The organism is Fodinicola feengrottensis (assembly GCF_010993775.1).
GTDB classification, from domain to species: domain Bacteria; phylum Actinomycetota; class Actinomycetes; order Mycobacteriales; family HKI-0501; genus Fodinicola; species Fodinicola feengrottensis.
The window spans coordinates 1-87,165 of record NZ_WOTO01000038.1; the positions used below are offsets into that span (position 1 = coordinate 1).

99 protein-coding genes and 16 pseudogenes are annotated in these 87,165 nt (G+C 66.6%); 62 read left to right on the plus strand and 53 right to left on the minus strand.

Going from position 1 to position 87,165, the window contains the following annotated elements:
* Positions 1-433: 433 nt before the first annotated feature.
* Positions 434-982 (minus strand): TetR/AcrR family transcriptional regulator, encoded by a 549-nt coding sequence (locus tag GNX96_RS30315; RefSeq protein WP_279581896.1) that lies wholly within the window; start codon positions 980-982, stop codon positions 434-436.
* 121 nt (positions 983-1,103) lie between these two features.
* On the opposite strand from GNX96_RS30315, the gene GNX96_RS56450 reads away from it, so the two are divergent.
* Both GNX96_RS56450 and GNX96_RS56455 read left to right on the plus strand, forming a co-directional pair.
* On the plus strand, positions 1,104-1,838 hold the full coding sequence (locus GNX96_RS56450; protein ID WP_279581897.1) for an MFS transporter: 735 nt from the start codon (positions 1,104-1,106) through the stop codon (positions 1,836-1,838).
* A 96-nt stretch (positions 1,839-1,934) separates the two neighbouring features.
* A complete protein-coding gene (locus GNX96_RS56455; RefSeq protein ID WP_279581898.1) occupies positions 1,935-2,705 on the plus strand; it encodes an MFS transporter in 771 nt (256 codons plus the stop codon).
* A 392-nt stretch (positions 2,706-3,097) separates the two neighbouring features.
* Here GNX96_RS56455 and GNX96_RS30325 read toward each other — a convergent pair whose 3' ends face one another.
* From GNX96_RS30325 to GNX96_RS30335, 3 genes are all read right to left on the minus strand, one after another.
* Positions 3,098-3,553, minus strand: coding sequence for a hypothetical protein (locus tag GNX96_RS30325; RefSeq protein ID WP_163571401.1), 456 nt, complete (start codon positions 3,551-3,553; stop codon positions 3,098-3,100).
* Between the two features lie 444 nt (positions 3,554-3,997).
* A complete protein-coding gene (locus tag GNX96_RS30330; RefSeq protein WP_279581950.1) occupies positions 3,998-4,657 on the minus strand; it encodes an HNH endonuclease in 660 nt (219 codons plus the stop codon).
* 11 nt (positions 4,658-4,668) lie between these two features.
* Positions 4,669-4,818, minus strand: a complete 150-nt coding sequence (locus GNX96_RS30335) for a hypothetical protein (protein ID WP_163571403.1) — start codon at positions 4,816-4,818, stop codon at positions 4,669-4,671.
* Between the two features lie 35 nt (positions 4,819-4,853).
* Here GNX96_RS30335 and GNX96_RS30340 point away from each other — a divergent pair, with 35 nt between their 5' ends.
* Entirely contained in the window at positions 4,854-5,357 is a 504-nt protein-coding gene (locus tag GNX96_RS30340) for a hypothetical protein (RefSeq protein WP_163571405.1), read from the plus strand.
* Between the two features lie 198 nt (positions 5,358-5,555).
* Here GNX96_RS30340 and GNX96_RS30345 read toward each other — a convergent pair whose 3' ends face one another.
* Positions 5,556-5,765, minus strand: coding sequence for a DDE-type integrase/transposase/recombinase (locus GNX96_RS30345; protein WP_163571407.1), 210 nt, complete (start codon positions 5,763-5,765; stop codon positions 5,556-5,558).
* A 240-nt stretch (positions 5,766-6,005) separates the two neighbouring features.
* Here GNX96_RS30345 and GNX96_RS30350 point away from each other — a divergent pair, with 240 nt between their 5' ends.
* Positions 6,006-7,502 (plus strand): S28 family serine protease, encoded by a 1,497-nt coding sequence (locus tag GNX96_RS30350; RefSeq protein ID WP_279581899.1) that lies wholly within the window; start codon positions 6,006-6,008, stop codon positions 7,500-7,502.
* Here the strand turns inward: GNX96_RS30350 and GNX96_RS30355 are convergent.
* The 3 genes from GNX96_RS30355 to GNX96_RS30365 form a co-directional block, all read right to left on the minus strand.
* The gene (locus GNX96_RS30355) at positions 7,416-9,314 is read right to left on the minus strand and encodes a M15 family metallopeptidase (RefSeq protein WP_163571411.1); all 1,899 of its coding nucleotides are present in this window, start codon (positions 9,312-9,314) and stop codon (positions 7,416-7,418) included. The genes GNX96_RS30350 and GNX96_RS30355 overlap by 87 nt on opposite strands.
* 5 nt (positions 9,315-9,319) lie before the next feature.
* Positions 9,320-9,973, minus strand: coding sequence for a hypothetical protein (locus tag GNX96_RS30360; RefSeq protein ID WP_163571413.1), 654 nt, complete (start codon positions 9,971-9,973; stop codon positions 9,320-9,322).
* Between the two features lie 315 nt (positions 9,974-10,288).
* The gene (locus GNX96_RS30365) at positions 10,289-11,014 is read right to left on the minus strand and encodes a TetR/AcrR family transcriptional regulator (RefSeq protein WP_279581900.1); all 726 of its coding nucleotides are present in this window, start codon (positions 11,012-11,014) and stop codon (positions 10,289-10,291) included.
* Here GNX96_RS30365 and GNX96_RS56460 point away from each other — a divergent pair.
* The 6 genes and pseudogenes from GNX96_RS56460 to GNX96_RS56475 form a co-directional block, all read left to right on the plus strand.
* Positions 10,940-11,221: pseudogene (locus tag GNX96_RS56460) on the plus strand (FAD-dependent monooxygenase); the annotation flags it as partial. The gene GNX96_RS30365 and the pseudogene GNX96_RS56460 overlap by 75 nt on opposite strands.
* Positions 11,222-11,276: 55 nt before the next feature.
* On the plus strand, positions 11,277-12,161 hold the full coding sequence (locus tag GNX96_RS30370) for a Rossmann-fold NAD(P)-binding domain-containing protein (RefSeq protein WP_279581953.1): 885 nt from the start codon (positions 11,277-11,279) through the stop codon (positions 12,159-12,161).
* 53 nt (positions 12,162-12,214) lie between these two features.
* Positions 12,215-12,535 (plus strand): cupin domain-containing protein, encoded by a 321-nt coding sequence (locus tag GNX96_RS30375; RefSeq protein ID WP_279581901.1) that lies wholly within the window; start codon positions 12,215-12,217, stop codon positions 12,533-12,535.
* 56 nt (positions 12,536-12,591) lie between these two features.
* Positions 12,592-12,984, plus strand: coding sequence for a hypothetical protein (locus tag GNX96_RS56465; protein WP_279581902.1), 393 nt, complete (start codon positions 12,592-12,594; stop codon positions 12,982-12,984).
* The gene (locus GNX96_RS56470; RefSeq protein ID WP_279581903.1) at positions 12,981-13,451 is read left to right on the plus strand and encodes an alpha/beta hydrolase family protein; all 471 of its coding nucleotides are present in this window, start codon (positions 12,981-12,983) and stop codon (positions 13,449-13,451) included. Before GNX96_RS56465 ends, GNX96_RS56470 begins: the two co-directional genes overlap by 4 nt.
* Before the next feature lie 125 nt (positions 13,452-13,576).
* Positions 13,577-13,873, plus strand: coding sequence for an alpha/beta hydrolase family protein (locus GNX96_RS56475; RefSeq protein ID WP_279581904.1), 297 nt, complete (start codon positions 13,577-13,579; stop codon positions 13,871-13,873).
* A gap of 87 nt (positions 13,874-13,960) precedes the next feature.
* Here GNX96_RS56475 and GNX96_RS56480 read toward each other — a convergent pair whose 3' ends face one another.
* The 9 genes and pseudogenes from GNX96_RS56480 to GNX96_RS30415 all read right to left on the minus strand — a co-directional run bounded on the left by GNX96_RS56480 (position 13,961) and on the right by GNX96_RS30415 (position 20,725).
* Positions 13,961-14,203 (minus strand): hypothetical protein, encoded by a 243-nt coding sequence (locus tag GNX96_RS56480; protein ID WP_279581905.1) that lies wholly within the window; start codon positions 14,201-14,203, stop codon positions 13,961-13,963.
* 39 nt (positions 14,204-14,242) lie between these two features.
* Complete coding sequence (locus GNX96_RS30385; protein ID WP_163571417.1) at positions 14,243-14,530, minus strand: hypothetical protein; 288 nt, start codon at positions 14,528-14,530, stop codon at positions 14,243-14,245.
* A 65-nt stretch (positions 14,531-14,595) separates the two neighbouring features.
* Positions 14,596-15,759, minus strand: coding sequence for an arginine--tRNA ligase (argS, locus tag GNX96_RS30390; RefSeq protein ID WP_390624175.1), 1,164 nt, complete (start codon positions 15,757-15,759; stop codon positions 14,596-14,598).
* Between the two features lie 16 nt (positions 15,760-15,775).
* Positions 15,776-16,303: an arginine--tRNA ligase domain-containing protein gene (argS, locus tag GNX96_RS56485; protein ID WP_279581906.1), complete on the minus strand. Its 528-nt coding sequence runs from the start codon at positions 16,301-16,303 to the stop codon at positions 15,776-15,778.
* A gap of 43 nt (positions 16,304-16,346) precedes the next feature.
* Entirely contained in the window at positions 16,347-16,748 is a 402-nt protein-coding gene (locus GNX96_RS30395) for a RidA family protein (protein WP_163571419.1), read from the minus strand.
* Between the two features lie 19 nt (positions 16,749-16,767).
* Positions 16,768-17,751: pseudogene (locus tag GNX96_RS30400) on the minus strand (helix-turn-helix transcriptional regulator).
* An 85-nt stretch (positions 17,752-17,836) separates the two neighbouring features.
* Positions 17,837-18,262 (minus strand): hypothetical protein, encoded by a 426-nt coding sequence (locus tag GNX96_RS30405; RefSeq protein WP_163571422.1) that lies wholly within the window; start codon positions 18,260-18,262, stop codon positions 17,837-17,839.
* Entirely contained in the window at positions 18,256-18,720 is a 465-nt protein-coding gene (locus GNX96_RS30410) for a hypothetical protein (protein WP_163571424.1), read from the minus strand. The genes GNX96_RS30405 and GNX96_RS30410 overlap by 7 nt, the downstream gene beginning before the upstream one ends.
* Before the next feature lie 121 nt (positions 18,721-18,841).
* Positions 18,842-20,725, minus strand: coding sequence for a beta-N-acetylglucosaminidase domain-containing protein (locus GNX96_RS30415; RefSeq protein ID WP_279581907.1), 1,884 nt, complete (start codon positions 20,723-20,725; stop codon positions 18,842-18,844).
* Positions 20,726-20,946: 221 nt separating this feature from the next.
* Between GNX96_RS30415 and GNX96_RS65195 the strand changes: the two are divergent.
* From GNX96_RS65195 to GNX96_RS30440, 5 genes and pseudogenes are all read left to right on the plus strand, one after another.
* A pseudogene (locus GNX96_RS65195) lies at positions 20,947-21,162 on the plus strand (RbsD/FucU domain-containing protein); the annotation flags it as partial.
* Between the two features lie 29 nt (positions 21,163-21,191).
* Positions 21,192-21,377 carry an RbsD/FucU domain-containing protein gene (locus tag GNX96_RS65200; RefSeq protein WP_390624176.1) on the plus strand — a complete coding sequence of 62 codons (186 nt, stop codon included), beginning with the start codon at positions 21,192-21,194 and terminating at the stop codon, positions 21,375-21,377.
* 232 nt (positions 21,378-21,609) lie between these two features.
* Positions 21,610-21,864, plus strand: coding sequence for a hypothetical protein (locus tag GNX96_RS56490; RefSeq protein WP_279581909.1), 255 nt, complete (start codon positions 21,610-21,612; stop codon positions 21,862-21,864).
* A complete protein-coding gene (locus GNX96_RS30435; protein WP_279581910.1) occupies positions 21,810-22,967 on the plus strand; it encodes an MFS transporter in 1,158 nt (385 codons plus the stop codon). Before GNX96_RS56490 ends, GNX96_RS30435 begins: the two co-directional genes overlap by 55 nt.
* Positions 22,968-23,106: 139 nt before the next feature.
* The gene (locus tag GNX96_RS30440; protein WP_279581911.1) at positions 23,107-23,919 is read left to right on the plus strand and encodes a DeoR/GlpR family DNA-binding transcription regulator; all 813 of its coding nucleotides are present in this window, start codon (positions 23,107-23,109) and stop codon (positions 23,917-23,919) included.
* A gap of 181 nt (positions 23,920-24,100) precedes the next feature.
* Here GNX96_RS30440 and GNX96_RS56495 read toward each other — a convergent pair whose 3' ends face one another.
* Genes GNX96_RS56495 through GNX96_RS56505 form a run of 3 tightly spaced genes read right to left on the minus strand, consistent with a single transcriptional unit; the run spans position 24,101 to position 26,246 of the window.
* Positions 24,101-24,772: an alpha-amylase family protein gene (locus GNX96_RS56495; RefSeq protein WP_279581912.1), complete on the minus strand. Its 672-nt coding sequence runs from the start codon at positions 24,770-24,772 to the stop codon at positions 24,101-24,103.
* A complete protein-coding gene (locus GNX96_RS56500; RefSeq protein WP_279581913.1) occupies positions 24,727-25,836 on the minus strand; it encodes a TIM-barrel domain-containing protein in 1,110 nt (369 codons plus the stop codon). Before GNX96_RS56500 ends, GNX96_RS56495 begins: the two co-directional genes overlap by 46 nt.
* On the minus strand, positions 25,794-26,246 hold the full coding sequence (locus tag GNX96_RS56505; protein ID WP_279581914.1) for a hypothetical protein: 453 nt from the start codon (positions 26,244-26,246) through the stop codon (positions 25,794-25,796). Before GNX96_RS56505 ends, GNX96_RS56500 begins: the two co-directional genes overlap by 43 nt.
* A 362-nt stretch (positions 26,247-26,608) precedes the next feature.
* Between GNX96_RS56505 and GNX96_RS30450 the strand changes: the two genes are divergently transcribed.
* From GNX96_RS30450 to GNX96_RS30470, 5 genes are all read left to right on the plus strand, one after another.
* Positions 26,609-28,294, plus strand: a complete 1,686-nt coding sequence (locus tag GNX96_RS30450; protein ID WP_163571432.1) for an ABC transporter substrate-binding protein — start codon at positions 26,609-26,611, stop codon at positions 28,292-28,294.
* Positions 28,295-28,576: 282 nt separating this feature from the next.
* On the plus strand, positions 28,577-29,926 hold the full coding sequence (locus GNX96_RS30455; protein ID WP_163571434.1) for an ABC transporter substrate-binding protein: 1,350 nt from the start codon (positions 28,577-28,579) through the stop codon (positions 29,924-29,926).
* Positions 29,889-30,251, plus strand: coding sequence for a hypothetical protein (locus GNX96_RS30460; RefSeq protein ID WP_163571436.1), 363 nt, complete (start codon positions 29,889-29,891; stop codon positions 30,249-30,251). Before GNX96_RS30455 ends, GNX96_RS30460 begins: the two co-directional genes overlap by 38 nt.
* Positions 30,252-30,458: 207 nt before the next feature.
* Positions 30,459-31,034 carry a DUF6042 family protein gene (locus GNX96_RS30465; protein ID WP_163571438.1) on the plus strand — a complete coding sequence of 192 codons (576 nt, stop codon included), beginning with the start codon at positions 30,459-30,461 and terminating at the stop codon, positions 31,032-31,034.
* Entirely contained in the window at positions 31,031-31,645 is a 615-nt protein-coding gene (locus GNX96_RS30470) for a class II aldolase/adducin family protein (RefSeq protein ID WP_163571440.1), read from the plus strand. The genes GNX96_RS30465 and GNX96_RS30470 overlap by 4 nt, the downstream gene beginning before the upstream one ends.
* Before the next feature lie 281 nt (positions 31,646-31,926).
* On the opposite strand, the gene GNX96_RS30475 is transcribed toward GNX96_RS30470, so the two are convergent.
* From GNX96_RS30475 to GNX96_RS30485, 3 genes and pseudogenes are all read right to left on the minus strand, one after another.
* Complete coding sequence (locus GNX96_RS30475; RefSeq protein WP_163571507.1) at positions 31,927-33,189, minus strand: class I SAM-dependent methyltransferase; 1,263 nt, start codon at positions 33,187-33,189, stop codon at positions 31,927-31,929.
* A pseudogene (locus GNX96_RS30480) lies at positions 33,189-34,570 on the minus strand (FAD-binding protein). Before GNX96_RS30480 ends, GNX96_RS30475 begins: the two are co-directional and overlap by 1 nt.
* Before the next feature lie 301 nt (positions 34,571-34,871).
* On the minus strand, positions 34,872-35,249 hold the full coding sequence (locus tag GNX96_RS30485) for a C40 family peptidase (protein ID WP_163571442.1): 378 nt from the start codon (positions 35,247-35,249) through the stop codon (positions 34,872-34,874).
* On the opposite strand from GNX96_RS30485, the gene GNX96_RS30490 reads away from it, so the two are divergent.
* Positions 35,239-35,631 (plus strand): hypothetical protein, encoded by a 393-nt coding sequence (locus GNX96_RS30490; RefSeq protein WP_163571444.1) that lies wholly within the window; start codon positions 35,239-35,241, stop codon positions 35,629-35,631. The two genes, GNX96_RS30485 and GNX96_RS30490, sit on opposite strands and share 11 nt — an antisense overlap.
* Before the next feature lie 186 nt (positions 35,632-35,817).
* On the opposite strand, the pseudogene GNX96_RS65205 reads toward GNX96_RS30490, so the two are convergent.
* From GNX96_RS65205 to ku, 3 genes and pseudogenes are all read right to left on the minus strand, one after another.
* Positions 35,818-35,991, minus strand: a pseudogene (locus GNX96_RS65205) (serine hydrolase); the annotation flags it as partial.
* Entirely contained in the window at positions 35,988-36,413 is a 426-nt protein-coding gene (locus GNX96_RS30500) for a serine hydrolase (RefSeq protein ID WP_163571446.1), read from the minus strand. The gene GNX96_RS30500 and the pseudogene GNX96_RS65205, both read right to left, overlap by 4 nt.
* Positions 36,414-36,588: 175 nt before the next feature.
* On the minus strand, positions 36,589-37,503 hold the full coding sequence (gene ku, locus GNX96_RS30505) for a non-homologous end joining protein Ku (protein ID WP_163571448.1): 915 nt from the start codon (positions 37,501-37,503) through the stop codon (positions 36,589-36,591).
* A gap of 148 nt (positions 37,504-37,651) precedes the next feature.
* Here ku and ligD (GNX96_RS30510) point away from each other — a divergent pair, with 148 nt between their 5' ends.
* The 4 genes and pseudogenes from ligD (GNX96_RS30510) (at position 37,652) to GNX96_RS30530 (ending at position 41,477) form a co-directional block, all read left to right on the plus strand.
* Entirely contained in the window at positions 37,652-38,572 is a 921-nt protein-coding gene (ligD, locus tag GNX96_RS30510) for a non-homologous end-joining DNA ligase (RefSeq protein ID WP_163571509.1), read from the plus strand.
* Positions 38,565-39,563 (plus strand): non-homologous end-joining DNA ligase, encoded by a 999-nt coding sequence (gene ligD, locus GNX96_RS30515; RefSeq protein WP_279581917.1) that lies wholly within the window; start codon positions 38,565-38,567, stop codon positions 39,561-39,563. The genes ligD (GNX96_RS30510) and ligD (GNX96_RS30515) overlap by 8 nt, the downstream gene beginning before the upstream one ends.
* A complete protein-coding gene (locus tag GNX96_RS30520) occupies positions 39,560-40,003 on the plus strand; it encodes a hypothetical protein (RefSeq protein WP_163571450.1) in 444 nt (147 codons plus the stop codon). Before ligD (GNX96_RS30515) ends, GNX96_RS30520 begins: the two co-directional genes overlap by 4 nt.
* A 5-nt stretch (positions 40,004-40,008) precedes the next feature.
* Positions 40,009-41,477: pseudogene (locus GNX96_RS30530) on the plus strand (PrsW family glutamic-type intramembrane protease).
* A gap of 278 nt (positions 41,478-41,755) precedes the next feature.
* Here the strand turns inward: GNX96_RS30530 and GNX96_RS30535 are convergent.
* Together GNX96_RS30535 and GNX96_RS56515 are read right to left on the minus strand one after the other, a co-directional pair.
* On the minus strand, positions 41,756-42,097 hold the full coding sequence (locus GNX96_RS30535) for a GroES family chaperonin (protein ID WP_279581918.1): 342 nt from the start codon (positions 42,095-42,097) through the stop codon (positions 41,756-41,758).
* Between the two features lie 31 nt (positions 42,098-42,128).
* Positions 42,129-42,545 carry a hypothetical protein gene (locus GNX96_RS56515; RefSeq protein ID WP_279581919.1) on the minus strand — a complete coding sequence of 139 codons (417 nt, stop codon included), beginning with the start codon at positions 42,543-42,545 and terminating at the stop codon, positions 42,129-42,131.
* A gap of 11 nt (positions 42,546-42,556) precedes the next feature.
* Between GNX96_RS56515 and GNX96_RS30540 the strand changes: the two genes are divergently transcribed.
* On the plus strand, positions 42,557-43,423 hold the full coding sequence (locus GNX96_RS30540) for an AI-2E family transporter (protein ID WP_279581920.1): 867 nt from the start codon (positions 42,557-42,559) through the stop codon (positions 43,421-43,423).
* A 15-nt stretch (positions 43,424-43,438) separates the two neighbouring features.
* Here the strand turns inward: GNX96_RS30540 and GNX96_RS30545 are convergent.
* The 6 genes and pseudogenes from GNX96_RS30545 to GNX96_RS30565 all read right to left on the minus strand — a co-directional run bounded on the left by GNX96_RS30545 (position 43,439) and on the right by GNX96_RS30565 (position 48,406).
* Positions 43,439-45,435 (minus strand): annotated as a pseudogene (locus GNX96_RS30545) (ATP-dependent DNA helicase).
* A gap of 110 nt (positions 45,436-45,545) precedes the next feature.
* Positions 45,546-46,157, minus strand: a complete 612-nt coding sequence (locus GNX96_RS65215) for a sodium:calcium antiporter (protein ID WP_390624179.1) — start codon at positions 46,155-46,157, stop codon at positions 45,546-45,548.
* Positions 46,156-46,686, minus strand: a pseudogene (locus GNX96_RS65220) (hypothetical protein); the annotation flags it as partial. The gene GNX96_RS65215 and the pseudogene GNX96_RS65220, both read right to left, overlap by 2 nt.
* Positions 46,687-46,844: 158 nt before the next feature.
* Positions 46,845-47,138, minus strand: a complete 294-nt coding sequence (locus GNX96_RS56525) for a sigma-70 family RNA polymerase sigma factor family protein (protein ID WP_279581922.1) — start codon at positions 47,136-47,138, stop codon at positions 46,845-46,847.
* Positions 47,135-47,818 (minus strand): sigma-70 family RNA polymerase sigma factor, encoded by a 684-nt coding sequence (locus tag GNX96_RS56530; RefSeq protein WP_279581923.1) that lies wholly within the window; start codon positions 47,816-47,818, stop codon positions 47,135-47,137. The genes GNX96_RS56525 and GNX96_RS56530 overlap by 4 nt, the downstream gene beginning before the upstream one ends.
* Positions 47,819-48,016: 198 nt before the next feature.
* Positions 48,017-48,406 (minus strand): VanZ family protein, encoded by a 390-nt coding sequence (locus tag GNX96_RS30565; RefSeq protein ID WP_163571456.1) that lies wholly within the window; start codon positions 48,404-48,406, stop codon positions 48,017-48,019.
* Positions 48,407-48,472: 66 nt separating this feature from the next.
* Between GNX96_RS30565 and GNX96_RS56535 the strand changes: the two genes are divergently transcribed.
* The 4 genes and pseudogenes from GNX96_RS56535 (at position 48,473) to GNX96_RS30575 (ending at position 50,058) form a co-directional block, all read left to right on the plus strand.
* Entirely contained in the window at positions 48,473-48,685 is a 213-nt protein-coding gene (locus GNX96_RS56535; protein WP_279581924.1) for a hypothetical protein, read from the plus strand.
* On the plus strand, positions 48,655-49,122 hold the full coding sequence (locus GNX96_RS30570; protein ID WP_279581925.1) for a DUF47 domain-containing protein: 468 nt from the start codon (positions 48,655-48,657) through the stop codon (positions 49,120-49,122). Before GNX96_RS56535 ends, GNX96_RS30570 begins: the two co-directional genes overlap by 31 nt.
* Before the next feature lie 20 nt (positions 49,123-49,142).
* Positions 49,143-49,301, plus strand: a pseudogene (locus GNX96_RS56540) (inorganic phosphate transporter); the annotation flags it as partial.
* A gap of 25 nt (positions 49,302-49,326) precedes the next feature.
* A complete protein-coding gene (locus tag GNX96_RS30575) occupies positions 49,327-50,058 on the plus strand; it encodes an inorganic phosphate transporter (protein WP_279581926.1) in 732 nt (243 codons plus the stop codon).
* A gap of 107 nt (positions 50,059-50,165) precedes the next feature.
* On the opposite strand, the gene GNX96_RS30580 is transcribed toward GNX96_RS30575, so the two are convergent.
* On the minus strand, positions 50,166-50,882 hold the full coding sequence (locus GNX96_RS30580) for an alpha/beta fold hydrolase (RefSeq protein WP_279581927.1): 717 nt from the start codon (positions 50,880-50,882) through the stop codon (positions 50,166-50,168).
* 97 nt (positions 50,883-50,979) lie between these two features.
* Positions 50,980-51,294, minus strand: coding sequence for a hypothetical protein (locus GNX96_RS30585; protein WP_163571458.1), 315 nt, complete (start codon positions 51,292-51,294; stop codon positions 50,980-50,982).
* A gap of 384 nt (positions 51,295-51,678) precedes the next feature.
* Here GNX96_RS30585 and GNX96_RS56545 point away from each other — a divergent pair, with 384 nt between their 5' ends.
* Positions 51,679-51,822, plus strand: a complete 144-nt coding sequence (locus GNX96_RS56545) for a hypothetical protein (RefSeq protein ID WP_279581928.1) — start codon at positions 51,679-51,681, stop codon at positions 51,820-51,822.
* Between the two features lie 197 nt (positions 51,823-52,019).
* On the opposite strand, the gene GNX96_RS30595 is transcribed toward GNX96_RS56545, so the two are convergent.
* Positions 52,020-53,423, minus strand: coding sequence for an MFS transporter (locus GNX96_RS30595; protein ID WP_279581929.1), 1,404 nt, complete (start codon positions 53,421-53,423; stop codon positions 52,020-52,022).
* A gap of 50 nt (positions 53,424-53,473) precedes the next feature.
* On the opposite strand from GNX96_RS30595, the gene GNX96_RS30600 reads away from it, so the two are divergent.
* Both GNX96_RS30600 and GNX96_RS30605 read left to right on the plus strand, forming a co-directional pair.
* The gene (locus tag GNX96_RS30600) at positions 53,474-54,070 is read left to right on the plus strand and encodes a TetR/AcrR family transcriptional regulator (RefSeq protein ID WP_163571464.1); all 597 of its coding nucleotides are present in this window, start codon (positions 53,474-53,476) and stop codon (positions 54,068-54,070) included.
* Entirely contained in the window at positions 54,063-54,293 is a 231-nt protein-coding gene (locus tag GNX96_RS30605) for a hypothetical protein (protein ID WP_279581930.1), read from the plus strand. The genes GNX96_RS30600 and GNX96_RS30605 overlap by 8 nt, the downstream gene beginning before the upstream one ends.
* A 334-nt stretch (positions 54,294-54,627) precedes the next feature.
* Here GNX96_RS30605 and GNX96_RS30610 read toward each other — a convergent pair whose 3' ends face one another.
* The 10 genes and pseudogenes from GNX96_RS30610 to GNX96_RS30645 form a co-directional block, all read right to left on the minus strand.
* Positions 54,628-54,783: a hypothetical protein gene (locus GNX96_RS30610; RefSeq protein WP_163571468.1), complete on the minus strand. Its 156-nt coding sequence runs from the start codon at positions 54,781-54,783 to the stop codon at positions 54,628-54,630.
* A 228-nt stretch (positions 54,784-55,011) separates the two neighbouring features.
* Positions 55,012-55,698 carry a phosphate signaling complex PhoU family protein gene (locus GNX96_RS30615; protein ID WP_279581931.1) on the minus strand — a complete coding sequence of 229 codons (687 nt, stop codon included), beginning with the start codon at positions 55,696-55,698 and terminating at the stop codon, positions 55,012-55,014.
* Positions 55,699-55,707: 9 nt separating this feature from the next.
* Positions 55,708-56,484 carry a phosphate ABC transporter ATP-binding protein PstB gene (pstB, locus tag GNX96_RS30620; protein ID WP_163571470.1) on the minus strand — a complete coding sequence of 259 codons (777 nt, stop codon included), beginning with the start codon at positions 56,482-56,484 and terminating at the stop codon, positions 55,708-55,710.
* Between the two features lie 153 nt (positions 56,485-56,637).
* Positions 56,638-57,165: pseudogene (gene pstA / locus GNX96_RS56550) on the minus strand (phosphate ABC transporter permease PstA); the annotation flags it as partial.
* Positions 57,166-57,285: 120 nt separating this feature from the next.
* The gene (locus GNX96_RS56555; protein WP_279581932.1) at positions 57,286-57,606 is read right to left on the minus strand and encodes a hypothetical protein; all 321 of its coding nucleotides are present in this window, start codon (positions 57,604-57,606) and stop codon (positions 57,286-57,288) included.
* Positions 57,607-57,610: 4 nt separating this feature from the next.
* Positions 57,611-58,608: pseudogene (gene pstC / locus GNX96_RS30630) on the minus strand (phosphate ABC transporter permease subunit PstC).
* 101 nt (positions 58,609-58,709) lie between these two features.
* Complete coding sequence (locus tag GNX96_RS56565) at positions 58,710-59,252, minus strand: type 2 periplasmic-binding domain-containing protein (protein WP_279581935.1); 543 nt, start codon at positions 59,250-59,252, stop codon at positions 58,710-58,712.
* Entirely contained in the window at positions 59,135-59,992 is an 858-nt protein-coding gene (locus GNX96_RS30635; protein WP_279581936.1) for a phosphate ABC transporter substrate-binding protein PstS, read from the minus strand. The genes GNX96_RS56565 and GNX96_RS30635 overlap by 118 nt, the downstream gene beginning before the upstream one ends.
* 390 nt (positions 59,993-60,382) lie before the next feature.
* Positions 60,383-61,240 (minus strand): mycothiol synthase, encoded by an 858-nt coding sequence (mshD, locus tag GNX96_RS30640; RefSeq protein WP_163571472.1) that lies wholly within the window; start codon positions 61,238-61,240, stop codon positions 60,383-60,385.
* Positions 61,237-61,987: pseudogene (locus GNX96_RS30645) on the minus strand (winged helix-turn-helix transcriptional regulator). The gene mshD and the pseudogene GNX96_RS30645 overlap by 4 nt, the downstream one beginning before the upstream one ends.
* A gap of 271 nt (positions 61,988-62,258) precedes the next feature.
* Here GNX96_RS30645 and GNX96_RS30650 point away from each other — a divergent pair.
* The 5 genes from GNX96_RS30650 to GNX96_RS30670 all read left to right on the plus strand — a co-directional run bounded on the left by GNX96_RS30650 (position 62,259) and on the right by GNX96_RS30670 (position 67,064).
* The gene (locus GNX96_RS30650) at positions 62,259-63,731 is read left to right on the plus strand and encodes a hypothetical protein (protein WP_163571474.1); all 1,473 of its coding nucleotides are present in this window, start codon (positions 62,259-62,261) and stop codon (positions 63,729-63,731) included.
* A 73-nt stretch (positions 63,732-63,804) separates the two neighbouring features.
* Positions 63,805-64,506, plus strand: coding sequence for an LmeA family phospholipid-binding protein (locus tag GNX96_RS30655; RefSeq protein WP_163571476.1), 702 nt, complete (start codon positions 63,805-63,807; stop codon positions 64,504-64,506).
* Between the two features lie 82 nt (positions 64,507-64,588).
* Positions 64,589-65,197, plus strand: coding sequence for a hypothetical protein (locus GNX96_RS30660; RefSeq protein ID WP_163571478.1), 609 nt, complete (start codon positions 64,589-64,591; stop codon positions 65,195-65,197).
* A complete protein-coding gene (locus GNX96_RS30665) occupies positions 65,194-66,087 on the plus strand; it encodes a hypothetical protein (RefSeq protein ID WP_163571480.1) in 894 nt (297 codons plus the stop codon). The genes GNX96_RS30660 and GNX96_RS30665 overlap by 4 nt, the downstream gene beginning before the upstream one ends.
* Entirely contained in the window at positions 65,994-67,064 is a 1,071-nt protein-coding gene (locus GNX96_RS30670) for a hypothetical protein (protein ID WP_163571482.1), read from the plus strand. The genes GNX96_RS30665 and GNX96_RS30670 overlap by 94 nt, the downstream gene beginning before the upstream one ends.
* On the opposite strand, the gene GNX96_RS56570 is transcribed toward GNX96_RS30670, so the two are convergent.
* Positions 67,051-67,377: a hypothetical protein gene (locus GNX96_RS56570; protein ID WP_279581937.1), complete on the minus strand. Its 327-nt coding sequence runs from the start codon at positions 67,375-67,377 to the stop codon at positions 67,051-67,053. The genes GNX96_RS30670 and GNX96_RS56570 overlap by 14 nt on opposite strands.
* Here GNX96_RS56570 and GNX96_RS65225 point away from each other — a divergent pair.
* The 4 genes from GNX96_RS65225 to GNX96_RS30690 all read left to right on the plus strand — a co-directional run bounded on the left by GNX96_RS65225 (position 67,298) and on the right by GNX96_RS30690 (position 69,513).
* Entirely contained in the window at positions 67,298-67,594 is a 297-nt protein-coding gene (locus GNX96_RS65225; protein ID WP_390624177.1) for a thioredoxin family protein, read from the plus strand. The two genes, GNX96_RS56570 and GNX96_RS65225, sit on opposite strands and share 80 nt — an antisense overlap.
* Positions 67,595-67,883: 289 nt before the next feature.
* Positions 67,884-68,354, plus strand: a complete 471-nt coding sequence (locus tag GNX96_RS30680) for a DUF4395 domain-containing protein (protein ID WP_163571483.1) — start codon at positions 67,884-67,886, stop codon at positions 68,352-68,354.
* Positions 68,351-69,196 carry a sulfurtransferase gene (locus GNX96_RS30685; RefSeq protein WP_163571484.1) on the plus strand — a complete coding sequence of 282 codons (846 nt, stop codon included), beginning with the start codon at positions 68,351-68,353 and terminating at the stop codon, positions 69,194-69,196. Before GNX96_RS30680 ends, GNX96_RS30685 begins: the two co-directional genes overlap by 4 nt.
* On the plus strand, positions 69,193-69,513 hold the full coding sequence (locus GNX96_RS30690; protein WP_163571485.1) for a DUF1416 domain-containing protein: 321 nt from the start codon (positions 69,193-69,195) through the stop codon (positions 69,511-69,513). Before GNX96_RS30685 ends, GNX96_RS30690 begins: the two co-directional genes overlap by 4 nt.
* 101 nt (positions 69,514-69,614) lie before the next feature.
* Here GNX96_RS30690 and GNX96_RS30695 read toward each other — a convergent pair whose 3' ends face one another.
* Complete coding sequence (locus GNX96_RS30695) at positions 69,615-70,307, minus strand: SDR family NAD(P)-dependent oxidoreductase (RefSeq protein WP_163571486.1); 693 nt, start codon at positions 70,305-70,307, stop codon at positions 69,615-69,617.
* A 70-nt stretch (positions 70,308-70,377) separates the two neighbouring features.
* Between GNX96_RS30695 and GNX96_RS67380 the strand changes: the two genes are divergently transcribed.
* The 3 genes from GNX96_RS67380 (at position 70,378) to GNX96_RS30710 (ending at position 72,666) form a co-directional block, all read left to right on the plus strand.
* Entirely contained in the window at positions 70,378-71,268 is an 891-nt protein-coding gene (locus tag GNX96_RS67380; RefSeq protein ID WP_279581939.1) for a LysR family transcriptional regulator, read from the plus strand.
* A gap of 201 nt (positions 71,269-71,469) precedes the next feature.
* Positions 71,470-71,916, plus strand: coding sequence for an FABP family protein (locus tag GNX96_RS30705; RefSeq protein ID WP_279581952.1), 447 nt, complete (start codon positions 71,470-71,472; stop codon positions 71,914-71,916).
* A 63-nt stretch (positions 71,917-71,979) separates the two neighbouring features.
* The gene (locus GNX96_RS30710; protein ID WP_163571488.1) at positions 71,980-72,666 is read left to right on the plus strand and encodes an enoyl-CoA hydratase-related protein; all 687 of its coding nucleotides are present in this window, start codon (positions 71,980-71,982) and stop codon (positions 72,664-72,666) included.
* A gap of 159 nt (positions 72,667-72,825) precedes the next feature.
* Here the strand turns inward: GNX96_RS30710 and GNX96_RS67385 are convergent, their stop codons facing one another.
* Positions 72,826-73,857 (minus strand): aminotransferase class IV, encoded by a 1,032-nt coding sequence (locus GNX96_RS67385; protein WP_279581940.1) that lies wholly within the window; start codon positions 73,855-73,857, stop codon positions 72,826-72,828.
* 135 nt (positions 73,858-73,992) lie between these two features.
* Here GNX96_RS67385 and GNX96_RS30725 point away from each other — a divergent pair, with 135 nt between their 5' ends.
* The 14 genes and pseudogenes from GNX96_RS30725 (at position 73,993) to GNX96_RS56610 (ending at position 80,852) form a co-directional block, all read left to right on the plus strand.
* Positions 73,993-74,421 carry a Fur family transcriptional regulator gene (locus GNX96_RS30725; RefSeq protein ID WP_163571492.1) on the plus strand — a complete coding sequence of 143 codons (429 nt, stop codon included), beginning with the start codon at positions 73,993-73,995 and terminating at the stop codon, positions 74,419-74,421.
* A 20-nt stretch (positions 74,422-74,441) separates the two neighbouring features.
* A complete protein-coding gene (gene ygfZ, locus GNX96_RS30730) occupies positions 74,442-75,515 on the plus strand; it encodes a CAF17-like 4Fe-4S cluster assembly/insertion protein YgfZ (RefSeq protein WP_279581941.1) in 1,074 nt (357 codons plus the stop codon).
* A gap of 68 nt (positions 75,516-75,583) precedes the next feature.
* Positions 75,584-75,877 (plus strand): alanyl-tRNA editing protein, encoded by a 294-nt coding sequence (locus GNX96_RS56585; protein ID WP_279581942.1) that lies wholly within the window; start codon positions 75,584-75,586, stop codon positions 75,875-75,877.
* Positions 75,878-75,914: 37 nt separating this feature from the next.
* The gene (locus GNX96_RS56590) at positions 75,915-76,307 is read left to right on the plus strand and encodes an alanyl-tRNA editing protein (protein ID WP_279581943.1); all 393 of its coding nucleotides are present in this window, start codon (positions 75,915-75,917) and stop codon (positions 76,305-76,307) included.
* A 37-nt stretch (positions 76,308-76,344) separates the two neighbouring features.
* Entirely contained in the window at positions 76,345-76,812 is a 468-nt protein-coding gene (locus tag GNX96_RS56595; protein WP_279581944.1) for an asparaginase, read from the plus strand.
* Between the two features lie 25 nt (positions 76,813-76,837).
* A pseudogene (locus GNX96_RS61570) lies at positions 76,838-76,978 on the plus strand (asparaginase); the annotation flags it as partial.
* 79 nt (positions 76,979-77,057) lie between these two features.
* Positions 77,058-77,342 carry an asparaginase gene (locus GNX96_RS56600; RefSeq protein ID WP_279581945.1) on the plus strand — a complete coding sequence of 95 codons (285 nt, stop codon included), beginning with the start codon at positions 77,058-77,060 and terminating at the stop codon, positions 77,340-77,342.
* Positions 77,343-77,420: 78 nt separating this feature from the next.
* Positions 77,421-77,876: a helix-turn-helix domain-containing protein gene (locus GNX96_RS30745; protein ID WP_163571494.1), complete on the plus strand. Its 456-nt coding sequence runs from the start codon at positions 77,421-77,423 to the stop codon at positions 77,874-77,876.
* Positions 77,877-77,902: 26 nt separating this feature from the next.
* Complete coding sequence (locus GNX96_RS30750; protein ID WP_163571496.1) at positions 77,903-78,409, plus strand: hypothetical protein; 507 nt, start codon at positions 77,903-77,905, stop codon at positions 78,407-78,409.
* Between the two features lie 124 nt (positions 78,410-78,533).
* On the plus strand, positions 78,534-78,896 hold the full coding sequence (locus GNX96_RS30755) for a DUF2516 family protein (RefSeq protein ID WP_279581946.1): 363 nt from the start codon (positions 78,534-78,536) through the stop codon (positions 78,894-78,896).
* A gap of 97 nt (positions 78,897-78,993) precedes the next feature.
* A complete protein-coding gene (locus GNX96_RS30760; protein ID WP_163571498.1) occupies positions 78,994-79,611 on the plus strand; it encodes a superoxide dismutase in 618 nt (205 codons plus the stop codon).
* Between the two features lie 467 nt (positions 79,612-80,078).
* Positions 80,079-80,540, plus strand: coding sequence for a hypothetical protein (locus GNX96_RS56605; RefSeq protein ID WP_279581947.1), 462 nt, complete (start codon positions 80,079-80,081; stop codon positions 80,538-80,540).
* A gap of 37 nt (positions 80,541-80,577) precedes the next feature.
* A pseudogene (locus tag GNX96_RS65250) lies at positions 80,578-80,676 on the plus strand (chaplin family protein); the annotation flags it as partial.
* A gap of 41 nt (positions 80,677-80,717) precedes the next feature.
* Entirely contained in the window at positions 80,718-80,852 is a 135-nt protein-coding gene (locus tag GNX96_RS56610; RefSeq protein ID WP_279581948.1) for a chaplin family protein, read from the plus strand.
* A 566-nt stretch (positions 80,853-81,418) separates the two neighbouring features.
* On the opposite strand, the gene GNX96_RS30775 is transcribed toward GNX96_RS56610, so the two are convergent.
* Positions 81,419-82,171: a maleylpyruvate isomerase family mycothiol-dependent enzyme gene (locus tag GNX96_RS30775; protein WP_163571500.1), complete on the minus strand. Its 753-nt coding sequence runs from the start codon at positions 82,169-82,171 to the stop codon at positions 81,419-81,421.
* Between the two features lie 28 nt (positions 82,172-82,199).
* On the opposite strand from GNX96_RS30775, the pseudogene GNX96_RS30780 reads away from it, so the two are divergent.
* Together GNX96_RS30780 and GNX96_RS30785 are read left to right on the plus strand one after the other, a co-directional pair.
* Positions 82,200-83,295 (plus strand): annotated as a pseudogene (locus GNX96_RS30780) (UDP-N-acetylmuramate dehydrogenase).
* 20 nt (positions 83,296-83,315) lie between these two features.
* A complete protein-coding gene (locus tag GNX96_RS30785; RefSeq protein ID WP_163571518.1) occupies positions 83,316-84,359 on the plus strand; it encodes a S66 family peptidase in 1,044 nt (347 codons plus the stop codon).
* Between the two features lie 146 nt (positions 84,360-84,505).
* Here GNX96_RS30785 and GNX96_RS30790 read toward each other — a convergent pair.
* A pseudogene (locus tag GNX96_RS30790) lies at positions 84,506-85,230 on the minus strand (class I SAM-dependent methyltransferase).
* A gap of 87 nt (positions 85,231-85,317) precedes the next feature.
* A complete protein-coding gene (locus GNX96_RS30795) occupies positions 85,318-86,079 on the minus strand; it encodes an SDR family oxidoreductase (RefSeq protein WP_163571502.1) in 762 nt (253 codons plus the stop codon).
* A gap of 601 nt (positions 86,080-86,680) precedes the next feature.
* On the opposite strand from GNX96_RS30795, the gene GNX96_RS30800 reads away from it, so the two are divergent.
* Positions 86,681-86,974 (plus strand): hypothetical protein, encoded by a 294-nt coding sequence (locus tag GNX96_RS30800; protein ID WP_163571504.1) that lies wholly within the window; start codon positions 86,681-86,683, stop codon positions 86,972-86,974.
* The last annotated feature ends 191 nt before the right edge of the window (positions 86,975-87,165 follow it).

The following is an 87,165-nucleotide window of genomic DNA, read 5'->3' on the forward strand; positions in this document are numbered from 1 at the left end:
GAATCCTCATCGGTGACCGTGATCAAGAACGCCAGTCGTACGGAAAGAACGCGCGGATGTCGTCCACCGACGTCGGGCCTCAGGCTCGCGCAAAATGCCCGCGTCGGTCGAATTCGAGGACACACCTAACGATGCGGGGTTCGCGCTATCGCTGGATTCGCGGCTGATCCCGGATCGGTAGTGGAAAGAACCGCGACGCGGGGGTGGGTACGCCGGACTGCTCGGTCTAGGTCTGTTGGGCCGCCGGTCCTCGTAGTAAAGGAGTAAAGCTGGGCCGAGGTCGTTCCGGTCCGGGCCCGGTCAGCCGAGTAGAGTGTGACATTGGTCAGGATCTCATCAAGCGACACCGCATCCTCCGGTAGTTCGCGCGCGGGACCGGTCCATTCCTTGAATTTCTCCACGATCCAGGTGAGCTGGCCGACTGGCGAATCATTCAATGCAAGACCGAGTGTGTGCGGCTGGGCGCCCTGGATGTCGGCATATCCGGTGCCATCCGCGCCAGGTCTGACCATCTGACCCCGCCACCCTGCGTTTGTTTGGCCTGCGGCCACGCCGCGTACGCCAGGCCGGTCAGGACGAGGCAGGCGCGATGTTCGGCGGCCTGGGTCGCCTGGTTGGTGGGGGCCTGGTAGCCAGGAATGGGATCGCCGTAGATGAGCCGGAACTCGTCGGGGCTGCCGACCGCCCACCGCCGATACGCCTCGCCAACGGCCACTATCCGACCGGCCAGGTCCCGCTCAGGTCGCGAGTCCCGCGCATCTTCCAGTCGCTGGGCGACGGCCGTATACACCTCGGCGATGAGCGCGGCGACCAGGTCGTCGCGGGTGTCGAAATAGCTGTAAAGAGCACCCGCGGTCATTCCCATCTCACGGGCGATCGCCCGCAGTGAGATGGCTGCCGGACCGCCAGCGGCCATTTCTTTCATGGCGATCGCCTTGATGTCCCGCACCGCCTCAGCGCGCAGTCGCTCTCGCCGGCTCACCTTCACGTCTTCCACCCTTGACACTCTACAACCCTCAGCTACTATTCAGCATGCAAACATTGAACGCCGTGTGGTGATTGCATGCCGTTCACCATCGCCTCCTCGAAAAGAGCCCAATCTCGTGGCACCCTCACAGCGGACCGGGCCGCGGCTCGCCCTGTTGGCATTCGCCCAGTTCCTGATCGCCCTCGACTACAACATCGTTTACGTGGCACTGCCGGATATCGGCCGTGCTCTCACCTTCACGCCCCAGACGTTGCAGTGGGTGGTCACCGCGTACGCGGTGGGCTTCGGCGGCTTCCTGCTCCTTGGCGGCCGCGCCGTCGACCGGCTCGGCGCCCGCCGGCTGTTCGTCGCGGGACTGCTGCTTTTCGGCGCCGCGTCCCTGGTAGGCGGCTTCGCCAGCGGAACCGCAACGCTGGTCGCCGCCCGTGCGGTGCAGGGCGTCGGCGCGGCACTGCTCAGTCCGGCCACCCTCTCGCTGATCAACACCAGCTTCGCCGAAGGCGCCGCGCGCAACCGCGCGCTGGCGATCTGGGGCGCCTGCGGCAGCGCGGGCCTGGCGGCCGGCGCGGTCCTCGGGGGCGTGCTGACGAACGTATGGGGCTGGCGATCGGTGCTGTTCGTGATGGCCCCGATCGCCTTGGCGGCCGCGCTCCTAGCGCCGCTCGTCCTGGCCGTCGACTCCCGCCGACAGGCCGGCGGTTTTGACGTACTGGGCGCGCTGCTGGCTACAACTGGTTCATCCCTTCTGGTTTTTGGCCTGGTCAGTGGACCGGAAGCTGGCTGGGCGTCGGTCCGTGGCGCCGGCGCGATGGTGTCCGGTGTCACCTTGCTCGCGGCGTTCCTGCTGTAGAACGGCGCGTACGGGACCCCCTTGCACCGCTGGCGCTGCTGCGCAACCGCAGCCTGCTGACCGCCATGCTCGTCATCCTGATCTTCCAGAGTTCGCTTGGGCGCGTACTACCTCTTCACCAGCTATCTGCAGGACGTGCTCGGATACGGCGCATTGGCCGCAGGACTCGCATTCCTGCCACTCACGTTGGTCTCCATGACTGCCTCGCTACGACTCACCGCACCGCTGATCCGCCGGTGGGGTCTACCGATGACCCTGTTAGCCGGCATGGTGACCAATGGCATCGGACTGATCCTGCTGGCGGCCGGCATGTCGGTACACGGATCGTTCTGGGCAGTGGTGCCCGGCCTGGTCGTCTGGGGAATCGGTGCCGGCACCACCTTCCCGGCCATGTTCGCCGCCGCCGCCTCCGGGGTCAGCGCCGCTGAACAGGGAGTTGCCTCCGCGCTCGCTGCCACCTCCCAGCAGATCGGCGGAGCGGTCGGCCTCGCCGGACTCGTCGCTGTCGCGAACTTCGCATTGACTGCGGGCAAACCAGCCACATCTGCACTTGTCGCCGGCCAGCACCTGGCGCTGCTCACGGCAGGCGTGGCGACGGTGCTCGCGGGGCTACTCGCCCTCGTGATGAAAGGACGCACGCCGACGCCCTCACGCCGTCTCCACCAACAGAACGTGACCAGCACACCAGAAAACCGCGAAACCCGCGCCTCACGCGGACTGGACCTCTCGTTCGGAAAGCTGAGCCCGCGCTGGATACCCGTCACGCTGCCGCGGTCCGCTCACAACCGCCACTTCGGCTATGCGCGGGGAATATCCAGGCTTGCCAACAATTTCCCTCCGATCAGCCTAACCCGAAAGTCGAGGTAATGCACGACACAGGTTTTCGCGACAGTGTTGGGAAAAATCGAGCGGACCGCGTCGGGGGAAACCGGCCAAAGAAGTCGCAGCACGCGATGAGGATGTCCTTCGCGGCGCGGTTGTTGGCATACCGCGCCCGTACGCGCTAGTGGCGGCCGGGTGTGCCGGGACGGGAAACGCAGGGCAGCTGGCCAAGGGCTTCGCGGGAGTCAGCGAGACTTCTTCTGCCAGTGACTGCAAAGACGTTCACCGACACGGACGTTCGCGGCGGGTGCGCGGGTGTTTGTCAACAGTTAGTCAACCCACCGGTGCCGATCCGTGCGATCGACACCGGCGGCGAATTGCACGTGATCTCCTGGTGCGCTGCGATTCCGGTCAGGCCCGCTAGGTCCGCCGAACGGTCAGGGGACCTTTACGCAGTTGTCGTCGAGTGTGGTGTAATTGCCAGGGCTATTGAACTGGTAGAGAGTTACGCACCAGAAGGAACCAGTGGGGGCATTTTTAGGCGGAATGAACTCGACGAGTTCCCCTTGGTTGGCCGAGTACTGTTTTTCTCCTCTGGGTGGTTCGTTCTCATTGTATCCGCCCGGTCCCCTGAAGTTGAAATGCCCCTTGAAGCTGAGTTCCGTGATGGCGCCGATCGCATTCGCTTTACCAACGGCATTGTCATCGAGTGTCAGACCGACGATAGAAGCTTTGCCTTGATGGTTGACGACGCGATTCGGTGCGACCTGTGCGCTGACATGTGAGATTTGAGCTGCGTCGGCGGATGTTGGTATCGTAAAGGTCAGCATGCTACACGCCGCGAGCAACGCGAGCGCAGTAACGGCTTTTCTGATGAACAAACGAATCTCCATGTGAGTTTGAGGTTGACATTGAGTTTGGAGTCGATAGCGCGGGCCTATACGGACCCACTGATTGAACTAGATACCGGTTCCACGCCGCTGTTATGCCGTTGTTATTCCGTTGTCATGGCCTTGCCAGGTCGCCATCGCAGCTGGGTACGCCGTGTTCCGCTGGTTCCTCACCGTCAACCTGAACGGCGACAGGGCGAACAAATCCGGATCAATCGTCCCAGGCCTTCGCGGCAACGTTCTTTGTCGCCGCGTCCCGCCCAAAGGAAATGCCACGAATCTACGATTGCGCGCGCGCTGGCCGCGACAGTCACCGCTGTCAAGCCGAATGCTGATCTATGGCACGCCAGTCGGGTTACTAGTAGAAAATTATTCGCTTGAGCCCTCGGGGGCGAGTAGCGTTGTGGGCCGCCGGGCGTGGTGGTGCCCGGCGGCCGGGTGGTCTGTTTATGCGGCGAGTTGGTTGATGCCGCGGATGGGTCTTCGTTCGGGGTCTCGGTACGCGGGTGGGATGAATTCGACGATTCCGTCGGTGATGCGTACTTCCCAGTCGCTGTGGTGGATCAGGCGATGGCAGGAATCACAGAGGAGCACGCAGTTTTCCAGGCAGGTATCGCCGCCATCGGCCCAGTGCGTGACGTGGTGGCCGCGGCACCAGCGGGGTGGTCGACCGCACCTGGCGCAGCCTTTGTCTCGCGCTATGAGTGCTTTTCGTAGGTGCGCGGGGATGAGTCGTTCGGTGCGGGCGACGTTGAGCGGTACGCTGTTGCGGCCCAGGAGCATCGGGGTGATGTCCGCGTCGCGGGCGAGCCGACGACCGGATTCTGGAGAGATAGCGATGCCGGTGTGTGCGTACGCGACACCGAGACGTTCCCGGAGCAATTCCCAGTCCAGGGTAATAGTGAGGTGAGGGCGTTCCTGCCCTTGGATGGGGAGTTTCCCGGAGTCCGCGACAAGATTGAGCGCGTCGGCGAGCGCGTCACCGTTGCGTTGGGAAACTGACCGTTCATCTCGGCGGCCGTCTTGGGTGGGGTGGGGTTTGGCCCAGTGGGCTGAGGATTTCGGTGAGCAGGGTGCCCGTTTCGCCGTCGAAGGAGCCCCGGAAATTCAGTCGCCCATCACGCCCGGTGTGTAGGGACAGTTCGCGGCGCGGTTTTTTTTTCGTTTTCCTGTTCGGACGGTGTTGGGCCGTCGGGGTCGAGGTGGTCGTGGATGCGTTGGCCGAGTTCGACGAGGCGGCGGGTGGGGTGGCTCTTCGCGTGTTCCACCAGGGAAGCTTCGGCGTTTTCGCGTTCGTTCTTCGATGTTCACCCTGGCGGGGAGCCTGTTCACGATCCCCAGGATCGTGTCGATTTGGGAATCCGCGAGTTCCTCTGCGCATAGCGTCACTGACAAGACCAAGTTTGGGTGCGAGGGTTTCACCGGTGAGGGCTTGGCTGGTGCACAGGTTCAATGCCCGTTTCAGGCGACGACCAGCTTCGGTCGGGGACAACAGCAGATTGTCTTGCAGCAGTCTCATGGTGTTGTCATGTCCGAGTGCTTTGCCGACCCGGTTCCGATGAATTGCCGCGACAATGTCCAACGCCCGCGCCTGTCGCCGTCGAATGTCCTGCTCGGCTGCACGCAGCAAATCGGCCAACTGCCTGGGTTTACACATCCAGAGCTCTGGATCTGTGACGTCATCGCCGGCGGCCATGACACCATTCTACCGCTATCACCGTCAAAAAGATCGAGTTCGTACGATCGGAACGTCGTCATTTTCTCAATCACATCAGTAAAACTCGGAGCGCGCGCGTTCAAGCCCTAAGCAAGTTGGTGAGAATGGCGCCGGAACCCGGCTATGAGAGTCACGACAGAGATCCAAACCAGCGTTTCCCGCTCCGGTAGAGACCGCCACAACGCCGCATCTGTGAGTGTGGGACAAAACTCACATCCGTCACACCCCTCGCCAATGACTGGGTATCGAAGGAAACTCCCTTGCCCACTCCACGGCGTTTGTTGTCCACTACGACACGCCCGGCTTAGTAGTAGATGTGGTTCTCGATCGCCAGCCGACCACCTTGCGGGAGTAGCCGTCGATCACCGAGGCGATGTAGGCCCGTCCGTTCCACGTCTTGACGTAGGTGATGTCCCCGTACCACACCATGTTCGGTGCCGCCGGGCTGAACTGGCGCCCAACCAGGTCAAGCAGGGTGCTCGGCTCGGCTGCCGACACGGTTGTCCGCCGATACGGCCGACAGCCCGGCATCATGGGGACATATTCCCGCGCTGATTGACAATGTGAACCGCCCTTTGGGACGTCCTTTAGTGCTAGATCCTCCCGTCGGTGAGGCGCGTCGGAAATCTGTGTGTTCCCGTGTACGGACGGATCTCGCGCGAAGGATCTACGCGAGCCGCGCAAGTTGCCGCTATGCCGCATCAAAGTGACCGAAGATCGGTCTCTGGAGGAGATCACGTGCAAATCAACGGACGTAGATTGGTGAGTGGCGTGGTCATATCGCTACTCGCGATTTTGTGTCTGGCGGGTGGTACCACGGCCGCGGCCAGCGCCCCGCCAGCCGGCCACCTCGACGGGCCGCCCGGTGATATCACCGCCGAGCTGAGCGCTATCCCGGGCTTGACCGTCGTGAGTGACCAGGTCTTGCCGACTCAACCCAACTATCGCTACTACGACCTGGAATTCAGGCAGGCAATCGATCACCACCACCCCGAAAAGGGGACGTTCGAGCAACGGCTGTGGTTGCTGCACAAGTCCGTCGACCGTCCGATGGTGCTGTTCACCACCGGCTACAACCTGTACAAGGCGCCAGCTGCCCTGTCCGAGCCGACCACGATCCTGGACGCCGACCAGCTCTCCGTCGAGCAGCGGTACTTCTCTCCCTCGCGCCCGGTGCCGACCGACTGGTCGAAACTCACCATCTGGCAGGCGGCAACCGATCACCACACAATCGTGAGCGCCTTCAAGCGGATCTATCACGGTAAGTGGATCGAGACCGGCGGAAGCAAGGGCGGCATGACGGCCGTTTACCATCGCCGGTTCTATCCGTACGACGTCGACGCGACAGTTGCCTATGTGGCGCCGGACAATACCGACGTCAACGACAACAGCGCCTATGACGAGTTCTTCGCCACGGTGGGAACTCCGCAGTGCCGCGCGGCGCTCAACGGGCTCCAGCAGGAAGCGTTGGATCGCCGCGCCGACATGGAGAAACTCATGGCGGCGGCCGCCACGGCCAGGAATTTGCACTACACCGTATTCGGCTCCATGGACCGCGCTTATGAGCGCAACATCCTGCATTTCCGCTGGGCGTTCTGGCAATCCCACACGGTGAACGACTGCGCCGGCATACCCGATCGGACTGCGTCGACCGAGGCTGTTTACGCCTACATCGATTCGGTCGAGGACTTCAGCTCGAACAGCGACGAGAGCACCGACACCAATGAGTTCGTCCCCTATCACTATCAGGCGAGTACCCAACTGGGCGGGCCGTACCCGTCGTTCAGCTACCTCACGGGCCTGCGGTACCCGGGCGTCTACGGTCAGCCTGAGTTCGTTCCGCGCGACATACCCGTGCCGGCGTTCGACCCGACCGTCATGCCAGACATCGACCGCTGGGTTCGTACCAGCAGCTGTCACCTGATGTTCCTGTACGCCGCGAACGATCCGTGGGGGGGCGCGAAACCGTTCCGCCTCGGGCCGGGCAGCCGCGACTCGTACTGGTACGACGTCGCGGGTCAAGACCACATCGCCGCCCTGATATCCGTACTACCCGCACCCCCAACACGACCAGGCGGTAGCCACGCTGCGGCGCTGGGGCCGGCCTCACACAGGCCGACCAGACGACGGCCACCGCCGCACCGGCGCTCAGGTCTTGAGGTCCGTCTCGGCCGTCCGGTCCTCGAAATGCATGAAGTCCTTCTCGTTGTCATGCGGGTAGTCGACCATCCATGACCAGCCGCCTTCGGTCAGCGCCTTCACGACGGCCGGGTGCAGGCTGATCATCCCGGTCAGCTCGCCCTTGCTGCGCAGTGTTGGATCCGTGGTCTTCGCGTTGTCGAAGTCCCCGCGGAGCATGCCCTTCGCCTCGCCGTTGCTGTCGTTCTTGTTCGTGATCACAAAGCCGCCGACCCAGGCGCGTACCTCGTACCACACGTCGGCGATGTCGGTCAGCGTTGCCGAGACATCGGCCTTCCTCCCTGCTCTCGCCCTGGCGGCCAGGGCTTTCAGCTCGGTGGCGGAAAGGGCCATGACGGTGCTCGCGGTCGGGGCGACAGTCGCCGCTGCTGGGTCGGCCTGCGTCGCGAGTTTGGCCAGGTAGTCCGGAAAGAACGTGGTGAAGCGGTGCGAGGCCGCCAGCAGCCGGTCACGGTCGCGCTCCGTCCACACGTCGAAGTTCCTGAACGCCGACAGGTTGCCCACACCCGGTACCACGATCTGGGCCAGCGCCGTCGCGATGGTATCGAGGAGCGACGGCTGGGAGACGACGGTGTTGAACAGCTTCATCGCCTTGGCGTGGTGCTTGTCGTCCTTTTTGACATGCCAGTTCTGCATGCTGTCCTCACGGGGGTTGATGTCGATGGCGACCCCCGTTGAATGGTTGCTGTACGTGCCGCGGGACTGCGTACGTTTGACCTGGCCGGTGATCGAGACGATGGACCCGGTCGCCGCCGCCTGCTCGGCCGGGCTGGCGTTGCCGGTGAACCAGGCGTTGGCGGCGGCGACTCGCGGGCTTGTCAGAGCGTTCAGCCCGCCGCCCACCGACCGGCCGAAAAGCGTCGCCGCCTTGACATTGTTTCCCTTCGCCACGTCGATCCCGGCGACTTTCCAGGTCCGTTCGGTGAACCGGACGTTGCTCCTGTTGTACGGAAGTGTCACCTCCGCTTCGGTGGTTTTACCTGCCTCGACCGCGACTTTCCTGCTGTGCGGCAGGTAGTAGTCGTCCGGCGCGGCGGCCTTCGGCGCGACCGTGTACGTGTGCGATGCGGGTGTCGGTGGCACGTCGAAGGTGGCCGTGGTGTCGGCCGTCTCGACGGTATGGCCTTTCTCAACGATGTCCGCGGTGAGGTCTTCCGGATGCCGGTCCAGTACGGGCTGCAGCTGCGCGGCGTTCTTCAGCTCGCCCTTCCAGGTCAGCTTTACGGTCGCGGCCGTCTTCGCGGGAGTTGGGCCGCCGGGTGTCTTTCGCTGAATCTGGCGGGCCACCGCCGGCGCGACGAAGTCTTTCCGGCTGTGCAGCGCGTCCTGCATCGGGCCCGATGACACGCCGGGCGTCGCGTTGCCGCCGATAATCTGGTCATGGGTAGTTTTCACCTGGGTGATGACAAACTTCGCGTTCACTGCCGCACGGAAGTCGGCTGGGATCTCCTTGGTGACGACGGCGTTGAGCCGCGCCTGCAGGTCCCTGTAGGTGTTCGCGTACCCAGATTCCCAGTAGCCGCGCACCCCAGGTAGTGCATAAACGGCTGTGTCCTTCTCCTGGGCGGTTTTGGTGGAATCCCGAAGTACGCGGCCGAGCGAGTGGCAGTTCGCCTCGACCCAGCTGATCACCTGGTCGCGCTGCGGGGAGTCGGTCTTCGTCGGGTCCTTCTCGTTGGCCTTGCCATAGAGCGCGTCGAAGAGGATCAGTCCGCCGATCCTGTCCGTATGTCCAGCCTCGAGTGTCTTGGCCACGGTCGATCCACCCGCGCTGTGTGCGGACAGGACGATGGAAGTCTGTTTCGGCGCGCCTTTGAGCAGCTTCTCCTGGACAAGACGATCAAGCACCTCGTCTACCGTGGCGTTGCGTCGAAGTTCTTTCCGAAGCCCGGCTTTTGTGGCGGCTCGCCCTTCTTTTGACTCTTTCCCGTGCCCTGCGGCAGCACTGCGATGAGTTGCCGGTCCGCAACCTTGCTCTCGTCCTCGACCGCCTCAACCTGTTGGCCGATGCGGTCCCGCTCGACGTCGCGCACCTTGTGGGCGAGCGGGTTGACGAAGCCCTTCTTCTCCTTCGCGACTTTCCGCGCCTCAGCTGACTCCTCGGTCTTCGGGTCGGCGTTGTTCTCCCGATAGCCCGCGAACGGATCGGCGCTTCGGTCGGTCAACCCGTGCAGATGAACAAGAACCAGAACCTCCTTCGACACGTCCAGATCAGGGCGCAGCCAGACGATGGCCTCGCCCGCGGCCTCCTCGTCGGTCTTCTCCTTGTTCGGCGACGGATCCTGGTTCTGCTTGGCCAGCCCGGCAAGCGGGATGCGGACCATGGAGTGCTTCGAGTCGATGGTCCGGGCAGTCTTGTTCCAGCCGGTTGCCTTTGGCCAGCCAACATCGCGCTGCAGAGGCACGCTTTCAGCCAGCTTGGGCTCGGCTGGCGGTCGTTGCGCAAGCGGCGCATCGGTACGCCCGCGCATTCGGCCGATCAATGCCGCGGTGGCTGTATTGCCCACGGACCTCTGCAGGGCAAGTACTCGTCGGTGGTCGCTCACACCGTCCGAACTCGCGGACCTCGTACGGTCATCCTGCCCACTCGTCCGCTCATCGTCATTCTTACCTGTATGCCGCTGCATAAGGCCGCCCTCCCCGTTAGCTCTCACTCCAGGGGCGTGCCGTGGCTGTGCCACATGCTCTTATGGGCAACCGTGATCGCAAAACCCGCGGGGATCTGGTCGAGGTAACGCCGCGGGTAGTAAGGGCCGCGGCGGAGTTATCGCCAGGGGCGGAGTGCGACTTCGGTCGCCTGCCACAGTTTTTGGCGCAACAGGTCAGGTTTCTCGAGTGCGCGCGGGATCGTCGAGGAGCACCTGGAGTGCGCCGGTGACCGCGCCGATGAAGGCGCCCACCCACCAGCGCGCGCCGGCGCTGACGCTATCCAAGTCGTCGGGAAATGCCTGGCATAAGTGGATGGCGATCTCGCGCTGCGCGTCGAGTTGCAGCTGAAGCCCGCGTCCCCGCACCTCGGGCACGCTCATGATCAGACGTAGTCGCAAGGCAGCGACTCGATCGACCAGGTCGTCCGGCTCGCCGTCAGGCGCGCCGACCTCGTGCAGCGCACGCAGCAACAGATCGGCAGGGCGGTCGTCGGGCGTACGCGCCTCGATGGCCGCGAGGGCGGCCCGCACCCGGTCGTCGCCATCGGGGAACAGCAGTTCCTCCTTGCTGGCGAAGTAGCTGAAGAACGTACGAGTGCCGATCTCGGCGGCCGCGGCGATGTCCGCGATGGTCGCGCCGTGATAGCCGTGGCGCTCGAAAAGGTCGACGGCGGCGTCGAGGATCGCCCTGCGGGTGCGGTCCCGCTTGCGGTCGCGCAAAGTACGGCCGCTGCCGGTCGAGGAGGACATGCCGCACAGCGTACCGCAACGAGTGCATATCAGCATCAATTGCAATTTTGCATTGAGTGCGGTTATGATGACGACATGAGACAACGCACCGTACTGATTTCCGGTGCCGGCGTGGCCGGCTCGACGCTGGCGTTTTGGCTGGTACGCCACGGATTCCGACCAACCGTCGTGGAGCGGGCGCAGGGGCAGCGCTCCAGCGGCAATCCGGTCGACGTACGCGGAACCGCCGTTCCGGTGGTGGAGCGGATGGGCGTGATGCCGCACTTGCGGGCCGCTGCGACGCGGGTGCCGGGCTTGACGTTCGTCACCGCCACCGGCCGCCGGATCGGTCCGCTGGGACTCGGCCGGCCCAGTGGCGACGCGCTTGAGGTGCCGCGCGCCGACCTCGCGAGGATCTTGTACGAGGCAGTCCGTGACGACGCCGAGTTTCTGTTCGACGACACCATTACTGCTGCGCCAGGACACCGATGGCGTGGACGTGACCTTCGAGCGGGCCGCAGCGCGCCGGTTCGACCTCGTCATCGGCGCCGACGGGCTGCATTCGGGGGTGCGCGGCCTGGTGTTCGGCCCGGAAGCCGACTGCGTACGCCACCTGGGCCTCTACATCGCCACCATGCCGCTGCACCGCACCGCAGCCGACCCCAGCGCGGTCGTCATGCACAACATTCCGGGCCGATCGGTGGCTGTGCACCCGCTGCACGGCGAGGCCGGGGCGGCGTTCATGTTCCGCGGGCCGGCCATCCCCGGTTTCGACCACCGGGACGCCGAACGGCACAAAAAGATCGTCATCGCCGCTTATCGGGACGGCGACTGGGATTTGCCGGACCTGCCTGACTTGCCAGGCCGCGTCCGCGCGGCGACCGACTTCTATTTCGACGCGATCAGCCAGGTCCGGCTGCCCACCTGGTCGCGAGGCCGGGTGAGCCTCGTCGGTGACTCGGCAACCAGCTGTCCCTGTTCGGTGACGGGTCCAGCCTGGCTATCACCGGCGCCCACGCTCTCGCCGACGCCCTCGCGGCCACCCCTGACGACCACGAGATTGCCTTGCGTGCGTACGAAAAAAACACCACCGACCGCTGGTCACCGCACGCCAGCGCGGCTTCCAGCTCGCCGGCGCGTTGCTCGTGCCATCGACGAACTTCGGCATCACAGCCCGAAACCTGGCCATTGGACTGCTCCCACGCGTGCCGCGGCGAAAAGTCGCATCTCGTACGGGCAGCTGAAAAATCCCAGAGCTGTATCTGACCCGGGAATGAAGGTTATTCGCCGTTGGCCGGGTTGGCGGGAATCGCCCTGAAGGTGGCCGAACATCCACTCGAGATGAATCGGCTCGGCGGTGATTCTGAGGTCATGACTCCTCAACTGCATGCAATGGTGATCGATGACGTGGAATCAACCGAGATTTTTCCGGGTATCACCAGGCGTGCCCTGCCCAGCGGTGGACAGGTGCCGCCGGTGCGAGTGTTCGACATGGCGCCCGGCACCGTGTGGCCGCAGGTCGACGTCCACGACCGGGACGAGCTGATCTACATCGTCAGCGGCGAACTGGTCGAAGGCGAGACCCGCTACCGCGCCGGCATGTATCTCTACTACGAGCCGGGCACAAAACATCAGCCCGCCACCGATGAGGGTGTACGCCTACTGCTGTTCGGTCCGTCCGTGCCTGCGTAGCTTTCTGGTGAAGCCGTGTCACGCTAGGGGAGACGGTCAGCACTCCGGAGGATCCGATGATGGCGCGTACGCCGACACAGAACGCTTTGGCCGCTGTCGAACTGATGCGGGACGGGCGGTTCGCCGAGATGGGGGATATGTTCGCGCCACAGGTGCGGGCGTTGGTGACCGCGGACGCGATCCAGCGCGGGTGGGCGGCCGGGGTTGATCGGTACGGGCCGGTCGTGGCGACTGGTATGGCGGTGAGCGAGGCGGCCGGCCCGGGGGCGGTGGTTGTCCGGATCCCGGTGCGTTTCCAGCACGGGGAGGTGGCGGTTGTTGTCTCGGTCAACAATGCGGGCTGGCTGACGGGGATCCAGTTCGCGGCCGCCGAGGCGGCTCAGCCGGCCGCGCCGTGGGAGGCGCCGGAGTACGTCGATGTCGCGGAGTTTGACGAAAAAAAGACGTGACGTTGGGGGCCGGTGAGTTCGCGGTGCCGGGCACGTTGAGCCTGCCGCATCGGCCGGGGCCGCTGCCCGCGGTCGTCTTGTTGTGCGGTTCGGGGCCGTTGGATCGGGACGAGACAATAGGGCGGAACAAGCCGTTCAAAGATCTCGCGTGGGGGCTCGCGAGCCGCGGCGTGGCCGTCCTTCGCTTCGACAAGGTCACCTACGTACATGGGGCCAAGCTGGGGAAAGTACGCGGTTTCACGGCGACCGACGAATATGTGCCGGCCGCGGTGGCGGCCATCCAGCTGCTTCGCGAGCATCCCGCGATCGACAGTGCGCGGGTGTTCGTGTGCTGGTGGTCACAGCCTCGGCGGTACGGTCGCGCCGCGGGTCGCCCCATGCTGAAAAGTCGGTCGCTGGGCTGGTCATTCTGGCTGGCGGTGCGCAACCGCTGCATTGGGCCACCGTACGACAAATCACCTATCTAGCGTCGCTGGAGCCGGCCGCGGCCGCGGCGGCTCAGCCGGCCATTGATGCGATTACCGCGCAGGCTCGCAGGGTCGACAGTCCTGATCTCTCGCCGCAGACACCGGCCAGTGACCTGCCTTTTGGCGTGTCGGCGGCCTATTGGCTGGACCTACGCGATTATCGGCCAGCAGAAGTGGCCGCTGGGTTGGGAAAACCGATATTCGTGGTGCAGGGCGGTCGCGATTACCAGGTTACCGTCGCCGACGACCTGGCGATCTGGAAAGCCGGTCTGGTCGGTCGGCCGGACGTGACCATTCGGGTGTACGACGCGGACAATCACCTTTTCACTCCCGGGACCGGCCGGTCGACGCCAGCGGAATACGAGCCCGTACAACACATGGACCCGGAAGTTGTCGCCGACATCGCCGGCTGGCTGTCATAGCCAGGAGCACATCGCCACTTGGTAGAGAGCCGACCGGCCTCCCTCGGGCGCGGGTCGCCCTCACCACCTGGCGACTCCTGGCGGGCCTCAGATCGTGAAGCTCGGTTCGTTGATGTCGCAGGTGGCGGTCGCGGTGCCGGCGCCGGTGCAACCCGCCGGCAGACCCTGCCAAACCAGCGTGCCAGCGCTGCTGGGGTGCAGGGTCGAGGTCGACTTGTGCTCGACGTAATGCGTGGTGGGGGCGGGCGAAACGGGTCGAGGTCGCCGAGCTCGCGATGGTGCCGGGGGTGTTGCCCTGCGCGGTCGGCGCCGTCGACTCGGCCGCCCCACCGGCGGCGTGCAGGATCGAGGTGACCGAGGTGGTCACCGTCAGGCCGGTGCCGCAGCTGACGCTGGTGGTGAAGGTGATCGCGACCCGCGTTCCGGACGGCCAGCTCGCGTTCCAGCCACCGAGCATGCACTGCCGGCCGGCGGGTCGGCGGGGGCGAGGGAATGCTGGTGGAAAGCCGTCGCCGTGCTCACCAGCGCCACCGCGCCCGGCTGGCCAGCGGACGAGTCCTGGACCGCGGCCGAGCCGCTGGTCGGAGTCATCGCCAGCCCGCCGACGGCCAGCAATGTCAGCGCTGACAACAAAATCGGGCGTACGGATCCAGACATCTCGCTCCCTCGATCGGCTCCGGTCTCGATCGCTGAGCGTACGGCACTGGCCACGATCTGTCAGGCTACATCCGCTCCGGCGCGCCGATGCCCAGCAGGTCGAGGCCGAGCGCGAGCGTACGAGCCGTCAGGTCGCACAGCGCCAGCCGGCTTTCCCTTATGCCAGGTTCGGCCCGCAGGACTGGGCATTTCTCGTAGAAACCGGTGAAGGTGGTGGCCAGCCCGAAAAGATAGCCGGTCAGCTTGTGAAAGTGCGCCGACTCGGCCACTTCTTCGAGGATTCCCGGCAAAGCCAGCAGCTCCAACGCCACTTTCCGTTCGGCCGGTTCGGTGATCAGCACCGGACCGGCCGGCACGGTGTCGGCTTTGCGGAGAATGGAACAGATCCGGGCGTGCGCGAACTGCAGGTAGGGTGCACTGTTGCCGTCCAACGCGAGCATCCGGTCGTAGTCGAAGACATAGTCGTTCGTACGCTCAATGCAGAGGTCGGCGTATTTGACCGCGCCAATCCCGACCACGTTGGCCAGCGCGCGCCTGTCCGCGGCGGACAGCTCGGGGTCTTTCTCGGCGATGACCGCTCCCGCACGGGAAATGGCCTCGTCCAGCAGGTCGGCCAGCTTGGTCGACGTTCCTTCGCGACTGCGCAACATTTTCCCGTCCGGACCCAGGATCGAGCCGAAACCGATGTGTTCGGCGCGGACCGGCTCGGCCAGCCAACCGGCTTCCCGCGCGGTTTGGTGCACCATCTGAAAATGCAGTCGCTGTGGGGTGCCCACCACATACATCAGGCGGCTGCCGTGCAGCTGTTCGATCCAGTGCCGGAGGGTCGCGAGGTCGGTCGCGGCGTAACCGTAGCCACCGTCGCTCTTTCGTACGATCAAAGGCAACGGATCGCCGTCGCGATTGCTGAAGCCGGCCGGGAAGGTGCACTGGGCGCCGTCGCTCTCGCGCAGCAGCCCGAGCTTGTCCAGGTCCTCGACCACCTCTGGGAGCAGGTGGTTGTAGGTGCTCTCGCCAGCGAAATCAGCCGCTGTCAGCCGGACGCCGAGTTTTTCGTACTCGGTGAGGAAGTATTTCTTCGACGCGTCCACAAACGTCTGCCACAATCGCAGGGTTTCCTCGTCACCGCCCTGCAAAAGCACCACTCGTTGGCGGGAGCGTTGCTGGAATTCGGGGTCGCGATCGAATTTGTTGCGGGCAGCGCGATAGAAGCCGCTCAGGTCCGCCACCGACTGCTCAGCAGTCTCATTGAGGTCGATGAGGTTGCTCGATCAACATTCCGAACGGCGTGCCCCAGTCACCGAGATGGTTCTGCCTGATGATTTTGTGGCCGAGGAATTCCAGCAGTCGGGAGACCGCATCGCCGAGAATGGTCGAGCGGATGTGGCCGACGTGCATTTCCTTGGCAGCGTTGGGAGAACTGTAGTCGATCACCACGGTCTCCGGCTTGCTCGTCAGCGGCACGCCCAGTCGCGCATCGGTGGTCAGCGCGGTCAGCAGTCGATCGATGGCATCGTCTCGTACGGTCAAACTGACGAAGCCAGGGCCGGTCACCTTGACGTGGTCGCAAAGGTCCGCGAGATCGGCGGCTTCCACCACGTCGGCGGCGATCTCCCGCGGCGCGCGGTGCAGCCGCCGGGCCAGTGCCAATGCGCCGTCGGCCTGGAAATCAGCGTGTTTGGACCGGCGCAGCACGGGATCCACCGACTCGCCCGCGACAGCGGAGAACGCCGTCGCGAGTCGATCCCGCAGCTGACTTTCGAGGATGTGCATGACTATTGATTATCCGGTACGGATGGACTCGCCGTCCAAGTTATTACGGTGCGACCGCGGCGACGGCTTCGACCTCGACGAGTTGGTCGTGGTAACCAAGGCAGGCCACCCCCAGCAGTGTGCTCGGCACGTCGTGGTCGCCGAAGAATTCGCGTACGACCTGCCAGGCAGTCACCAGATCGGGCTGCCGTGAAGAGGCCACATAAACGGTGGTTTTGGCTACATCGGTGAGTTTCGCGCCAGCGTCGGCGAGAGCGACCTGCAGATTCAGCATGCATTGCCGGGCCTGGGCGGCATAGTCGCTAACGCCGACGGTTACCCCGTCAGCATCGAGTGGGCAGGCGCCGGCCGCGTAGATCAGCCGGGCCGGCGGTTCGACACTGGACGAATACGCATACTCGGCCACCGTGGACAGGGTGGGACTGCGGATCAGGCGTACGGGCATCCACCGAACCTAATAGCGGTCACTCGTCGGCGCGACTCGATTTTGTCAGGCGCTGGCCGAGGTCCGCGGCCGCCGACCGCAGCTCGGCTGGGCCGACGATATCCAGATCCGTCTCGTACATGGCAAAAGTGGCCGCGAGGCCGGTCCACGACCACGAGCCGAGGGTGACTTTGCAGCGGTTCGGCCCCAGTTCCTCGACCACGCCCTGGCCGCGAGCCCGCTCGGCGGCGTTTCTGGCTGAAGTGTGCAAAATCGCGGTGCCCTCGCAGGGCATACCGGGATCGCGGAATTTCTCCGCCGCGTACGTGGCAACGTCCGGCGCTGGCAGTTCGCGCGGGGTGAACCGCGGGCCGGTGGGCGTACGAGGCGTCATCCGGTCGACCCGGAAGGTCCGCCAGTCGGCCCGGTCCAGGTCCCCACGCGACGAGATACCAGCGGCCGCTCCAGGTGATCACGTGGTGTGGCTCCACCCGGCGCGGCGGTACGAACGCGGTGTCGTCGGCCCCGCTCACCGGCTGGTAGTCGAAGCGCAGCACCGCACGCGCTCGTACCGTACCCGCGCGCCAATCGCCAGCAAATGGTCGGCGTTGACTTTTTTCGCGTCCCAGCTGGCGGATCTGGCGACCGGGGTGATCCGCAACGCGTCGACCCGGTGTCGCAGCCGGGCCGCCATCACCTGCCGTACGGTCGCGAGCGCCCGCAGCGCCGGCTCCTCGATGCCAGTCACCGTGGTGGTGGCAGTCTGCAACGCGACCGCGACGGCGACCGCCTGGTCGTCGTCGAACAGCAGCGGCGGCAGGTCAACGCCCGCGTCCAGCCGGTAGCCGCCGTCCGGCCCTTTGGTGGCCAGCACTGGATAACCGAGGTCCCGGAGCCGGTCGACATCGCGTCGTACCGTCCGTGGGCTCACCTCCAGCCGCTCGGCGAGCGCGCCGCCGGGCCAGTCGCGGCGGGCCTGCAACAGTGACAGCAGCGCCAGCAGCCGCGCCGAGGTTTCGAGCATGCTCCCAGACTCGCACACATAGCGGCCAGCTTCTGACCTCTACCCAGGGGCGACAGAACCCAGTTTGCTCGGTCAGTCGCGAAGGTCAGGGGGTGACGGGACCGCCGAGGGCGACCGCGCCGGACCAGCCGGAGCCGGGCCAGGACTGCCAGCTGGTGACGAACTGGCCATCGCGGTTGACGCCGAAGGCGGACAAGGCGCCGTTGACCCACTCGACCATCCGCGGGTTGCCGGCCAGCCGGCTGAGCCCGACGGCGGCCGAGGCGGTCCAGCCGGAGCCCGGCGCGCTCTGCCAGGTGGTCCAGAGATTGTCGTCGGCGCCGTGGACGTACGCGGAGAGGGCGCCGTTCGGGCTGACCGCCACGTCCGGCGTACCCACCATCGCGGCCGAGCCGATCTGAGTGAACGGTTTCGACCAGCTACCGCCAAAACCGCTCTGCCAGGTGGTGAACAACTGTCCGTTGCCGCCGCGGAAGTAGAGCGACATCGCGTTGTTCGGGCCAATCAGCACCCGCGGGTCGCCGCCGGCGCCGGCGCCCAGGTCGTCCAGTCGTGCCAGGCGCTGCCGACCGCCGGCTGCCAGCTGGTCCAGAGGTGGCCGTTGCCATCTCGTACGTACGCGGACAACGTGCCGTTGGCGGCCATGATCGCGTCCGGGTCGCCGACCATCGCGACGCCGTTGGCGACCAGCGCGTACGCGTGCCAGGACGTGCTGTTTTCGCCGTTCTGCCAGCTGGTGTAGAGCTTGCCGTCGGCACCGCGGACGAACACCGACAGCAGCCCGTTGTCGCTGAGCACCACCCGCGGACTGCCGGTCGCCGCGCCGGCCGGTGCCCCGAGGTTGGTCCACGATCCCCAGCCGCCGCCCGGGCCGCTCTGCAGGCTGACGCGCAGGGTGTTGTCGCTGGCTCGTACGACCGCGGCCATCGCGCCGCCGCGGGTGACGATCACGTCCGGGGTGCCCTGCATGGTGATGCCCGCGATGGCGGCCGGCGGCTGCCAGCCGCTGCCCAGCGAGGTCTGCCAGCTGGTGTACAGCTGCCCGTCGGCGCGCCGCGGGCGAAGATCGACTGGTCACCGTTGTCGGCCTTCAGTGCGGTGGAGGGGGGCGCGACCCGCGAGCGAAAGCCACCAATTGGTCATAGACGCCGGCACCGATGTTCTTTCCAGTCAACCCAACCAAAGCCGCCGACATCTGGGCGCGAGCCTGGCTCGCGGCGGCCTCATCGCCGGCGTTCACCGCTTCGACCGCCGCGACCGCCGACTCGGCAGCCGCGGTTTCGGCTTCCAGGGTCCTGAAATACGGCTCGCTGTCGGCCAGGAATGACGGGTTGTTGAGGGTGCTTCGCAAAGTGGCCGGTGCTGCGTGGATTTTTTCCAACTCGGCCAGCAAAGCCGTGCTGGAAGCGGTGAGGTCGGTGTGCGACCGGAAAGCCGTCACGAAAGCGGAGATCAGCGGTTGTACGACCGGAGCGACCTCGGTGGTCAGCGGTGAGTTGACCGAACTTTCGGCGTACTTGCGCAAAGCGTCCGCCGCGGGGCCACCGAGCTCGGCCAGTGACCGGCTCCAGGAATTCTGTGCGTTGTACGCACCCGGATTCCAGTCGAAGTCGCCAATCGTGAAGAGCGAGATCAGCGACGGCTCTTCTTCCTGCATTTCATTGGCCATCAGGCCGACCGCGGACTGCGCCAGCGCCGGGTCGCGGCCCACCAGCGGGCCAAGGTGCTGCTGGTTCGACTCGTAGTCGTTCACCGGATAGTTGTCGAAAATCAGTAGCGGACGGCCGCCGAAAGCGCTCTGTGCCTGGGAAAAGTCGGTGCCACTGATCGTTGGCGAGACGACCTGTGGGCCAGTCCAGAAGAAGGTCACCGCTGGTGGGGTGAGTGCGGCGAATCGGGTCCGGTAGGTGGAGGATCCGGTGCCAGCGTATTCTTGCGGCACCGCGATGAGCTTGCCGCCACTGTGGGGTCGCGACGAAATGGTTTTGGACATATGCCGTGTCGTACGCCTGCGCGGCGGCGGTGGGACTGGCGTCCGACCCGAACGCGGAGAGGTGTCCGCGGCACAGAGAAAATGGCCGGACGTGTCGTCCCAACCGATCGAGATGGTGTGGATACCGATGTCCCAAAGTTGTTGGTAGCGCGCGATAAGCGCGTCCAAATCGCTCTGGCTGGAGTGGCAGATCCCGCTGTTGGGCGCCTCCGGCGCTTCCGGGTCGATCCGGTAGAGGAAGTCGACGTGGTTCGCATTCGCCCGCGCGACCGCTTCGGCCAGCGCGCTCAGGGCGGCGGCCGGGTAGGGCACTCGCCAGTTCGCGCCGGCCGTGTGATCGTCGCCGCTGACCGTGTAGAGGAACGAGTTCATCTTGTGCTGGCCCAGAAAGTCCATCTGGTGCAGCAGGTCGGCCTGCGCCCACGGCTGACCGTAGAACGACTCTTCGCCGCCACGCATGGAAAAAAACCGGGCCAGTCGCGTACCTGTACGCCCGGCAGCCGGGCCGGACTGCCCGGCACGATCAGTTGTCGCAGCGTCTGGGCCGCGTAGAACGTGCCGGTGGGATCGACGCCGGAGAGGGCGACCACCGGCGTACCGGAGCGCTCGCCGGCGGCCAGCACGTACCCACCGGACGGCAGCCCGGCGGGGCCGGCGACGCCGAGGTCGCTCAGGACGGACGGACGCGGTCGCGCCGCTCTCGGCCGGCCCGCCGACGTAGACCGCCAGGCCGCTGCCAGCGGCCGAGCCGGTAGTCACCGAGGCGACTCCAGCGGTGTGGAGGGTCGTGGTCACCGCACTTATGGCGGATGCGTCGGTGGTCGTACCGACCACCAGAGTGGCGCTGGACGGCAGTGCGAAACCGGTGGAAAACGCGGTTATCGACTGCGGGGTCGGTGACACCGCCGGGATCGCCACGTCCGCATGGCTCGCGGTCGGCGCTGCCAACACGCCGAGGGCGACCATCAGCGCGGTGGTCAAGGCACCTCGTCTGCGCCGGGAAGACAGCAGGTTCATATGAGCCTCCGGTCGGAGAGCCTGACAAGCATCTGGTACATACCAGTATCTGAAGGCTCTGCTGTCAAGGGGGTGGCCGGAAAAACTCACGAAAGAGGCCGACGATCGCGGTTCCCGGGCGGTGAGAAAACGATCTTTTGGCGGGTAGGGTGACCGTCGACGAAAGGAGCTCGATGCTCAAGGGGATGGATCCACTCCTGCACGCCGACCTGCTGCACGTACTGGCCGCGATGGGGCACGGGGACGAGATCGCGGTGGTGGACGCGAACTTTCCGGCGGTCACGATGGGGCGTCGGGTCGTACGGCTGGACGGTGTGGACGTGCCGACCGCCGCTGAGGCGGTGTGTACGGTCCTGCCGCTGGACCGGTTCGTGGACGCGCCGATCGTCCGGATGGCCGTGGTGGACGACCCGGAAAAACGCTGCCGCCGGTGCAGGTCGACGCGGTCGCCGGCATCCGTCGGGTCTCCGGTTGGAACGTACCGGTCGGCGCGGTCTCCCGGTTCGAGTTCTACGACCGGGCGCGGGCCGCATTCGCCGTGCTGGTGACCAGTGAGCACCGGCTCTATGGCTGCCTTCTGCTCGGCAAAGGCGTGCTGCCGGAGCCCACTTCATAAATTTTTTGGCCGGTAGGGGACCTGGCCAATTCCCCGGGCCCGATCGCCTCTTTGTCCCGGTCAAACCTGGTGGACGAGTTTAAACCTATCCGACCGGACATTTATTTGGCTCTTTGTCACACGGTAAACGTGAGCGGTTTCCGCTTTGTCGCGATGCGACACCCATCGCCGGCCATTATCCTGCGTTCGGAATAACGGTAAAACGGGCGTACGGTAAGGGAGGCCGGTCGCGATGACGCAGGCAGCGGAGCCGGAATTGCACGAGCCGGATGCGGCAATGGTCCGCAGGGCGGTGTTTGCCTCCGCGATCGGCAACGCGGTGGAGTGGTACGACTACGGAGTTTTCACCGCTGGAGCCATCACCGGAGTGGTGGGCACGATTTTCTTCCCCGGCGACCAGGGCGGCACCGCGGTGCTGAAATCCCTGCGCTGGTGGCCGTCGGTTTTATCGTACGACCGTTCGGTGGCGCTTTTTGGGGTCCGCTAGGCGACAAAGTGGGCCGCCGCGTGGTGCTGGCCGCGACTATCCTGATCATGTCTGGCTGCACCTTTCTGGTCGGTGTGCTGCCCACCTACGCCGCGATTGGGATCGCCGCACCGGTTCTTTTGTTGCTGTTGCGGGTGATTCAGGGATTCTCCACCGGCGGTGAGTATGGTGGCGCGGCCACCTGTATAGCCGAGTTCGCGCCCACCAAAAGACGAGGTTTCTTCGGCAGTTTCCTGGAATTCGGCACGCTGAGCGGCTATGTGCTCGGCCAGGTCGTGGTGCTGGCCGTGGTCGCCACCTGTACGAGTGCGCAGCTGAGCGCCTGGGGTTGGCGGATCCCGTTCCTGATCGCGCTGCCGTTGGGTCTGGTCGGGCTGTACCTGCGGACCCGGCTCGAGGAGACGCCGACTTTCAAGCTGCAGGAGCGAAACGGGCAGCGGCCGGACCACGCGCCGCTGCGGGAGACCCTGTTCGGCAACTGGAAGATGATCCTGAACCTGATCGGCATCGTCATTCTGCTCAACGTCGCCGACTACATGCTGCTGACCACCATGCCGTCGTACTTCACCCAGTATCTCCATGTCAGCGACACCGAGTCCGGGCTGATCATCATCGGCGTGGAGCTCGCGCAGATGGCGTTGATCGCGCCACTGGGCGCACTTTCCGACCGGATCGGCCGAAAACCACTGCTGCTGGCTTCGGCGATTGGTTTTGTCGTGCTGAGCTATCCAGCGATCAAACTCATGCAGATGGGCAATATTTTCACGCTGATCCTCGGATTCGCGATCGTCGCCTTCCTTTTGTTGTTGATCCTCGCGGTCATCGGGTCGACCTTCCCGGCGATGTTCCCGACCAGGGTGCGATATGGCTCGTTCGCGATTGGTTACAACATCTCCACCTCGCTCTTTGGCGGCACCACCGGCGTGGTGGTGGTGGCGCTGATCAATGCCACCGGCGACAAGGACATCCCGGCGTACTATCTGATCGCCGCCGGGCTCATCGGCCTGCTGCCGATCCTGTTGATCCCGGAGACCGCACGGGTGCCGATGTCCAAGATCAGCGCCGACCGCAAGCAGACCGCGCTGGCTGCCGAGCCGGTGTGAGGTCTCTGTAGAGGGCGTACCGAAAGATCGCCGGCACTGGCCGGCCCGCCGGCACCCTGAGCGGGGCCGTCTGCGGCTATTCTGCTCCGATGCGGTCTGAGAGCAGCTGGTCGACCCGCCGCCTGGGCGGCTGAGGCGGGTGCCCCGCCACGAACGCTGGAACGCGCTGCTGGAGGCGCTCGCCCGGGACGGCCAGCTGGGCGTCGAGCAGGCCGCCAGCGAGCTCGGCGTGTCCACCGCGACCATCCGCCGCGATCTGGACGAGCTCGCCGAGCAGCGGATGCTGACCCGTACCCGTACCCGCGGCGGCGCGGTGCTCACCAGCGTCTCGTACGACCTGCCGCTGCGCTACAAGACCGCCCGGCACGCCCAGGAGAAGCTCCGGATCGCCCGGGCCGCCGCGAGCCTGGTCGAGGTCGGCTGGGTGGTCGCGCTGAACGGAGGCACCACGTCCACCGAGGTGGCCCGGTCGCTGGCCGAGAGCGACGAGCTGGCCGCCAGCTCGGTCAACCCGGCACTGACCATCGTCACGAACGCCCTCAACATCGCCAACGAGCTGGCCGTCCGCCCACACATCAAGATCGTCGTCACCGGCGGAGTGGCCCGGCCGCAGTCGTACGAGCTGGTCGGCCCACTCTCCTCCGGCATCCTCGACCTGATCACCCTGGACGCCGCCGTCATCGGCGTCGACGGCATCGACGTACGGCACGGCGCGACCGCGCACAACGAGAGCGAAGCCGGCGTCAACACCCAAATGGTCGGCCGCGCCCGCCGGGTCATCGTGGTCGCCGACAGCTCCAAACTCGGCGTCGGCACCTTCGCCCGGATCTGCCATCATCGACAAGGTCGACGTACTGATCACCGACGAAGCCGCCGACCTCGACATGTGCGCCCGCTTCACCGACGCCGGCGTCGAAGTCCAGCGCGTCTGATCCTCTCCCGGTCTACATAGGGTGCGGCGCGAAACTGTCGTACCCGACCCGAAAAAATCGCCCCCACCCAGTGACGGGTGGGGGGCGGGTTTGAGGACCAATGTTCAACGAAAAATTAAGGTCTACCTCTCGACCCACCCCCCGCCCGTTCAAAGGGAGGGGGAAAGAAAAACAGACACCTACGACAATTTCGCGCCCCACCTACTCGGATTCCGCGAAATGGGGCGGCAATCGGACAGAGTGGGCCGGTGTCCGATTGTCACGACGGCGGTGAAGGGGTGGGTTTACGACTGGTGGGAGAGGGCGGCGATCGCGGTGGCGGCGCCCGGGGCGCCCAGGCGGACGAAGGCGGGGGGTGACGCCGAGAGGGGCCGGGTACGCGGACAACGTGCGTGGGCCGGTGATCACTCGGTGGGTGACGGTGTCGAACCACGCGCCGGCCGGCAGGTCGATCGTGCGGGTGGGGGAGTCGCTCAACACCGGAGCGGCGAGCACCGAGGGGCCGAGCAGCATCCACTCATCGTCGGTCGTGTAGAAGCGTTGGTCGGCAGCGAAGTCGAAGAATACCGGCCGGATGATCGGTGTGCCGTCGGCGACGGATTTCCGGGCCTGGGCTTGCAAATAGTCGGAGAGCCGACCGTGTCGCGCGATGGCGTTCTTGTAGAGCTGCACGGTTTCCGGGTCGTACGTGACGGGTTTGCCGGTGGTGTGGTCGACGACGCCGAGTGGGGAGGTCGACGAATACATCAGCGGCATCAGCGACGCTGCCTGTGCCCAGCGGACCAGGACCTGCTTGGTGGGCGCCGGTTCGCCGAGCGAGCCGCCGATCATGTCGGTTTCCACGAAGGGATAGCCGTCGGTGGAAATCGCCATCGAGCGGCGCAAAGTCGTTCGCAGTTCGGGAAAACTCTCGTGCCGGCGTCGACCGCGCGGATCACGAAACCATATTTCTGGTTGCCCCAGTGCACTCGTACGCCGGCACCCTGCAGGTCGAAACCGTCGGCCATTTCGGCGCCGAGCCGCTGGTAGTCGCCGGCCTGTACGCCGGCGGCCGGAGCGCAGCTGTCGTCAAAGAAACGGGTGTCGAACTTGAAGCCGTCCACGCCGTACGTGGACATCAGTTGGTGCAGGTTGCCGGTGTACCAGTCGCGAGCCGCGGGCTTGCCGAGGTCGATGATCCCGGCGGTGCCGTTCCACCAGGTGACAGTGCATGGCTTGGTCGAATCGGCGGCTGCGGCCAGCAGATAGCCGTGGTCCTTCGCGTACGCGTAATTCGCCGAGTCGAGGTTGATCCAGAGCGTCGTCCAGAGCCCGAAATGATAGCCCATCGAGTGAATCTGGTCGGACATTGCCTTGGGGTTGGGGAAAGTCTTCGGATCGAAGGTCAGGTTGCCGTAATTCGACTCCCATTTGTCGTCCAGCTGGATGGTGTGCCCACCGAGCCCGGCCGCGTGCAGTTTTCCGGCCCAGTCAAGGACTTTGTTCTGGTCGATGGCGGTGTAGAACTGTGCCCATGAATTCCACAACGGTTGCGCGATCTCGGCTGGAGTCGCGTCGCTCTTCGACGGTTTTCCTACGACCTCGACATAATCTTGGTAGACGGCGGACGGTGTCGACTCCACGAACACCGTCGAGGCGTACGAATCCGTGCTCTTGATGGTGAAATCGCCGAGCCCGGAGGCGGATTTGTTGATCTGTACGTCCATCGGCGAGGCCGTCCGGACGTAGTTGCCGACCGACGACGACGTGTACCAGTAGGGCTCCATCATCAGGTAGCTGGCCGGCGAGAAGTCCGGCTCCGACACCTGCCCGGCGTCCAGCGGGTACGGCTGGGCCGCGCCCTCACTGGTCTCGCCGCCGCCGTACCAGTGACCGGCGGAGGACAGTTGGTAGCTCACCGTACGGGGGCGCCGGCCGGCGCGCCGGCGACCGACCACGTCAGGTCGTACCGGTCCGCGGTCGGCGTGATCGCCACCGCGACGGTGTCTGCGGGCGCGGTCGAGGCGGCCGCTATTCGCAGCGTGCCGGCCGCATAACTCCACGTCGTGACGCTGGTGGCGTGTTGGTCGCCGAACGCGAACCCGCCGGCCGGGTTGGTGGCCAGAACCGTCCTGCCGGCGCGCACGGTGCGCACGCCGAGGGTCTTCTCGTCGATCAGCAGCCGATAGCCCGGGCCGCCATGCCCCGGCGGCACGGTGACTGTCAGTTGACCGCGGGATTCGCTCACGGCGACCGGGCCTGGGCCATCTCGATCGGCAGCCGCCGCGCCGACCGTGGTGATGGTCGGCAGTAGGGCGGTGACCAGGGCAAACGCTCCGGCGGTGAGGAGGGTACGGGTACGAGCCATCAGCACTCCCAGCAACTCGAATGACTGTTCCTGCGTGAAAGTTGGGATTTTGTGCCACTAACATGCATAGCTCACCCGCTCTCGATCGCAATGTCAAGACGCGTGAGTCGCTCCGCGCGGCGATCTGGGCGATGGTGCGCTAAAGTTCGCGAGCCGACCGAGCGACCGTCAGTATATGTGGGGTTAAATGCACATTTTCGCCGATGCGGGAATCGGAACTGTCGGGCCGCGAACCGGTGCGGCGATGGTGGAAACCGTCCTATGCTGCGCTGCAGTAAAAAATTGTCTGCCAGTGTCGGTTCGCTGTGATTCACATCCCGACGGGCCGTGGCCGGCGGAGACGGGCGCGGAAGGAATGGGACATGTCTGATCGAAAGCGGGTCTTGCGGGGGGTCGCCTTGGCGTCAGCCGCCGCGCTCGCGCTTAGCGCGTGTGGCACGCCGGACTCCGGTGGCGACGCGGGCAATGGCAAGGAGCACCGAGGCGGCACGCTCAACGTGCTCATACAGTCGGATTTCGAGCACATCGACCCGCAGCGGACCTACACCGCGGCCGGCGAGAGCTTCGACCGGCTGATCGCGCCGGCGCTGACCGCGTACAAGAACGCGCCAGGCAAGGCGGGCGCGGAGATCACCGGCGACTCGGCCACCGACACCGGCAGTCACAACGCCGACAACACCGTGTGGACCTTCACCCTCCGGGACGGGTTGAAGTGGCAGGACGGAAAGGCCGTCACCTGTGACGACTTCAAGTACGGCGTCGAGCGCTCGTTCTCCGACCTGATCACCGACGGCGCCGACTACCAGAAGCAGTATCTGGTCGGCGGCGACTCGTACAAGGGCATCTACCTCGACCCGGCCGGACTGCCCTCGATTATCTGCAGTGGCAACAAAATCGCCTTCCACCTGAACAAGTCGATCAACGACTTCAACTACACGGTGACGTTGCCGACGTTCAGCGCGGTGCGTAAGGACAAGGACACCAAGGAAAAGTACGACAACAACGTGTTCTCGTACGGGCCGTACCAGATCGACAGCTACGTGCGATCCAAGTCGATTGACCTCAGCCGTAACAAGTTCTGGGATCAGGCAAAGGATCCGGTTCGCAAGAACCTGCCGGACAAGTGGGCTTTCGCGATCGGTGCCGACGAGACCGTCATCACCGACCGGATGCTGCACGACCAGGGCCCGGACCAGAGCACGATCACCCTCGGCGCCAACATCTCGCCGCAACAGGTGGCGCAGGTGCAGGCCGACCCGAAGTTGAAGTCCCGGCTGTTGAGCGGCCCGGACGGCTTCACGTACTACCTGTCGATCAACAACAGCAAGATCAAGGACGTGAACTGCCGTCGGGCGTACACGTACGCGATCGACAAGACGACCTACCTGACCGCGCTGGGCGGACCGGCGGTCGGTGAGCTCGCCACCTCGATCATCGCGCCGAATCTGCCGGCCCACCGGGACAGCATCGACGTGTACGGCCTGCAGAAGATGCCGCAGGGTGACCCGAACAAGGCCAAGCAGCTGTTGGCCCAGTCGCCGACCTGCCCGCGCACCATCACGTTCGACTACCGGACCGGCAACACCGCCGACGACAAGGCCGCGGCCGCGATCGTGGCCGGCATGGCCCGGGCCGGCATCACCGTCAAGCTGAACCCGATCGCCCGCAACGTCTACATCGCCACCGTCGGCAAGCCGGCGGCCCAGCACGACATGGCGATCAACAGCTGGATCGCCGACTGGCCGTCCGGTTCGGCGGTCATCTCGCAGCTGTTCGACGGCCGGATTATCAGCGCGAGTGGAAACCCGAACCGTTCGCAGCTGAACGACTCGGCCATCAACGCCGGAATTGACGCCGCGTACAAAGAACCCGATAACGCCAAAGCCCAGATGATGTGGGGCGATCTGGACGAAAAAGTGCAGCAGGACGCGGCCGTCATTCCGCTGCGTTTCACCAAGGCATACGTTTTGTACGGTTCGAAGGTGACCGGTGCTTTCCTTGATCCGGTCTATTCCGATGCCGATCTTTGCAATGTGGGCGTGAGCTGAACCGCATTGCACCGGAATGCACCAAAACACGGAGCCTGGTCGCCGCGATGGTGGCTGGGCTCCGTGCGTTCCTGGGCAAATTCTGTGGAACCTCGTACGGCGGCGATCGTCCCGCGATTACGATGCGGTGACGTTTCGGCGACCACTCTTGGGCGCCGGAGTTTGACCGGCATATCGTGCGGCACGACCGGGTCGCGCGACAGCGGGCGATGTGTCCGGAAAAGGGAAGGAAATCGAATGTCTCTAAAGGGCATCCGCGGCTCACGACTAGCCGTGGCCGGTGTGGCTCTGTCACTGGTGACCCTGGTGGCGAGCGCATGTGGCACGCCTGACACGCCGAGCGGGGGCGGAGGTGGCACCGCCGTCAAACGTGGCGGGACCGTCTACGTCCTCATGCAGCAGGACTTCGAGCACCTCGATCCGGCGCGCAGCTACGTCGGTCAGCAGCTCAGCCTCAACCGGCTGTTCGCGCCCACCCTGACCGCCTTCAAGGCGGCCGCTGGGCAGACCGGCACCGAGATCCAGGCCGACTCCGCGACGGACATCGGCAAGCACAACGCCGACTCCACCGAGTGGACCTTCACCGTCCGGGACGGTCTGAAGTGGCAGGACGGCAAGGCCGTCACCTGCGCGGACTTCAAGTACGGCGTGGAGCGCTCGTTCTCCAGCCTGCTGCCGGACGGTCCCGAATACCAGAAGCAGTATCTGGTCGGTGGCAAGGACTACCCGGGCATCTACCAGGCGCCCCAGGGCCTGCCGTCGGTGATCTGCAACGGCAACACCATCACGTACAAGCTGAGCAGCCCGGTGACCGACTTCAACAACACGGTGACCCTGCCGATCTTCTCGGCGGTCCGCAAGGACAAGGACACCAAGGCGCAGTACGACACCACGTTCTTCTCGTACGGGCCGTACCAGATCCAGAAGTACACCCGTGACCAGCAGCTGATCCTGGTTCGCAACAAGTACTGGGACCAGAGCAAGGACACCCTGCGCCAGAACTACCCGGACAAGTGGCAGTTCACGTTCGGCCTGGACGAGAGCGTGGTCACCGACCGGCTGAAGCAGGACCGCGGCAACGACCAGGCGGCGGTCACCTCCGGCCTGTTCGTCTCGGCGTCCGAGGCGCCCGGCATCCTCGCCGACCCGAACGAGAAGGCGCGGACCGTCACCGGCCTCACCCCGTACACGTACTACATCGCCATCAACACCAAGAAGGTGCCGGACCTCAAGTGCCGGCAGGCGTACGAGTACGCGATCGATAAGACCACTTACCTGACCGCTTTCGGCGGCCCGAACTACGGTGAGCCGGCCACCTCGATCATCAACCCGTTGCTGAAGGCTCATAAGGACTTCGACCTCTACGGCACGAAGACCTCGCCGACCGGTGACCCGGCCAAGGCCAAGGCGCTGCTGGCCCAGTCGCCGACCTGCTCGCGCAACATCAAGTTCGACTACCGTACGAACAACTCCGGTGACGACAAAGCGGCCGCCGCGGTCAAGGCCGCGTTCGCCCGTGCCGGTATCAACGTGACGCCGAACCCGATCAAGCGCAGCGAGTACTACGCGACCATCGGCAATCGGCAAGCCGGTTGTGCAGAACGAGATCTCGTTTGGCTCGTGGGCGGCTGACTGGCCGTCGGGTGGCTCGGTCATCCCGCCGTTGTTCGACGGCCGGCAGATCCCGGCCGCCGGCAACCAGAACTTCGCGCAGCTCAACGTCCCGGCCATCAACAACGGCATGGACGCGGCCGCGAAGATCGCCGACCCGACGCAGGCCCAGCAGGCATGGGGCAACCTGGACCAGCAGGTCCAGGAGCAGGCCGCGACCATCCCGATGCGTTACCTGAAGACCGTCCTGATGCACGGCTCCAAGATCGGCGGGAACGTGTTCCTGGACAGCAACTACTCAGAGATCAACATCTGCACGATCGGTGTCACCGACACCAGCGTCTAAGCGCTCCAGCCAAACGCCCTCACAGAACCTGTGAGGGCGTTTGGCGTTTAGCGGCGTGTTAACGCGGGCAGTATGACGCTGCTGGGTAGCGACCGGCTACCGTGCACGATGGATGGATCCAGGCAGCGGGGGACCTGCTTCGTTCATCTGGTTCGTAGTGATCCTGGGGGGGGGACGGTACGACGTGGGACCGAAGGCGACAGGCTCGTGAGTGTCGAGCCGGTGGATGACGGCGGTGACGGGTCGACCCGGTTGCGGTTGTGGACCGTACGCCGGCAGCTCACCGACGGTGGATGGCTGCGCTGGGCACCGGACGCGACGACCTTGCTGGTGTCGGTTTTCGCCGAGTCATCGCGATTACCGTGGTCCGGCTATGACGAAGAGGTGACCAGCAGGGCCGGTTGGAAGTCGTCCCCGTGGGCGCTGCCCGAGGACGACGCCGACCGTACGGCGCTGCGGCTGCTGCTGGCCGGCCGGAAACCGGCCGGTGGCGGGGCCTCGGTGAGCCGGCTTGCCCGGCACATGCAGCGCTGGTCACGGGTGTGCCGGACGGCTGCTGGCGCCGGCGACCAGCAGGTGCTCTCGGACCTGCATCGCGCGCTGGTCCGCTTCGGCGTACTGACCGACACCGGCCTGCTCAGCCGGCGGACGGTGGGGCTGGGAGAGGTCGCCAACGTGCTGGACGTGCTGCCGCTGACCGAGGCCGAGCGGGCCGAAGAGGAGCAGGCGCAGCGCGGCGAGCCGCCGCGGATCCACCGGCAGCGCTCGGTCGCCGACCGTTGACCGTCGATGCTCTCGTCGAGGAGCTTATCGAGGTCGGCCGTGACCTGGTCGCGACTGGCCTGACCAGGGCATCTTCCGGCAACCTGTCGGCCCGGTTGGCCGGCTCGGACACCTTCGTGATCACCGGCAGGGGGACCTGGCTGAACCGGCTCCGGCCAGCCGACTTCGCGGTCGTACGGCTGGATGACACGGTCGTCGGCGGCCCCGCGGTGCCGTCCACCGAATACCGGCTGCACCTGCGTACGTACCAGGCCAGGCCGGACGCCAACAGCGTCATCCACGCCCACCCGCGGATGTCCGTACTGGTGGACGCGCTTGGCCACGAGATCAAACCGCTGACCCTGGACCAGGCCTACTACCTGCCCCGGATCGGCCGCATCGACTTCTACCCGAACGGTTCCTGGGACCTTGCCGACCACGCCGCCGCGGCCTGCGCGGACTGCGACGCGGTGGTGCTCGGCTACCACGGCAGCTCGTGCGTCGGCGACACCGTCGAGATGGCCCACCGCCGTACGCTCATCCTCGAGGACGCAGCCACGCTGACCTACCACGCTGTCCTCGCCGGCCGCCCGGATCTGCGCTTCCCGCCCGGCGTAAAGCTGACTGACTAATGGCCCCTGCCGGACGAGCATTGTCGATTCGGTGCCTGCCGCCGACCAGGTGCGGCGCGAAATTGTCGTAGGTGTCTGTTTTTTTCTTTCCCCCTCCCTTTGAACGGGCGGGGGGTGGGTCGAGAGGTGGACCTTAATTTTTAGTTGAACATTGGTCCTGAACCCGCCCCCCACCCGTCACTGGGTGGGGGCAAATCTGCCGGAGGGGTACGACAGTTTCGCGCCGTACCCCTCTTGGCGTTTGGCCGCGATGACTCATCGCGGCCAAACGCCAGATCGACCTAGAACCAAGGGCGCAGCGGGACGTTGGCGTTGCCGGTCGAGTCGACCTTGACGCCGAGCACCTGGTGCAGCTGGATCTTGTTCTTCTCGAACGACAGCCGTGAGGCCGCCATGTAAAGCGCCCACACCCGGGCCGTCCCGAGCCCGACCTCCTGGACCGCCTCGTCCCAGTGCTCGTCGAGGTTGTCGCACCAGCCCTTGAGCGTCATCGCGTAGTGCTCACGCAGGTTCTCCGCGTGCCGCGGCTCAAAACCGTTGTCCTGCAGGGCGGTGACCGTACGCCCAAGAGCGGTGATCTCGCCGTCCGGGAACACGAAACGGTTGATGAAACCACGTCCGTACGCGACCCGTTCGGTGTTGGTCGGGCGCATGATCGAGTGGTTCAACAGCCGGCCCTGCGGCCTTAGCAGGCCATGCAGTTTCTGGAAATACGCCGAGTAGTTCTTCACGCCGATGTGCTCGGTCAGCCCGATCGAGCTGATCGCGTCGAACGGCCCGTCCACCACGTCGCGGTAGTCGCCGTGCCGGATCTCGGCCACATCGGACAGTCCCTGCTCGGCGACCGCCTTCTGGCCCCATTCGGCCTGCTGCCGCGAAAGCGTCACGCCGACCACGGTCACGCCGTAGTGCTTGGCCGCGTGCCGGACCATCCCGCCCCAGCCGCAGCCGATGTCCAGCAGCCGCTGGCCGGGCTGCAGGCCGAGCTTGCGGCACACCAGGTCGTGCTTCTCGTACTGCGCCTCTTCCAGCGTCGACTCCGCCGTCGGATAGACCGCGCAGGTGTACGCCATCGACGGGCCGAGCACCCACTCGTAGAACGTGTTGGACACGTCGTAGTGGTGCTTGATCGCCGCCGCGTCCCGGTTCTTGGCGTGCCGCAGGCCGTGAGCCAACCGGCTGGCGCCAATCTCCTCCGGCAGCGGCGGGTTCCACTTCAGGATCTTGAGCCCGAGGTCACGCAACACCCGGACCTTCTCGGCCACCCCGATCGGCTCGAAGTCCACACTGCCGAGCACCTTGAAGGCGTCGTAGATCTTGCCTTCGACCTCCAGTGCCCCACTGACGTACGCGCGCGCCAGGCCCAGCTCCATCGACGCGGAGGTGGCCAGATACGACAGCGCTTGCTCGTTGACGACCCGTACCTTGACCGGCGCGTCGGTCGGTCCGTAGCGGCTGCCGTCGTACGCGACGAACTCGATCGGCGCACCGGCCCCGACCGCTGTCGCGATGATGTCGGCGATTGTGCGGCGCTTGCGACTCATCATGACCTCCCGACTGTTTTGGCGTACAAATCGGCGAATCGTCCGTTGGGGTCGTAGCGCTTCTTGAGCATCGCGTACGCCTCGCCGTTGTACAGCCGCCAGAATTCCTCTTCCGAATAGAAAGCGGTGGAATAGAGCGACTTTCGCCCACCCAACCGCTCCACCTCGGCTTCGATCAGCCGGTTGTGCGTGTCATCCGGCTGGCCAGGAGCCAAGTCCACACTGGACCAGAACCCCACGTTCACATAAAGAATTTCCGGATTGAGTTTGTAAAGATCCCAGGTGAGGTCCTTGCGGGCCTGCCGCAGCGGACACACCCACACCGGCGAGATGCCGATCTCGCGATGGAAGAAGTCCAGGAAGGCCGGCAGCTTGTCCACCGGGACCTCGATGTCCTGCACGACCTCCTCGATCTCCGGTTTGCCGCGAGCCCGGTCCAGCCGGCGTACGACGTGGTTCCGGCGTTCGAAGTTCGCCACTTTCCAGTAGACCTCACTGCGCAGGAACCGGCGCGGGATGAGGCGGCGAAAGCGCGGGTCCTGCACCCCGAAAGCGCGCGAACACCAGAACCAGTCGGTGTCCCAACGCCACAGGTAGTCGTCAATCGTCAGGTAGTCCTCGCGCCGCCGGCCAACCGACTGGTAGTAGATCTGCTGGCCGGTGTAGTCCGAGGTGTAAGGCGCGGATTTGGTGTAGCTGCCCAGCGTCAGCACATGCCGGCGGGCGGTGAACACCGTCCCGTCGACGAAATCCACCCGCTCGCCCAGGTATTCGCCGGCCGCGCAGATGTCCTGGATGGCCTGCGCGTACTCGCCGGCGTCGTCGAACCGCAGATGCCGCAGGTGGACGTACGGAGTGACGCGCTCCAGCTGGATCTTCAGGCGCAACGAATAACCGAGGCTGCCGTACGAGTTCGGGAAGCCGGTGTAGAGGTCCGCATGGTCGCCTTCGGGGCGCGCGGTGATCAGCTGCCCGTCGCCGGTGAGAATGTCCTCCTCGATCACCGACTCGTGCGGCAGGCCGTTCCGAAAGCTCGGCGACTCGATGCCGAGGCCGGTCACCGCCCCGCCCAGGGTGATCGTTCGCAGTTGTGGCACGACCAGCGGCACCAGCCGTAGGGCAGCGTCGCGTCGACCAGGTCTTCGTACGTCGTCATGCCGCCGACGTCCGCGGTCATCGCGTCCGGGTCGACATGGAAAACCTGGTCCAGTCCGGTGACATCCAGCCGATGCACGGGTTTGTTGTCGCGCAGCCGGAACAAGTTCGACGTTCGCTTGCCCAGCCGTACCGGCTCGTTCGGGTCGATCGCCGCCAGCTCACCGGCCAGTCGGTTCGCGGTCACCCGGTAGTCGGCTAGCGCAGCATTCAACCCACCACTCATCGTCCCCCCCACCACGGCGCTCCCTCACTGCTCCGGCCAACCGTCCGATCCCATCACGATGACCAGCTCCTCGCCAGTGTGATACCGCTTAACATTGGCGCGATGTAGCGCACATAACTCCACAAGGCCCGCCTAACTTCGGCGCTCTCGCGATCACTGTTCGTACGCGCCGCCCGGCACTGGAAGCCCTGGCATTCACTCTCAGTCGCCCGCCCGCCCAGCCCAGACGTCCGCATCGACGCGATACGTGCGTCCAGCGCACGCATCGCGTCGATGCGGACAAAGGGCCTACTACGGAGAGTTAGGCGGGGAGGTAGCGGCGGGCGGCGCAGAGCTCAGTGGCGTACGACGGGTCGGAGAGGTCGAAGTATTCGACCCGGCGGCCGGTACGAGGTGCGTGCAGCATCGTCGGCGTCCCATTCACCTCGCCGGCGTAGAAGCCGACATGGTGCACCGCGCCGGCGCCATTGTCGAAAGCGAAGAAAATCAGGTCGCCGGGTTGCAGCGCGTCCAGTGGCACCGGCTGGCCGGCCCGCGCCTGGTCGGAGGCGTCCCGCGGGATCACCAGGCCGTGCTTGCGATGGCTCAGGTGGGCGAACCCGGAACAGTCGATGCCGGTGCCGCTGAGGCCGCCCCACACGTACTCGGTGCCCAACAGTTCCTGCCCGGTGGCGAGCACGTCGTCCCCGGTCGTACGCGGCGACGGCAGCTCGTCGTCGGCCGGCTCGGCCGGGCAGGTGGGCGAGTGGGATCCAGCCCGGGTAGCCGTCCGGGTCGCGGCGAGAGGGCTGCCAGGGCAGCACCACCCGGGCCCACGCGCCGGACAGCTCCTGGACCAGTACGGGCTCGCCGGCCTCGGCCTGGCTGTCCACTCGCTGCAGCAGGTCGAGCCGCGCGTCGTGGTCCATCGCGGCCACCCAGCCGGTCACGTCCGGCTTGTCGTCCACCGCCGGCGCGTCGATCGGCCGGACTGCCTCGGGGGCCCGCCACAGCGTCGTCAGCGCGACCGCCACGGTCGCCGGGCCGATACTGACGCTGCTCACGGGCGCCTCCCTAACTAAGAGTCGAGTGCCTGCCGGGCCGAGTAAACCCGCGATGACACGGTACGTATCAACGTAATGGCATCGTCGTCGGCCTCGAAGTCCCCAGTGCAGACGGCAAGGGTGTAAGGCGGGCTGTCGTGTGGCCACACCACCGCGCTGTCGTGCCGGATCGCACCGACCCAGCCGTTTGCCGCCCCACCGGGTGCCGGCCGGCAGTCCGGCCCCGATGCCCTCGCCTTTCTGCTGGCGGGCAAGGGTGTCGATCATCGCCTCAGTGGCCTGCGGACCAGCCACCTGACCACTCGCGAGGCGTCCCAAACCGGCCGCGAGGTCGTACGCGGTGACCAGGTTCGTACGGCCGGCGGCGTTCGCGCTCATGTCCCCAATCGGACGCTGCAGTTGACTCCTGGTGGCCGACAGCAGCCGCTGCGCCTGCGCCGCCTGCGCCACGCCGGCCTTCGGGGGTCGCCGCCACCGAGGGTGGCGATCAGCAGGTTGGTGGCCTCGTTGCTGGAGATGGTGATCATCTGCTCCAGCAGGTGTTCGACGGTCGCGGTGCCGGCGGCGTAGGCGCTGTCCTCGTCGATGTCGTCCGGGTCCAGCTCGTACGTGCCGCCGTCCACCGACCGGAACTGGTCGGTCAGCGCCACCTTGTCGGACAACGCCAGCCGGCCCGCCTCCACGGCTCGGTAGACGGCCACCATCACCGACACCTTCATGGTGCTCGCGGCGTAGAACTGCTCGTCCTGGTCGTGGACCAGGATCGGGGTGCCGTCCAGCTTCAGCCAGGCGACCCCCACCCCCGGTAGTCGGCGGCGGTGAGCAGGTCAGTGAGAAGGTCCGGTGGTAATGCCGGTGGTGTGGAGGCCATAAGCCCGGAGCCTAGAGCAGCTCAAACCACCTTGTCGGCAACTTTCCGCTGTCGCCAAAACTCGGAAGAAAACGATCTCTGAGCGTACGATGCGACCCGTTCCGTCAGGCGCTCTTACGTTTGCGCGGAGCGGCTGTCTTCTTCGCGGGAGCGGCTTTCTTGGCAGCTGGTGCGGCCTTCTTGGCGGCCGTTTTCTTCGCCGCCGGTTTCGCCGAATCCGAATCCGACTCCGAGCGCCGCGAGCGGGCCCGGTCGACGCTGGCCTTCAGTGCGGTCATCAGGTCGACGACCTCGCCGCCGCCCTCCTGGTCGTCCTCGGTCTTCTCGACCACGACGCCCTCGGTCTTGGCGTCGATCAGCTCCAGGACGGCCTCGCGGTACGAGTCCTGATACTCGTCCGGGTCGTAGTCCGCGGCCATCGACTCGACCAGCGACGCAGCCATCTGCTTCTCCTGCGGCCGCAGCTCCACGTCGGAGTCGAGGAAGCCGAATTCGGGCGTACGGATCTCGTCCGGCCACAGCATCGTCTGCAGCACGATGACCCCGTCGCGTACGCGCAGCGACGCCATCGCCTCCCGCTGACGCAGCGCGACCTTCACCAAGGCCATCCGCTCTGTCGACTCCAGCGCCTCCCTGAGCAGCACATACGGCTTGACCGCGGTGCCTTCGGGCTCCAGGTAGTACGTCTTGGCGAACCGGATCGGGTCCAGCTGGTCGGCCGGTACGAACTCCAGCACCTCGATCTCGCGGCTGCTCGACATCGGCAGCTCGGCGAGGTCGGCGTCGGTCAGGATGACCGTCTCGCCGGTCTCGGTCTCCAGCTCATAACCCTTCGCGATGTCGGAGTAGCTGACCTCCTCACCGTCGATCTGGCAGACCCGCTTGTAACGGACCCGGCCGCCGTCCTTGGCGTGCACCTGATGAAACCGCACGTCCTTTTCCTCGGTCGCGCCGTACAGCTTGACCGGGATGCTCACCAGGCCAAACGAGACGGCACCTTTCCAGATGGCCCGTGGCATATGTCCCAGCTCCTCACTGCGTTCCCGGTCGGGGTACGGCTTCCAATCTCTCAGACCAGCTCAATCCCGCAAACTCATCGGTGATCAAAGTCCTACCGTGAACTCGCAGCTCAACCCGCTCTCAAGGCAGGATGACACTGTGCGTCCCATGCTTGCGAGTCCAGGCGATCTTCCGGTGGGTCCGGAATGGGCGTACGAGGTCAAGTGGGACGGAATCCGGGCCATCGCCAGCGCCGCCGGCGGCCGGTTGCGGCTGCACAGCCGATCCGACAAGGACGTGACCGCCATTTATCCGGAGCTCGCCGGGCTGGCCGAGATGTTCCCGGAAGGCACCCTGGACGGCGAGATTGTCGCCTTCGACAAGGGCCGGCCGTCCTTTCCGGCGCTGCAGGACAGGATGAACGTCGACGACCCGCGCCGAGTGGCCCGGCTGGTCGAGCTCACCCCGGTCACGCTGGTGATTTTCGACCTGCTCCGGCTTGACCGCCTCGACCTGACCCCGCTGCCGTACGCCGACCGCCGGGAGACCCTTGAGCAGCTGGACCTGAACGGCCCGCGCTGGATCACCGCGCCGGCCTTCGACGACGGTGCGGCGACGCTCGCGGCCAGCCGGGAGCTCGGGCTGGAAGGCGTACTGGCCAAGCGGCTGCGGTCGCCGTACGTGCCGGCGGCGCGCAGCCGGGACTGGATCAAGGTCAAGTCGCTGCGTACGCAGGAATGTGTGGTCGGCGGCTGGGCGTCGGGGGAGAAGACCCGTACCGGCCAGATCGGGTCGTTGTTGTTGGGAATCCCGGAAAACGGGCAGCTGCGGTATGTCGGCCGGGTCGGCAGCGGCGTCGCCGGTGCCACCCTGGACAAGCTCACCGCGTTGCTGACGCCGTTGGTGACCGACGCCAGTCCGTTCCATGAGTCGCCGCCGCGCCGGGACGCGCGCACGCTCGTCTGGTGCGCGCCGGAGGTGGTGGTCGAGGTCGCGTACGCGAACTGGACGACTTCCGGAGTCCTGTGGCATCCGCGGCTGCGCGGCATTCGGTACGACAAGACGCCTAGCGAGGTAAGCGTTGAGTGACACCGTGACGGTCGAGATCGAGGGCCGCAAGCTCCGGCTGTCCAATTTGGACAAGGTGCTCTATCCGAAGAGCCGGACCACCAAGGGCGAGGTGATCGACTACTACAGCCGGATCGCGCCGGTCATGCTGCCGCACCTGGCCGGCCGTCCGGTCACTCGAAAGCGCTGGCCGGACGGGGTCGCCAAGCAGCCGTTCTTCGAGAAGAACATGCCGCGCGGGACGCCGTCCTGGATTCGTACGGTCAACCTGCCGGTGCCTGGCAGCACGATGGACCGGGAGACGATCGACTTCGTCGTGCTGGCCGACCTGGCCGGGCTGGTGTGGTCGGCGAACCTCGCCGCACTGGAACTGCACGTCCCGCAGTGGAAGGTCGGGCCGCGGGGCGCGGCCAAGCATCCCGACCTGCTGGTGGTCGACCTGGATCCGGGCGACGGCGCCGGCCTCGCGGACTGCATGGAGGTCGCCGTGCTGGTACGCGACCGGATGGCGCAGGACGGCCTCACGACGTACCCGAAGACTTCCGGCAACAAGGGTATGCAGCTCTACGCGCCGGTCTCGGCGAAGCAGGACTCGTCGGTCGTTTCGGCGTACGCGCACGCGATCGCCGACGAGTTGGCTGAGAAACACCCGAGAAAAATTCTCTCCCAGATGACCAAAGCATTAAGACGCGGCAAGATTTTCATCGACTGGAGCCAGAACAACGCCGCCCAAAACGACGGTCGCCGCTTACTCGCTGCGTGGCCGCGAGCGTCCGACGGTGTCCACCCCGCTCACCTGGGACGAGGTCGAAGCGGCCGAGCCGGTCATGTTCGAGCCGGTGGAGGTGCTCGATCGGGTCGAGGAGTATGGCGATCTGCTTGCCGACTTAACCAACGCGGGCCCCCGCGTACCCGCGTAACATCGGGCGTCCAGCGGTCTCACGGGGGTTTAAGAATGACGCACAGACGTTCGATCACCACGATGCGCACACGCGTTACTCTCCCGACATGAGCTACCCGTACAGCGCCGCGCCCGGCGGGTACGGCCCGGTCGGCCCGGTGCCGACCGCGCCGGCCCAGGCCTATCCCATGCCGGCGCCGTATCAGCCGGTCTACCGCCCGATGCGCCAGACGAACGTCTGGAAGATCGTCTTCTGGATCGTCGCGAGCCTGGTCTTCCTGGTCTGCGGCGGCCTGTCGATCCTGATCACCGGCCTCGGCTCGGACATCGTCGGCGTGATCCTGGGCATCTGCTCTCTCTCGATCCTGCCGGTGCCGGTGATCGTGATGACCGCCGTCTGGCTCTCGTGGTCGCAGCCGCAGCCGTGGGGCGCCCGGATTTTCGCGCTCTGCTGGGGTGCCGCGGTGGCGACCCTGTTCGCCGCGCTCACCACACCATCACCGGTCTCGCGATCACTCAGGTGGCCGGCAAGGACAACGGCGACATCCTGACCGCCGTGTTGGTCGCCCCGCCGGTCGAGGAGACCTGCAAAGGCCTCGCCTTGCTGGCGATCTTCCTGTTCAGCCGGTTCGGCCGGAACGGGCGATATTTCACTGGCCCGGTCGACGGCATCACGTACGCGCTGTTCGTCGGCGCCGGCTTCGCGTTCACCGAGAACATCGCGTATTTGGCCCGCTCGTACACGACCGGCCTGCAGGCCTCGAACGGGATGACCGCGGCCGCGGTCACGCTGCTGGTCTTCACCTTCATCATCCGTGGCATCGGCACCCCGTTCGGGCATCCGCTGTTCACTCGGCGACCGGCGTCGGGCTGGGCGTGGCGGCCCGGAGCAACCACCACATGGCGATCCGGGTGCTGGCGCCGATCTGCGGCTGGCTGGTCGCGATGCTGCTGCACGGCACCTTCAACCTGGTGGCGTCATTCCTGCCGTCCTGGGTCGCCCAGATGTTCGGCGACAACGGCGGGTTGGGCGCCGCGATCGTCGCGAACGGTTCGTTCATCGTCGCGCTGTTCCCGCTCTTCGCGATCGGTGTCGGGGTCGCGATCTACGTCCGGCAGTCGCAGTTCCGGGTGGTCAAGCGCGGGCTGCCGCAATACGCGGCGGCGGGCTGGATCGGCCAGCCCGAGGTCGAGTGGCTGTCGTCGCTGCGCGGTCGCAGCCAGGCGCGCAAGTGGGCCAAGCAGGTCGCCGGCCCGCCCGGGCTGACCGCGATGAAGGAATACCAGTTCGCCGCTTCCCGGCTCGCCATCCTGCGGGACGGCGCGAACCACGGTCAGGTCGGCCCGACGTTCACCCAGACCGAGCAGGAACTGCTGTCCGCGCTCGGCCAGCAGCGCCTGTTCTTCAGCCCGCACTCGCCGGACGGCCCGGTGCCCGGCGGTTCGGCCCCCGGCTACGGCCAACCGCCGTCGTTCGCACAGCAGGCCGCGTCCTACCCGACCCAGGCCGCTCCGGCCGCGTATGGGCAGCCTCCTTATGGGCAGTCCTCCGGCCCGCCTTCTTACGGTCAGGCTTCTGCTCCGCCGTCGTATGGGGCGCAGTCGTACGGCCAGCCTTCCGGCCCGCCGTCTTCCGGCCCGTCGCCTTATGGTCAGCCTTCCGGCCCGCCCGCAGACCCGACAGGCCACGGCCAGTCCGGCTATGGCCCGCCTTCGGCGACCCAGTCCTCGGCGACTCAGTCCTCGGCTACCCAGTCCTGGGCGGCCCAGTCTTATGGCCGGCCCGCCGACAGCCGCCCCGGCGAGAGTCGCCCTGCCGACTCCGCCCCGCAGGGCCAGCCGGCCTCGCTGAAAAAAAGCCGGATCCCAACGCCCCGGGCGGCGAAACCCAGACCTGGCAGCACCCGCCCACCTGAGCACTTGCCCAGGTCTCCCGGGCAAGCTGATCCATTGCCCAGCCGCGCCGCATTCTCCGCCCTCGGCGCGGCCCAGAGGTGCCTCTTCCAGCGTCTCACCTGGGTCTGACAACCTGGCGAGCCCAGCGCGTTCTGTCTGAGCCGCGTGCTTTCCTTAGCCCCCTCCCTTGTTTGGGCGGGGGGTGGGTAAGAGGTAGACGTCCTATTTTTAGTTGAACATTGGTCCTCGAACCCGCCCCCCACCCGTCACTGGGTGGGGGCGATTTTTCGGGGTGGGTACGACAGTTTCACGCCGCACCCTGGGTAAAGCCGTAGGCCATCCCCCACGGCTGGCTGGTCCACAGGGCACCGAACCACCCGGCAGCGGTTCGCTGGGAAGGGGAGTTTCTACAGGTAGAGGCCGGTAGACCCGGGTTCGACCCGGCTGGCCGCGACGGCGTGCACGTCGCGCTCGCGGAGCAGCACGAACTCCTTGCCGTGCAGCTCAACCTCGGCGCGCTCGTCCGGGTCGAAGAGCACCCGGTCGCCGTCTTCGATGTTCCGTACGGCCGGGCCGACCGCGACCGCGGTCGCCCACGAGAGCCGGCGGCCGACCGAGGCGGTCGCCGGGATCACGATGCCGGCCGTCGAACGGCGCTCGCCTTCGCCGCCGTCGCGGCGTACCAGCACCCGGTCGTGCAGCAGCCGGATCGGAAGCGCTCCGTCGATGTCCGTACTCCCAGCGTCCACGGCTGCACACGTTAGCCTGCCTGACCGGCACCTACGGCCGGCGGGGATCGTCACCCGATACGGTGGGGATCCAACGAAGGGGATGGTGGGCAACGGTGCCGAACTGGTGGGAGCGTTTGCGGCGCAGCAACCCGCGGCCGGCGCCGGCCGCGGACCCGGCCGAGCACTCGGTCTCCGCGTCGCCGGAGACCATCGACCACGAGATCACCGACACGGCGCCGCCTGCTGAGCTCGAGCTGCCGTTGGGCGTACGGATCGCCGGGGCCTGGTCTTGGCGGCTGCTGGTCATCGGAGCGGCCATCTTCGTGCTGCTCCAGTTGATCGGCATCCTGTCGGTCGTTGTCATCCCGTTCGCGATCTCGCTGTTGCTGGCCGCGTTGTTGCACGGCCCGGTGGCCTGGCTCCGCCGGCACGGCCTGCCCAAGTCGCTGGCTACCGCCGTGGTCATGGTCGGTGGGGGTGGCTGGAGTCTCGGCGGTGATCTACGGGGTGGTGCAGGCCTTCCTGAATGGCCTTCCAGGCCTCACCGAAAACGTGACTACCGGCATCAGCGAGGCCAAGCACTGGCTGGTCAGCCCGCCGCTGAACATGTCGCAGTCGCAGATCAACGCGGTCGTGAACAACATCGGCAAGACCCTCACCGAGAACCAGGCCACCATCGCCAGCGGCGCGCTGACCGCCACCACGACGGTCACCGAGCTGGTCAGCGGCCTGTTCATCGTGCTGTTCACGACCTTCTTCCTGCTCCGCGACGGCGCCGACATCTGGCGATTCCTGACTCACTTGCTGCCTCGCAAGGCGATCGAGCCGGTCCGCGAAGCCGGTGTGCAGTCCTGGAAGACCTTGCACGCGTACGTAAGAGCGACTGTTCTGGTGGCCTTCGTCGACGCGTTCTTTATCGGTGTTGGTGTCGGCATTCTTGGCGTGCCGTTGGCCCTGCCGCTGGCCGCGGTGATCTTCATTGGCGCGTTCGTGCCGGTGGTCGGCGCCTTCATCTCTGGTTCGGTCGCCGTGGTCGTCGCACTGGTCGCGAAGGGCCCGATCGCGGCGCTCATCGTGCTGGCGATCCTGGTCGGCGTGCAACAGCTGGAAAGCCACATCCTGCAGCCGTTCCTGCTCGGCCGGGCGGTCTCACTGCATCCGCTCGCGGTCATCCTGGCGATCGCCGCCGGCCTGGTGATCTCCGGCATCATCGGTGCCCTGGTCGCGGTGCCGCTGCTCGCGGTGGCCAACACGGCCGTACGAAGCCTGGCGTCCAGGAAGGCGCGTAAAGCCCAGCCGCCGCCAGGCACCAAAGACCTCGCGATCGGCGAGAGCGCCGCGTAGCCCGTCCCCCTTACGTCAGGAGGAGGCGGCCGCGTCGACGCTCAGCCGCTGGAGGGCGGCGAGCACGGTCTCCTGTTTCGTCGTATACCAAAACGGTGGGACCGAGCGGCGCAAATACGTCCCGTAACGCTGGGTCGCGAGCCGCGGGTCCAGCACGGCGACCACGCCGCGGTCGTCGCTCGTACGCACCAGCCGGCCGGCGCCCTGGGCGAGCCGGATCGCCGCGATCGGCACCGACACAGCCGAGAAGCCGGAGCCGCCGGCGGAGTCCACCGCGGCCGCGGCCGCTCGGGCGGACGTGAGCGGGTCGTCCGGGCGCGGGAAGGGCAGCCGGTCGATGACCACCAGCTGGCAGGCCGGGCCGGGCACGTCGACGCCCTGCCAGAGCGACATCACGCCGAGCAGGCAGGTGGCCGGGTCCTCCTTGAACTTGCGGACCAGCAACGGCAATGAATCCTCGCCCTGCAGCAGGATCGGCAGATCGGTCCGGTCGGACAGGATCTCGGCGGCGGCCGCGGCCGCCTTGCGGGACGAGAACAGCCCGAGCGTACGACCGCCGGCGGCTTGGACCAGCTTCACCAGCTCTTCGGCCGCGCCGTCGGACAGCCCGGACATGCCGGGCCGCGGCAGGTGCGCGGCGACGTAGAGGATGCCCTGCCGTGGGTAGTCGAACGGGGAACCAACGTCCTCGCCGTGCCAGCGCGGCGGCCCGTCCTCGTTGTCGTCCTTGGTTGGCGCGGCTGGCGCGTCCTGCTGTCGGGGCAGCCCAAGCGACCGGCCGACCGTCTCGAACTGGCCGCCCAGCGCGAGGGTGGCCGAGGTGGCCACCACCACCCGGTCCCGGAACAGCTCGCGGCCGAGCAGTCCGGCCACGCTCAGCGGAGCCACCACCAGGGACCGCTTGCCGCGGTCGTCGGTCGACAGCCAGATCACGTCCTGATCGGACTCCAGCAGCAGCCGCTGGGCGGTCTCCACCAGCACTTGCAGGCTCGCTTTGGCCTGGTGCTTGCCGGCCAGGTCGGCGTCATCGGCGCCGACCTTGCCAATGCCGCGGAGCCCGGACTGGCAGGCTTCCTCGGCGAGCAGCACGGCCGCTCTGACGCCCTCGGGGACCGCTGGCATCCGGCCGGGCAGATGGGCGTCCAGAGACGTACGCAGCGCCTCGGCGGCGTCGTCCAGCCGCTCCACCTCGCGGGACCCAAAGTAGTGGCCAGCCCGCTTGGCGGCCCGGGCCAGCGCGTCCGCGGAGAACTCGGCTTGCGCCGCGGAGGTGACCCGGTCGGTCAAATCGTGCGCCTCGTCAATGATCAGCAGCTCGTGCTCGGGCAGGATGCGCCGCTCGCCGTCGAAGGTCATCGCCATGTCCACCGCCAGCAGCGCGTGGTTTGGTGACCACGATGTCCGAGTCGCGGGCCCGCTGGCGGGCCGCCTCGGCGTGGCATTCGGCGCCGAACGGGCAGCGCATCGCGCCGACGCACTCCCGGGCCGGGGTGGAGACGGTCCGCCAGACCATGTCGTCCACGCCTGGATCCAGCTCCGACCGGTCACCGGTCTCGGTCTGGTCGGCCCAGTCCCGTACCCGAGTGATCTGCGCCGCCAGCCGGCCCGCCGCGGCCACCCACTTCGGGCCGTCGTCGAACAGCCCGTCCTGTTCCTGTTGCTCTTCGACCCGGGACGCCTCCAGCCGGGCAAGGCACAGGTAATGATGCCGGCCCTTCAGCACCGCGTAGCTGGGGGCGCCGGCCGAGCACTGGCGCGACCGCGTCGGCGAGCCTGGGCAGGTCCTCGCTGACCAGTTGGGCCTGCAATGCCAAGGTCGCCGTCGACACGACCGTCCGCCGGTGGGAGGCCAGCGCCGGCGCGAGGTATCCGAGCGACTTCCCGGCCCCGGTGCCGGCCTGGATCAGCAGGTGCTCGCCCGATTCGATGGCCGTCGCGATCGCCGCGGCCATCCGTTGCTGCCCCGGCCGGGCGACCCCGCCCGGCACCGCCGAGACGGCGGCATCGAGCACCCGGGCGACATCCGGATCGGGAACGTCGGCTCGGAGCGGGGTGGACTGGGACTCAGCGGCCTTGGACACGACAACAGACGCTACCGCTGCCGCCCGACGGTCCTCGACAGTTATCCACTGGTGACCCTCATTCGCCATTTTGTCCGTTCTCTGAGTCGCTCAGGAAGCCGCCAACGCGGGGATGAGCAGCGCGGCGAAGGCGAGGTAGAAGACGCCAGCGACGGACAGGGTGGCTGGCTGGAGAGAGGCGGCGCGCGCCGCAGCACCACCAACAGATAGCCAATCGCGGCCATCGTCATCAGTCCTGACACCAGCAGCGGCGCGTCCAGTCGCCAAGGGGTGAAGAGCAGGCCGATGCCGCTCGGGACGGTCGCCTGGATCATCATCGCGCCCGAGATGTTCGCCAGCGCGAGCTGCGATTTCCCGGCCCGTACCCAGATGATCGCGTTCATGATCTCCGGCAGTTCGGTGGCGACCGGGGACAGCAGCAGCGCGGTGACCGCGGCTGGCAGGCCCAGCAGGGTGGCGGCGGATTCCAGCTGGCGTACGAAAAACTGTGACGCGACCAGGATGATCACGAGCGTACCGATGGCTTGTACGAGGATCGCCCACGTGGCCGGTCGGCGCGCGCCGACGCTGCAGCAGCAGGGGCGAGGGGTCCTCTTGTACGACGCTCTTGTCGTCGCGTGAGGAACGGATCTCGGAAATGAAATAGACCGCATAAGCGGCGAACATCGCGATGCCGAGCCACGGCTTGAAAGCGAAAGTCACCAGTCCGAGGACGACTTTTACCACGAAGATAACGAGAAACCAGGTCTGGTCCCGGGCCAGCTTGACGGTGTCGATGTGGCCGGCATCGACTTGGCTGGCATTGCGCGGCTTGGTGAAAAGCATCCACCCGGTGACCGCGTAGGCGACCGTCGCGAGCGCCAGTGGGCCGCCCATCGCGGCTCCGACGCCGATGTCCTTCTGGGCGGGTGATCCGCCCAGCACCGCGGCCACGAACGTGACCGCGCTTTCTGGCAGGGCCGTACCGAAAGCGGCTAGTACGGTGCCGACTGCCAGCGGGCCCAGTCGCAGCCGCGGGCCGAGCCATTCGACTGCGTTGACGAACCATTCGCACGCCAGATAGACCGCCACCGCGCAGGCGGCGAGCGCGACGAGATGCAACACGCAGGGTGTCCTCCCCGCATCGCGGCGGCCGCGCCCAAGGTCCGCGACATCGAGACCTCGACCGACCAGGCGATGCACTTCACCTGTGGTCGAAGGTCTCGTCCACCCCGATCACGGGGCCCGGCCACCGCCGGACCGCGGGGTCCGGATCATGTCGACGACCGACGGGGGACTACTCCCCTTCGGCTGTCAACTATAGCGCCTGGATGCGAAGACGAGCATGTGTGGTCGCCCACTCAGCCGCGCAGCTGCTCGACCACTCCGGCGCCTCGCAGCTTGTTTGGGTTCACCTGGTTGAAAATCCCGATGATCCGGCCGGACTCGTCGAGTGCGAAGGTGGTCACATCGGTGGGTACGGACGGGCCGAAGACCAGCATGCCGAGGTCGCCGTTGACGCCGATGGGTTTGATGGTCGCCCCCTCGGTGTATTTCTTGAAAAGCCCTACCAGCAGCCGCGCCACCTTCTCCGCCCCCACCACCGGGCCGCGGCCGGCCGGCGCGAGACCGCCGCCGTCGCCGTGCGCGATCACGTCCGGATGCAGCAGCTCGGTGAGCGTACGCAGATCACCAGTCGCGCACGCGCGAAGGAACTCCTCCGCCACCCCCGCCGCTGCTGGTGCTGCGGGGCCCGTTCGGGCGGCTTGGCGTCGGCCACGATCCGGCGCGCCCGGGACGCCAGCTGGCGGGCCGCCGGCACGCTGCAACCGAGCGTTTCGGCAACGTTGTCGTAGGGCACCGTGAAGATGTCGTGCAGCACGAAAGCGACCCGCTGCTCTGGGGACAGCTCTTCGAGCACGACCAGCAGGGCCATCCGTACGGACTCGGTCAGCTCGATCGCGGACGCCGGATCCGGCCCGCCCACCGGGTGCAGGCCGTCGTCCGGCGCCGCGGTGACAATCGGCTCAGGCAGCCACGGCCCGACATAGGCCTCTCGCCGTACCCGCGCCGACCGCAGCTGGTCGAGGCAGATCCGGCTGACGACGGTGGTGAGCCAGGCCCGCAGGTCGAGGATCTCGGCCTGGTCGCCACGCCGCAGCCGCAGCCAGGTCTCCTGCACGGCATCCTCGGCGTCCGCGGCGCTGCCCAGCATCCGGTAGGCGACCCCGAACAGGTGTCGGCGGTGGGACTCGAACTCCGTCGCTGCGATGACCGGCACACCCTCATCGTCATCGTCCCCCACCCCACCGGTCGAATCGCCCTCTGTGTCCACTAAAACCAGGTGCGGCGCGAAACTGTCGTACCCACCCCGAAAAAATCGCCCCCACCCAGTGACGGGTGGGGGGTGGGTTTGAGGACCAATGTTCAACTAAAAATTAGAGTCCACCTCTCGACCCACCCCCCGCCCGTTCAAAGGGAGGGGGAAAGAAAAACAGACACGTACGACAATTTCGCGCCGCACCGGGTGTTCTCAGGGACGGCGGCGTGTACGGGCGTAGAGAACGACGAGCACCGCGAGCACGACGCCCACCGAGTCGCAGAACCAGTCCCAGAAGTCCTCGTCGCGGCCGATCTGGCCCTGGATGACCTCGGCGATGCCGCCGTACGCGACCAGGATCGGCGCCAGGAAGCGCAGCGGGATGCGGGCGTACGCGCCGACCAACAGCAGGACGACGAACATCATGATGTGCACGACCTTGTCGCTGCCGGCCGGGCCGCTCGGCACATCCGAGGCCGGCGAGAAGAGCATCACCATCGTGATCAGGACCGCCAGCGCGAAAGTGGCCCGAGATAGGGACGAACCAGGACGCCAACGCGACGTGGCGGGACGGGTTGGGGTGCCGGTGGCGTCGGGTCTCATAGTTGTTCCTACTATGCCAAACGGACTAATGATCGGTTACGAACAGACGTCGGCGAGGGGAATTGCGTGCGCTTCAACCTGCGGCCCAGAGCGGACGAGTTCTACGACTTCTTCAAGGAGGCCGCCGACAACCTGGTCAAAGGCGCGGCGATCCTGTCCGAGCTGAGCCTGCCGGACGCCGACCACCAGTCGATCTCGGACCGGCTGGTCGACACCGAGCACGCAACAACGACGACGTCACGCACCGGATGTTGCGGACGCTCAACTCGACTTTCGTGACGCCCTTCGATCGCGAGGACATCTACCAGCTCGGGTCGCAGCTGGACGACGTGATGGACCACATGGAGGCGGTCGGCAACCTGATCTACCTCTACGGCCTGTCCAAACTGCCGTCTCTGCCGCGGGAGATGCACGAGCTGATCGAGGTGCTCATCGCCAGCGCGGACCAGACGCTGCAGGCGATGAGCCGGCTCAAGAGCATGCGTGACCTCGAGCCGTACTGGATCGAGGTCAACCGGCTGGGAAAACGAGGGCGACCGGGCATACCGGATGCTGCTGGTACGCCTCTTCTCCGGCGAGTACGACGCGCTGACGGTCATGAAGCTCAAGGAAGTCGCCGACGAGCTGGAGGCCGCCGCGGACGCTTTCGAGCACGTGGCGAACACGGTCGAAACCATCGCTGTCAAGGAGTCCTGAACCGGTGGTCATCCCGGTGATAGGCGTGATCCTGGTCGCGATGGCGTTCAACTACACGAACGGGTTCCACGATGCGGCGAACGCGATCGCCACCTCGGTGTCCACCCGGGCGCTTACCCCGCGAGCCGCCCTGGTGCTGGCCGCGGTGGGCAATCTGCTCGGGTCATTCCTCGGAGCAAAGGTGGCCGCGACCGTCGGCAGCGGCATCGGCCTGCACACCGGCGGTGCCGGTCTGTTGGTGGTCTTCGCGCGCGCTGATCGGCGCGATCGCCTGGAACCTGATCACCTGGTATTTCGGTCTGCCGTCATCCTCATCGCATGCGCTTATCGGCGGCATGGTCGGCGCCGCGATCGCGGCCAGCTCAACGGTGTTGTGGGCCGGCGTGATCGACAAGGTCGTCATACCGATGGTCATCTCGCCGATCGTCGGGGTGATCGCCGGCTACTTCGTGATGCTGGCGATCTACTGGATCTTCCGCCATAAGAACCCCGGCAAACTCAACCGCGGCTTCCGCTGGGCACAGACCTGCTCGGCGGCCGGGATGGCTTTCGGGCACGGCATGCAGGACGCCGCGAAGACCATGGGCATCGTCGTGCTCGCCCTGCAGGTCGGTGGCCTGCAGACTGGGAGCTCGATTCCGCTGTGGGTCTTCTTCGTCTGCGCCGCGGTGTTGTCGGCCGGTACGTACGCCGGTGGCTGGCGGATCATGCGTACGCTTGGTCGCAAGGTGATCGAGCTCGGTCCGCCGCAGGGTTTCGCCGCCGAGGTGACCGCTTCGGTGATCCTCTACGTGGCCGCGATCGGCTTCGGCGCGCCGATCTCCACCACCCACACCATCACCTCCGCGATCATGGGCGTCGGCGCCACCAAGCGGATCTCGGCTGTCCGCTGGGGCGTCGCCGGCAACATCATCACCGCCTGGGTGCTCACGTTTTTCCCGCCGCCGGCGCGGTAGCTGCTGCCGCTTACGGGGTGTCGGCCCTCTTCGTCTGAGTGCGAGCGGCGAGCAGGCCCCGGAGCGTACGGACGAATTCCTCCGCCTCCAGCGCGAAACCGACGTGGTCACCCGCGAACTCCACCGGCGCGTTGCCCAGCGCCGCGGCAAGGGCCGCGCCCGTACGGTTGGCGAGCTGTCCTTTCGACGTTGCCCCAACACCCACGACGACCTGCGTCGGGATCGCCTTCAGAGCGGCGATATCGAACAGCGTAGCCAGTGATCGTACGAAGCATGTGCGCGAAGAAGAGATCCTCGCCGTCATCTGGCGCGTCCGCGGTGACGTCGCCCGCCGGGCCCATGTCTATGCCGGTCAGCGCCATGAATTCGCGCGTCGCCGCCGCCGGTCCCTTGTGGTGGTAAAGCTCGACCAGGTCGAAGATCGCCGCCCGCACCTCCTTGCGGTCGGGCAGCACGTCCACCACCGGCGGCTCGTGCGCGACGAGCGTACGCACCTGGTCCGGGTGCCGCGTCGCCAGCGCCAGCCCGGTGACCGCTCCGCCGCTGCTGCCCAGTACGTCGACGGGTTCGTCGCCGAGCGCCGTCAGCAGCCGGTGTACGTCATCGGCCAGCAGGTCGGCGGTGACGTCCGAGGTCGGGTCTTCGCGGGCGCTCCGGCCGGTGCCGCGCGGATCGTACGTGACGACCGTGTGGTCACCGGACATCAGCGGCGCCAGCGCCGCGAAGCCGCTGCTGTCCATCGGCGCCCCGATCATCACCAGCAGCGGACCCGACCCGCGGATCTCGTAGTGCAGGCGCGCACCGGGAACGTCCAACGTCGACATGAGATGCCCTCTCCGGAGATGGCTTGGCCTTCAGGTTCATGCTGCTCCTGGGCATCGGGAGGAATCGTCCGGCTCGCGGACGACCTCTCGTACGCCGTCAGGTGGTCTTCCGACGAAAAGCCTGGTTGAGGGCGGCGATGGAGGCCAGGATCGTCACCACGAAACCAAGGACGTAAAGCCACACTCCGCTGGTCCCCAGCAGGGTTCCGGCGGTCGGCAGTCGGACGTAGCCGCCGCTGAGGGTGAAACCAACCAACATGAAAAGGCCAACGAAGAGGCCCAGAATTGGCGCCCACTTCCATCGCAGGACTCCGATCAGAAGCGCTGCGACCAGCGAGATCGGGATGGCCGGCGGGATCGTCGGGAAGCCCGGCACGCCGCCGGCGACTTCGAGCGGGACGGCGATCGCCATGGCGACCAGGCGGTGATGAGGGTGATGCGAGTGGGGGACAGGTAAGCGGGCACGATCGTGACTCCTTGGGTCGAGGTGCCCTCCATACTCGACGCGAGACCGGGCCGCGCCATCCGAGCAGCGGCGACACTGTTCGTACGTAGATTTGCGTACGCCGCAGCCTCGGTCAGGTGAGTGGGGCCTGTTGCCAGCGGGGCTGGGGAGCGGCGAACGGCACTCGGCCTCACTCGCGAAAAAATGTCTCGCGCGCGTCCTCAAACCCACCCCCCACCCGATCACTGGGTGTGATGTCTCAGGACATCGGTGACGGTTTTGCATCAGGACATCGGTGACGATCGGTGTGTCAGGACATTGGTGACGGTTCGATCGTTTTGGGCGTCGGTCGTGGAGTTGTCCGTTGCCGACGTAGGTGCGACCGGGTGCTGCTGGGCTGTGTTGGATGCGGGTGGTGCCCTGCATGTCGGTGATGGCGGTGGCGTCCTGGACGACGATGACGTCCCGGCCGCGCGGCGGCCGTCGACCAGGTAGGTGACCTTGCGCAGCCGGACGCTGCCCGTTCTACACAGCCCGCATCACGCGGGTGTCCTCGGGCGTCGTAGGCCGGGGCTGCGAGCTTGTAGGCGGGCTGGTCGTGGGGTCTGGGACGGTCGGGTTTGGGCCGTCGGGGATCGACTTTGGGGCCGTTCAACCGGGGCCAAGTGTCACCACCAACCACCACGAAACTGTCACCGATGTCCTGATGCAGAACTGTCACCGATGTCCTGCGAGATAACAACCCGATCACTGGGTGGGGGCAAGAAAACAGTGTGGGTACGACAGTTTCGCGCCGTAGCGGATAGATCTGTGGTCAGGCGATGGCCGCGGTCGTCCGGGTGGCGGCTGCTCGCCGGTGCAGGACTGGGCGGGCCAGTACGAGGTAGCCGGCGGCCAGCACCAGGCCACTGACCAGGCAGCCAATCCACGGGCCGGCCGGCCCGAAGACGCTCAAAGCAGTGGTGCCGGCGGCCGGCGCGAGAATGTACGCCGAGCTTCGGCTGAGGTTGAAAAGCGCCTGGTAGCGGCCTTGCGCGGTGGTCGGGGCGAGATCGGCTATCAGGGACTGCGCGAAGCCGGCGGTACCCCAGCTCGCCGATCGTCCACACCACCACCGAGCCGACGAAGGCCCATTGGGAGTGCGCGAGCGCGGTCAGCCCGAAGCCAACGCCCAGCAGCGCGCCGGACGCGGCCTGCACGCGCATCTGGTTGAAGCGGCTCAGCCACGCCGTCGCGAACGGCTGCAGCACGACGATCAGCACGCCGTTGACGGCGAGGGCGATGCCGTACGAGGCCGCCGAGAGTCCAGCGCCGTGCATGGTCAGCGGCAGCGTCACGTCCGCCTGCGTGTAGATGGTCGCGTACAGGGCCGTCAACCCGAGCATGCCGAGCAGAAGTGGATCACGCAGGGCTGTCCGATAGCCGACCGCAGGCTCGTGTGCCGCCGGCTTCGGGCGGGTGTTTGTCTTGGTAGCGAAGAAAATCAATGCTCCGAAGACCAGGCAGGTGGCCGCGTCGAGAACGAAGAGCAGGCCGTAGCCGCGCTCGGCGAGCCACCCGCCAGCCATCGCGCCGACCGCGAAACCGAGGTTGTTGGCCCAGAACAGCAGCCCGTACGCCCGCGCGCGCTGGCTGACGGGCACGATGTCGGCGATCAGCGCGCCCGAAGCCGGCCGATAGAGATCGGCGGCCATCCCGGCGGCGAAGGCGGTGATCGCGATGGTGGGCGTCGTCGAGGCCGCTCCCAGTGCCATAAGTGTGGCCGCGGAGACGACCATGGAGCCGCCGAGAGCGACCCGGCGGTTCAGGTGGTCGGCGAGCAGCCCGCCCAACAGCGGCCCAATCAAGCTGCCGACGCCATAAATCACCAGGATGACGCCGGCCTGCGCAATGGTCAGGCCGCGCGCGACCGTCAGGTAGAGAGCCAGAAACGGTTGTACGAAGGTGCCGAGCCGGTTGGCCAGCATGCCGGTCCACTGCACCCAGAACGCCCGCGGCAGTCCGCCGTACGCGCCGGCAAGGACCTGGCGAAAGCGTCCTGGCGGCGGGCGGAGGTCGGTCACCCGTACGAGCCTTCCGGACCTGGTCGCATCCACCAACCCGATTTCCTGGTAACGTCTTGTTTCTAGAAACGGAGTGTTACTGAGTGTCCAGACTAACCCGTGTTGAGCAACAGCGGCGGACCCATCAGGCCCTGCTGGACGTCGGTCTGGCCGTTTTCCTGCGGTGCGGGTTCCTGGCCACCACTGTCGAGGAGATCGCCGCTGAGGCCGGCTACACGCGTGGCGCTGTCTACAAGCATTTCGGCGGTAAGGAGGGCTTGTGGCAGGCGATCGTCGACGGTCAGGCCGACGCGCAGCTCGCCGGCCTGCGGGAGCTGCTCGACGGAGTGTCCAGCCGCGAGGAACTGGTCGCGGCGCTGAGTCCGCTCGACGGGGTGGCGGTGCAGTGGATCCAGGTGTCCGCCGAGTTCCTGGCCGCGGCCGCCGGCCGGCCGGAAATCGCCGCCGCGATCGTCGGCGCGCAACGCGAACGCGAAGCACTGATCGTCGAGTCGTTGACCCAGTTGTGCGTACGTCTGGACGTACGCCCGGTCATGCCGTTGCCGCAGGTAGTCGCCATGCTGGCCGGCCTCGCCGGCAGCCTCGCCCTGCGGCGGGCGATCGACCCGTCCGTCGACGCGGCCGCTATCACGGCCGGTGTCGTACGGGCGATTTTCCCGCCGGCCGGCACTGATGGGTGACGTGGTGGCGATCGCGGTCTGGAGTGTTTTCCTCGCGGTCATGATGGGAGGCCTCGTCTGGCTGGCCCGCCGCGTCCGGCGACGCGGCGTCGGCAGCAGCGTGCTCAGCCCGATCGAGGAAATCTGGCACCCGGCCATCCGGGAGTTCCGGTTCGAGACCGAGGCCTACGAGGAACGCATGGTGCCGATGCGGACTCCCGACGATCCCCTGCACCCTGACTGACCCTGGCGAACTCGCACGACAACGTCGAGTTCCCCCAGGGCGGCGTACGGGAGGCGACCCCCGCTCGAGCAGCCACCACCTACCACCCGACTCCTTTACATAGGGTGCGGCTTAAAACTGTCGTACCCCTCCGACAGATTTGCCCCCACCCAGTGACGGGTGGGGGGCGGGTTCGAGGACCAATGTTCAACGAAAAATTAAGGTCCACCTCTCGACCCACCCCCCCGCCCGTTCAAAGGGAGGGGGAAAGAAAAACAGACACGTACGACAATTTCGCGCCCCACTCGGCGTGTTGGGCTCCGACACGGTCGTGGCCGGTCTCGGCGTTTCGCTGCTAAGACGACGACAGCAGCGTCAAGTTCGCGGCGCTCGGTGTCGAGTGCGGCACAATATCCCGCAGTCGACGTCGAGTGCGGGACATTGTGCTGCGGTCGATGAGCTGGTGGCCGTCCAGCGGCACGAAAAAAGTGTGGCATTCGCCGAACGCCACCCCAAAGCGTTCGGTGCCCAGTGGCGCATCACTGCGTCACTCGCCGAGCGCCACCAATGTTGTGTCACTCGGCGAGCCGCCACCGCGGTTCGCAGGGGCCGCCCGCGCGGGGGACGGAGAAACCCGTCTCCCACCGCCAAAAGGTGGACAAGTCCTCGGCCGAGCACCCACCACCGAACATCCGACTTTGCCGGGGGCGCCTGAGCCAGCGTGTCGGGGCGCACGACACTAGCTGACGGTGTCGAACCACGGGTCGTCGCCGGAATCCAGCGGCGGGCGTTCGCCGCTGACCAGGTAGCGGACCTCCTCGCCGATGGAGGCGGCGTGGTCGGCGAAGCGTTCGTAATAGCGGCTGATCAGGGTCGTGTCGATGGCCGCCGCCACGCCATGGGACCAGTTGTTGAGCAGTATCAGGAAAAGTTTGCGGTGCAACGCGTCCATCGCGTCGTCGTCCGCGACGAGTTCGGCGGCCAGGGTGGCGTCCAGTCGGGCGACCACCGAGCCGGCCTTGAGGATGAGCCGCTCGGCCACGTCGGCCATGTCGGTGATGACCGAGAGCAGTTCGGCCGGGACGGCCGGCGCCGGATATCGGCGCTCGGCAATGGTGGCGAGGTGCGACGACAGCACGCCCATCCGATGCAGATTCGCGGCCGACCGCAGAGCCGCCAGCACCGTACGCAAGTCGCTCGCGACCGGCTGCTGCATGGCCAACACGACATAAACGTCGTGCTCGACCGCGGCCGCGAGCGCGCTGATCTCCGTGCGGAGGTCGCGCACTCGCGGGACCGGGTCGATCGACACGGTCAGCAGCGCGGCACTGGCGTCCGAGATCGCGTCCCGGGTCAGTCCCGTCATGCGTACGAGAGTGGACCGGACGTCCGCGATCTGAACCAGAAACTCACTGCGCTGGACCACCTGCGCACTTTATCCGAAGCGCCCGGTGATGTAGTCCTCAGTGCCTTTTTGGGAAGGGTTGGTGAAGATCTTCTGGGTGTCGGCCATCTCGATCAGCTTGCCGGGCTTGCCGACCGCGGCGAGGTTGAAAAACGCCGTACGATCGCTGACCCGCGCCGCCTGCTGCATGTTGTGTGTGACGATGACGATCGTGTAGCGCTCTTTCAGCTCGCTGATCAGGTCCTCGATCGCGAGCGTGGAGATCGGGTCCAGCGCCGAGCACGGCTCGTCCATCAGCAGCACCTGCGGCTCGACCGCGATCGCGCGGGCGATGCACAGCCGCTGTTGCTGGCCGCCGGACAGGCCAGCGCCGGGCTTGCTCAGCCGGTCCGAGACCTCGTTCCAGAGGTTGGCACCCTTGAGCGCTTTCTCCACGATCTCGTCGAGCTTCTTTTTTGGTTGCCGGCCCTGAAGTTTCAACCCCGCGACCACGTTGTCATAGATCGACATGGTGGGGAAAGGGTTGGGACGCTGGAAAACCATCCCGATTGTCCGGCGTACGTTCACCGGGTCGACCGAGCTGTGATAGATGTCCTCGCCGTCCAGCAGCACCTTGCCCTCGACCCTGGCACCCGGAATCACCTCGTGCATCCGGTTCAGCGTCCGCAGGAAAGTCGACTTCCCGCAGCCGGACGGGCCGATGAACGCGGTCACGCTCCGCGGTTCCACGGTCATCGAAACGCCTTCAACGGCAAGGAACTTGCCGTAGTAGACGTTCAGATCGGATACGTCGATGCTTTTTGCCATCGCGATTCTTGTCCTTCTGGTAGCTAGCCGCGGGCCTTGGTGAACCGGGCGGCGAACCGCGCCAGCGCGTTCAACAACATGATGATGATGATCAGTCAGTACGAGAGCCGCCGCCCACGCCCGGTAGAACGCCGGCGCGGTGGTGCTGCCGGCCGCCGTGGTCAGCTGCTCGAAAATGTACGTCGGCAACGTCGTCATCGGGTTCGGGTTCGGGTCGGTCAGCGAAAGACTGAACGGATCGAAGTTGATCTTCGGGTTTGTCCCGACCAGCAACAGCAGCGGGGCGGTTTCGCCCATCGCGCGGGCGATGCCCAGCACAATGCCGGTGACGATGCCGGAGAAGGCGGTCGGCAGCACCACCTTGGTAATAGTCCGCCATTTCGGTACGCCGAGCGCGTACGAGGCCTCGCGCAGCTCGGACGGGACCAGCTTCAGCATTTCCTCGCTGTTGCGTACGACCACCGGCAACATCAGGATTACCAGCGCCAGCGCGCCGGCGAAACCGGAGAACTGGAATCCCAGTGCCAGCAACCAGAAAGCGTAGATGAACAGACCGGCCACAATGGACGGTACGCCCATCATCAGGTCGACGAAGAAGCTGATCGCCCGGGCCAGCCGTTTGCCCTGCCCGTATTCGACCAAATAGACCGCGGTCAGAATGCCAATGGGCACCGCGATCACCGCGGTGATCAGGTGATCAGGCTGATCAGCAGCGTCCCGATGATCGCGTGGTAAATGCCGCCGCCGTCTTTGGCCGGGTCGATGAGAAACATCGAGTGGGTCAGGAAGGTCGGCGTCAACTCACGGTATCCGCGTAGGACGGTGAAAACCGCGATCGACAGCAGCGGCGCGACGGGCCAACACGAAAGCGGTGTAGACGGCGGTCGTACAAAGCCGGTCCCGAGCCTGCCGGGAGCCTTCCACCGCGAAGCTCGCGACGGTCAGCGCGAGCGCGAAGATCACGCCGGCCAGTACGCTGAAACCGAGTGCGCTGCGGTTGCCGGTGAGGGCGAACAGGATCGCCACCAACACGATCGCGCCGCCGGCGATCGCCCACGGCGACCAGCGTGGCAATTTGTTGCCACGCAATGAATCCCGGAGCTCAGAGGGAACAGTGGTCACGGGTTCAGCCCTTCTGCTGCCGGCGCAGGATCAGCTGCGACACCGAGTTGACCAGCAGGGTGATCACGAACAGGCAGAGGCCGGACGCGATCAACGCACCGGTGCCCACGTCGCCGGCTTCGTTGTATTTCAAGGCGATGTTCGACGCGAACGTGATGCCGCCGTCCTCCAGGATGTGGATGTTCAGGGTTGTACGCGGCGGAAAGGATCGTCGCGACCGCGAGCGTCTCGCCGAGCGCACGGCCCAGACCCAGCATCGCGGCCGAAACCAGGCCGGCGCGGCCGAAGGGCAGCACCGAGAGCCGGATCATTTCCCAGCGGGTGGCGCCCAGCGCCAGCGCGCCCTCGATGTGCGTGGTGGGCACTTGGCGGAAAATCTCCCGGGCGATGGCTGAGACGATCGGCAGGATCATGATCGCCAGCACCAGTCCGGCGGTGAAGTCCGACCGGTTCGCCGGAATGCTGTCCTGGCGATAGTTGAAAATCACCGTCCAGCCGAGCCAGTGGGACAGGAACTGGTTGACCTCGACCAGGTTCGGTGCCAGGAAGAACAGGCCCCACAGGCCAAAGACGACCGACGGTACGGCGGCCAGCAGGTCGACCAGGTAGCCCAGCGCCGAGGCGATCCGGCGGGGTGCGTAGAAGGTGATGAAAAGCGCGATACCGATCGCGATCGGCACGGCCCACCACCATCGCGATGATCGACGTGAGAACCGTGTGGAAAGTCAGCGCGGCGATGCCGAAGGCCGGCTTTGAGGTCGGGCCGTTCGCGTCTGGGAACCAGTCGGTCGAGGTGAAGAAGTTGGCGGTGTCCTTGCCCAGCGCTGGGATCGCCTTGTAGACCAGGAAAGCCGCGATCGCGGCCATGATGATCAGGATCAGCGTGCCGGCACCGGTGGAAACGCCGCGGAAGACCGAGTCGCCGAGCTTGGTCGACCTGGCGTCCGAAAGCCTGGTGCGTACGGGCTCATCGGCGACTTTGACGGCGGAGGCCGGCGCCAGCTCGGCGGGCGTCGGGGCGGGCGCGTGCTCGGTCACCGGCAGGACGCCGCTCTCGCCGGCGATGTCGCGGGCCACCTCTCGGCGTTCGGCCGCCGACTCGGTCACCTCGACCCGTACCGTACCGACAGCGGCGCGCGCCCGGGTTGCTGACTGTCATCCGGCATTGCCGTACCTGCCTTGGCTCCGGGGGCTCCATGACTGGAGCTCGTACGACCGAGTGGCCGCCGCGTCAGCGACGACCACTCGGTGCTGTTTGTCGGATTTGTGACCACTAGCTGATCGTCGCCACCGCGGCCTGGACCTTGGTCTGCAGATCCTTGGGGAGCTTGGCGTGACCGGCCCGCGGCCGCCGCGTCCTGGCCCTCGTCGCTGGAGGTGTAGGTCAGGAACGACTTGACCAGCTTCGACTGCGCCGCCGGCAGACCCTTCTGGCAGGTGATCTCGTACGTCACGAGGCCCAGCGGGTACGCGCCGGCCTGCTTCAGGCCGTAGTTCAGGGTGAGTTTGATGTCGCTGCCGGTCTGCGTCACCTTGGCGGCCGCGACCGCGGTGCCGATGGTGTCGGTGGACAGCTCCACCGCGCCCTGGCCGAAGTCCAGCGCGGCGATGACGAGGCTGTTCTTCTTGGCGTCGGCGCCATCCACGTACGCGATGGAAGCGTCAGTGGACTTGATCGCGGAGACCACACGTCGGCCGAGCCGGGTACGCCCTTGCCGCCCGGGGCCTTCCAGGCCTGGCCGGTGCCGAACGTCCAGATGCTCTTGGACTGCGCGTCCAGGAACTTGGCGAAGTTGTCGGTGGTGCCGGAGTCCTTCGACCGGTGCACCGTGGTGATGGTGGTCGCCGGCAGCGTCACGCCCGGGTTCGACTTGGCGATGGCCGGGTCGTTCCACTTGGTGATCTTGCCGGCGAAGATGCTGGCGACCGCATCCGGCGTCAGCGTCAGCTTGCTGACGTTCTTCAGGTTGAAGGCCACCGCGATCGGGCTGACGACCATCGGCAGGTCGACCGCCTTGTTGCCGGCCCCGCAGCGCTTGTCGGCGGCCGGCTGGTTGGTGTCCTTCAGGGACGAGTCGGAGCCGGCGAAGGCGACCTTCCCGGCGGTGAACGAGGTGACGCCGGCGCCCGAGCCGGTCTTGTTGTAGGTGACGCTCGCGCCGCACTTCTTGCCGTACCCCTGCGTCCAGGCGTCCATCGCGTTGCCCTGGGCCGTCGAGCCCTCCGCGCTGATCTGGCCGGTGGCGCAGTCGGAGCTGCCGGCGCTGGCGCTGCCGGACGCGTTGGCGGTGGGGGTGTTGTCCGATCCACAACCGGCGAGCGCAACGGCGCTCGCTGCGGTCACTGCCAGAAGGCAGGCTGAGACGCCGTGCCGCTGCAACTTCACGTTCTTGTCCTCCGAGAGCAGCTGTTCCCGGCAGCGTTGCCGGGAACCGGCGGAATCCGCCGGTCGTCGCAAAGTTAGGGAGGCCAGGTTGCGCGAGGTGCGGCTGAGGGTAAACGGAGAGTGAACTTCACCCGATGTGTTGAAGGTCATCACGGAAAACGGGACATTGCGCCTGGGTGAACCGGCCCCACCGAAAAATGCCCCTGTGGATAACCGGCCTTTCGACGGAATTAGCCCGTCCGATCGGGTAATAATGGGCCCCCACCCTTTGCTCGGGTGGGGGGGGGGGTTTGAGAAAAAAAAAATACGCTCGAAAACGATCTTGGGCCGGAATTCACGAATCAGTGGACAGCAGTTCTCCTGCTTTTACAACGATGTTCATCCAGTCGCTCAGCGGACCTGGAACATCACGTCGCTGGTGGCGTTTTCGAAGCCCAGCCGACGATAAAGACCAACGGCCGGTTCGTTGTCCTCTTCGACGTAAAGCATCGCGTCGGTGTGACCGGTGTCCCGCAGATAGGCCAGCCCGATGATCGACAACGCCTTCGCGAGCCCGATGCCCTGCGCCTGCGGGCTGACGCCGAGGACATAGATCTCGCCCAGCGTACGCGAATGTGCCTTCGTCCAATGGAAACCCAGGAGTCCGGCGGCTGACTCGGCCAGAAAGAAACCGGCCGGGTCGAACCACGGCTCGGCGAACCTGGCGGTCAGATCCTGCTCAGTCCAGCCGCCCTGCTCGGGGTGATGGGAGAAAGCGGCCGCGTTGAGTTTCAGCCAGGCACTGTCGTCGTCGCCGACGGCGAAGGTGCGTACGCGTACGTCCGCCGGCAGTTTTGGCTCCGGCAATGGCAAAGACAACGGCCGGCGCAGTTGCCACAGCACCCGCGCGCGCTCCATCCCGAGCGAAGCCGCCAACGCGAGCGCACCGGGATGCTCGTTGTGCGCCCATACCCGCCGCGCTCCGGCTTGGATCGCCGCGACCAGCAGCCGCCGCCCGATGCCCGCACGTCGTACGGACGGATGCACGACCAGCTCAGCCGACTCGTCCGCGTCGACCTGCGCATAGCCGACGATGCCGCCGGGCTCGCCGCGTACCACCAAATGCACCACGTCGACACTGGTCAACCGCAGTCGACCGGCCTCGGACAGCGGACCGGACCGGTCCGTCTCGGTGGCCGCCGCGATCAGGTTCAGTACGGCCGACGCATCGCTTTCGGTCAGCGCTGGCGGGCGTTCGACGGTTGTCATATCCGTTGCAATGATCGCGGGCGGGTCTGCATTCCTAGAGACGACGAACGACCGGTGCGGGTGCTTCTTCGGGGGAGCGCGCGTGCGGACGGGCCGACGAACTTGTAGCCGACCTGGCGGACCGTGCCGATCATCGTCTCGAACTCCAGGCCGAGCTTGGCCCGCAGCCGCCGGACGTGCACGTCGACCGTACGGGTGCCGCCGAAGTAGTCGTAACCCCAGACCTCGCGCAACAGCTGGTCCCGGGTGAAGACCCGGCCGGGGTGCTGGGCCAGGAAGCGGAGCAGCTCGAACTCCTTGTAAGTGAGGTCGAGCGGTCGGCCCTTGATCTTGGCGGCGTAGGTGGCGGTGTCGATCACCAGGTCACCGGCTCGGATGACGCCCACCTTGTCGCCGGTGGTGTCCTCGGCCTGTCGGCCGGTCACCATCCGTAGCCGCGCCTCGACCTCGGCTGGGCCGGTGGTGGCCAGGATCAGGTCGTCGATGCCCCATTCCGCGGTGAGCGCGACCAGGCCGCCTTCGGTGAGCACGGCGAGCAGGCACGTTGAGACCGGTGGCCCGGAGCACCCGACAGGTGGCGCGGGCGCCGGCAATGTCCGTACGGGCGTCCACCATGACCACGTCCGGACTGGTGGTGTGGAGGAGTGACCGAACGTCACGCGGAGCCGATCGAGTGGTGTGTCCAAGCAGGTCCAGTGCCGGCAGTACGGCAGCGGGTGCGTCGTCGGACATGACGAGAATGTCCATTTTTCGCCCCTCCCTACATTCTCCTGTAGCGATGCAGAATATCGGAGATCTGGCCGAATGGGGCCGTGCGAGTGGTCGAGAGGTTGATCACGGAGGGTTTTCTCCGCTGGTAGCCGGGTACCTGTGCTGCCGTCAGCTCTGGCACCGATGGTCCGTTAAGGCATCCAATGTCCTTAATGAGACATCCAGGCCACCGGGTTTGCCCGTGATGGGCCATCAAGGGCAAGTCTCGGGGGCGGAGAGGGGCCGTTGGCATGGCACGATCGTGGGGATGAGTACGGACCCGGGGACCTACCCACCGGCCGGCCAGGCAGTGTCTGCTGGCGGGCCCGCTGGTGGTGCCAGTGCCGACGGCGTCGGTGCCGGGATGGACGGCGGGATCGAGACGGCCAGCGTGTCGGCGGCTCCAGCGGTCTCCGCCGCCGCGGCGGCCGGCGCTCCCGGCTGGGGCCCGCCGGCAGACAGCGGATACGACGCTGCCTCCGCCGGTCCGTACGACACGCCTGCTGGTTCGTACGACGTTGCCGAGTACGACGTTGCCGAGTACGCGCCCGCCGACGAAGGCGCGGCCGCGTACGACCCGAACGCGTACGGCTACGGATCGCCCGGCGACACTGCCTACCCACCGCAGCCGTACCCACCGCAGCCGTACGAACAACAGCCGAACGATCAGGACCACCCCCAGGGCGAGACCCCGGGTGGGTATGGCCAGCCCGCCTACGGGGCCACTCAGCCGCCATCCGAGCCGGCTCAGCCGGCCGCTGCCCAGAGCCCGTACGAATATCCGGCCTACCACTCGACCACCCCGCCGGCCTCGTTGCTGGACGACGACGACCACCAGGTGGAGCCGTTAGACGTCACCCCCCGCCGCCGCGTGAGCAGCCGTCCGGCCTGCCGCCGCGGGCGGTTTCGGCCGTCCTTGGCGTGGTGGCCGCGTTGCTGGCCGGGGCGTTGGGAGCCGGTGGCGGCCTGCTCAGCCCGACGGCGTACACGGGAGTCGTGGTGCTCGCGCAGCTGCTGGTGGCGGCCGTGTGTGGGTGTTTGGCGGGCACTCGGCGAACCGGTGGGGAGTGGCCGGGGTGTCGCTGACCGCGGCCCTGGTCGCGGACGGTTTCATGCTGATTCAGGGCGGTCCGTTGGGCGCCCTCGGCTACCACGTGATGCCCGGCACCGGCACTGGGCCGGACCTGTCGGCGGTGGTCGGCGTGGTCGCGATCGCCTGGATCGCGATGATCCTGGTGCAGCTCGGCCGCGGCCGAAAGCGCGCGCAGGTGACCGGGGCTTTCGGCCCGCGATGGTGCTGACGGTGACGATGGTCGGCTATGGCGCGTCGATCGCGCTCGTCCGCAACCAGGGCGCCGGCGTGCTGGCCGGCTTCCTCGCGATGGCCGGGGCGGCGGCGCTGCTCAGCCACGCCACCGACGCGGCGCTGCCGCGGCCGGCGATCGCCCCGGGCGTGCCGCGCGGCCTGGTCGGGCTGGCGATCGGCGCGGTCGGCGCCGCTGGCGCGGGTGTGCTGGTGGCGAAGCTGGTCGCCATCGGCCCGTTGTACGCCGGGCTGCTCGGGCTTGGCGTCGGACTGGTCACCATGTTGCTGGACCTCGGCCAGGCGTACGCGGTGGCCGGCCGGTTGGCCGCCGGTGAACAGCTCGCCGGCTCGACCATCCGGCCGTTGCTCGGGCCGTGCCTGGCGCTGGCGATGACCATCCTGGGCGCGTGGACTTATGGAGCGGTGGTTCTTTGAGCGAGGGTGCTTTGAGTGAACTGTTCGACGTCGATGTCGTACGCCACGCAAGCGTCGCCGCGGGCGGCGGTGGGTGATCGCGCTGCTGGTGATCCTGCTGATACTGGTGGTCCTGTTGGTGGTGGCTGATCGGGCTTCCGCCTCGTACGCACAGGACCGGCTGAAGACCCAGTTGGCGAGCACGCTGGCCAAAGATGGCGGGACCGTCCAGTCCGTGCAGTTGGAGGGCTTCCCGTTTCTCAACCAGGTCATCGGCGGGCACTACACCGGCCTGGACGCGCACATCGTGGATGTGCCGCTGTCCGGGCTGCAGCTGAGTTCGCTGACGGTGACCGCGACGGACATCACCTGGCCGCTCAACGACGTGGTCAACCAGCGGCTCTCGGCCGCCATCGCGGACCGGGTGGATGCCACCGCGGTGCTGCCGCTGTCCCGGATCGCCGCGCCGCTGGCCCCGCGCGGGGTCAAGCTGAGCGCCGAGGGCGCCAACATCCGGATCAGCGCGCCGGCCGAGATCGCGGGCCTGGGCGGAGTGGTCAGTGGCCTCGCCACCGTCGGGGTGACCAACGGCCAGCTGACCATCAGCCTGTCCAAACTGACCATCGGCGGCGTGCCGTTGCCCGCCGCGGCGGGCAACGCGCTGACCGGCCAGCTGGCCCGTTTCGTGAAGTCTCCGCAGCTGCCGTACGGTCTGCGCCTGAGTTCGGTCAAGCTGGTCGGGCAGAATCTGGTCATTGATGCCGGCGCTCGCCAGGTGCACCTTACGGCTGGCTAACGTCAGGACATCTCCCGATTCGGCACCGCCACTGTTACCGTGACCCATTGCAGCGCGGAGTTCAGCTTGGAGAGTGCAGCTGGTGGCGACGATCATCGTGCCGGTCGGGTTCGACAACGGCCCCCGGTTCGGACCGGACGGCGGTACGGAGCCCCACTACTACGAAGTCACTGTCGGTAGTCAGTCGGCGGGACTTCCGCGAGATGCCTACCAGGTGTGGTCGACCGCGCACGTCGACGTGCAGGCGCACGCCCGGCTGCAGTTCACCCGCCGCCGCCGGCTGATCGAGCTCTGCGAGGCGTTGGTCGGGCCGGCCGCTGGAACCGTGGTGGAAAGAATGCTCGCGGACGGGTTGCTGGCCGAATTCGAGCCCGGCAGCCGGACCGCACTTGAGTTACTGCGCAACTACAATCTGCATCCCAGCGCCCAGGGGATGGGAAATTCGGCCGAGCGCCCGGAGGTCTTCCGGATCGGCCGAGACGGCAACGTGTTGCTCGAAGTCGTGCCGGACGTCTATTCGTTCTGGTGCGGTGCGTTCACCGGATCCTCGTTGTGGGAGGAAGTCCTGCGGTACGAGAAGGAGCTGCCGCCGGACGCGCCGCTCAACGCCGAGGAACTCGGGCACGTGCTGTCCGCCGCCGTGCCGATGATTGTCTCGTCCCGCTGCGGGTTTCTGGAGCCGGCCGGATGACCGTCCCCACCCGGCATGTCAATCAGGACACCCAGAACGTGCTCCGACAGACCTATCTGATCGGTCCGCGGCGGGCCCTGCACGCCGCCCGCCCCGGCCCGGCCATGTGGCGCAGGGTCGCCGGCCGGCTGGGTGCCTCCAGCGCGGATTTGAAAGCGATCGCTCGTACGTTGCCAGCGACGCTGACTTTCGACGGAATGTCACAGTTCTTCACCGAAATGGTCGGCGGCCGGGTCGGCCACGCGGACTATTTTGGCTTGGTCTCAGCGATGAGCAACCCGGTTCAGGGGTGGCGGAAAATCGCCGACCATCCCGATTCCGACCTTTATCGGCTGGCGTGCTCGTTGGTGTCGGCCGAAGGCGTCACCGAGTTCGCCCGCCCACAGCGGCCGGTGGACGCGCCTGCAGTGCCGGACCGTCTCGCCGAGTCCGATGTGGACTTGCCGACTTTCGGCGCCATGTCTGCCGAACCGCGGCTGACGGACGTTGGCTCCGTCGACCCTGAGACGGCGGACGTACGTCCTGCCGAAGCTGATTTCGTACGTCCCGCCGAAAGCGATTTCGCGGACGTGCGGCCGGCGGCAGCAGCCGAAGTCGCGGACGTGCGGCCGGCGGCCCCCGAGCCGGAGGTCGTGGACGTACGAGTCGAGGCTGAGCCGGTGGTGGCCCCGCCGCGCCGGCGCGGGCGGCATTCGGCCCCAGACGCCGACGAAATCCCGAAAAAAACCCGGTTCCCAGTGTTCCCGAAAACAGTGTTCCCGAAAACAGTGTTCCCGAGAATATTGTTCCTGCCGAAGTGGTCGCCCAAAGCCAGCCTCCGGTCGAAACTGTCGAGGCACTGGAGCCCACCGCCGGGCCGGCGGAGCCGGTCGTCGCCGTCGATCTCGTAAAAGCGGCCAAGCCGGCGGAAAAAGCCGAGTCCGTTGAAATGGTCGAGCCGGCCGAAGCCGAGCCAGTCGAAACGACAGAGCCAGCCGAAGCCGAGCCGGCGACCGTGGAATCGGAACCGCGGCTGGAAAAAAAAACAGCCGATGCCGCGCGAACCCAGGTGACGGTGGAAAATCCCGAGCACGACACCGTGATAGATGTCGATTTCGCGGACGGCGAGTTGGACCTGCGCGACTACGACCAAGGCCAGGAAGAGGTCACCGGCGCGCACCTGATCGCCAGTTTCGCCCAGCGGGATCGGTTGGTGGACCGACTGGGCGAGCGGGACACCGTCATCAACAAGCTGGTCGACGCGATTGGCAACCGCGATGAGGCGATTGAGCACCGTGACCAGATGATCGGCATGCTGGTCGAGCGGGATCGGCTGATCGAGCGGCTGTTCGCTCGGCTGGACGAGCGGGACGCGGTGATCAACCGGCTGGCCGAGGCGATTGGCAAGCGGGACAAGGCGATCGAACAGCGCGACCAGATGATCACCGTGCTGATCGAGAAGGTCGAGCGGTACGCCCAACCGGAGCCGGCGGTTCGGCCGGGGACACCCGAGCCGGCGCGTACGGACCGCCCGCTTGCCCACCACGGCGGCCAGCACACGGTGTCGCACCCGATGTCGTCCCAACCAGTGGACACCGTCGAGGTGCCGCGCCGCGGACCACCGCCGAGCCCTTCCCGAGCCGGACCGTGCGCGGTGGGCTGCCCGGGATCGGGGCCCGTCCAGCGGCCGCGCTCAGTCACCGTTCGCGCTTGCAGGGCGCCGCCGAAAACGGCTTTGACCAGCGCGTACTCTCCGCCGCCGAGCTGGCCCAGGTGCCGCTGGGAGTGGTCCGCCGACCGGCCCCTGGTGAGCCGGGGGCTCCCGCCGTGGTGCCCGCGCGGGTATCGTCGCAGCGGCCGCCGGACGCGAGACCTTAGTCACAGCTGAGGACTCCGGGCCGGAGGTGGCGGGAAGGATCGGCGCCAACCGCGTGTTGGAGAGTGCTATGAGCCTGGCTGGAGCGATCACCCTCGGCGTCGTCCTCGTCGTCGGGGTCATTGGCGGTGCGCTCTGGCGGCGGCGGCGGCAGGGGCAGGTGCGCGTACGAACGCAGGCACCGGTGCCGGAGCCGGCGATCGCTCGCGACTTGTTGGCCCGGGCTGGCGCCGAGCCCGTCGCCGATGTCGATCTCACTCTTTTGCAGGTGTCGTCCACTTTTTTGCGCGCCGTGTCGCAGCACTCGTACGCTGCTCGCCCACATTTCCGCGGACGAGCCGCGGGTCCGGCACGTGGATGTCGACGTGGCCGACCACCTGGAGTTGGTGCGGGCCTTCAACGTGCTCAGCACGCCCACCACGGTGTTGCTCGGACCGGCCGGCCAGGAGCTTGGCCGGGCCGTCGGGGTGCCGCGGAAAGACCAGGTCATGGCTGCGATCAGTGCCGCCACCGGCGGGTCGCCAGCCGCTGCGCAGCGGTGATTACGCTGCGTTCGGACAGGTCCACATCACCCGGGTTTGCTGGTACGCTCGGCAGCACTATGGACGCGGCGGTCAATCCCAACCTGACGTGCTCAGCACTTTTCCCGGTGCTGACGCGGCGGCGTGCGGTCGACAACTGCCGCGTGTCCACCTGCCTGTGTCCGGGCTGCTGACGGCGCTGCGCCCGAAGTAAGCCCGCGCGTCCCGTTATCGCGGCCTGCCTTCAGTTTTTTGCGTCTCGTAGCGCCTTTCACGCACCTCATCCCTTTGTTTGTCAGGAGCGTCAGGCATGTCCGAACCCGTTCAGTCCCCAGGAATTGACCCACGTGGTCCACGGTTCGCCGCCTGGATCACCACGGTCGTGCTGGCCGTCGTGCTGCTGACCAGCAGCGGCTGGCTGTTGGCCGTACAAGCGGTAATTTTCGCGGTCGGGGCCTTTGTTGGCCTCAAATACGCGCCTTACGGCTTCCTTTATCGCACCTTTTTGAGGGCTCCGGTCAACCGCAGGTGGGGTCCGCCGTCCGAGCTTGAAGCGGAGGCACCGCCGCGGTTCGCGCAGGGCGTCGGGTTTGCCTTCGCGGTCGTCGGGGCGGTCGGCTATCTGTCCGGCGGCTGGGTTGTCGGGCTGATCGCCACCGCTTTCGCTTTCATCGCGGCATTTCTCAACGCGGCCTTCGGCTACTGCCTCGGCTGCCAGGTTTACCTTCTCATCCAGCGTTTCGTGAAACGGTCCACATCTGACAAGGGAGTGACAGCATGAGTCGTGACGACGTACTCGTCTCCGCCGAATGGGTGGAGAAGAACGCCGACAGCGACGGAGTCGTGCTCGTCGAGGTTGACGAGGACACCACCGCGTTCGACGGCGGCCACATCGCCGGTGCGATCAAGCTGGACTGGAAGAAGGACCTGCAGGACCAGGTCCGCCGCGACTTCGTGAACAAGGAGCAGTTCGAGAAGCTCCTGTCCGAGCGCGGAGTGTCCAATGAGGACACCGTGATTTTGTACGGTGGCAACAACAACTGGTTCGCCGCGTACGCGTACTGGTATTTCAAGCTGTACGGGCACGACGCGGTGAAGCTGCTCGATGGCGGCCGCAAGAAGTGGGAGCTGGACGGCCGTCCGCTGTCCACCGACCCGGCTGACCGCAAGGCCACCACCTACTCGGCGAATGAGCCGAACACCGCGATTCGCGCCTTCCGCGACGAGGTGGTCGACGCGATCGGCACGAAGAACCTGGTCGACGTGCGGTCGCCCGACGAGTTCTCCGGCAAGCTGCTGGCGCCGGCGCACCTGCCGCAGGAAGTCGCTCAGCGCGGCGGCCACATTCCCGGTGCGATCAACGTTCCGTGGAGCAAGGCGGCCAACGAGGACGGCACCTTCCGCAAGGACACCGAGCTGGCCGAGCTTTACAAGGAAGCCGGTTTGGACGACAGCAAGGAAACCATCGCGTACTGCCGGATCGGTGAGCGCTCCAGCCACACCTGGTTCGTGCTGCACGAGCTGCTCGGCGACGAGTCGGTGAAGAACTACGACGGTTCCTGGACCGAATACGGTTCGCTGGTCGGCGTGCCGATCGAGCTCGGCGACGGGTCGAAGGCATGAGCGCCCCGTTGACCGGCGACGGCTGCGGCGCTCCCGTCCAGGGACAGTCGCTGGCCGGCATCGACGTGGACAAGGAAACCGTCATCCAGGGCGTCGTGACCGCCGGCGGCACTCCAGTGCCGCAGGCGTACGTACGGCTGCTGGACGCCAGTGGTGAGTTCACCGCTGAGGTCCAGGCATCGCCGGCCGGCGAGTTCCGGTTCTTTGCCCGGCCGGGCCAGTGGGTCGTGCGGGCGCTGTCCCGCAGTGGCAACGGCGAGGCCACCGTCACCGCCGCCATCGGCGTGAATGAGACGCCGCTGGCGGTCGCCAGCTAGTTTTCCCTGAAAAAGGCCCTCTTGCCCGCACAGCTGCGGGTAGGAGGGCCTTTTCGTTATCTACCAAGTGTTACCAGGGCAGTGTTTCCCAAGGGCAGTGTCTACCAAGGGACGGGGCCGTTGTCGTCGAAGAAGCCACCGGTCGGACCGTCATCATCCAAAGTGGACAGTTTGACGATGACGGCCGCGCCGTCGGCCGCGGTACGGGCGATGACCCGACCCATTTCCTTGAAGGGCTTGGCGAAATCGGTGTCACAGGCGCCCGGTGCGGCCGCGTTGACCAGAATTCCATCGACCCGCAGATCTTTCGCGTATTGCACAGTGAGTGCGTTCAATGCCGTTTTTGAGACTGGGTAAGCGGATCCGGCCTGCATTTTCGCGAAGTAATGGTCGGGGTCGGTCATCCAACCGAGCGAACCGGTGCCGCTGGAAACGTTGACGATCCGGCCATGCGCGGATTTGCGGAGCAGGGGGAGCATCGCGTTGGTGACTGCGATGACGCCGAAAAGGTTGGTCTCGAAGATCTCCCGTACGGATTTCAGGTCGGCGGTGTGCGGTGGATGGCCAGGGCCGTCGGAAATGCCGGCATTGTTGACGAGCACGTCCAGCTGGCCGTGGCGCTGCTCTACGGCCACCGCGGCAGCGTCGATGCTGGCCTGGTCAGTCACATCCAGCCGTACGCCAGCAGGCCCGCCGGCCCGGGTCGCCGCGATGACGGTGTGGCCGAGGGCGGTGAGCTGGGCGGCGACCTCGCGGCCAATGCCCCGGCTTGCTCCAGTGACGAGTGCGATCATGTGTCGAGCCTGCCGCTGCCGACCGGTCCGGCGCTAACACCGATCCGGTCATGAGCGATACCGTACGGGTATGGAGCGGTTGGAGACCCGGGAGCTGGGCTATTTCGTGGCCGTCGCGCAGGAGCTGCATTTCGGCCGGGCGGCCGGCCGGCTGGGCATCGCGCAGCCGCCGTTGTCCCGCGCGATCCAGCGGCTGGAACGAAAACTCGGCGTGCGGCTGTTCACTCGTACCAGCCAGCGGGTCGCGCTGACCGAAGCCGGTGAGGTATTGCTGCATGAGGCGCAGAGGGTGCTGGCAGCCGCCGACGCGGCCGCGAGTCGTACCCAACGGGCCGGGAAGCGCTCCGAGAATTTCGTGGTGGCCATGAAGCCGGGCATCGACCACGGTCTGTTGCCAGCGATCCTGTCCGCCTTCGCGGCGGATCCGGCCGGACTGCCCGTCGACATCGTGGTGGGTGGCGTGGGGGAGCAGACGCCCATGATTCGGCAGGGCCGCGCGGACGTTGCTTTTGTCCACGAGCACACCGATCTGGCCGGGCTGGACACCGTCGAATTCCTGGTCGAGAGCCAGGTTTTGCTGGTGCCGCAAGGGCATCGGCTGGCCAGGCGCGCGTCCGTACGCATGCGGGACGTGCGCGACGAGCCGCTGCCCTGTTGGCCGGCGGACCGGCCGAACATCCGCGATGTCGGGCAGTTGATGCAACTTGTGTGTGCTGGGATTGATTATCGCGGTGCTTCCCGAGACCGTACGCCGGCACCTGCGCGAGGAACTCGTGTGCGTCCCGGTCGAAGATGCCGAGCCGACCCGGGTGATGATCGGCTGGCCGGAGGGCAGTCACTCGCCGGCGGTGGCGGCTTTCGTCGGCCATGCGACCAAACATGCCACCAAACACGCCGACAACATGATCCCACTGATTTAAGGGGCGTGGACGTCCTGAGGGTCTGGTTGGCCGGCCGGTAGGGTTGGCGGCGTGTTGGAGACCATATTCGTGCTGCTGCTGGTCGCCGCGTGCCTCGCGGTCGGCTGGTTCGCGCTGTTCGTGGCGCAGAAGCTCTATCGGGGGGAACGCTGACCACCGCCGAGCCCAACCCGGGCTACCCGTACGAAGAGACCCACGACCTGCGCTCCGGCCCGGACCTGCATGGCGACCTGCTCGGGCTGCTGCCGCTGATCGGGCACTGGCGGGGCACCGGCAAGGGCGGCTACGCCGGCGTCGACGACTTCGACTTCGCGCAGGAGGTCCGGTTCAGTCACGACGGCCGGGCGGTGCTCGCGTACGAGTCGCGGACCTGGATCATCGACCCGGACGGCGTGCCCCTGCGCCCGTACAGCCGCGAGTCGGGCTGGTGGCGGCCGCTGGGCAAGGACGACTTCGAGGTCGTGCTCACTGACCAGGACGGCTTCAGCGAGCTGCTGGTCGGCACGGTCGAGGGCACTCGGTACGAGATGTCGTCCGACGCGGTCCTGCGCACTCCACCGCGCGGGATGTGGTCGGCGAACACCGCCTCTACGGCATCGTCGAGCGCGATCTCCTCTACGCCGTCGACCAGGCCGCCAGCGACCAGCCCCTTCGCCCCGTACATGTCCGGCCGCCTGGTCCGCCTCTAACTCCCGATGGGCCGATTACCGACTGGTAACATAGCCAGCCTCGACCGGTGAGAGGGAGTGGCCATGCCGCAGTTGGAGCGTGACGGGGACGTGTTCGTCCTCAACCTCGGGGACGGCGAGAACCGGTTCCACCCGGACTGGTTGGCGTCCGTCGAAGCGGCGCTGGACGAGGTCGAGAAGGGCGACGGGCCGCGAGCGCTGGTCACCGCGGCGACCGGGAAGTTCTACTCCAACGGCCTGGATCTGGAGTGGATCGCGGCGCATTTCGAAGAGATCGCGGACCATCTCGGCCGGGTGCACGGGCTTTTCGCGCGGATGCTGGCTTTCCCGGTGCCGACGGTGGCTGCTCTCCAGGGGCACACGTTCGCGGCCGGCGCGATGATCGCGCTGGCGCACGACTTCCGGGTGATGCGGGCCGACCGCGGCTTCTTCTGTCTGCCCGAGGTCGACATTCAGATCCCGTTCACGCCGGGGATGTCCGCGCTGATCCAGAGCCGGCTCACCAAGCAGGTCGCGCACACGGCGATGACCACCGCCCGGCGGTACGGCGGCACTGACGCGTTGTCCGCCGGCATCGTCGACCAGGTGGCCGACGAAGACAAGGTGGTGGAAGCTGCGCTGGAGCTGGCTCGGCCGCTGGCGGCCAAGGCCGGGGCGACGCTCGGGGCGATCAAATCGCAGATGTACGCGCAGACCTTGGCCGTGCTGCGGGAGAAGAACGTCGACTTCTCCGCGCTCGGCGGGTCGTAGACACCCAGCGATTTTCACGAAATCGACGGAAACTCTGAGAAAAGTAGAAACCCTCGGGCCGTTTCGCCGCGACGCGAAAACGTCAGCTGGCGAGCCAACCTGGACAACGGTTGGCAGCCCGAGGGTCCGGTGACTGTCCGATAGTGCCGGCCGCCATCATCAGCGGTCGGTCATCCGATCCTGCTTCGGACGGCGGCTAGCGGACAGCCACCTCACGAGTCCGATACTTATACAAGTTCCGACCACCTCCTTCCTTCGTGTACGGCAAACGCTACGTCGCCTCGGGCCGGCCGGCAAGGGAGTTTTTTTTCCACTCATGCGCGGAGCGCAAATCCGAGCGCGGTGCCGAGCCGTGCGGTGAGTGCCGGGTCGAAGGGCAGCGCGTTTCCGTCCAGGGTCCGAATACCCGCGACACCGCGTACGCTCGAACACAACCAGGCGCCCTCGGTGTCCAGCAGTTCTTTCGGCGTGATCAGCGCTCTCTTGGCCTGGAATCCGAAGTCTTCGGCGGCTGCCAGCAACTGCCCTGCGGAGGTGCCAGCGAGAATCCCAGTTTCGTTGGGAGTGCTGAAAAGTATGCCGCCGGCCAGCCACACCAGCGACGAGGTCGGCGCTTCCTTCCAGCGCATAACCGTCAGACGAGGTCCACAACACGTCGTCCGCGTCGTTGGCCTCCGCCCACCGCAGGGACGCCATGTTCACCGCGTACGACAGCGATTTCACGCCGCCGAGCAGCCACGGCGCGCCCGCTTTGGTGTCGGTCGCGAAGCCGGTGGTGGCGGTCAGTACGCGCACGCCTTCGCGCCGCAGTCGCAGCGACTTGGCCCCGATCGGGTCGACGGTCGCGAAAACCGTCAGCGGTCCGCCCGGCTCCACCCCGCGTGTCACCGATATCCGCAGCGCGCCTTCGCAACCCGCTGGCCACGCCTGATGGGACGCTTCGGCGGCCGCCGCCACCAGTCGCTCCAGCATGTCCCGGGCCGGTGGCGTCAGCTCCATCAGCGTCGCCGAGCGCGCCATCCGGTCCAGATGTGCCGCTATCCCAAACACGACGCCGTCGACCACGTGCATCGTCTCGAAGATCCCATCGCCGCGAAGGACGCCCAGGTCGTCGGCTCTCAGAAGCGGCGCGCTCCGGTCAGCGACTCGTACATGTCCGTCATCGACTGTCAGCAGCAAGGGATCCGGCATACAGCGAGCCTACTGAGCCGACTGTTATCAAGGAGACCAGGACTAGCTGTTTTTGCAGGTCTAAAGGCTGTATAAATCCAGCTACTCCTGGCCTCCTTGATAAACGCGTCCAGGATGGGTGCGTACGATGGAGTCATGGCCAAAGCGGACACCGCACTGGTAGGCGCCCTGCGCGAGCGTGGCCTCCGGATGACCGCCCAGCGCCAGCTGGTCCTGGACGCCGTCAGGGAGCTGGTCCACGCCACCCCCGAGCAGATCCACGCCGAGGTGGCGGGCAAAGCGGCGGGCGTCAACATCACCACGATCTACCGGACTCTGGAGCTGCTGTCCGAGCTCCGGCTGGTCACCCACACGCACCTGACGCATGGCGCGCCGACGTACCACGCGGCTGGTACGCATCAGCATCTGCACCTGGTCTGCCGGGACTGTGAGACGGTCACCGAGCTGCCGGCCAGCACCGTCGACGGGCTGGTCCGCAAGCTCCGCGAGGAGCGCGGTTTCGAGCTGGATGTGGAACATCTCGCTTTGTTCGGGCAGTGCGCGGACTGTGCCGGTCGGCCCTGATTCCGGAGTACGGTTGGACCGTGACTTCAGCCTTGCTGACCCTGCCCGGAGCCGTTGCCGCTGACGGCGTTGACGCTGGTGTGGCGGCCCATTACGGCGACCCGTACAAGGAGCAGCGCGCGCTCCTGGAGAAGGTCGGTGTGGTCGACCGCTCGCACCGGGGCGTCATCGCGGTGCCCGGTGTCGACCGGCTGACCTGGCTGCACAGCCTGACCAGCCAGCACCTGGAGCGGCTCGCGCCCTGGCAGGGCACCGAGGCGTTGGTGTTGTCGCCGCACGGGCACGTCGAGCACCACCTGGGCGTGCTGGACGACGGTGCGACGACCTGGCTGGACGTGGAGCCTGGTACGGCCGCCGCTCTGGTGTCCTATTTGGACTCGATGCGCTTCATGCTGCGGGTGGATCCCACCGATGTCACCGAAAACTGGGCGCTGCTGACGCTGGTCGGCCCGCAACTCGACACTGCTCTCGCGAATATCGGGGTGGTTCTTGAAGATCAGGCAGCCGCGCTGCCAGGCGGCGGCTGGGTTCGCCGCGTCGCCGGTCCTGGGCTGGCCGCGGACCTGCTCGTGCCGCATGCGGATTTGCTTCAAACAGTGCGAAGACTCGATGTCCCGCCGGCGGGCATCTGGGCGTACGAAGCCCTCCGGGTCGCGGATCGGCTGCCTCGGCTCGGCCGCGAAACCGACCACAAGACGATCGTCCAGGAGCCCGGCTGGGTGCCGTCCGCCGTGCACTTGGACAAGGGCTGTTACCGCGGCCAGGAAACGGTCGCGCGGGTGCACAACCTCGGCAAGCCGCCGCGCCGAATGGTGATGCTGCACCTGGACGGCATGGACGAGGACCTGCCGGTCACCGGCGATCCCGATCCGGTGACGCTCGGCGAGCGCCAGGTCGGCTTCGTCGGCACCGCCGTGCGGCACGTCGAGCTCGGCCAGATCGCGCTCGCGCTGGTACGGCGCAATGTCCCGGTCGACGCCCAGCTGACCATCGGCGACCGCGCGGCCGCCATCGACCCGGACAGCATCCCGGCCGAGAACCCCGCCGATGTCCGCGAGCGCCCACGCGTCACCCGCCTCCCCTCCCGCCCCTGACCCACCACGGAGGGTGAGCGTGGATCCGTACGGGAGGGGGCCCGAGAGCGGGAAGTAGGGTCCCAGGGATGAGTCACACGCACCGGCTTGACCTCGAGGACGCGAGCCTGCGGGAGTGGGACGCGACCGTCCTGCAGTCCGATGCGGAAACCGGGATCGTGTTGGACCGCTCGGCCTTCTATCCCGGTGGCGGCGGCCAGCCGCCGGACCACGGCACACTGCTGTGGGGCGGGGTCCAGACCCGGATCGCCGGCACCCGCAAGGGCGAGAGCTCTACTTGCTGCCAGTCGAGGGCGACCCGCTGCCGCCGGTGGGTACGGCCGTGCGCGGAGCCCTGGAGGACGAGCGCCGCAGCATGCTGATGCGTACGCACTCCGGCCTGCACGTCCTGTGCGGGGGGTGGTCTTTCGCGACTTCGGCTCGCTGGTGACCGGCGGGAACATGGAGCCGGGCACCGCCAGGATGGATTTCAACCTGCCGGAGATTCCGCCTGGTTTCAAGGAAACCGTGGAGGCCTCGATCAACGCCGAGGTGGCCGCTGACCGGTCGATTGACGTGAAGGTGCTGCCCCGCGACGATGCCTTCGCGATCCCGGACATCATTCGGACGGCCACCAATCTGGTGCCGGCCGGACTCACCGAGGTGCGGATCGTGGACATCGTCGGGCTGGACACCCAGGCCGACGGTGGTACGCACGTGGCCTCGACCAAGGCGATCGGTCGCCTGCAGGTGGCCAAAGTGGAGAGCAAGGGCCGGGGTTTTCGCCGGCTGCGGCTAAAAATCGTCGACTGAGCAGACATTTCTCATAGAGCGGGGAGAACGAGCGGTCGTGCCCAGTTCCGACGTGTTCGACGGCCCGGTGTTGGTCACGATGGAGCGCTCCGGCCGGGTGGAGAGCGCGCATCGCGGCGCGGTCGTGGTGCTCGACGCGTACGGGCAGGAGCTCGCGTCCGCCGGCACCGTGGACGTGCCGATTTTTCCCCGCTCGGCCAACAAACCGCTGCAGGCGACCGGCATGTTGCGGACTGGCCTCGCGGTGACCGGCGAGCAGTTGGCGATGGTGACCGCCAGCCACAGCGGCGAGCCGCAGCACATCCAGCGGATCCTGGAGCTGCTCGCGACCAGCGGCTTTGGCGAGGATGACCTGCGGTGCCCGCCGTCTCTGCCGCTGGGCGAGGCCGCGCAGCGGGAGCTGCTGGCCTCCGGTGGCGGTGAGCGGCGGGCCGCGATGAACTGCTCGGGCAAGCACGCCGGCATGCTCTGCGCGTCCGCCGCGGTCGGTCGGCTGGCCGGCTGAGGCGTATTTGGAGCCGGCCAGCCCAGTGCAGCGGCAGATCCGCGAAACTCTGGCGAAGCTGACCGGCCACCAACTGACCGAGCCCGCGGTGGACGGCTGTGGCGCGCCGCTGTGGCCGGTGCCGTTGCGCGGCCTCGCGACCGCATTCCAGCGGCTCGTACACGCTGATGTCGGTACGCCTGAGCGGACCGTCGCCGATGTGATGCGCGACCATCCGTGGTTGATTTGGCGGCACCAACCGGGACGTGACCCGGCTGATGTCCGGGATGCACGGCCTGCTGGTGAAAGACGGCGCGGAAGGCGTCCTGGTGGCCGCGATGCCGGCCGTCGGCGCGGTCGCGGTGAAGATCGCCGACGGCTCGCAACGCGCTCGTACGCCCCTGCTGGTGGCGGGTCTGCGGCGGCTGGGGTTAGCAGGCCGTACACTCGACGACCTCGCCGAATCGGCTGTCCTGGGCGGCGGAAGGCCGTTGGGGCCATTCGTTCGCACTGGTCAGAGACTTGAGTCACAAGTCGACCACCTGTGGTGAGTTTATCGTGACTCGTCTCACCGTCCATCTGCTAGCTGAGCGCTTGCAATTGCTAGCACCCGCCGCTACCTTGGAGACATGCCCGGATTGACCGGTCCACTGAGTGAGCTAGGTGAATTTATCCGCGAACAGCGGGTACGCGCGCAGATCTCGCTCCGTCAGTTGGCCGCCCAGGCGGGCGTGAGCAACCCGTATCTCAGCCAGATCGAGCGCGGGCTTCGAAAACCGAGCGCGGAAGTGCTCCAACAGATCGCGTCCGCCCTGCGGATCTCGACACCGATCATGTATTTGCGGGCCGGCCTGCTGGACGGTCGAGAAGATCAGGGTGTGGCGGAGGCGATCACCGCGGACCCGGTCCTGACGGACCGGCAAAAACAAATACTGATCGAGGTCTACGAGTCTTTCTGTCGCGCCAACGGCGCGGTTAACGGAGAAACTCCGGCCGAATCCCCGGCGGCGAAAATCGTTGCCGAGGTGGAAAGACAGATCTCCCAAGAGTCCGAGAGCACAACCGACGCGAGTGGCGAAAAATAGTCGCCGCCGCAAGGAGGTAATTCGTCATGGCCATCGAGACCAAGACCGAGACCCGTTCCACCACCGACCTGCTGACCGGACCGTTCTACGCGGTCGCCGGCGTCGGCGACCTCGCCGTCGCAGAGCTGCGCAAACTCCCGCAGCTGGCCACCGATCTGCAGAAGCGTTCGCAGGAGCTGGCCGAGCGCACCCGCAACAGCGTCAAGCCCGAAGAGGTTCGCGGCCAGCTCGCCAAGCAGCGCGAGCAGCTGACCAAGCAGTTCGAGGACGCCCAGACCAAGGCCACCAAGACGTACGAGGACCTGGTCAGCCGGGGCCGCAAGACGGTCGACTCGATCCGCAACCAGAAGGCCACCCAGGAGCTGGTGAACCGGGTCGACGCCACCGCGCGGTCCGCCAAGGCCACCGCCACCACCGTGCGCAAGGGTGCCGAGCGCGCCCGTACCAGCGCCAAGGGCACCGTGACCTCGGCCCGCAAGACCGCCGCCGCGGCCGGCAAGGCCGTCGAGGACGGCGCCGAGAAGATCGGCTAGTAGGACCGAAAATGACGGCCCCGGGCAGGTGTCCGGGGCCGCTTTCGTGGGCCGTACGACAACCGTGGATCCGGTGCGTAGGCTTGATCCATGTCACTAGCACCGAAAGTGTGGGGGTAGTCCGGTGTCAAGCCTCGCGGCGATCAACATCGTCGACCCGGTGCAGCTGGTCGTTGGGTGGGCGTTGTTCGCGGTGGTTCTGCTCACCGAGGGCTTCGCGCTGGTGCACTCGATCGCGCAGCGCGCCGAGGCGTACACAGCGGCCGGCAAGCTGACCAAGCCGTCCTGGGTCGGCATCAACCTCGCCGCCATCCTGGTGACCGTGGTGCTCGGGCTGCCGACGGTCAGCATTCTCGGGCTGATCGCGATCATCGCCTCCTGGTCTATTTGGTGGACGTACGGCCAGCGCTGCGCGAGGTCAGCGAAGGCGGCTCGTCCTCCTGGTAACCGCTTGCTAAGTCCGCAAGGCCATCTCAGGTCCGCCTGAGGTGGCCTTTGTGGTGCCCGGGAGTTGCCGCTCACTCGTACTTGCATAGAGTTTGCAGAAGCAAGTCTCTATAGTTTTCGAGGCGAGGAGCTCTCCAGTGGCGGACTACCAGCTGCCCGACCTGCCGTACGACTACAGCGCATTGGAGCCGCACATCAGCGGCGAGATCATGGAGTTGCACCACAGCAAGCACCATCAGGCGTACGTGAAGGGCGCCAACGACGCGCTGGAGCAGATGGTCGACGCTCGGGAGTCGGGCGCCATCACCACAACGGTCAACCTGCTGCAGAAGAACCTGGCCTTCAACCTGGCCGGGCACGTCAACCACTCGGTGTTCTGGCCGAACATGTCGCCGAACGGCGGCGACAAGCCCGATGGTGAGCTGGGCGCGGCGATCGACGACGACGCCTTCGGGTCGTTTGACGCGTTCCGTATCCACTTCAGCGCCAGCGCGACCAGCATCCAGGGCTCCGGCTGGGCGATCCTGGCCTGGGACACGCTCGGTCAGAAGCTGATCATCTGTCAGCTCTATGACCACCAGGGCAACCTGCCGGTCGGCATCTACCCGCTGCTGCTGCTGGACATGTGGGAGCACGCGTTCTACCTGCAATATCGCAACGTCAAGCCGGACTACGTCAAGGCCTGGTGGAACATCATCAACTGGCCGGACGTGACCGACCGCTTCAGCGCCGCGCAGGGCGTCAAGCTCGGCTAGCTCGGCTAGCTCGCCGTACGCTTCCCCGGCCGGTCGACTGATCCCTTCCGTCGGCCGGCTTCGTGCTGTCCGGAGCCTTCGTGCTTGTCCGGACAGCCTTCGGGGGTGGCCTGATCTGCGCTGTTGCTGGTGTGAACATAGGGGCGTACGACCGATTAGACACATTCGCTACGATTACCCTTTGTGGGCGGTTATGTAGTGGTGTTAACTTTTGTCCCGGCGTTACACAACGTCAAAAGGTACGCACTGCGGGTAGGGGCTGATCGGTATGAGCCGGGAATGGTGACGAACGTGTCCCGTCGGGGGCTCCATCCGTAGGTTCACCAGCCGTCGGGCACGCGCGATGTGGGGCTTCGTGCGTAACCGGCGGATGGTGCGGGCCTGAGCGGCGGCACGTACGAACGCCAGGCACCACCCAGTGGCCACCGCTGTCCACGGTCCTGTCCATCCAGCTAGATCGGAGCACAATGAACGTTTGGGTACGCAGATCGGTCCAGACCGCGGTTCTGGCCGGCGGCCTGCTGGCACTGGGCGCCACCGGCGCCTACGCCAGCCACACCGCTCCGGCCACTGACGCGGCGACGGCCCATCATGTGGTCCTCAAGGGCGGCGTCGGCGGCGTGACCTCCGGTGTCGGCAGCATCCTCGGCGGCAACCAGGTCATCACCAACGTCAACGCCCCGGTCAACGTGGCGTGCAACGCGGTCGGTGCGCTCGGCCACGCGCTCGCCCTCTGCCACTCCGGTGGCGGCAGTGGCAGCGGCGCACACTCGACCGGCGGCGTGAGCGCGGCGGCGCCACCAGCGGCGCGCACAGCGCCGGTGGCGGCAACCAGGTCATCACTGGCGTCAACTCCCCGGTCAACGTCAGTGGCAACGCGGTCGGCAACGCCGTCGCGGGCGGCAAGAAGCACTCCGCCGCTCCGATGACCGCCGGCACCGGCCCCCGTCCGTCGGCGGCGCGACCTCCGGCGTCGGCAGCATCCTCGGCGGCAACCAGGTCATCACTGGCGTCAACGCTCCGGTGAACGTCAGCGGCAACGCTGTCGGCATCCTCGGCCACGGCATCGCGGCGGCGGCGGCGCGGCCCCGTCCTCCACCGGCGCCGTGCACGCCGGCGGTGTCACCAACGGTGCGCACAGCATCGGTGGCGGCAACCAGGTCATCACCGGCGTCAACGCTCCGGTGAATGTGACCGGAAACGCCGTGGGCATCCTCGGCACCGGCATCGCCGGGCTGTAGTTATTCGCTAGTTCTTCTCAAGAAGCCCGGCCATCCCGTCCTCCAGACGGGCGCCGGGCTTCTTAGCGTCCCGGGAACTCCGCCGACACCCCGCGTCCCGGTGCCCGTTATATCCCCCGCCCGGCTCAAAATTGTCGTACCCACCCCCAAAAATCACCCCCACCCAGTGACGGGTGGGGGGCGGGTTTGAGGACCGATGTTCAACTAAAAATTAAGGTCCACCTCTCGACCCACCCCCCGCCCGTTCAAAGGGAGGGGGAAAGAAAAACAGACACCTACGACAATTTCGCGCCGTTACGGCTTGTCGCGGCTAAACCAGCCACACAGGTTTCCATCCACACCTCGCCCGCGCGGCGCACGTAGGCCGCCCAGGTTCGCGCGGCGACCGGAGGTCGCCCAGGTTCGTGGCGGTGGGGTGCCCGCTCTTTGGGCGCCCCGGGCGACGCGAACCGGATGCGCCGCCGCAGGAACTGCGGCCAGAAACACTGCGGTGGGGTGCCCGCTCTTTGGGCGCCCCGGCGACGCGAACCGGATGCGCCGCCGCCGCAGGAACTGCGGCCAGAAACTCAGCCGGTGCGCAATGCCTCCAGGAGGTGGCTTTCGCCGGTGATCTCCAGTACGTCGAGGGGAATGCGGCCCCAGAGGGCGAGCAGCAGGTCGCTGGCGGTGCCCTTGGCGGCCGCTTGGGCGCCCGGGCCGGGGTCCAGGACGGTGTTGGTGTCCAGGACGGCCAGGGTGGTGCCGCGCAGCCTCAGGACCCAGCGGTCGCCCGTGTCGGTGGCGTTCAGGCGTACGACGCCCTCCGCGTCATCGGGGCCCTTCCGGCGGCCGCTGGGCAGTTGGGTGTCCAGCACCTCGGCGATGCCGTCGACGGACAGGCGCGGGTCCAGCGGGATCGGGATGCCGATCGCGGCTTGCGCGTCCCAGCGGTGGATCGCGGTCTCAAGGGCCATCCGACGGAACCAGAAAGCCGCCACTTTGGGGCCGCCGCCCCAGTTCCACGCCGGTGCCTCGGGGTCGAGATTTTCCAGCGCGGTAATGGTTTGGGCGAGCTGCTCGGCGAAGTAGTCCAGCACCGCCGGGCCGGTCGGCGCGGTCTGTCGCTCGTTGTCCGGTCGACTGGCGGTGCCGCGGACGAAATGCGTGCGCTGGAACTGGTAGACCACGCCCAGATGCCCGACCAGACGCTCGAGGTTCCAGCCAGGGCAGGACCGCACTGGCGCGGCCAGGTTCTCCACTCCGACCGCCGCGCCCAGGGCCGCACCTTCGGCCCGCAGCGCCTCCAGCCAGAACCGCTGGTCGGCGGTGAGGTCGGTCATTGTCATCCTCCTGGAGTGGTCGCGCCCGATGCCGGCACGTTACCGCGCTGGCGGTGGCCTATGGTTTTCAGGCGTGCGAACTGCTTCCCAAGCTCCGCTCGACGGACTCACCACGCTCCGCCTCGGCGGACCCGCCAGCACCCTGGTCGAGGTCACCACCGCGGCCGAGGCGATCGACGCGGTGGCGGCCGCGGCGGAGCCCGTGCTGTGTGCTGGCCGGTGGCAGCAACGTCGTCCTGCCGGACCGTGGCCTCGACGGCACCGTGGTGCTGCTGCGCTCGGCCGGCCGGCAGGTGAGCGAGAGCGATGACTCGGTGACGGTCACCGTGCAGGCCGGCGAGACCTGGGACGACCTGGTCGCCTGGTCGGTACGGGAAGGCCTCGCCGGCATCGAGTGCCTCGCCGGCATCCCGGGCTCGGTCGGCGCGACCCCGGTCCAGAACGTCGGTGCGTACGGCCAGGAGGTCGCGGACACCATCACCGCGGTGCGCGCGTACGACCGGCTGGCCGGCGTCCAGAAGGTGCTTACGCCGGCCGAGTGCGGATTCACCTACCGGCACAGCGTCTTCAAGGGGCACGACCGCTGGTTGGTGCTGGACGTGACTTTCCAGCTGCCCCGAGCCAAGGAGTCCGAGCCGCTGCGGTTCGGTGAGCTGACCCGTCGGCTCGCCGTGGACCCCGGCGGCAGTGCACCGCTGGCGGACGTACGTGACGCAGTCCTGGCCCTGCGAGCCGGCAAGGGCATGGTGCTGGACGCCGCCGACCACGACACCTGGAGCGTCGGTTCCTTCTTCACCAACCCGGTCCTGGAGCCAGCGGACTACGACGAGGTCGTCCGCCGCTGCGCCGCGCTGCACGGCCCGGATGTGGTGCCGCCGCGGTTCGCGGCGGACGGGCTGGTGAAAACCTCGGCGGCGTGGCTGATCGAGCGGGCCGGCTTCGCTCGTGGCCACGGCCGGGACGGAGTTTCCCTGTCCACCAAGCACACTCTCGCGCTCACTAATCGCGGCACCGGCACCACGACGGCGCTTTTGGCGCTGGCCAGGGAAGTACGGGACGGCGTACGTGACACCTTCGGCGTGACACTTGTCAACGAGCCGGTAATCGTGGGCGACTCACTTTAAAGGCTGCTAGCGTGGCCGCCATGCGTTCGTTCGTCAATCCGCCCAAGGCCAAGCCCGGCGACTCGCTCGCCGTCATCTCGCCGGCGAGCGGCCTGCCGGGAATTCTTCCGCTGCCGTTCGACCTTGGCCTGCGCAGGCTCGCCGACAACTTCGGTCTTACCGCGATCGAATACCCCACCACCAGAAAGATGGGTGCGACCCCGCAGGAGCGTGCGGCCGACGTTCACGCGGCTTTCTCCGACGAGCGTGTGACCGCGGTGATCGCGTCCATCGGTGGCAGCGACCAGATCAAGGTGCTCCGGCATCTGGATCCGGATCTGTTGCGGGCACACCCGAAGCCGTTCTTTGGTCTGAGCGACAACACGAACCTGTTGAACTACCTGTGGAATCTCGGCATCACCTCGTTCCACGGCACGACGGTGATGACCTCTCTCGGTCGCGGTGGAGCGATGCATCCGCTGACCGAGGAGTCGTTTCGGGCCGCGATTTTTGAGGCCGGGCCGTATGAGTTGCGCGCGTCCAAGGACTACAACGACATCGATCACTCGTGGGATGTGCCGGAGAACTTGGAGAAAGAGCCGCCGATGATGCCATCGGACGGCTGGACTTGGCATGGCCCGAGCCGCCGGGTCAGCGGCATTTCGTGGGGCGGAAACCTGGAGATTCTCGGCTGGAACCTGGCCGCTGGCCGCTATATCAAGGACAGTGACGCATATGCCGGCTGCGTCTTCTATTTTGAGACGTCAGAGGAAATGCCCAGCGCCACCGAGGTCTATCGGCTGCTGATGCAGGCCGGCGAACGGGGTTTGCTGGAACAGTTCGCCGCTGTCCTGGTTGGCCGCCCCAAGGCATGGTCTTTCGACCAGCAGAACAGCCCAGAAGCAAAAACCGAATACATTTCCGGTCAGGTGGACGCGGTGTTACGCGCCCTCGGTGAGTACGCACCAGACGTACCAGTCGTCACCGGTCTCGACATCGGCCACACCGACCCGCAGCTCACCATCCCCAATGGAGCCATGATCACCGTCGACGCCGTCGAGCGCCGGATTTTTGTCGAATACTGATCATTGACCTGAAGTCTTGCTCTCTCGCGGGGAAAGCCGGCGATTTGATGCCGTCCGTCGATGCCGAGCTTGGCGTACACCGCTTGAGATGGGTCTCGACGGTGTGCCGCGAGCTGGCGCGATCCGAGGTTGAGAAACGTGGCCTCCTAGGGCGAAACTGCTTCCCATCTGACGGTGAGTTCGCCTTGGCGCCAGCGGTCCGGGCGGTCGACGACCGGCCAGCCGTCGGCGGCGAGCCGGGCCGCGGCGGCCGCCCAGCGTTGCCGCGGACCGTACGAGGCGAGCGCCGCGGCGGACTGCCAGGCCGCGTCGAAGGTGGCCAGCAGCGCGTGGATCCGTTCGCCTGGTACGTTCCGGTGGATCAGCGCTTTGGGCAGCCGCTCGGCCAAAGTAGCCGGTCTATCCAATGTGGACAGTCGAGCCGCAGGGTGAGCGTGACCGGGCCGGCGGCGTCCAGCGCCACCCAACATCCGACTCGGCCGAGCTCGTCACAGGTGCCCTCGACCAGTAACCCACCGGCCGCGAGCCGGGCCAGTAACTGCTCCCACGCGGGCGCGGACGCTTCCTCGGGATACTGCCGAAGGACGTTCATCGCGCGGATGACGACCGGCCGCAGCCCGGCACATTCGAAGCCACCGCGCCGAAATTCCAGTGCTGGCGGGTCAGCCGCCGGAGCCGCGGCGGCTACCCGCTCGGGGTCGATCTCCAACCCGACGACCCGGACATCGGGTCGTACGAGCCGCAACCGCGCCGCCAGTTCGACGGTGGTGACCGGCGCGGCGCCGTAGCCGAGGTCCACCACCAGCGGATCGGCCGCGGCTCGCAACAACTGGGCGTGGTTCGCTACCAGCCATCGGTCGACCCGACGCAGCCGGTTGGGCGCGGTGGTGCCGCGAGTGGCGACGCCGAGTGCGCGCGCTCTGCCGGCCCGCGAGTCGCGGCGCCTTGCGGGGCACGGCTACCTGACCCGGTGCACCTTGTGCTGGGCCGCCTGCGCCAACGGCCGTACGACCAGCAGGTCGATGTCGACGTGCGCGGGCCGGGTGACGGTCCAGGCGATGCAGTCAGCGACATCCTCGGCGGTGAGCGGATTCGCCACCCCCTCATACACCTTCGCCGCCGCCTCGGCGTCCCCGTCGAACCGGTTGACCGCGAACTCATCCGTACGCACCATCCCCGGCGCGATCTCGGACACCCGGATCGGTCGCCCGGACAGCTCCAGCCGCAACGTCTCGGCGACCGCCGTGGTTCCGTGCTTGGCCGCCGTGTAGCCGCCGCCACCCTCATAGACGATGTGCCCGGCGGTCGACGAAACGACCACGATGTGTCCCTGCCCGGAGGCCTCCAGGTCCGGCACCAGCGCCTTGGTGACGCGTACGACGCCAATCACGTTGACCTCGTACATCCACTGCCAGTCCGCCACGTCGGCCTTGTCGACCGGATCCGCGCCACGCGCGCCGCCAGCGTTGTTGACCAGCACGTTCACGCCCTGGCCGAGCTTGCTCGCGGTCTCCCGTACAGCGGTGGCGAACGCGTCGACGCTCGCCTGGTCGGTCACGTCCAGGCTGACAGCCGTCCCGCCGGTCTCGGCGGCCAGCTTCGCCAACCGATCGAGCCGCCGCGCGCCCAGCACCACAGGGAACCCGGCCTCGGCCAACTGCCGCGCGGTGGCCGCCCCGATCCCACTACTCGCACCCGTCACAACCGCAATGCCTGGCATCTGTCTCCTCACGATCCGTCCCGTACCTATCTAACTTCGTTTCCGGCACCCGCTGCCGCCAGGGCCACCCAGGCGCCGATGGCCTGGCCAGCTCGACCGTGGTCACGGCGGTACGGATCGTGACCGCTGCCATCCCGGCCGTCGGGTCCGGCGGGAAAGCGTGGCAGCTCGCGACTGTCTAATGTTTTCTTTGTCGATAACTGGTCGTTCGGAGAATTTGCCGCCTGCTTTCGTCAGCGATTCGCCAGTCATTCACGTACGGATTTGGCGTACGAATGGATGAGTAAAGAATGCCCTGGGTCTTTGCGGCTGCTGCCTTTTCGGGAGTGGTCGAAAAGGTGTCAGATCGTCGCGGTTCCTGGCGGGACACCGTTATTGTGAGCCGCGCACCGGAAGGCGTCTAACGGGAATCGGTAGTACGTGCCAAGAAAGGGTCTGGAATGACCGTCGAAAGGTAATGTTTTCCTCACCTTTCGGTAGTTGGCGAATGATCCGTCAGTGGCACGAAACCGGGACGCGAAAAGAATCCGGCGCCGGTTTACTGTAAATGTCGAACACGGGGAATTGTCCCCCACCGAATCTCTGCAAGGGAGCAGCGAAGATGAGCGAGCACGTCGAATACGACAGCTCCGGCAACCAGTACGACGTATATGAGCACTCCGACGGCAGCGCGGACGTTTACGAGTACGGCGCGGACGGGGTCGACGCCCACCACAGCATCATCGACGCCGACGGCGCGCAGCACGTGACCGCGACCGACGGTGCGGGCGACAGCGCGAGCGAGAACGTCAACTCCGACGGCACCGTGTCGGACGTGCACGAGAGTAGCGCCGATGGCTACCAGGCCGACGCGTACAACAACTACAACGGCACCTACACGTACGACTCGAACTGAAGCCATGGCGCCCTAGATGGCCCATCGGAGGCGCGTCCTACGCCGCTGATGGGCCATCGGGGCGTACGGCGAGGTGGCGGAAACAGATCGCCGTCTCGTTGTGTTGACTTATGTCGTGGCCGCCACCTTTCGTCGTACGTTCCGCCGGCCCGCGAAGCTGCCGATCGCGGTGCACGGATCGCGGTGCACAC

Coding starts and splice junctions, on each gene's coding strand:
- GNX96_RS67385 (WP_279581940.1), bottom strand. CDS start 73,857: ATGCCGGATCCCTTGCTGCTGACAGTCGATGACGGACATGTACGAGTC.
- GNX96_RS30520 (WP_163571450.1), top strand. CDS start 39,560: ATGAGCTACCCGTACAGCGCCGCGCCCGGCGGGTACGGCCCGGTCGGC.
- GNX96_RS30650 (WP_163571474.1), top strand. CDS start 62,259: ATGAGTACGGACCCGGGGACCTACCCACCGGCCGGCCAGGCAGTGTCT.
- GNX96_RS30410 (WP_163571424.1), bottom strand. CDS start 18,720: ATGCAGGGCACCCCGGACGTGATCGTCACCCGCGGCGGCGCGATGGCC.
- GNX96_RS30775 (WP_163571500.1), bottom strand. CDS start 82,171: ATGACCGACCTCACCGCCGACCAGCGGTTCTGGCTGGAGGCGCTGCGG.
- GNX96_RS30605 (WP_279581930.1), top strand. CDS start 54,063: ATGGGTGACGTGGTGGCGATCGCGGTCTGGAGTGTTTTCCTCGCGGTC.
- GNX96_RS30665 (WP_163571480.1), top strand. CDS start 65,194: ATGACCGTCCCCACCCGGCATGTCAATCAGGACACCCAGAACGTGCTC.
- GNX96_RS67380 (WP_279581939.1), top strand. CDS start 70,378: ATGGAGCGGTTGGAGACCCGGGAGCTGGGCTATTTCGTGGCCGTCGCG.
- GNX96_RS30685 (WP_163571484.1), top strand. CDS start 68,351: ATGAGTCGTGACGACGTACTCGTCTCCGCCGAATGGGTGGAGAAGAAC.
- GNX96_RS30450 (WP_163571432.1), top strand. CDS start 26,609: ATGTCTGATCGAAAGCGGGTCTTGCGGGGGGTCGCCTTGGCGTCAGCC.
- GNX96_RS56570 (WP_279581937.1), bottom strand. CDS start 67,377: ATGTGGGCGAGCAGCGTACGAGTGCTGCGACACGGCGCGCAAAAAAGT.
- pstB (WP_163571470.1), bottom strand. CDS start 56,484: ATGGCAAAAAGCATCGACGTATCCGATCTGAACGTCTACTACGGCAAG.
- ku (WP_163571448.1), bottom strand. CDS start 37,503: ATGCCACGGGCCATCTGGAAAGGTGCCGTCTCGTTTGGCCTGGTGAGC.
- GNX96_RS30565 (WP_163571456.1), bottom strand. CDS start 48,406: ATGAGACCCGACGCCACCGGCACCCCAACCCGTCCCGCCACGTCGCGT.
- GNX96_RS65215 (WP_390624179.1), bottom strand. CDS start 46,157: ATGCGGTCTATTTCATTTCCGAGATCCGTTCCTCACGCGACGACAAGA.
- GNX96_RS30375 (WP_279581901.1), top strand. CDS start 12,215: ATGACTCCTCAACTGCATGCAATGGTGATCGATGACGTGGAATCAACC.
- argS (WP_279581906.1), bottom strand. CDS start 16,303: ATGCACATCCTCGAAAGTCAGCTGCGGGATCGACTCGCGACGGCGTTC.
- GNX96_RS56515 (WP_279581919.1), bottom strand. CDS start 42,545: ATGACCACGGCGGTAGCCAGCGACTTGGGCAGGCCGTGCCGGCGGAGC.
- GNX96_RS30340 (WP_163571405.1), top strand. CDS start 4,854: ATGTTCACCCTGGCGGGGAGCCTGTTCACGATCCCCAGGATCGTGTCG.
- GNX96_RS30800 (WP_163571504.1), top strand. CDS start 86,681: ATGAGCGAGCACGTCGAATACGACAGCTCCGGCAACCAGTACGACGTA.
- GNX96_RS30710 (WP_163571488.1), top strand. CDS start 71,980: ATGCCGCAGTTGGAGCGTGACGGGGACGTGTTCGTCCTCAACCTCGGG.
- GNX96_RS30725 (WP_163571492.1), top strand. CDS start 73,993: ATGGCCAAAGCGGACACCGCACTGGTAGGCGCCCTGCGCGAGCGTGGC.
- GNX96_RS56585 (WP_279581942.1), top strand. CDS start 75,584: ATGAGTCACACGCACCGGCTTGACCTCGAGGACGCGAGCCTGCGGGAG.
- GNX96_RS30695 (WP_163571486.1), bottom strand. CDS start 70,307: ATGATCGCACTCGTCACTGGAGCAAGCCGGGGCATTGGCCGCGAGGTC.
- GNX96_RS65225 (WP_390624177.1), top strand. CDS start 67,298: ATGTCGATCTCACTCTTTTGCAGGTGTCGTCCACTTTTTTGCGCGCCG.
- GNX96_RS56490 (WP_279581909.1), top strand. CDS start 21,610: ATGACGCAGGCAGCGGAGCCGGAATTGCACGAGCCGGATGCGGCAATG.
- GNX96_RS30795 (WP_163571502.1), bottom strand. CDS start 86,079: ATGCCAGGCATTGCGGTTGTGACGGGTGCGAGTAGTGGGATCGGGGCG.
- GNX96_RS30750 (WP_163571496.1), top strand. CDS start 77,903: ATGGCCATCGAGACCAAGACCGAGACCCGTTCCACCACCGACCTGCTG.
- GNX96_RS30785 (WP_163571518.1), top strand. CDS start 83,316: ATGCGTTCGTTCGTCAATCCGCCCAAGGCCAAGCCCGGCGACTCGCTC.
- GNX96_RS30570 (WP_279581925.1), top strand. CDS start 48,655: ATGTTGCGGACGCTCAACTCGACTTTCGTGACGCCCTTCGATCGCGAG.
- GNX96_RS30690 (WP_163571485.1), top strand. CDS start 69,193: ATGAGCGCCCCGTTGACCGGCGACGGCTGCGGCGCTCCCGTCCAGGGA.
- GNX96_RS30745 (WP_163571494.1), top strand. CDS start 77,421: ATGCCCGGATTGACCGGTCCACTGAGTGAGCTAGGTGAATTTATCCGC.
- GNX96_RS30385 (WP_163571417.1), bottom strand. CDS start 14,530: ATGTCTGGATCCGTACGCCCGATTTTGTTGTCAGCGCTGACATTGCTG.
- GNX96_RS56605 (WP_279581947.1), top strand. CDS start 80,079: ATGAACGTTTGGGTACGCAGATCGGTCCAGACCGCGGTTCTGGCCGGC.
- GNX96_RS30395 (WP_163571419.1), bottom strand. CDS start 16,748: ATGCCCGTACGCCTGATCCGCAGTCCCACCCTGTCCACGGTGGCCGAG.
- mshD (WP_163571472.1), bottom strand. CDS start 61,240: ATGACAACCGTCGAACGCCCGCCAGCGCTGACCGAAAGCGATGCGTCG.
- GNX96_RS56505 (WP_279581914.1), bottom strand. CDS start 26,246: ATGGCTCGTACCCGTACCCTCCTCACCGCCGGAGCGTTTGCCCTGGTC.
- GNX96_RS30585 (WP_163571458.1), bottom strand. CDS start 51,294: ATGGCGATCGCCGTCCCGCTCGAAGTCGCCGGCGGCGTGCCGGGCTTC.
- ligD (WP_163571509.1), top strand. CDS start 37,652: ATGCTTGCGAGTCCAGGCGATCTTCCGGTGGGTCCGGAATGGGCGTAC.
- GNX96_RS56495 (WP_279581912.1), bottom strand. CDS start 24,772: ATGGCGATTTCCACCGACGGCTATCCCTTCGTGGAAACCGACATGATC.
- GNX96_RS30475 (WP_163571507.1), bottom strand. CDS start 33,189: ATGAGTCGCAAGCGCCGCACAATCGCCGACATCATCGCGACAGCGGTC.
- GNX96_RS56465 (WP_279581902.1), top strand. CDS start 12,592: ATGATGGCGCGTACGCCGACACAGAACGCTTTGGCCGCTGTCGAACTG.
- GNX96_RS30680 (WP_163571483.1), top strand. CDS start 67,884: ATGTCCGAACCCGTTCAGTCCCCAGGAATTGACCCACGTGGTCCACGG.
- GNX96_RS30580 (WP_279581927.1), bottom strand. CDS start 50,882: ATGTCGACGTTGGACGTTCCCGGTGCGCGCCTGCACTACGAGATCCGC.
- GNX96_RS30325 (WP_163571401.1), bottom strand. CDS start 3,553: ATGGAGATTCGTTTGTTCATCAGAAAAGCCGTTACTGCGCTCGCGTTG.